The sequence below is a fragment of the Chitinophaga tropicalis genome, assembly GCF_009758205.1.
GTDB lineage: Bacteria > Bacteroidota > Bacteroidia > Chitinophagales > Chitinophagaceae > Chitinophaga > Chitinophaga tropicalis.
This window is the reverse complement of record NZ_WRXN01000001.1, coordinates 1-115,343: the sequence shown is the minus strand read 5'-3', so window position 1 is coordinate 115,343 and position 115,343 is coordinate 1. Positions and strand designations below refer to the sequence as shown.

The following is a 115,343-nucleotide window of genomic DNA, read 5'->3' as shown; positions in this document are numbered from 1 at the left end:
GTTTTAAAGAATTCAACATTTTCAGGTTTAGGCTTCCGGGCAGTACAGGTAGGTCTGCAGAATATGCCTGTGGTTTTAACTGCTGTGAAGAATGTGCCTTCGAAGCTGCTGTCTTTATCAACAATGGCTTTATACATTATTTCGTTGGTCAGCATTATTATTTCTTTTATCCAAAGATAGACCAGCCTGCCCTGGCCTGCAACCGAAAATTTAACAACTATTTTCCGGCTATTGGCAAATGGAACTGTACTGGCTCAATGCATCCTTTTCAATGCTTTGATAATTGTTGACCTGTTGTACAGCATCTTTGTTTTTGAGGCCCCAGGCATTCAATTGCTCCAGGATGGGTAATATACTTTCGCCCATTGGGGTCAGGAAGTATTCTACACATAAAGGAAAACCGGTGTAAATTTTCTTTGTTACCACTCCGTAAGTTACCAGTTCGCTCAGCTGCATTTCAATCACCCTGAGGCTGGTAGTCGCTATTTCGCGGTGCAGCTCGCTTGGACGTCTGATGCCACGGGCAATAGCGTCGATGATACAGGGTTTCCACTTGGCGCCAAAGACTTTCATAGCTATGGTGATGCCACAGTCAAGGTCTTCTTTTATCTTTCTTTCGTACATTTTTTTAATAGTAAAGTTAACTTTTCTATGTGGTAACGGCCTGACCGTTCATACCGAAAAGTTATTCGGTATCCGAAAAATATGCCGGTTATTTTCTTAATAAGACCATCTCCCGAATTTGCAGGCAATTATTCACCTTTTAAGTATTTACAATGTCTGAATTTCTGAGATCGTTGCGTACACCACTGTTCCGTTTAATTAGTGTTCCACAGGTAGTATTCTGGTTAATCATCTTTGGCCTGACCCGGTCATTTATGAGCGATGCTGATCATTTCCTGGAGCTGACGCCGGAAGCTCTTGGTAAGTATTTTCCACTGAGGTGGGTGCTTATTGCTCATATTACCGGAGGCGGCGGAGCGTTGATACTGGGGCCTATGCAATTCTGGAGCAGGTTCAGGGCCCGCTATATTAAACTGCACAGGTGGGTGGGCATTGGCTATCTGCTGACAATACTACTTAGCTCTGTATGTGCTATGATACTCAGTTTTACTACAGCATACGATGTGAACTGGGCATATGCGTTTTCGTTGCAGGTATGGGTAAGTGTCTGGATCATTTCCACTGTTATAGCCTATAGGGCGGCCCTGCAAGGGAAATTTAAACTACACCGGGAGTGGATGACACGAAGTTATATAGTAACGGTGGCATTCATTATTTCCGGTCTTACACTAAAATATTTGCTGAAGACCGGGTTTGGTACTTTAGAGGATACTTCTCCTTCTCTCATCTGGATGGGATGGTCGGTTCCTCTTTTTGCATACGAAGTTATTTTAAGTTTTAAAGCACATAAATAAAGCTATTTCTGATTTTTCCATCTTTCTCCCCACTGGTGTAAGTCCAGAACAATACCTAACAGTTCTCTACCTTTGTCAGTAACTGTATATTTAATCTGTTGGGGAACGGTATTGGGAATTTCTGTTTTGACGATCAGTTCCGTCTCCTGCAATTCAAATATTCTTTTACCCAGCACCTGATCAGAAAGCGTAGGGAAAACCTTCTTCAGTTTGCTGAACTGGTAAACATCGTTTGCAATACAATAGAGGACCTGCATTTTCCAGCGGAGCCCTATGCAACCCAGAATGGCGTTCACATTACAGGCTTCTGCCAGTATGCGCAGGTTCTCAACATTTGTTGAAAGTTCCTTTATTTCACTGGACATATTGATGATGGATTTAAGGATGGGTAACTCACTTTCGGGTGAGTTATTGTTCGCATTTCTGACCGGATTTACTTTTGCTCAAAGGTATTAAAATTGAAAACAATGAGTTTAGTAAAGTATTTCTTAGTGACACTTATCGTGTTGTTATTTGTAGGAGCCAGTGGGGTGGCAGCGCAGCATCAATCCGGAAAACCTGTGTTTGTTCTGGTGCATGGGGCCTGGCATGGCGGCTGGTGCTGGCAGGAGGTTAGCTGGCAGTTGAGGGAAAAGGGATTCCGTGCGTATACGCCAACACTGAGCGGTTTGGGTGAGCATAAGAACGTTATCAATGAGGGCATTAATCTGCAAACGCACATTACAGACATTATTAATTTTATAGAGATGGAAGATCTGCATAATGTGGTTTTAGTGGGACATAGTTATGCGGGTACTGTAATTGCGGGCGTTGCAGATAGTATTCCCGGCCGTTTGAATAAACTGGTTTTTCTTGATGCGATGATCGTACATAATGGCGAAAGCCCTCTTTCTACACAATTTAAAGAAGTGCAAACTGCAATGGGAAAATTTGTGGAGAAGAAACAGAATATTGCACCCATTATTCCTGCAGAAGAATTTGGAGTGACAGACAAGGGCAAAGCTAAATGGGTAAATGAAAGGCTTACTCCCCAGCCGTTCAATACCTTTGCGCAGAAGCTGACATTGAAACATGCCTATGGTAACAATGTGCCGCTTGTTTATATTTCCTGTACCGAAAAGCAACTTCCTATCATAAAAAAGATGAGCGGGGAAGCACGGAGTAATCCCTTATGGACTTACCTTGAATTAAATACTGGCCATGATGCTATGGTGACTGTGCCTGTTGAGTTGAGCGGATTGTTTACCAGATTAGCGGAATAAGAAAAGGCGGATTACATGATCCGTCTTTTCCATTTAGCAACATGAGCATGAGCACTTAATTTTGTATTTTAGCTGCGTCATACAGGTAAAATGCATCCCATCATTCACCATATAAACAGAATTACTGATAATGCGGCATTTGATCAGCCAGCTATTATGGCTGCATTTGAATCTTATGCTGTGAAAAAGAAGCAGGTTCTTTTAGAGGAAGGGAAAAACTGCGGGTATTACTATTTCGTGGTAAAGGGCTGTTTACGTTTATATTTCCTGGATAATAACGGTGTAGAACAAACTATTCAGTTTGCTTTGGAAAACTGGTGGATGACTGACCTGGATGCATTTAAGACAGGAAAGAAAGCAGTCTTCAGTATACAGGCATTGGAAGCCAGCGAAGTGCTGGCTATAGATTATAAAGGATACCAAAGGCTGCTGAATGAACACCCGGTAATGGAGAAGTACTTTCGGTTAGTTTATGAGCGGGCTTATACAGCTTCCCTGTTCAGGATAAATTATATTACCCGTCTTCCTAAAAATGAGTTTTACGTTTTCTTCAGCCAGCTATATCCGGATTTTGTGCAACGTATTCCCCAGAAGATCCTGGCTTCTTTTCTGGGTTTTACGCCAGAGTACCTTAGTGAATTGAGAAAGAAATTAGCCACACAAAAGCATTGATCATGTTACAGGTTTTAGAGAGCCATATCTTAAAGTTAGTACCGGAGCTAAAGGATTCTATTGACAGGATAATACCACATTTTTCTATTGAGGAGTTTAAAAAAGATGAAGAGCTGCTGACAGAGAATATGTCTTGCGAGAGGTTGTTCTTTGTTTGCCAGGGAATGCTTCATTTGTACTATACTTATTCAGAAGAGAAGCATGTTATTCATTTTGCATTAGAGAACTGGTGGCTTACGGATTATAAGACTTTTCCCGATGTAAAGCCTGCTACGTTGGGTATTGCCGCAACTGAAGATACTACTGTAGCGGTTATCAGTAAAAGAGATTATGATGCGTTGCTATTGGCTTATCCGTTGCTTGCGGTGTATTTTAACAATATCCATCAACGGGCTTACGGTGCGGCTTTGCATAAGCAGAAGATCTATGCTACTATTTCAAAGGAGGACTTCTATAGTTATTTCAAAAATACTTACCCTGAATTATATCAAAGGATCCCCGGCCACATTCTGGCTTCATATATAGGTATTTCATTAGAGACATTTAAGGAATTTGAGGCGGGATACATTTCTTAAACCAGCTTAAGTTATTTCAATACAGCTATTTTCATCTTTGCACCATACGATAACCTCTAAAAAATTTAAGAGATGAAAATAGTTGTAATAGGTGGTACCGGCCTTATCGGTAGCCAGTTAGTAAGTCTGTTACAGAAAACCGGAAACGAGGTAGTAGCTGCTTCTCCTAATACCGGTGTGAATACACTTACCGGAGAAGGCCTGGAGAGAGCTTTGCAAAATGCCGATGTAGTGGTAGATGTATCAAACTCTCCTTCATTTGAAGACACCGCTGTGATGAACTTCTTTAAAACTTCTAACGGGAACCTGCTGGCCGCAGAAAAGAAGGCTGGTGTACAGCATCATATTGCCCTTTCTGTGGTAGGTACGCAGAAATTACAGGCAAGCGGTTATTTTCGTGCTAAGCAAGTACAGGAAGACCTGATAAAAGCTTCCGGTATTCCTTACACTATTGTGCATGCCACACAATTCTTTGAATTTGCCGGTGGGATTGTCTGTATGGGTACCGTTGGAGAGAAAGTGGTTTTACCTGATGCCAATATTCAGCCTATTGCAAGCAGGGACGTGGCTGCTTTCCTGGCAAAAACGGCGACTGGCAGCCCCGTTAATAAAATACTGGAGATAGGTGGCCCTGAGAAATTTGATATGACGGCGTGGATAAAGCAATATGTTGCCGCAACCCATAAAAGCTATGACGTTGTTGCTGATGCGCAGGCTTTATACTCAGGCGCTCTGATTGAAGCTGATACATTGGCTCCGTCTGCAGCTGTTTACCTGGGTGATACGAGGTATGCTGAATGGATAGCACAACCTGAAAATCAGCGATAAAATAAAAGAGCCCGTGCTAAGCACGGGCTCTTTTATTCTGTTAACCGGCAACATTGGGCGCCGGTCTCCTGTTCTTTAAGAATTTGCGGAGTGGATCATCCACGTATTTCAATATCAGATATGCCAATAATATCAATGAAATGGTGCCAACTACCGTGATCAGGGACATCACGGCCAGTGAAGGCTTATGTTTTTCAACATAGCTCATGAACAGCCATATAAAGGGATAGTGGATCATGTAAATAGGATATGAGATATCTCCCGAGAACTGACAGATCTTCTGACCTGTAGTATTGGCCTGAACTCCGGCTCCAAGCATAACAAGAACGGGGAAATAGAAAACTACTACCAGCGGATCTACAAACCAGTTGTACGTTTTAGAAAATGGTATCATAAAGGCAAGTAGCAGCAGTATTCCTATTGGAATAAACCCAAGTTTTGACCGGATATTCCATCCGGACCTATAAATAAGTAATCCGGCGAGGAATGAATAGCTTACCCTTATAGCTCCGCCAGCAGCATTATCTCCGCCCCATCCTACACCCAGATAATGAGATTGTTTTGATTCATAGAACAGCACGATGGCGGCTATGGCGGTCAGCAGCCAGAGAATTTTATTTCCTAAACGGACAAGGATCAGGGCGTAAAAGATATTGGCGATATACTCCCAGAATAATGACCATGTTGGCGGGTTCAGATGGAAAAGACAAAAGAACCTTTCACGTATTGCAGGATACGGGATCATCAGGCATGAGGATAAGAACAGCAGTAATGTTTTATCTGCATAGGTCTGATAGAGGTTGGTAAACGGGTCGAATATAAAGACCAGCAGACCGATCACCGAACCTATAATAACCAGGGGATGCAGGCGGATGAGCCTTAGTTTGAAAAACTGTGCTATACCGATTTTAGCAATTCTCTGGTCATAAGCGTAGGCAATGACAAAGCCTGAGAGGCAGAAGAAGAAATCGACAGCAAGGTAGGCGTGGGAAATGAGATTATTGCGATAATCCGGAACGGCGATCTCCATGAAATGGAATATTACAACCGCGATGGCAGCAAGCCCCCTGAGCCCATCCAGAATTTCAAAATGTGGTTTGGTCGATAAAAGGGATTCCTGGTTGGCGCTTTCGAACATTATTTTTCATTTGAATTGTGGAACAATGCCAATATATGAACTGACTGTTGATATATTGAGAAGATAACAGGTAGATAAAGATGGGGTTAAATCTGTTAAAATGCAAGTCTTTCCAGTGGGTATTGGGTATAAGAGCTTATCAAAAAGGAAAAGCCTCCAGGTAAGCAAACCTGAAGGCTTTTGAATTCCAGTGAAGTGCAGTGCTTAAGTTTAAGCACTATTTACTTATGGTCAATAACAGTTCGTCAAGTTTCTGGAGGGTTGCCATCATTCCCTGTTCCATGCCCATCTGGATAACTGTTTCCAGGTCTGAAAGGGATTTATATGCAACGATGGTTTCTACCAAAGCGTTTTCTCCTTTATCAGTAAAGGTTACAAGCCACTCTGCGCGCGGCAGATCATTATTTATTTCACCTTCTGCATTGCTGAAAGCATCCAGTGATGTGTAATAGTCAATCGGTTTTATTTTCAGATATTCTGTATAGCCCCAGTATTCTGTACCGTTTGGTTCTACCATTGCATAATGCCAGTGGCCCCCCTCGCGAAAATCCATAGATTTCGTCTTTGTGGTTAATGGAGCGGGTGCAAACCACCTGTCAAGTAATTCTCTTTGGGTATAACAATCCCAAACTAACTGCCTGCCGGCTAAAAATTCACGTCTGACGGTCAGCGTATTTTTTACCTTATCTGCGATGAAGTCGAATTGCAAAGTGGGTGTCATTATTTTCCTTTTTTTATGATGGATAGAAGTTGATCTAGTTGTTGAAATCGGCTTTCCCATATCTTTCTGAACTGTTCCAGCCATTTATCTATTTCTTTCATTTTGTCAATTTCAAGTTGATAGTATATTTCCCTGCCCTGGTGTTCCTGTTTCACTAGTTCGCATTCAGTTAAAACTTTCAAATGTTTTGAAATTGCCTGTCGTGTTGTATCAAAATGCTCAGCGATAGCGTTAGGTGTCATTGCCTGTACTGCAATCAGAGCAATGATAGCTCTTCTTGTAGGGTCGGCAATGGCTTGAAAGATATCTCGTCTCATAAATCATTTCCTTACCATTGGGAGGTACTTTTCCCAATTGTCAATAATTACCCAAAGAATGATTGCTACCAATGCCAGTGCAATGGGCAAACCTGATGGAGCCAGGAAGATGTTGGCAAGCAGAATACCTGCTAAAACGGGTAGAATAACAATAGCTCCCAGCGCCCTGGTTCTTGGGAAGATCAGTAATAAGCCGCCAAGAATTTCAATAGCGCCAACCAGTGGCATGAGCCAGCCTATTTCCATAAATGCCATACCGGCTTTTACCATTTTCTCAGGCATATCTTTAGGCATCGGCATGTAGTGGAAGAACTTATCCAGTCCTGCATTAACGAACATCAGACCTGCCAGGAGGCATAAAACAAAGAGGATTTTAGCTTTCATATATAGTTTTGGTTTAAGTATCGCAACTAACTGGTTGCAAATATACGTGCAACTAATTGGTTTCGCAAAATTTTCTTTAGAAAATTTTGTGGAAGACTGGTGAGATGCGATGAGATCCTAGAGGGTTATAGAGGAGGTATACTAGTCTTATACAGCTTTCATAGTGCAGTTATCAATGCTTTAACATTGGAGAAGAGGTGGACTTGATGTGGACTTGATGCGGAGATGATTTTAAGGTGTGTGTTGAGAATGTTTCACCACTTAAGCTCTTTGAGACTGATAAGCCCGCAGGTGTTTAACTGTGTAATATAGCTGGTCTGAGATATTGGTTCACAATACAGTGTTTCGAGTTTACTCAGGCCTGTAACATTGATTTTTCTTAACGGGTTATTGGTAAAATCAACCAAAACGAGCTTAGTAAAAAGTCTCAGGTCAACTTCAGTTATCAGGTTATTAGAGAGATCTATATCTTTCAGTTCCAGAGAGCCATTAGCTTTGAATTCGATTAGTTTATTTCTGAAAAGCTGTACTTTTTCCAGTTTAGGTTTATTGCTTAGATCTATCCTTTGCAGCTTATTCACGTTTATTCGTATGTCCCTTAACTCTGTAAGTCCTGTAAGGTCAACGGTAGACAGTTGGTTTTGATCCATAAAAATCACTTCCACCATTGTGCAGCCTTTCAGCTTCAGTTCTGTAATCTGATTTCCATTGCCATAAACGAATTTCAGATTTTTCATCCCCTCCAGGTCAACAGTTTTTAGATCGTTGTTAAGAAAAGCAAAGTTTTCAAGATTCGTAAAATTTTTGATGCCTACTACTGAAGAGATGTTAGCATTATTTACATGCAGTTTTTTAACATCTGCTATTTCTGATTTTTGAATGTTGCCATCGTTATTTGCATCGAGGCCTTCGGCTATCAAAGCTTCTTTGAAATTTTCATCAGGAAAAGAAATTGTTTGGGCTTTTACATGGGTAATGCTATAGCCAAGTAAAAGATTGGTCAGGAAAATGTATATTAATTTCATTAGTACTATTTTATTAGGTTTCACAAAAAGGTTAGCCAGCTAAAAAGCTGATTATCTGGCTATGGTTACAGTGGTTACCTGGCCATTGCCGGTCACTTCAATAAATTCGCCTATCTCTCTTTCAAAAGCTGTTGCATCATAATGGGTTTCTGTCGGTACATAACCTCCGCCCATTTGTTGCCCAAGCATATTATAGTTCGCCACTACCGGCCCTGACTGCACCTGGTAACCTCTTACTTTTTCCCATGTAACCCAGCTCACAATATAGTATTTGCCTGGCTTTACGTTGTCAAATACAAAATTACCTTTGTCATCTATCGTTTTCGTTTCTATCCGGGCCATGGCAGCTTCCTTTGTCATAGCCGCCTGCTTTGTTTTACTATTATATTTTTTTTTAAGCTCTATGTATTCTAAAAGATGTGGTGTTATAGGATAGAAAAGGACTTTTTCTTTGAAGTAAGGATAATTTACCCAACCTCTTTTTTTTAACGAAATACGCCCCTGAATGCTATTGGTTCCTTCTTCAAGCATTTTATAAGCCTCCTCTTTATTAAAAGCAGATGTAGGGAGAAAGAATTCTGTTTTTTTCTGTGCGTTAGCTATAAAGGAAACTCCAAATAAACAAACAACAATACAGAATATAGGTGCTTTCAGCGAGTGTTTCATTTTATGGGAAATTAAAGCCGAATGTATATAAAACAGAGCATAATTAATCTACCTAAAAATCAGTATTTATTGTTTATCAAGGGGGAACAGGTGAAATTTCAAAGTAAAAAACGGACATCAACTGTACAAAACCGGACAGGTTGGAAAATATCCGCAACTTTAATCTATTGTTTTTTATAATGTTAAAAGCTGGTATTTTATTGGCAACAGGTATTCAAACCTAGCTCCATGTTTGAAAACTATTTTAAGCTCGCCTGGCGTAACCTTATCCACAATAAACTATATAGTCTGCTGAATATATTGGGACTTGCTACCGGGATGGCAGTGGCATTGATCATTGGCTTGTGGATCTGGTACCAGTATTCTTATGACAGGTTCCTTCCTGATAGTCAGCAGATCTATAAGGCCGGGTTAAAAGGTACCGGAAGTAACGGTGAGATATATGCTTACCTTGTTTCACCTATGCCATTGGCAGAAGCATTGAGAAAGGACGTTCCGGGCATCAAACATGCGGTGATGACAGACTGGATAAAACCTCACGGGCTGGTAGCGGGAGAAAGAAAGATATATCTGCCGGGGATAATAGCTGAAAATGATTTCCTGAAAATATTTCAATATCCCTTGTTAAAAGGGCGTAAAGAGCAGGTATTAAATGATCCTTATTCGATTGTACTGACGGAGTCGACTGCGAGATCGTTATTTGGAAATGAAGATCCGCTGAATAAGATTGTTCGTATCGATAACCAGAACGATCTGAAAGTGACTGGTGTGTTAAAGGATATTCCGGATAATTCTACTTTGAAATTTAACTATGTTATTCCTTATGAATATCTCATTCAGAACAGCAATACAAAGGATTATCTTAACATGTGGGGGCAGATTACATCCAATGTGTATGTATCATTACAGCCCGGAGTTTCTTATGCGCAGGTTGAACCAGTATTGAAGAAGATCATAGCCAGATATAACCCAGAAGAATATAAGCGTTCGCATAGTGAAATAATAATGCAGGAAATGAAAGACTGGCATCTCTATACCGAATTTAAAAATGGGGTTGCGACCGGCGGGCTGATCGGCTATGTAAGAGTATTTAGTATTACCGGGATACTTGTGCTGCTGATTGCCTGTATCAATTTTATGAATCTTTCTACAGCGCGATCTGAAAAAAGAGCAAAGGAAGTAGGCGTAAGAAAAGTTGTGGGTTCCCGGCGATATGAACTGATTTTACAGTTCCTGACAGAATCTCTTGTCATCACTTTTGCCGCATTTATCCTATCGTTGTTATTGGTGCAAATTGCATTACCTTCATTTAATATACTAACACAGACAACTATCCGCATCCCTTATACGAATGTATTTTTCTGGATGATTATGATCAGCTATTTGCTGCTCACCGGCTTACTGGCGGGTGGCCGTCCTGCATTTTATCTTTCTTCTTTCAGACCTGTCAGAGTATTAAGAGCAGATCATCGAGCGGTCCGTTCAAGAAAAATGCTGGTATTAATACAATTTACCTGTTCTATAACACTCATTATCAGCACCATCATTATTTATCAGCAGATAAAATATGCACAGGAACGTCCTGTAGGTTATGATCAGCAGCGGTTGGTGATGACAGACGCCAGCAGTGATCTGAAAAAAAATTATACAGCTTTAAAAAATGATCTGATGCAAAGTGGTATGGTGACGGCTGTTACTATATCTTCCGAGACGGTCACTGCACTCAGAAACTTCAGTGGTATCGAAAGCTGGCCTGGAAAAATACCAGAAGAGGAAGTGGGTGCAGCAGTAGTCTTTGTTGCGGATAATAGTTATTTCAGAACGATGGGTATAGAACTGGCAGCAGGCAGAGACTTTACCGGCAATGCAAGCGCCGATTCATTGAATGTGATCCTGAATGAAGCCGCTATTAAACAGATGCATCTGAAAGACCCGATAGGACAGGTTATTGCATATAATGGCTGTCATAACTTAAAGATCATAGGTATAGCTAAGAATGCTATTATGGAGTCTCCTTTTTCATCGCCTACTCCCACTGTCTTTATGTACAGGCCAGGCGGAGTAAGATTTATTACCTACCGGTTGTCTCCAAAGGTGAGTACAACAAAAGCGATTGACCGGATTGCCCAGATCTTTGGACAGTATAATACAGCTTATCCCTATATCTACAATTTTGTTGATGAAGCCTATGCAAAGAAATTTGAACTGGAAATGCTGATCGGTAAATTAACCGGTCTGTTCTCTCTGCTGGCAATTTTTATTTCCTGTCTTGGTTTGTTCGGGTTGGCTTCCTATATGGCAGAACAGCGTACCAAAGAGATTGGAATACGGAAAATACTGGGAGCGTCTGTTATGCAGTTATGGGCATTGTTATCCAGGGAATTTGTTCTACTTGTAATGATCAGTTGTTTGATCGCCTCTCCGCTGGCTTTCTATTTTCTTAATAACTGGCTGGAGAAATATGTATATCGCATCAGTATAGGCCCACTGGTTTTCATCCTGACGGCAATACTCACGGTTGGTATCACGGTCCTTACTGTGAGTTTCCAGGCAGTAAAAGCTGCAATGGTCAACCCTGTACGAAGTCTGAAAACTGAATAGCTTTATAAAATAAGAACGCCGCGCTAAGCTTAGCGCGGCGTTCTTATTTTATAAATAACCTGGCTGGACTGAAGTTTAACGCCAACCTAATCCGGGCGCAACATGCTTCAGTACAGACGATAGGATGTGTATATTATAGTCCACTCCTAACGTGTTGGGTATCGTCAAAAGAAGCGTATCAGCTTCCTGAATGGCTTCGTCCTGAGCCAATTCCCTGATAAGCTGATCCGGTTCCCCTGCATAGCTTTTTCCGAAAATGGCGCGTTTGTCATTTTCAATAAAACCAATTTTGTCGACTCCCTTGGTTTCCTGTCCAAAAAAGTATCTGTCCTGATCAGTTATCAATGGAAAAACAGACCGGCTAACGGAAACCCTTGGCTCGCGGGGATGCCCTGCTTTTTTCCAGGCTTCTTTGTACAACCGTATCTGTTCTGCTTGTTGTATATGGAATGGCTTGCCGCTTTCGTCAAATTTCAAGGTAGAGCTTTGCAGGTGCATTCCGTTTTCGGCTGCCCAAATGGCTGTAGCATTGGAGGCCGCTCCCCACCAGATACGTTCCCGCAATCCCTCAGAGTGGGGTTCCAATCGTAATAAGCCGGGTGGATTAGGGAACATTGGATATGGGTTTGGCTGTGCAAATCCAATACCTTTGAGTTTATCCAAAAACTGCAACGCTTTCCTGCGTCCCATATCTGCATCAGTTTCTCCTTCAGCTGGTTCATACCCAAAATAACGCCATCCATCAATTACCTGTTCTGGCGAACCTCTGCTGATTCCCAGTTGCAAGCGCCCGCCAGAAATCAGGTCGGCAGCTCCGGCGTCTTCTACCATATAGAGGGGATTTTCATAACGCATATCAATAACACCCGTTCCAATCTCTATGCTGCTCGTTTTGGCGCCGATAGCAGAAAGCAAAGGAAATGGAGATGCTAACTGAGCTGCAAAATGATGTACCCGAAAATATGCACCATCTAAACCGATTTCTTCGGCAGCGACAGCCAGATCAATAGATTGAAGCAACGTGTCGCCCGCAGTACGGGTTTTGTAGGCTGGATGATCAGACCAATGTCCGAACGATAAAAATCCTATTTTCTTCATACGTCTCTTTTCGGTTGTAAGATAGTCCTTACAAAGATATTTCAGACATAATCCAATACAAAAAAGCCTTCAAATCCCAGGGCTTGAAGGCTTGCTGATTTTCTGTGGGGAGCTGTCGGCAACTTTCAAACCTTTTTAGCAAGGGTTTGAACCGGGCAACATTGCTGTTTACCAGATAACAATGATGCCAATACTTTTCAGTATTTTAAGATGTATTTTAACGCAATTACTTTTAAATATATCTTATTCGATGTTTCGAAATATGACTTTAGAAGACAATAAATATTTATGGCGTTTGATAATGCTTTGTTTGCTATCAGTGCCCCCTACGTTGGTTTTGGGTCAATCAACGGATGAGAAAACTCCTGCTGAGAAAGTGTTTTATGCATGGCTGAGTGCTATTAATTCGGGCAGTGCACAACAGCTGGAGGCATACAAGGCTGCTTACCATAAAAAATGGGCGGTACAAACCATGCTCGATTCCTGGGAACGAACAGGAGGGTATAGGGTAGTACGTGTAGAAAAAAGCGAGCCCTTAAACTTTACAGTGTTAATAGAGGAAAAGGAGTCGGATGCCTTGCATCGGGAGAATGTAGCGGTGGATACAAGCGGAAATGATATCAATGTTAAAATGACGATTGAAGATATCAGCCGCCCTTCAGATCTGGCTATCCATAGATTATCACAAAGCGAAGCAATCCAATCATTGATCAGACGTACGGATACGCTTACCAGGGCCGGCAGGTTTTCAGGTGCAGTTTTAGTTGCTTCCGGGAACAAAGTATTGTTAAATCGTGCCTGGGGGGAAATGGATAAAGAAAAGCATGTGTTGAATACGATCCACACGCAGTTCCGCAACGGATCTATGAACAAGATGTTTACCGCGATTGCCATATTACAATTGGTGGAAAAAGGGAAGGTCGCGTTGGATAGTACGGTTGGAGATTACATTAAGGACTATCCCAATAAAGATATTGCGCGGGTAACTGTTCGCAGATTGTTAAATCATACTGGAGGTACAGGTGATATCTTCGGCCCTGAGTTTGATGCTAATCGGACCAGTCTCCGGGATAATTCTGATTACGTCAAACTATATGGATCACGAGGTCCTGATCAATCCAAAGGATTTTCTTATTCTAATTACGGATTTGTACTGCTTGGTGAGATTGTCAGCCGGGTAAGCCATATGTCTTATTATAGTTACATAGATAAATACATCTTCAAGCCTGCTAACATGAACAGCACAGGTGAGCTGCCTGAAAACGTTCATCTTCCTATGCGCGCACCAGGATATATGCGAGTGAAAGGAGCATGGGTAAGGAATGACGAAACCTTACCTTACAGGGGCATGGCTGCCGGTGGCGGCTATTCTACAGTGGATGACATGTTAAGATTCGTCAATGCTCTTCAGGCCGGGAAGCTGATATCCAAAACAATGCTGGATCTGGCCATTAAGCCTTACTTTCACGACGCCCCATCAGGCTACGGGTACGGATTGGGCTTTGAGCTGTATGGAGATAAGCAATTAATAAGTTTTGGTCATGAAGGTGGTGCGGATGGTATGAATGGTGAATTACGTGTTTTTCCGAAAATGAACCGTGTCATCGTTGTGTTGAGCAATTTAGATCCACCTGCTGCACATCGCCTTGTTGATTACTATTCATTACGCATGCCAGTAAAATGATATTTTACATTTACCCAGGTTTACAATTAACCATTCACAATCCATAATGAAAGAGTATTCTTAAATGTTATTGAGGTTAAAAATAGGAGGTGCACCAGTTTAATTCTTAGCCGGCCGCAGGCCCCAAAAAGCGCCCTCAAAAAATCGCTTTTTACCGAAGGTAAAAGCGATTTTTTGAGCAGGTTCTTCACGTTGAGTATAATATAAAGCTCCAAATTGGCGCACTATTTAAAATAATAAATACTAATAATATTAAATTTATTAGTATATTGTAGTATGGTGAAAGTATTTAAAATCAAGAAGGAAAACTTAGATCGCTTTGTTAGCAGAGAATTGAAACGGCAGCTCGATATCTTTAAAATTGTATTTGGATGCCTACTGATTTTATTTATCATATTAGGTGTGGTAGCCAAGGCTTATTTTATTCCATTGGTTGGATTAGTACTTTTTGGTGTGGTATTTCTGTACGTGAGTGCTATTTTAAAGGGTGATCTTAAAGCATTAAGTACAGCCTTTACTTTTATAATAGACGATAAAGCTATTTCCAGACAGGTTGATTGGTCGCAAATAAACTCATTTATGAAATTAAGGGCCGAAAGGGCCAGGCAGAGATATGGAAGCAGCCTGGATCAAATAATAGAATTGGCCAATGTAGATGAAATTAGTGTTGGAATAAATGGCATTAAAATAACTTCAATTAATGCTAATATATTAAATGGCAACGGTATTATTAACCTACCTGCAGAATTAGCTTTTTATGAGGAGGCATTGGATTATTTCAAAACTAACCCCTCTTTATATTCCAAAATAGTACATAAGTAGTTCCCGAAACTCAATTATTATTTTATAACGGTATCCTGTGGATGAGAATAAAATGATTTGATACCTGGGGTTTGTCAGGTAACATATTAGAGTGTCCGCTATTTTCTTTATTATCTTAGAATAACTCATCATTCTACCTGTGACTTATTAGATAAGTCCCTATCTCGCTATTACATTGTAATGCTTGAAAAGTTTCCCTGCTTGTCTTAACAGAAGGCGCTTCTCTTCTGTTTTAGGCGTATAACTAAATCAAAAAAGCCTTCAAATCTTTCGACTTAAAGGCTTTTTAAAGCTGGCGGAGAAGAAGGGATTCGAACCCTTGAAACCCTTTCGAGTTTACACACTTTCCAGGCGTGCCAGTTCAACCACTCCTGCACTTCTCCGGTTGAATTTTTATTCAGGGTGGCAAAGATAGAATTTTTCCGGCAAATCCCAAAAAATCTTTATCCTGCCACTAAAGTTCAATCCCAGTCATGGGTATTGGGGGTAAGCTCACCTCTTAAAGAGGTTTCAATCATAGCTTTGGTAGCTTCTGCATCCAGTCCCTGGCCCAATACGAACATCAGTTTGGTAATAGCGGCTTCAAAGGTCATATCATGGCCGCTGATAACACCTATCTGCTGTAATGGCTGGCTGGTTTCATATTTACCAAGTTCCACAGAGCCACCGTCACATTGGGTGATATCTACAATTATCACTCCCTTATCTATGGCTTTTTTCAGGCTTTCAATAAACCATGGTTGTGTATTGGTATTACCGCTACCAAATGTTTCAAGTACAACGCCGCGCAGACCGGCAACATTCAGGGTAGCTTCCACAGCTTTACGTGTGATGCCCGGGAACATCTTCAGGACGGTTACATTATCATCCAGGTGTTTATGTACTTTCAACGGTTTGGAAGAATCTGAAGGCAGAACAAATTGTGTCTTGTATTTGATGTCTATACCTGCTTCTGCCAGTGGAGGGTAGTTCATGGAATAGAATGCCTCAAACTTTTCTGCATTATACTTCTTGGAGCGGTTTCCGCGAAACAGTGCAAAGTCAAAATAGATGCATACTTCCGGAACCACTACCTGCCCGTTATGACGGGTAGCAGCTATTTCCATGGCGGTAATAATATTCTCTTTCGCGTCTGTACGGATCTTGCCTATAGGCAATTGTGAACCGGTAAGGATAACCGGTTTCGAAAGATTTTCCAGCATGAAGCTCAGTGCTGATGCTGTGAACGACATTGTATCGGAACCATGGAGGATCACAAAACCGTCGTACCTGTCGTAACGATCTTCAATAATAGAAGCTATCTCCACCCATATCTCCGGTTGCATATCCGAAGAGTCAATAGGAGGATTAAAGGCATACACGTAAAAATCGATACCCATCCTGTACAGTTCAGGCAGATTGTTACGGATCTCATTAAACCCAATAGGGCGTAAGGCTTTGGTCTTCTCGTCATAGATCATCCCAACAGTCCCCCCAGTATAAATAATCAGGATCTTACTCATTGCAGCTGTTCCGAATTGCCTGCAAATGTACCGCCTAAAAGGTTAGTGAGTTTTGAATAATTTAAGGGCGTTGCTTGTCGTAATTGCAGCTACGTCAGCTATTTTTAGATTTTTTATATCTGCTATCTTTTCTCCTATCAGCGGTATATAAGAACTTTCATTCCTTTTGCCCCTATATGGAACCGGCGCCAGGTAAGGCGCATCTGTTTCCAACACAATATGTTGCATGTCTATCTGCTCTACGACCTGGTCCAGTCCGGACTTCTTAAATGTTACAACGCCGCCTATCCCCAGGTAGAAGCCAAGGTCAATGACTTCCCTGGCCTGTTCCAGCGTACCGGAGAAGCAATGAAATACGCCGCTTAGCCGGCCATCCTGAAGGGAGCGTACCACATCTATACATTCCCGTGTGCTTTCACGGGCATGGATAGATACCGGCAGGTCATAGCTCCTGGCCAGTTCCAGTTGGGCGCGGAATGCTTTATATTGTTGTTCTGTATAGGTCTTGTCCCAGTAAAAATCCAGTCCTATCTCGCCAATAGCTTTAAAGGGCCTTTTTTCCAGCCATGTACGTACAATGGTCAGCTCATGGTCCACATTTTCATTCACATGGCAGGGATGTACTCCCATCATGGCGTAGCAGTTGTCCGAAAATTGCGCTTCCAGCTCCAGCATGCTGTTAATGGTCTCACTATCAATGTTTGGCAGGAATAACCTGGTCACGCCCGCTGCTAATGCCCGTTCCACCATTTCTTTCCTATCGCCCGAAAAATCCTTTCCATACAGGTGGGCATGCGAATCTATCCAGTCCATTCTCTTTATATTAAATTTTTTTATTGGGTTTGTAAAAATATTATATTTGTATAATATTAATATTTAGCTGCTCTTTCCCCGTACAAAAGTACGGTCGGAAACCCTGATTTAAAACTATACTATTTTATGAGAAGCTTTTGCTTTAACCGTATCCTTGCAGGCGTTATCATCCTGCTATTGACAGTAACCTTCTTTTATGCATGCAGCAAGAATACCAATGATGCTGCACCTACAAATGATTCTGATAACAAAGCTATTGCTGCTGCCGCCTACCAGGCTTCAGTAAATGTGATATATGACGACCTTTTCGGCGTTGCGCTGGAAGTGGGTATGAGGGAAAGTCTGAATGAGACCGGCCGCAAGGCGAATACACAGCCTGTTTCCAAACTGAGCGGATGCTTTGATGTTCTTAAAGATGATATTGGTAACGACAGCTGGCCTAAAACACTGCTGATCGACTTTAAGGGCGGTTGTGCAGATGCTACCGGCCGCTTAAGGGCAGGTACCCTGCAGATCATTTTCAGCGGTTATTTTTACTACCCGGGTTCTGTTATTGTGGTGAAGCCATTGACCTACACCATGAACGGTGTAAGTGTAACAGGCACTGCCACTATTACCAATATCGGTACCAGCGATATGCCTAAATTCACAGTTGCTATAGCTGGTGGTGCGGTGAAACTGGATACCCTGAACATCACTTATGGCAGTAAAAATACATTGACTCAGGTAGAGGGGTTGCTTACGCCTTCTGATGTGCTGGATGATATTTTCAGCATTTACGGTACCGATTCCCTGTCATTCTCCAATGGTATCAAAGCTACTACCGAGGTAAAGGAATCAGAGCCGCTGCAGAGAGGAATTGAATGTGCGTGGGTAGGTAAAGGTAAGGCGCTGGTGACTGTAAATGGTCAGACGGCTTCTATCAACTATGGTAATGGTATCTGTGATGATTCTGCTACTGTTGAGCTGGGAGATAAGATCAGGGGTATTAAAATGCCTCAATAAGCAATAATAATTCAAAACAGAAAGGTTGTATCGGTGAGATACAACCTTTTTTATTTTCAGGGGATAGCCTCCATGGCCAATTTTTGTTTGGTAAAATATTCCAGTACCCTGGGCAGGGCATATTCCAGCCTGTCCCATGCTTTGGTACTATCATGAAACACGATAATAGAGCCCGGCTTTGACTTGAATACGACGTTCTGTACACATTGCTCACCGGTGCGTTCTGTGTCAAAATCAGCGCTCAGAACGTCCCACATGATGACCTGAGATCCAGGTACCAGTTTCTTCAGCTGTCTGACCTGGAAAGGAGTGATCCTGCCGTAAGGAGGTCTGAACAGTTTTGAATTGATATATTTCCCTGCTTCCAGGATGTTCTCCATATATTTATCCGTTCCCGTTTTCCAGCCATTGAGGTGATTATGGGTATGATTGCCTGTTCTATGACCTTCTTCCAGGATCTGCTGGTAGATGTCAGGATACTCTACTACATTTTTGCCTATACAGAAAAAGGTAGCTTTTGCATTGTACTTTCTGAGTTGTTCAAGTACAAAAGGGGTTGCCGTAGGATGAGGGCCGTCGTCAAAGGTGAGATATACGGAGGGCCTGGCCGGAGACAGGTTCCAAATACAGTTTTTATAGATCGCCTTTAACAGTGCCGGTGTTTTCGTAAGATAAAACATGGATGTTATGCTGATGAAAAATAAAGGTAGCTAAATCTTTCTTTACCTTTGCGGCTATGCAACAACAGAAAGTTCGGGTACGCTTTGCGCCCAGTCCAACCGGCGGACTACACCTGGGTGGTGTACGCACGGTCTTATTCAATTATTTATTTGCAAAACAGCACAATGGAGAATTTGTGCTGCGTATAGAGGATACCGATCAGACCCGTTATGTGCCGGGAGCGGAGGAATATATTATAGAATGCCTCAGCTGGTGTGGGCTGATAGCAGATGAAGGTCCGCATGTAGGAGGTCCTTATGCCCCCTATCGCCAGAGTGAAAGAAAGGCGCAGTACCGCCAGTATGCGGAACAACTGGTGAAAGACGGCTATGCTTATTATGCTTTCGATACGCCGGAAGAGCTGGAGCAGATGCGTGAAAAATTAAAGACAGCAGAAAATCCTTCTCCGCAGTACAATCATGCTGCGCGTGTACAGATGCGCAATTCCCTCAGCCTCTCTGCTGAAGAAACTGCTGTGCTGCTGGAAAAAGGAACTCCCCATGTGGTCCGTATAAAAATGCCGCTCAATGAAGAGGTAGGCTTTACAGATATGATACGCGGACATGTACAGTTCAATACAGGCACTGTAGACGATAAAGTGCTGCTGAAAGCAGATGGTATGCCTACATACCATCTTGCAGTAGTGGTAGATGATTACCTGATGAAGATCACCCATGCTTTCCGTGGAGAGGAATGGCTGCCTTCAGCACCTGTACACCTGCTGCTCTGGAAATACCTGGGCTGGGAGGCACAGATGCCCCAGTGGGCGCATCTGCCGCTTATACTGAAACCGGATGGTTTTGGTAAGCTCAGCAAACGTGATGGTGACAGACTGGGTTTCCCCGTATACGCTATGGACTGGACAGATCCGAAATCAGGTCTTACCTCCGGCGGGTTCCGTGAAAGGGGCTTTTTACCTGAAGCCTTCGTGAACGTACTGGCTATGCTGGGCTGGAACGATGGTACCGGCCAGGAGATCTTTAGTATACAGGAGCTGATAGAACGTTTCTCACTGGAACGTGTACATAAAGCAGGGGCTAAATTCGACTATGAAAAAGCAAAATGGTTCAACCATCAGTACCTGCTTATGACGGATAACAACCGCCTGGCAGCCCTGCTGGAGTCTGTGCTGAAAGAGAAGGGAGTGAATGCCGCTCCGGAGTATGTAGCTACTATTGTGGGACTGGTAAAGGAACGTTGCAACCTGGTGAACGAGATATGGGACCATGCGTTCTTCTTCTTCCAGCAACCGGAAACATATGATGTAGCGGCTGTTAAGCCTAAATGGAATGCAGATAAGACACAGTTCTTCAGGGACTGGGCCTCTGTCCTGGAAACGCTGTCAGACTTCTCTCTGGCTACATTGGAAGAGTCTTTCAAACAACTTGCAACTTCCATGAACATTAAGGTGGGTGAATTACAGCTGCCTTTCCGTATTATGTTGTGTGGTGGGAAGTTTGGTCCTCCGGTGTTTAATATAGCGGAAGTGCTGGGTAAGCATGAGACTATTGCGAGAATAATGAAAGGGCTGGATGCTATTAATGCTTAATAAAAAAAGAGGCTTGCATTGCAAGCCTCTTTTTTTATTATCCTTTTTTAGCTTCTTTGGCCCAGGTGTCTTTCAGCGTGACGGTCCTGTTAAACACTACCTTTTCCGGTGTGCTGTCAGTATCTACACTGAAATATCCTTTACGCAGGAACTGGAACCTATCGCCGGGTTTAGCATTTACTAAGCCTGGTTCGATATAGGCCTGTTTGATAACCTGCAGGGAATCCGGGTTGATATATGATTTGAAATCGCCTTCTATACTGCTGAGGTCTTCAACTTTGAACAGCCTGTCATACAGTCTTATTTCTGCGGTAGCTGCATGTGCTGCGCTTACCCAGTGGATGGTGCCTTTTACGTTCAGACCGCTGGTGTCGCCACCGCTCTTGCTTTCCGGGTAATAGGTAGCATAGATGGTGGTGATGTTTCCGTCGGCATCTTTATCGAAGCTTTCTCCTTTTATGATGTATGCGTTTTTCAGTCGCACAACAAGACCGGGGCCGAGGCGGAAGAACTTTTTAGGAGGGTTCTCCATGAAGTCTTCCCTTTCTATGTACAGTGTATTGCTGAAAGGCAACGATCGGGTACCGGAGGCCGGATCTTCCGGGTTGTTCTCTGCCGGCATTTCTTCTACCAGGTCAGCCGGGTAGTTGGTGATGACCAGTTTTACCGGATCCATTACAGCAAATACGCGGTTGGCTGTTTTATTCAGTTCCTCACGGATACAGAATTCCAGCAGGCTTACATCGATGAGGTTATCTCTCTTGGCAACACCGATGCGGTCACAGAACGCACGGATGCTGGAAGGGGTATATCCACGACGGCGCAGGCCGCTGATAGTAGGCATGCGGGGATCGTCCCAGCCGGTTACGTGATTTTCATTTACCAGCTGCAGGAGCTTACGTTTGCTCATTACCGTATAGGTCAGGTTGAGACGTGAAAACTCATACTGCCTGGAAGGGAAGATCTCCAGCTGTTCTATGAACCAGTTGTATAACGGACGGTGAGGAATAAATTCCAGGGTACAGATGGAATGGGTGATCTTTTCGATGCTATCGCTCTGTCCGTGGGCAAAGTCATACATCGGGTAGATGCACCATTTGTCACCTGTACGGTGGTGATGTGCATGTTTGATCCTGTAGATGATGGGATCGCGCATGTGCATATTAGGCACTGTCAGATCAACCTTGGCACGTAATACTTTTTCACCGTCTTTGAATTCACCGTTACGCATGCGGGTGAACAGGTCCAGGTTTTCTTCCACACTGCGGCTGCGGTATGGTGTAGGTTTGCCTGGTTCTGTAGGAGTACCTTTGGATGCGGCTATTTCTTCTGCGGTAGAATCGTCCACATAAGCCAGTCCTTTTTTGATCAGCTGTACTGCGAACTGGTATAGCTGTTCGAAATAATCTGAGGCATAAAGTTCCTGAGCCCACTCAAATCCCAGCCATTGGATATCGGCTTTAATGGAATCCACATACTCTGTATCCTCGGTGATGGGATTGGTATCATCGAACCGGAGGTTGGTTTGCCCGTTGTACTTTTTTGCAAGTCCAAAGTTCAGGCAGATGGATTTGGCATGACCTATATGAAGGTAGCCATTTGGTTCGGGAGGGAACCTTGTCAGTACCCTGCCGCCATTAACGCCGTTAGTAATATCCTCTTCTATAATCTGTTCCAGAAAATTGAGGGACCTTTCTTCGCTCATAAGGTTTATAATTTCGAACGGCAAAGGTAACGAAAAGTGGGGTGCTATGGTCTGTGGATTAAAAAATCCTACATTTACAGATCAGCCCTTATGAAAGACGGGGCTGTATAAAAAACAAGTAAGTATGGCGAACCCCCTGCAACGTCCTGTACGTGTGCTGGTAGCCAAAGTTGGACTGGACGGGCATGACCGCGGAGCTAAGGTAATTGCGGCTGCCCTGAGAGATGCCGGTATGGAGGTGATCTATACCGGGCTGCGCCAGACACCGGAAATGGTGGTGAGCGCAGCGCTCCAGGAAGACGTGGATGCTATCGGTGTAAGTATCCTTTCCGGCGCACACATGACGGTTTTTCCACGAATTATGGCCCTTATGAAAGAGAAAGGGATGGATGATGTACTGCTCACCGGCGGAGGCATTATACCGGAAACGGATATGTCACAGCTGAATGACATTGGAGTAGGGAAGTTATTCCCTCCCGGCACCCGTACAGAAGATATTACTACATATATCACAGAATGGGTGGCTGCTCACAGGAATTTCTGAGAGGATTTCGAATGAGTGTAAGTGATTGATTTATAATATAATACGTTAATTTAGTTTTCCAACAAAACCCGGACCTCATGTATCAGACTCTTCGTACAGAACTGGCAGATAAGATCTTTTTTATTTACATCAATCGCCCGGACAAGATGAACGCCCTCAACCAGCAGGTGATGGCTGAACTGGCGCTGGCAATAGAGGAAGTGTATTCCAACAGGAACATTAAGAGTGCGGTGATAACCGGCGCAGGAGAAAAAGCTTTTGTGGCAGGGGCCGACATTTCAGAGTTCCTTACTTTGTCAACCCAGCAGGGAGCAGACCTGGCTAAAAAAGGGCAGGTGGTTTTCAAACATATAGAAGACAGTCCTAAACCCATTATAGCAGCAGTGAATGGCTTTGCCCTTGGCGGAGGCTGTGAATTGGCCATGGCCTGTCATTTCCGTATTGCAGCCACTAATGCCAGGTTCGGGCAGCCAGAGGTGAACCTGGGACTGATTCCGGGATACGGCGGTACCCAGCGGCTCACAAGCCTGATAGGGAAAGGAAAAGCCACAGAGCTGATGATGACAGGAGATATGATCAATGCGGAAGAGGCCCTTGCCTGGGGACTTGTAAACTATGTAGTAGCGCCCGGTGAACTGCTGAACAAGGCAAAAGAGATACTGCTGAAGATACATACCAAAGCCCCGCTGGCAATAGCCAAGGTGATAAAATGTACCAATGCCGCACTGAACAAGGACGTGGATGGCTTTGAACTGGAACTGGAAGAATTTGGAGCCTGCTTTGCCACAAAAGACCTGGAAGAAGGCGCGGCGGCATTTCTGCAGAAAAGACCGGCAAGATTTACCGGTGAATGATTCAGAAGCACCTCTTCACACAGAAATAAAACCTGCGTTTATTCCCGATTGGTAATTGATAATTCCTAATTGATATGTAGGTTTGTACCGCAAAAAATCAAGCATATGGAATATAGAATAGAGAAAGACACGATGGGCGAAGTAAAAGTACCTGTAGATGCTTACTATGGTGCTCAAACTCAGCGTTCTATCGACAATTTCAGGATTGCTCAGGATATCAACAGGATGCCGAAGGAAATTATCCAGGCATTTGCTTACCTGAAGAAAGCGGCAGCCCTCACCAACCTTGATGCCGGAGTGCTGACACAGGAAAAAGCGGTACTGATCGGAAAAGCTTGTGATGAGATCCTTGCCGGTAAGCTGGATGACCAGTTCCCGCTGGTAGTATGGCAGACTGGTTCAGGTACCCAGTCTAATATGAACGTAAACGAAGTAGTTGCCTACCGCGGTCATGTGATCAATGGTGGTCAGCTTGCTGATAAAGATAAAGTACTCCATCCGAACGATGATGTGAACAAATCACAGTCATCCAACGATACTTTCCCTACTGCTATGCACATTGCTGCATATAAAATACTGGTAGAGGTTACTATCCCGGGTATTAAGAAACTCCGTGAAACACTGGCTGCGAAAGCGGAAGCTTTCAAGCATGTAGTGAAGATAGGCCGTACACACTTCATGGATGCAACACCGCTGACCCTGGGACAGGAGATAAGCGGTTATGTTTCACAGCTGGACCATGGTCTGAAGGCTATCAACAACACCCTGGCTCACCTGAGTGAACTGGCACTGGGCGGTACTGCTGTTGGTACAGGTATCAATACTCCCAAAGGTTATTCTGAAAACGTAGCAAAGAAGATCGCTGAACTGACAGGGCTTCCTTTTGTTACTGCAGAAAATAAATTTGAGGCGCTGGCTGCTCACGACGCTATAGTGGAAGCGCATGGTGCATTGAAAACAGTGGCTGTAAGCCTGATGAAGATAGCTAACGATATCCGTATGCTGAGCTCCGGCCCACGTTCCGGTATCGGGGAGATCCACATTCCTGACAATGAACCAGGGTCTTCTATTATGCCGGGTAAAGTAAACCCTACACAGTGTGAAGCGCTGACAATGATCGTTGCGCAGGTATTGGGTAATGATGTAGCTATCAATATTGGCGGCGCTACCGGTCATTTTGAACTGAATGTGTTCAAGCCGGTAATGATCTACAACTTCCTGCATTCTGCACGCCTGATAGGTGATGGTTGTGTAAGCTTTAATGATAAATGCGCTACGGGTATTGAGCCAATAGAAGCGAATATTAAGAAGCACGTAGATAACTCACTGATGCTGGTAACTGCGCTGAACACAAAGATCGGCTACTACAAAGCAGCAGAGATTGCACAGAAAGCACATAAAGAAGGTACTACTCTGAAGGAAATGGCGGTGAAACTGGGTTATGTAAAACCTGAAGAGTTTGATGCCTGGGTGAACCCGATCGATATGGTAGGTGAAATAAAATAATCTTCCTGCGGATGAAGTGCCTGACACTTCATCCGCATATACTGCTACATTGTTGCCGCAAACGTTATCGGCATCGTTTGCGTAAAAATATATCCCCTCTTTATATTATCGTGTATTCTTTTTAGATAATTTCGATAGTCAACCTAAAGGAACCATAGTGAAACGTTGAGCCCGACCCATGTTATGAAAGCCCGGAGCAATGAAGCAATTTCTCATTTTTAATTATTAACTGTTAACATTCTGTATTGTAAACCTGTGTGGCATCACCCTGTCAGACAAAGGACCACTATGTCCTGTAGCATGATCATCTATCACTTATAAATTCTACGAACATGAGAACACAACAACTATTGATGGCCGCCGTACTGGCAGGCTCCTTTGCAGTTGGCTGTACAAAAGAAAGTGCAGCTCCCGAAAAATTATCGTCAGACAACCTTGCTGCAACTGATGTTACTATCAAGGCAAATGTGCCTATTACTTCCACTATCCTGGTAAAAGCCGGTGAGGTTTATGATGGTAAAGGCAATACCATTATTGCTTCCGGAATGGGGGATGGTAGCCAGGCAGAAAATCAGAAGCCTATCTTCAGACTGGAGAATGGAGCTACATTGAAGAATGTAAAAATTGGCGCACCTGGCTGTGATGGTGTGCATGTTTATGGTAATGCTACTTTGGAAAATGTTGAATGGCTGGACGTAGGAGAAGATGCTATGACGCTGAAATCGAAAGGTACTGTTACATTGAATAACTGTATTGCAAAACTGGCGTATGATAAGATACTGCAGATCAATGCAGATGGTACTATTATACTCAACAATTTCAGGGCAACGACTTTTGGGAAAGTATTGCGTACTAATGGTAGCGGTCAGTACACTGTGACTGTTACTATTAATGGTGGTACGTTTTCCGGTGGTACCAATATTGTAAGAACAGAAAGCAAGAATCTGAAAGTACGTTACAGGAACATTACTACATCTAATGTTACCAAGCTTTGGGAAGTACCGAATGCTTCGCAGGTGAGTACTTATTAGTATATCAGCTTAAAGTTTTTAATGTAGCGTGCGGAAAAAATAGAAAAAGGTTTTGGCTGTATATGAGTTAAATTTTTTGAGAGCGCATTTTAAAGTAAAAACGCTTTTGCCTGCAGGCAAAAGCGTTTTTTTTCAGAGTGGTTTTCCTCAATTATAGTAAAGAGCGTATAATCGTATTGAGACTTAATATAATGATCAGCGTTCCAACCATGATCATCAGTGGTTTGCGCTTGATCCTTCTTACCAGTATAGCAGCAAAGGGAGAAGCTATCACCCCTCCTATGATCAGCCCTATGATAACCGGCCAGCCGGCAATAGCGCCAAAGATCAGGAAAGTACCTGCACTGGAAAGGGAAATAAAAAATTCAGCAGCATTTACGGAGCCGATAGTATAATGAGCCGTACGGCCTTTACTCAGCAGAGTGGAGGTAACGATGGGGCCCCATCCACCACCACCAAAGGCATCCATAAAGCCACCAAAGAAAGCCAGGCTACCCAGGTTTTTGGTTTTGCTTTTAGCCCTTTTAGGCTGAAAAGCCTTACGCAGCACAATGGTACCGAGAATCAGCAGGTAAGCGCTGATAAAAGGTTTGATATTATCTTCGTTAAAATACGAAAGAACAGGTACTGCCTTTGAGATAGCGTTCATGTTGGAGATAAGGAATGCACCACCTATGGCGCCGAGTATACCAGGTACCAGCAGGTACAGGAAAAGCTTCTTGTTTACATTACCAAAACGGAAATGGGAAATACCGGAAGCACCTGTAGTAAATACTTCTGCCACATGCACGCTGGCGCTGGCAACAGATGGAGGAACGCCCAGCCCCAGTAAAAGCGAGGAAGAGGTAGCGCCATAAGCCATACCCAGGGCTCCATCTACTGTTTGCGCCGCAAGTCCTACAAAAATGTAAAACAGTAACTGAGGGGTAAAGAGGGACTGAGTAAATTCATAGACCTTTGTATGAGTAGCTTCTGAAGTGCCATAATAGAGGATACTCACGCCTGCTACTACTGCCAGGGCAATAATACCAATGAAGAGCCATAAGGCCGGTTTCTTCCGGTTCTCTTCGTTGACAAGGTCGATCAGTATTTCCTGTCTTTCCACAGTCGCTAATTTTTTTTCAAGTTGATCTATCTCCTCATTGTGCGGCATGTATTACCCTATTTATATAGTCTATAGATATAATAGACTAAGGTAGGCTGAATTACCGGTATATCCAAATGGGAAAGGTTAAAAAGTGACAGGAATTAACAGAAAAAAGTAACCCGCCGCTGCAGAACGCTGTATCGGCGGGTTTTGTATGGTTGATAACCTGGTATTATTTCTTCTTAAAGGGCAGATCATATGTAATTGCTACATAATACAATCCTTTAATAGTAGGGCCACCTACATATTGGAAATAAGAAGAGTTGAAGATATTAGAGCCACCTACTTTTACAGAAGTGTGCAGTTTAGGCAGTCCGTAGGTAACCTGTGCATCTACAGTGCTGTAAGCTGGTACGTCTCCGTTCCCGAAAAGGTTCTGCCAGTAGAAGTTATCCTGCCAATGCCATACCACATTGAAGCCCAGGTTAGGCAGTACCTGCCTGTTGCCGAAGCTGACGTTGGTAAACCATTTGGGGGTGTTGAAACCCGGGATCAGGGCATCATCTTTTGTTTTGTCCTGCGCCAGGGTATTATAGTTCACGTTACCGCTAACGGTGAAGGTCTTCAGGAAGTTGTAGGTAACGCCCAGGGCAAAGCCATAGTTCTGTACAGTGGATTTACTGTTGGTCCATACCCTGTAGCGGTTCTGGTATTGTTTGTCATACATCTGGTCCAGTACTTCCTGTGTGAGATCGTTCACATTACCGGTTTTAGGTACTGCCGCTTCTACCTGTCCTATAAAATGTTTATAGGTATTGTAGTAACCGTCTATATCAATGAACACTCTATTGTCGAACAATACGCTTTTGTAACCTACTTCGAATGCCTGGATCTGTTCAGGAACGATAGGGTCCAGGTTAGCTACTTTCAGCACGCCTGCCTGCTGTACTTCTGCCTGCTGGCGGGTAAGGCCGGAGTTGGCATTCACAGCCTTGTTTACTGCAGTAGTAAAGGCTGTAGCGCTGGAGGTGAGGAAGGAGTTCTTGAAATATCCCAGGCCATCTTCGATGAATGCAAGGCCGCCTACACGTCTTACGTTACCGTTGTTTACGAAGGAGTACGCTTCAAACAGTGAAGGGAAGCGGAAGCCGTTTTGCCAGGAAGCACGGAAGTTGTGACGCTGATTTGGCGTAGTGTATACTGCAGCTACACGGGGATTGAATTTACCGTCAAACTCCTGGCTTTTGTCATAACGGAGAGAGGCAGTCAGTTTCAGCTGGTCGTGCAGCAGGGTTTTGCTGGCCTGTACAAAGCCACCAACCTTGCCGTACCAGATATTCTTACCGCCGGGAGTACTACGTTTATCCAGTGGTTTGGTGAAATCAACAAAGTTGTTACCGTCGGGTATGATCTCGTAAGTGCGGTAATCTGCTCCTACCAGTACGTCCAGGAAGTGGATATACCGGCGCAGGTTCCAGGTACCTTCAACGTGATAGAAATGGCTCATCTGGATGAGGGCCGCACCGCCGCTTTTATTGGTACTGTCTTTAGAAGTAGGGTATATATCCCAGTCGTTGATGCTTTTGATTTTGGCTACCTGCCTGTCAAATGCCTGAGTGCCGGGAGTCCATCTGCCTGCATCGGCAGCGGCGCGGGCGGCCCTGTGGGCTTCGGCTATGTTGGTGCCTTCTGCATTCAGTGCTGCGTTCAATGCATTGGTATAATCTGCCTGCCATACTTTGTCAGACTTGAAAGATTTCTCCAGGTTGTCTGCCAGCGGGTTCATATTGTAGGAATTACCTGTGTTTTCCAGCGATACATAGGAACGCAGGGTAAAGTCCTGACCCACCAGTTCTACTTTATGATTCTGCACCAGTACATTCTTCAGGCCTATGCGGTTACCACGCTGGAAGAAGCCGTCCATCTGTCCTACGCGGTAGGTATAGGATGCTTCCAGGTTAGGTTTGAAGCGATAGTGCAGGGCTCCGTCAAATTTCAGGTTTCTCACGGTATAGTCGCCCACCAGATCTTTCTCCCAATAGCCTGTACGGGATACGTTGTAAGCTTTGCCATTCTTGTCTGTGATGGGGAATGTACTCTGATCAGCATATTTATTCCATGCATCGTTGGCCACGTTATCAGCTCCCTGTAATTGTGGGAAGCTGGGGTTGGCTTTAGAGCCCGGGTTGAAGTCGTTATGGCTGTCGGCGTACCAGTCAGTTCCCTGCATATAGGAGAAGTTCACTTTCAGCGCCAGTTTATCATTAAAGGCCTGAGCATAGCGTACGGCAGTTTCGGTAATAGGCTTTGGGCCGCTGCCGTCAAAATGGTTGAAGGCCAGTTTTTGATATACGCTGATGCCCTGGTACCGGAAGGGGCTTTTAGTAATGAGGTTAGACATTCCGTTCAGTGCGTTCATGCCGTAAAGGGCGGAAGAGGCGCCGGGAGTTACTTCTACGCTCTGTATATCCAGCTCTGTAGGGCCGATGGCATTACCCAGGGGAACGCCCAGAGTGGCTGCCTGGTTGTCTACACCGTCTACCAGCTGCATGAAGCGGAAGTTGTTGGGAACGTTAAATCCGCGGGTGTTGAATACTTTGAATGTAAGGCCTGCGGTGGTCATCTGTACGCCTTTCAGGTTGCCGATGGCATCATAGAAAGAAGCTGCGGGGGTCTCTTTCAGGGCTTTGATGTCCAGTTTCTCAATAGCTACGGGAGAGCGCATCAGCTTTTCCTGTTGCCTGGAGGCGGATACCACCACTTCATTTACAAGAAGCGACTGGGTGAGTAATTGTATCTGTAAGCGGCTGTTGCTGTTCTTTACTTCAAATTCCTGTGGCTGATAGCCCAGCAATCTTATTTGCAGCTTGAATGGGAATTTGGCGTTGGTGGTGATCTCGAAGCGACCGGAGCTATCTGTCAGTGCTCCAAAGGAAGTGCCTTTGATCTGTACGGTTGCGCCTGCCAGTGCCTCGTTTTTGTCGCCGGAGATCTTCCCGGCAATAATATAAGAACCATTCAGCTGTGCCTGTGCTATTGCGGGGAAGAGCAGGATCAGCAGCCATAGCCAGGCCAGTTGTAGTCTGGTTGTGTACATAACTGTTGTTAATATTGAATTGATAATATTTTTCTAAATATGTGAATACAGGAGGAACTCCTTTACCGAATTACAGGTGTACAACATCGTAGAGAAGTCTGCATAAGTAATTAAATTGCTGATTATTAATAGTTTGCTCTATAAATACTTCTATTAGTCTATCTGATTAGTGGACAAATGTAATACGGGAATTTAACACTTCAAAGAAAAGTTAAAAAAATGTCGGGGCTGGCAGGGATGGTGGGATAAACAAAAAGGTCCTGCCATTTGGCAGGACCTTTCCGGGAATATCTTATATCTGTTTATTTATTATTTGGCCACTGGTACTTCCTGCGCCTTTTCAGCAGCAGCTTTTTCATGGTGTTTGGCGAAAAAGCGTTTCTGGAATACCAGAATAGTGATTACGCCAACGGAGATGGCGGCATCGGCTATGTTAAAGATGGGATTGAAGAAAACGAAGTAGTCACCACCTTTAAAAGGGATCCATTGAGGCAGGTAGCCTCTGTACACAGGGAAATACAGCATATCCACTACTTTACCGTGAAGGAAACCTGCATATCCGCCGCCTTTGGGCAGGAAGGTAGCTACATCATAGAAATTGGTCTCGGAGAATATCAGTCCGTAGAACATGCTGTCTATCAGGTTGCCTGCGGCACCTGCCAGGATCAGTGCACCGCAAATGAGCAGACCGGTATGGTGTTGCTGTTTTACAAGTGTCCTCATGTACCTGAAGCCTATTACCACGGCTGCCAGGCGGAAGAGTGTCAGCAATACTTTGCCCCATTCACCGCCCAGTTCCAGGCCATAGGCCATACCAGGGTTTTCTGTGAAGTGGATGCGGAACCAGTTGGGGAATATAATGTACTCCTGATTAAAGTTCATGTGGGTCTTGATCCAGAACTTCAATGCCTGATCTATTACAAGCACTGCTACTACAATCCAAATTACGTGACGATACTTCAAAGGTGTAAAATTTTATCAAAAATAATAATAATGTGCAAAATCGGAATTTCCCGTCACTCCTCGAAATATACCCGTTTCACCCGCTGCGAAATTCCTGTTAATATTTCGTAAGGAATTGTCTCTGCCCAGGCTGCCAGCTGTTGTACCGGCAAATGTTCTCCGAATACGATCACTTCATCTCCTTCTGTCACCTCAGGAATAAGGGTTACGTCCAGCATTACCATATCCATGGCTATAACTCCTGCTACAGGGGCCAGCTGGCCTCTTACCAGCATTTTTCCCACACCATTGCTCAATCTTCTGGGATAACCATCAGCATATCCTATGCGTACCGTGGCTGTTACTGCCGGCCCTTTGGCTATCCATTTTGCCCCATACCCGACAGTATCTCCAGCTGTAAGGTGTTTTACCTGGGATACGGTGGTTTTTAGGGTACTTACCGGGCGCAGCTGTTCCTGCATTTCGGTGCCGCTGTCTACTCCATACATGCCTATTCCCAGTCTTACCATGTCCAGCTGGAGGTCAGGATGGCGCTGAATGGCGGCGCTGTTGGCTATATGCCTGATCACAAAATATCCTAACGCTTTTTGCAGTTCGTGGCTCATTTCAAAGAAGTGTTTGCCCTGTTGCCTGGTCAGCTCGTCTTTTGAGGGATCTTCGCTGGCCGCCAGGTGACTGAATATAGAGCGTACCTTCAGGTATGGATTCTCACTCAGTAAACGGGCCAGCTCCGGAATATCTTTCTTTTCAAAGCCCAGCCTGTGCATGCCGGTATCCAGCTTGATATGTACGGGGAAACCGGTTTTGCCGGCTATCTGTACTTCTTCCTCAAATTGCTGCAGAAGATGAAGGGAATAGATCTCGGGCTCAAGGTTCCATTGAAGGATAGCGTCAAACGAACTGGGTTCAGGGTTCATGACCATGATGGGCATGGTAATTCCGGTCCTTCTCAATTCAACTCCCTCATCAGCATATGCAACGGCGAGGTAATCTACGCCATGAAACTGCAGCAGGTTTGCAATCTCAAAACTTCCGCTTCCGTAAGAGAAGGCTTTTACCATCGCCATTAACTTGGTGCCGGGCTTTAACAGCGCCTGGTATTGCTTTACGTTGTGTGAAACAGCACTCAGGTTAATTTCTAAAATTGTCTGATGTACTTTTTGTTCCAGCAGCTTGCCTATGCGTTCAAATTCGAAGATGCGGGCGCCTTTCAACAGGATGGTCTCATGCTGAAAATCCTGGGGGTTGAATTGCTGGATAAATTCTTCTGTTGTCTGGAAGAAACTGCTTTTAAGAGAGATGATCTGTTGAAAGCTTTTTTTCTCCCGGAATATGTTCTTTCCTATCCCTATCACTTTGTTGATCCCTTTCTGTTGCAGCAAGCTGGCTACTTCTTCATATAGGGAGGCATCACTTTTACCGCTCTGCAGGATATCACTGAGAATGATGGTGCGGCTGGGATGTTGTTGTTGTTGCTGCAGGAATTCCAGTGCTATTTTCAATGAGCCAAGATCTGAGTTATAGCTGTCATTGATCACGGAGCAGTTGTTGATGCCCTGTTTGAGCTCCAGCCGCATGGCTATATTGCCGAGCAGGTCCATACGTTGCCTGATCACGGACTGGTCAATGCCCAGATGCATCATGAGGGCCCAGCAATGAATGGCATTCTCTACAGAACCTTCATCCACAAAGGGAATACTGATGTGTATCGGTTCATTTTTATAGAGTGCATCTATGCGTGTATGGTTGTCGTTCTTGTCTACACTGATGATCCTGAGGTCAGCCTCTGTTTTGCGGGACCAGGTGAACAGCTGTAATCCGCCGTCCTGGCCTTCTTTTCTGCCAACAACATTATGGAAGTTGAGCACGCATTCATTGAGTACAGGATAATCTTTACAATAGATCAGCAGCTCACTCTTGCTGAACAGCACCAGTTTTTCATTAATCTTCTGGCGGATGTTCAGGAAGCCTTCATTATGGGCTTCGCCTATATTGGTGAAGATGCCTATAGTAGGACGGATGATCTTTTCAAGATGTTCCATTTCTCCGGGCTGGGAGATGCCGGCTTCGAAGATGGCGATATTATGTTCCGCTTTCATCTGCCAGACTGATAAGGGAACACCTATCTGCGAGTTGTAGCTCTTAGGGCTTCTTACAATGTTGTAATCTTTTTCCAGCAGCTGGTAGAGCCATTCTTTTACAATGGTTTTACCATTACTACCGGTAATGCCTATTACAGGAATGTGAAACTGTAATCTGTGAGAGGCTACCAGTGTATGCAGGGCAGCCATGGTATCTTTTACCAGGATGATGTTTGCTTTCGGAAATTTGCCTTGTGCGGGCGCTTCACTCACTATGAAATTACTTACCCCTTTTTCGTAGAGCTCATCCATATACTGATGCGCATTACGTCTGCTGCTCACCAATGGGATGAAGAGAGAGGTTTCAGGAAAGCTGAGTTTCCGGCTGTCCAGCAAAATGTGTTCAATTCCCGGATTGCCTGTCTGCTGCAATAGCTCACCTTTCAGCGTTTTGCTGATACTTTCTGCGTTGTACACGTGTGGTTAATTTTTGTCGTAAAGAGCACATCTGCTTTTCACTGCTTCCCTTAAAGACCGGATAATACCGGGTGTTTTCCAATTTTAAAGTTGACTCTTTCTGATGAATATAAGGGGTCAGGTTATGGCTTTAAAACTTTTTATTGCAGGGCAAATATAGACAATCGTTTTTTGCTCACGGCAAAAACGATCTTTTAAAAATATAATCTGCAACCTGCAGACTTATCCTACTTCAAATTTTCTTTGCCTGATAAACTGGAAAATTGCGGCGAAGACCAGGATGAGGCCGATGGGAACTATAAAACAAATAGCCTGCCATTTGCTTTTGTCCTTCCTTGTCTTTTCTGCATCCAGCAAACGCATGGTCAGTTCTTTGTTCCTGGCCTCCATAATGCCTGTGTTGTTGGTGAGGTAACCAAGAGAGTTCAGCAGGAACTCACGGTTGGCATATACCATGGACTGATTGAACAGGTTAACGCCCATCTGAAGCGGACCGTTTTTTTGTGAGAAAGCATTGGTGATGAGATCTGCATCGCTCACCACTATCATTTTATTAATGCTGTCACTGTTGTTTTTGAATGGAACGCCTGTGCCTTTATGAATAGCTTCCTGTGTAGCTGCATCCAACCGATTGCGGAAAAGAGAGGTGAACTGTCCTTCCAGCAACACAGCCACGGGCATATATTCTTTTCTGAAATCCCGCGGATTGGGTTTTATACGCAGGTTGTTCCAGCTTATTTCCACCGGTGCCTTTACACTTCTGCTATGGACGGAAGTAGTGAGCAGCAGGGTTTTGCTGATGCTACCGCCTTTAATGGTATCGATAGAGCTGGCAAAATGGCTCAGTACCAGGTCCATGTTTTTAACAATAGAATGTGCAGCAGTAGGTGTGAGCAGAGGAAAGTAAGGGAACCCCAGCGGCTGCATCTGTCCTGTGGCGTCTACGACCTGTGGCACAAAATCGCACTGCATGTCCTGCACCAGGTCCTGGTTAATGCGAACACCGTAACGGAAGAGAAGGTCTTCCAGGTTAAGGTCCCTGTTAAAGGCCACGAAGTTCTCCTGTTTCTGCAAACTATCAATAGAGGCATTCAGCTGATCAATGAACCAGATAACTTTACCCCCGTTCATTACATACTGATCTATTTTCAGTTTATCCTCATCTGTGAACCTGCTGGCAGGTTTTGTAAAAATGATAGCGTTAAAATCTTTTGGAATATGTGATACATACTGGAGGGTAATGGTATCCAGCAGGTAGTTGGACTGCATGGTAGTGAGGGCGTCGTAAACTTCTGCTCCCAGCAGTTCTCCGTTGCCCAGCATATAACCTACCAGCGGCGGCCTCTTTTGCTGTAAATGATAAATAGCGTTGGCAAACTGGTATTCGAGCAGGGATTCAGAGCTGTTCATGGCAGCGTCAGGATTCATACCGCCCTGGCTTTTCAGGAGATTGATGCCGATGGTTTTACTGCCATAATGCAGTAAAGCGCCGGGGAAGATCAGTTTTTCGGAATAGCCCTGATTGGCATCTTCCTGCACCTGCATGTTGAAGGGCATGATACCTTTTTCAACGAGAGACTGCTGAAATTGCATTCTGGAGGTATCTGACAGACCTTCACCGGGATTCTGGAAGATAAACTGTATATGATTGCCGCCGTATTCCCTGAACTCTTCCAGTAACTCCTGGGCAGATTGCGCCAGCTGACGGAAGTTGGCGGGATAATCGCCTTTCAGGAATACTTCTATGGTCACGGTGCTGTCCAGTCCCTGCAACAGCTTTTTGGTAGCGGGTGTCAGGGTATATCGTTTTTCGGCAGTAAGGTCCCAGCGGGTATGGAACCTGGCCGCTACTATATTGATGCCTATGAGGACTGCTATCACTACAATAGCACGTTGCAGGTATTTCTTCCTTCTGTTAATAGCCACGAAAAGTTAATTTTTTGATCAATCCCAGATTCTTCGCTGCAATGATAATCTTGTCAGGTACAGCATTAATGCGATCACGCTGAGAAAATACACGATATCCCGGCTGTCTATCACTCCCCTGCTAATGGAGGCGTAATGGAAGCGGATACCAGCCATCTGCAGGTAATAGTCGGCCCCGCCGGTAAAAGTGGGCACCTTGCTTAACGCGTCAAAGCCATAATAAAATATATAACAGGTAAAAATAGCTGTGAGAAATGCTACTACTGCGTTGGCAGTAAGAGAGGAAGACCATACGCCAATAGCGGTAAATACGGCTCCCAGCAGAAAAAGGCCTATATAGGAACCTGTTATGCCTCCATTGTCAAGATTGCCGGGATCGGCGCTTAGCTGGCGGATGGCAATATAGTATACCAGGGTAGGGATCAGGGAGATGAATACCACTGTTATGCCGGCTGTGAACTTTCCCATTACTATCTGCCACCAGCTCAGCGGTTTGGTGCTGAGCAGTTCCATAGTACCGCTTTTGAATTCATCTGCCAGGCTGCGCATGGTGATGGCGGGAATAAGCAACAGATAGATCATGGGAGCCAGCTCAAATAACGGGTCGAGGTTGGCATAGCCATAGTCCAGCAGGCTGGTGGAGGGGAAGACGAAGAGCAACAGGCCGTTAGCCAGCAAAAAGAGGATGATGGCTACATAGCCGGTGATGCTGCTAAAAAACTGGTGTATTTCCTTTTTAAAGATTGCTAGCATAGATCTGTGATCTGAAAGGACAAATATATATAATTAATAATGATCAATGAGGAGTAGTATAGAATGCTCAAAAAAGGGTTTCGCTGAAGGCGAAACCCTTTTTTGAGAGTGCGCTGCGCGCAGCTAAAAATTCTTTATTACATGCCTTCCAGTTCGTAATTGGATTCCAGAGCCTCTTCCTGTAAGGCTTCGAGCCCGTTTTTATGCCTGTAGTCATTAATGGCAGCTTTTACGGCGTCTTCTACCAGAATGGTACAGTGGATCTTTGAAGGGGGCAGGCTAAGCGCCTCTACAATGTCCATATTGTTTATTTTAAACGCATCTTCAGGCGTTTTGCCCTTCAGCCATTCAGTAGTAAGGGAAGCGGCAGCAATCGCTGATCCGCAGCCAAATGTTTTGAAGCGGGCATCTGTAATAATGTTCTTTGCAGGGTTTATCTCTATCTGTATCCGAACAACTTCTATATACTCAGATACATGAATAAGCCCCGTCCCAACGTTTAAGCTGGCAATATCCAATTTGCCGGCGTTCCTGGGGTTATTGTAGTGATCCATCACTTTTGCTGCGTAGTCCATAAGCATAAGTATATAAGATATCAAAAATTGTCCCTCCCTTGCCTTATCACGGCCGGGACCACTCTATGGAGCTCATGTCGGCTCCTTCCTTGAACATCTCCCAAAGCGGGCTGATTTCCCGCAGTTTGTTCACTGTTTCTGTTACTGCTTTTATAGCATAGTCAATTTCTTCTTCAGTTGTAAAGCGCCCTAATCCAAAGCGGATGGATGAATGGGCGAGATCGTCCCCCAATCCGAGGCTGGTCAGCACATAGCTGGGTTCCGGCGAGGCAGAGGTACAGGCAGAGCCGGAAGAAACGGCAATATTCTTGTTAAAGCCCATCAACAGGGCTTCCCCTTCAATATAACGGAAGGAGATATTACTGACATGTGGCAGGCGCTGAGCCCTGAAGCCGTTTACGGCAGATTCTTCCAGTTGCAGAAGGGCATTTTCCAGCTTATCCCGCAGGACAGCCAGGCGTTTACCTTCTTCTTCCATTTCCCCGAGGCTTATTTCACAGGCTTTTCCAAAACCAACTATGCCCGGTACATTCAAAGTGCCGGAGCGCATTCCTCTTTCATGGCCGCCCCCGTCCAGCTGGGCGGTTACTTTTACCCGGGGCGATTTCCGCCTTACGTACAGCGCGCCGATACCTTTAGGGCCATACAGCTTATGAGCGCTGAAAGCCGCCAGGTCTATACCGTCACGGTCCACATCTACCGGTATTTTGCCGGCAGCCTGGGTAATATCACTCATCATCAGCACGCCATGTCTTTTGGCTATAGCACTGATCTCTTTAATGGGATTGATTACCCCTATCTCATTATTGGCGTACATAATGGCCACCATAATGGTTTTAGGAGTAATAGCTGCTTCCAGTTCCTTCAGGTCAGGCAGACCTTCACTGTTTACTTTCAGGTAGGTGATCTCGGCTCCCTGTTTTTCAAGGTGTTTACAGGTATCCAGGATGGCTTTATGTTCTATTTCTGTGGTAATGATGTGGTTACCTTTGTCAATATACATCTCAAATACCCCCTTGAGTGCGAGATTGTCTGCTTCTGTGGCGCCGGAGGTGAATATGATCTCTTTGGGATCGGCACCAATCAGGGCTGCCACCTGTTCCCGGGCAAGGTCTACGGCCGCTTCAGCGGCCCATCCAAAGGCATGGTTACGGCTGGAAGCATTGCCGAAGGTCTCTGTAAAGAAAGGAAGCATTGTCTCCACCACCCGCGGATCACAAGGTGTAGTAGCATTATTGTCCAGGTACACAGGCAACTTCAGCATATCTATCGGTCTTTTAGTTATTACTATTGATTCCTTCTATACAAATTTAACGCTTAATTGCTGTTTTTATGTCCCCCGAAGATTGTAAGATATGATAGGCCTATAGACGGACGCTATTAGCTGATTTTTAAGTGTTAAATTGCCCTTATGCTTAAAGTAGAACATATAGGAATAGCTGTACAGTCTCTGCAGGTATCCATCCCGTTATTTGAAAAATTATTGAACACTTCGTGTTACAAACAGGAGACAGTTGCAAGTGAATATGTAGAGACCGCTTTTTTCCGGCAGGGAGAAACTAAAATTGAGCTGCTGGAAGCTACGGGGGGAGAAAGTGCTATTGCCCGTTTCCTGGAGAAAAAAGGAGAGGGAATACATCATATAGCCTTTGAGGTAAATGACATCCGGGAAGAGATGGCGCGCCTGACAGCTGAAGGTTTTACCCTACTGCAGGCAGAACCTAAGCTGGGGGCGGATAATAAATTGGTCTGTTTTCTTCATCCAAAAGGGACGAATGGTGTGCTGGTAGAGCTTTGCCAGGAAATTGAAAAATAATTTTAAAATTTTAAATCCGGGCAGGAGAAGTCCCCGTATATTACCTCAGACACATGTAGCAGACACGTTAGAAAAAGTCAATCAGAGTTTAAAGGTCTTAAACAATCAGACGCATAAGTTGTTAATGAAGAAGCGTGGGAATGTTCGCAGAATGTTTTTGCAGCTATAATAATGATACCTCAAATTATCTTATTTAACTCAGCTTTCGTGAAGAACAAACGGCCCGTATCCTTATCACTAATTTGTTGCCAATGATATAGTTATATCAAGCTCAACACTTAAAATATTTTACCATACACATACTGAAACTAACTTAATAAACTTATTTATAATACTCTAAAGTTGGCATAGGTTATGAACACCTGCGGGCTTTTTAGCTTGCAGGTCTCTTTTTTTATTATAGTAAAGGCTTTAAGCAATAACCTTTTCCATACCCATACTTCTTGAGCCTTTAATCAGTATATACGCGTCCGTATATTGTTGCTGTTTCAGCCAGGAAGCTGCGTCTGCAGCATTTTCAAGGTATATATAGGGATGTTCTGTCCTGCTGAAATCGCCGCCTACCAGCACTACTGCGTGCCAGTGTGTGCGTTGCAGAAGTGTTACGAGTGCCTGGTGCTCTTTCACGCTATCGGCACCCAGTTCCATCATACCTCCCAGTAACAGTACTTTTTTATCGGCCTGTATGCCTGCAAAGTTTTCGATTGCAGCCTTCATGCTGGAAGGGTTTGCGTTGTAGGCATCCATGATAATAGTGTTGCTATCCTGCCGGATAACCTGGGAGCGGTTGTTGGAAGGAATATAGTCTGCAATGGAGCTGCGGATCTTTTCTGCAGGCACTTTGAAATAGGTACCAACAGCTACAGCTGCCATCACGTTGGGGAAGTTATATGCGCCTACCAGCTGGGTGTTTATCTGGTCTATGCCTGAAGGTTTATCTGCTTTTACACTTAATAACGCAGATTCAGCGAGAGGTGTGCCGGTGTAATCTGCGCTTTTTTGTCCGTAAGTAATAACAGTTGGAATACCTTTACTCATCTCTACCAGGTATGGATACTCGTTACATACAAATACGGTCCCGTTATTTTTCCGCAGGAAGTCGTACAGCTCTCCTTTTGCCCTGCGAACGCCCTCTTCACTGCCAAATCCTTCAAGATGCGCTTTGCCTATATTGGTGATAATACCATGTGTCGGCCTGGCTATCTTACAATAGCTTTCTATTTCATGTTCATGGTTGGCGCCCATTTCTATTACAGCTATTTCCGTATCAAATGGAATGTGGAGAATGGTGAGAGGAACGCCTATATGATTGTTCAGGTTGCCTGCGGTGGCACTGGTTTTGAACGTTGAGGACAGTACAGTACTGACAAGCTCTTTGGTAGTTGTTTTACCGTTGGTGCCGGTAATGGCCAGGAAAGGGATCTTCAATTCTGTTCTATGCCTGAGAGCCAGTTGTTGCAGGGTTTCCAGCACATCTTTTGTCAGCATCATTTTTTCCGGGTGAGTGAAGAAAGCTTCTTCATCCACCACGGCCAGTACAGCGCCCTTTTCCAGGGCAGCTGCGGCATAAGTGTTCCCGTTAAAGTTAGGACCTTTCAGGGCAAAAAAGATATCACCTGCTTTAAGCTGCCTGGTGTCTGTCTGTACAGAAGGATATTGCCGGTAAATGGCGTACAACTGATCAATGTTCATGGAAACAAATGTATCAAATTCGTGCTGACTTTTTAGCTTCATACACTCAATTTAAGTTTTCAACCTGCAAGAGATTAAATTTTCCCGTATCTACTAAACTGAAACTTCCCTCTATCCCTAGATTTGCAAACATTATTTATTTAACTAATAATTTAAATTTGCATTCTGCGTTAATGCAGAATAACCATTTTTGAAAGACAAGGCTGGTAAACCCACCTATTACATTTAAGGAAAAATGAAAACGCCTATGAGAACATCATTGTTACCCGTATTGCTCATGCTGCTTGTATACGGTTGTACTGCAGAACAAGCACCCGCTCCAGATCCCGGTGTTCAACCCACAGCCTGTGATACCAGTAAGATCACTTCAGCTTACATTATGACGACCGTGGGAGCAAACTGTACCAACGGCAGGTGTCATAAAGGTACGGGCAACTTTGTAGTGTCAGATTTCTCTACACTTGAAAAGTTGAAAACCTATCTGAGCGCTAATACTGCGCTATTCAGGGAACGTGTAACCGGTCCCAATGCAGACATGCCGCCAAGAGGCAAATTAAGCCAGGGCATGCGCGATTCTATTGATTGCTGGATATCTAAAGGTATGCCTGAGTGATCATTTCTTTAAACGAAAACCTGAAAAATGAACATGAGCATGAAAATTCTAATGCCCTTACTGACAGGCATCCTAATGATGCAGCAGGGCTTTGCCCAGGACGTGTTTACCTGTCGTAATACCAACCTGTCCTTCTTTTCTTCCACTCCGGTAGAAGACATTGATGCGAAAAGTAACAAATGCGTATCTGCTATTAACCTGAAAACCGGCGAAGTGTATTTTAAAGTTCCTGTCAACTCTTTCAAATTCAAAAAGCAGCTGATGGAAGAGCACTTTAATGAGAACTACCTGGAGAGCGATAAGTATCCCTATGCAGTTTTTAAAGGTAAAATAACCGGTGGGGACCTGCATAAGGAAGGTACCCGTGAGGTGACAGTTGACGGAACGCTTTCATTACATGGTGTTGATAAGGTTTATCACGAGAAAGCCACACTGACTGTGCAGGACGGCAAGCCTTCAGCCAATGCCAGATTCATAGTCAGACTGGAAGATCATAGGATCAAAGTACCTACACTGGTGGTGAAAAATATTGCAGAAACGATAGAAGTGACTATCAACGCAGCTTATTTACCCGCATCCTGAAACTAGCATATTATGAACAAACCTATGAAACATATATACCTGTTGCTCCTGGGGTGCCTTCCCGGGTTGAACAGTTTTGCCCAGGGCAGCCTGGAAGACATGTTCAGCAAAGATTCTGTAAAAGCGCATGAACCGGTTATCGCTACATATAAGTCCACCCGTATTATCCAGGGACAATCTCCTGAAACACTGAAAAAGCGGGAGCTTGATTTCCGCGTGGCTCACCGTTTCGGTGATATGGGCGGAGAAGCCGGAGGTACCAAGACCTTTTTTGGTATGGATAATTCTACTGACATACGTATTGCATTTGAGTATGGCGTAACAGACCGCCTCATGATAGGTGTAAGCCGTTGCAAGGGCTCCGGCAGCCTTACACAGATGTATGAAGGCATGGCAAAATACAAGGTGCTGGAACAGACCACAGACGATCATATGCCGGTTACAGTAGCCCTGTTTGGTAATGCTGTAGCTACTAATATGACTTCCAGCCGTACCGTGTCTGATGCCAGCCATTTTGATAAAGCATCTGACCGGCTTTCTTACACCGGGCAAGTGATCATTGCCAGGAAGTTCAGCAGGAGTGTGTCATTTACACTGTTACCTACGCTGGTGCACCGTAACCGTGTAGCTTACCAGGACCAGAATGACGTCTTTGCGCTGGGCGCCGGCGGTAGGATTAAGTTTTCCCGCCGCATGGGACTACTGGTGGAATACTTCTATCCTTTCCGCAGCCAGGAAAGCAAAGACCGCTTCAAGGCTATGGGAAGGGAGCTGTACAACCCGCTGGCAGTGGGACTGGAAATAGAGACCGGAGGGCACGTTTTCCATGTGAACTTTACCAACTCTACAGCTATACTGGAAAATCAGTTCATTCCTGAAACCACCAGTTCCTGGCTGCAGGGGCAGTTCCGCTGGGGATTCAATATTTCCAGGAGGTTCTCGCTGTAGCTTTAATTAAAACCGATGCATAGGTTGTAGATAGATTACGAATGACGAAGTATATTCGTTATTCGTAATCTTATCACATAACCAGTACTTTGGAGAAGATAACCTGTTACATAAAAGAACGTTCTTTACTTGCCCGTCTGGCCTGCCGCTATATGGGCGGCGGACAGATTGCCATGGTAATAGGCAAGACCATACATTTATATGGCGTCACAAGAGAAGATTTCCTGAGAAATCCTTACTGGGTAAGGCACGAGGTCTGCCATGTACGCCAGTACAGACAACTGGGGCTGGTACCTTTCCTCTGGAAATACCTGTGGGAATGCCGGAAAGTGGGGTATTATGAAAACCGGTTTGAGAAAGAAGCCCGGGCAGCGGAGAGGAACGCTGCAGTAATGGAAGGGGTGATTATTGTTTAGTTTGTTGTTAATCAATTTGTTATTTGTTTTGTAGCCGCCAGTTCTACCCGCTTCTAAATGAAACGTTAAAGTCTATTCCGACATATAATTTTTCTTCCTACTGGATTTATTTTGTTTATTTTTACGTTAAACGGAGGTGTTTTATGGTAAAAAAAGTAACAGACGGAATTACCATTAGTGTAGAAACATTTTATCAGCCGGATTATTCAAATCCGATTGGTAGTGAGTTCATGTTCGCCTACCGTATTACAATTGAGAATAACAATACCTTTCCCATCAAATTACTTCGCCGTCACTGGTATATCATCGACTCCAACGGAACTCACCGTGAAGTGGAAGGAGAAGGTGTTGTAGGTGTTCAGCCTCTGCTTGCGCCTTCAGAAAGTTACCAGTATGTTTCAGGATCTAATCTGCGTACGGAGATCGGCAAGATGTATGGCACTTACCAGATGGAAAATCAACTCAACAAGAAATTGTTTGAAGTGAAGATCCCCGAGTTCCAGATGATTGTGCCTTTTAAGCTAAATTGATTTACTTCTCTTCCTTAATGTATAGTAGTGATACTACCGGTTTTATTCCGGCAGAATTTATATGCAATTGACAATTACAGGTTATTCTACAGCCCTTTTTTCAACATGGTATTTTATAGATGAACTGGGATTGCTGTTCGACGCAGGAGACGGTGTGACATCCGCATTGTTGCAGAAGAGCAGGAAGATCAATCATGTGTTTATCTCACATGCAGACAGAGATCATCTTACCGGTTTGTTACAGCTCAACCAGCTGAATGCAAGAGAAGGATATCCTGTGATCTGCTATCCGAAAAACTGTGCTTCATTTCCTTTCATGGAGGACTTTTCGAAGAAATTTGATCCGCATATTTCAGGTACAGTATGGCAGCCTGTAAGTGAAAATGAAGAGATCCGCATAAAGGATGATATCATTGTTCAGACTATCAGGAACGGACATGTACCTGCAAAGCCTGAGCTTACAAAGAGCCTGAGCTTTAAAGTGTTTCAGACCAAACGTAAACTGAAATCTGAACTAGCAGGATTGTCAGGAGAAGAGATCAGGAAATACGGAGAAGTTTATGGAAAGGAAAATACATCATACGAGGTAAGAACAAATATTCTGAGTTATTCCGGAGATACGCCTGTGGATGATCTTCACCGGTGGGATGATACAAAGATATTGATCCATGAAGCTACTTTTCTTGACAGGGTAGAAGAGATCAAACTTTATGCACATAAGAATAAGCATAGCCGTCTGGATGAAGTGATGGAAATGGTTAGCGGCAGTAATATTGAGACGTTGATACTGGGCCATTTCTCATCACGTTACAGTGCAGAGCAGATCAATAACAGTATACGTGAGTTGTGTGAGAGGTATGCAATAAATATTCCTGTGTTCAGTGTTTTGCCGGGAGAGACAGTGTTTGATATTTTGAAAGGAAAGCCGTTATCGTTGTGATTTGCTTTCAGGTTTTTTATCACAAACTATCTGTGAATATCTGATCAGAAGCTGTCCCCGGTATTTGCCGGAGACAGCCCCTGATTATTACTTCGGTCTGTATTTCGCGTCGTTGAAGATGCGCATCACATCTTTATTCTCCATGAGTTGCTGCAGGGTTACTTCGGGATGTCTTTCCATATATTGTTTCACAATCTGCCAGCCAACATAAGGACCTATTCTGCCGGGAGAGCCTTCAGGCATGCCCTGTGTGGAAGGACCATCATTCATGTAGTGCATATTGTTCTGCCAGTCAGATTTGTAGAGAAGGTTCTGTTGTACAAAGAACTGCCATATCATTACTTCATTCTCTTTACAGAATTCCATCTGGTCTTTCGTATATCCTAATCTGATGCTATCCGGAGTTTCAGGTAACACCTGCTCAAGGAAATACTGATGCTTACCGGCATTCACTATTTGCTCAACCAGCTTATCGCTCGCCTTTGCCGGCGGATATACCTGCTGGGATAATGCCTGTATACAATTGGTAACAATATATTCCGGAGAGAATTTGCGGACCATATACACAGGATAATCCGGTAGTAATGAATAGATCGGGAAATTATTGCCCAGGTACATATCCAGGCCAATACCAAGAATAGAATCTGTGGTAACCGCACCATAATTGCTGATCACGGAACTGAAAGAAACTACTTTTGATGGAAGCGGAAAATGAGGAATATAGTATCTTATATAACGAAAGCCCTGCGCCAGGTCCTTTTCCAGTTTATCCAGCTTCGGGAAGTGTGCGTTAATACTATCCTGTAACAGGCGGTAATCAGCATTTCCTACCAGCATCCTGGTTTGCAGCTGTATCATCCTGCTGCTGTCTTCATAAGGGCCAAAGTTCATCACCTGTTCAATATAAGCCGGAAGGAATGCAGGATATGCTGCATGCAGTTGCTGTAAGCCTGTAGCTACCTGGTTGGTATCCAGTTTGTACAGGTCCTGGTCAAAACGTTCAATATGAACATCCATCGCAATATGGCTTACATCCGGTACGTTCTTGTGTTTACATGCAGAAATGAAACACATGAAAAGAAATGCTGGCAACAGGCCGGCTGATTTATTAGTGTATTTTCGCATACTATTCTATCTAACTACAGACAGGTAAAAATATTATATACCTTGTATTAAAAAAAAGATAAAATTATTTATGAAAAAGGTCTTACTGATAGGTGTACTGTTAACAAGCATCACAGCAGCAATGGCACAAGGCAGATTTATACAGGAGAACAGGGTAAGGCTGGGATTTAAGCTGGACCCTACCATTTTCTGGCTAAAACCCCAGGAGTCAGGCGTGGAAAGGACCAGCGCCCGGGGCGGTATTAGCTTCGGCATCATGGCAGATTTCCTGCTGGACGAATCCGGCCGTTATGCAATAGCTTCCGGTCTGCAGGTATCAACAGCAGGCAGCAAGCTGAAATATGAGGCTGGTAAAGGACTGGATGATTTTAAAGAGAACCCGGCAGAATATAACCTGAAGGTGACCTATGTAGAGATCCCCGCTGCATTGAAACTAAGGACTGATGAATACAATGGCATGAATTTCTTCGGACAGTTTGGTACCTATCTCGGCTTCCCTGTACGCGGCCGTGCTGATGTAGTAACCCTGACAGAAACAACCGATAAGGTAAATGTACTGCGGAATATCACACCCATCAATATCGGAATGCTGATAGGTGCAGGTGTGGAATACCCGCTTGGAGAGAGACTGTCTGGTGTGGTTGGATTGACCTATCAGAATGGTTTTATTGATGTGACCCGTAACGCTAAATGGGACGATGGGAAAGTGAATATGAACACTCTTGCGTTAAAGCTGGGACTGTTCTTTTAAAGTTATACCCGGAAATGGTAATTTTGCTATGCCATGTTTCTACAAAGGCATGGTTCCTTAAATAAACCGTAGATGAAAATAATTCTTGCTCAGCAGAACTACCATATTGGCAACTTTGAACTGAATACGCAGAAAATATTACAGGGTATCAAAGATGCAACAGCACAGGGAGCAGACCTGGTAGTCTTCTCAGAGCTTTGCGTATGTGGTTATCCTCCAAGAGATTTCCTGGAGTTTGAAGATTTTATACAGCAATGTTATACGGCTATAGATACCATCAAGGCACATACGCAGAATATAGGCGTACTGGTAGGCGCCCCCTGCCGTAACCCGCAACAGGAAGGGAAAGACCTCTTTAATGCCGCCTGGTTCCTGTATGAAGGAGAAGTAAAACAGGTAGTGCATAAAACACTCCTGCCTACATATGACGTATTTGACGAGTACCGCTACTTTGAACCGGGCTTTGCCTGGAACGTTATCCCCTTCAAAGGGAAAAAACTGGCTGTAACCATTTGTGAAGATATCTGGAACCTGGGAGATAATCCTCTTTACAGGATCTGTCCTATGGACCAGCTGATCTCCCAGCAACCTGACGTCATGATCAACCTTTCCGCTTCCCCGTTTGATTATCTCAGTAATGAGACCCGGAAAGAGATCATCCGCGCCAATGTACGGAAATACAAGCTGCCCATGTTGTATTGCAACACGGTAGGGTCTCAGACAGAGATAGTATTTGAAGGCGGGTCCCTCATTTTTGATGCACAGGGAAATATTGTGAAGGAACTGCCTTATTTTGAAGAAGCGATAGACGGTATTGAACTGGACGAGCTGTTGAAACCAGCAGCTACCGCGGAGGAAACAGGCTACGTGCCTGGCACAGCGCTAAGCCTTGATCATATAGACCGTATTCACCAGGCACTAATCATGGGAATAAAGGACTATTTCGGAAAAATGGGCTTCAAAAAAGCCATACTGGGCTCTTCCGGCGGCATTGACAGCGCAGTGACCCTGGCCCTGGCCGTAGAAGCCCTGGGTAAAGAGAATGTAAGAGCCATTCTGATGCCCTCTCCCTATTCTACAGAACATTCTGTGGATGACGCAGTAGCATTGTCAGAAAATCTTGACAACCCTTACGATATTATCCGTATCAACGATATCTACGCCAGCTTCCTGAACACACTGGAACCTCACTTTAACGGATTGCCTTTCAACGTGGCGGAAGAAAATACGCAGTCCCGCATTCGCGGTAACCTGCTGATGGGAATGGCCAATAAGTTCGGTTATATACTGCTCAATACTTCCAATAAGAGTGAGCTGTCTACCGGCTACGGCACCCTCTACGGCGATATGGCCGGAGGTCTGTCCGTATTGGGAGACCTGTACAAAATGCAGGTTTATGCACTGGCCAGGTACATTAACCGTGATAAAGAGATCATCCCTGCCAATATCATAGAGAAAGCCCCTTCGGCAGAGCTACGCCCTAACCAGAAAGATTCAGACAGCCTGCCGGATTATGCTATCCTGGACCAGATACTATACCAGTATATTGAACGCAGGCAAGGCCCGCGGGAGATCATTGCCCAGGGCTTTGACGCCGCACTGGTGGCCCGTACGCTGAAGCTGGTGAACAGCAATGAGTATAAACGCAATCAGTTCTGCCCTATTATCAGGGTGTCTTCAAAAGCTTTCGGCGTAGGAAGAAGAGTGCCGATTGTAGGGAAGTATCTGTCCTGACAACTATATTTGCAGAAATTTAATCAAAACATATAATGTTACAAGTTCCGTTCATTCGTCAAAACAAAGCCCTGGTGCTGGAACGGCTTACCTTAAAGAATTTTAAGGAGCTGGATCTGGTGGAAGAAGTACTGGCGCTGGATGACAAGCGCAAGAAATTAACCCTGGAGTATGATGAAACACAAGCAAAAGTGAACTCGGCCTCAAAAGAGATCGGTAAACTGATGGCCCAGGGGCAGAAAGATGAAGCGGAATCCCGTAAATCGGAAGTAGCATCCCTGAAAGAAAAATTACATCCTATCAATGAAGAGCTGGCTGTTACTGAGAAAGTACTGATCCAGACCCTGTCCAAACTGCCTAACCTGCCTGCAGCTATTGTTCCTCCCGGCAAAACGCCGGAAGAGAATATAGAGGTGCGCAAAGGTGGTGATATTCCTGCCTTGTATTCCGGCGCCGTACCGCACTGGGACCTGGCAAAGAAATATGACCTGATAGATTTTGAACTGGGTAATAAGATAACCGGCAGTGGTTTCCCTGTATACAAAAACCGTGGCGCACGTTTACAGCGCGCTATGATCCAGTATTTTCTTGATTATAATACCAGCAAAGGATACATTGAATACCAGGTGCCGCACCTGGTGAACGAGGCATCCGGCTTTGGTACAGGACAGCTGCCTGATAAGGAAGGACAGATGTATTTTGTAACGGAAGATGAGTTGTACCTCATACCTACTTCAGAAGTGCCGCTGACCAACATCTTCCGGGATGAAATACTGAAAGACACTGATCTGCCATATAAACTTACTTCCTATACCCCCTGTTTCCGTCGTGAAGCGGGTTCTTACGGTAAGGATGTACGTGGCCTGAACCGCCTGCACCAGTTTGATAAAGTTGAGATCGTACAGATCGTACATCCTGATAAATCTTACGAAATACTGGACGAAATGGTGGCTCATGTTGAAGGTCTGGTACAGTCGCTGGAACTGCCTTACCGCATTCTCCGCCTTTGTGGTGGCGACATGGGCTTTGCTTCTGCACTGACATACGATTTCGAGGTGTATAGCACCGCTCAGCAGAAATGGCTGGAGGTGAGCTCTGTATCTAACTTTGAGACTTACCAGGCTAACCGTGCAAAAGCCCGCTTTAAAGATGGCGCCGGTAAGCCCCAGCTGGTACATACGCTGAATGGCAGCTCCCTGGCATTACCCCGTATACTGGCCTGTATCCTGGAAAATAACCAGACAGCAGAGGGAATACAGATCCCAGCTGTATTACAGCCTTATTTCGGAAGCGATAAGATCGTGTAATAAAAGAAGATCTCCGGTCAGGAGTTTTTTTATTCTAGCCCCTGCAAGGACAAAAGTATAAATATTAATTTAGGATAATATAAAAGCGCTGCATATGTTGCAGCGCTTTTTTTGTCATTACATTTGTATTATGCAGCACTTTTTACCCAATGGCCAGGTACTTATCATCCGTCCGGCAGAGCCGGAAGACGCTTCTGAGCTGCTGACCTACTTCCGGCAGGTAGTCAGGGAAACAGACTTTCTGCTGATAACAGTACCGGAATCTGAGGTACTGACCATAGCTGACGAAGCAGCCTTCATCCGTTCCCTGGCAAACAATACCAAACACCTGCATCTGCTGGCCATTGCCGGTGGAAAGATAGTGGGCGCTATTACGGTGAAACAGCCGGATATGCGGAAAGAAGCCCACCTGGGGCAATTGGGCATAGCCATACTGCATGAGTACTGGAACATGGGCATAGGGCGTCGCCTCCTTACAGCCGCCCTCCGTTGGGCAGAGCAGCATAAAGAGATGGAGATCATCCAGCTCAGCGTATTTGCAAATAATGAAAGAGCTATCCAGTTGTATCGTAACTTTGGTTTTATGGAATATGGTCGCCTGTTGCAAGGCTTCCGCCAGCCGGACGGAACGTACGGAGATACAATATTGATGTCTAAAAGAATAAAGCCATGAAGACGCAGCGATATGACAGACAATTAAAACTGGAAGGATTTGGTCCGGAAAAACAACAACTGCTCAACCAGGCTGCAGTACTGGTGATAGGCGCCGGAGGACTGGGAGTTCCCGTGCTTCAGTACCTGACCGCTATGGGTACCGGTAAACTGGGCATTGTAGAATATGATACTATATCTATCACCAACCTGCAACGGCAGGTGCTTTACCACACTTCAGAGGAAGGGCAGCCTAAACTGCAAACTGCTATCCGCCGCCTGCAACAACTCAATCCCGAAATACAGTTCATTGCCCACGATACCTGGCTCACGCCGGAAAATGCACTGGATATCATTGCAGGATATGATGTAGTGGTAGACTGCTCCGACAACTTCGGCACCCGCTACCTGGTGAACGATGCCTGTGTGATCCTGAATAAACCTTTCGTATATGGCGCTATCCACAAATACGAAGGTCAGGTAAGCGTATTCAATTACAAAGGCAGCGCCACTTACCGCTGTCTCTTCCCCGAACAGCCGGAGCCAGGCGCTATGCTGAACTGTAGTGATATTGGCGTGCTGGGTATCCTGCCGGGCATTATTGGCAGCTACCAGGCTAATGAAACGGTCAAGATCATCTGCGGAATAGGTGAGCCGCTCAGCAATCAGCTACTCACAATAGATACTTTATATAACACACATTATACCTTCCGGATAACACCGGTACCCGGTAATCATAACATCACTGCCCTGCAGGATAGCTATGAACAGCCCTGCGATACCGGTGGCGTGAAAAGCCTGACAGTACAGCAATTACAGGAATGGTTAGAAGCAGGCAGGCCTTTGCAGCTCATAGATGTACGTGAGGCCGACGAATGGGAGGTGTGCAGCCTTGAACAGGCATTGCATGTACCTATGCGCATGATAGGAGGGATCATACCTAAGCTGCAGCGGGATGTACCGGTGGCGCTGCTTTGCCATCACGGTATGCGCAGCCTGATGGTAGCCCAGCAACTGGATGCAGCCGGATTCCCTTTTGTATACAATGTGGAAGGAGGTATACATGCGTGGGCATGTGAAATAGATGAGGAAATGAATATTTATTAAAAAACGGCTTATGTCTGCAGAGCTTTGTTTATTGTTTTTCACTGTAGCCCTTTTATATGCTTCTGCCGGATTTGGGGGCGGCTCCAGCTACCTGGCGCTGATGGCTTTATGGGGAATAGATTTCCAGCTGATGAAATCTACGGCATTGTTATGTAATATAGTTGTGGTGACAGGCGGTGTTTACCATTTTTATAAAGCCGGTCATCTGCCCATAAAAAAAGCACTTTATATCAGTATTGCCAGTGTACCACTGGCTTTCATAGGCAGTTATATGCCCATGAAACAGCATACTTTCTTCCTGCTACTGGGTATTGCGCTTACAGTGGCGGCACTTTGCATGTGTTACCGTATGTTCCTGGAAAGAGGCTATGAACCTGACGAAAAGAACAACGGAACTTACAAATACGGGATCATTGGTGCAGGAATTGGTTTTCTGTCCGGCATGACAGGGATAGGAGGAGGAATTTATCTGTCGCCCATACTCAGGCTGGGTCGTTATGATACACCTAAAAATATTGCGGGGTTGTGCAGTTTCTTTATATTGGTTAACTCTATCGGCGGACTATTAGGACAGGCCGCCAAAAAACAGATCGTTTTTGATCTGCATTTTGCCGGCCCGTTGTTATTGTCTGTGATCGTTGGCGGGCAAATAGGCGCCCGCCTCAGCGCTGCTGTATTGAAACCTCGGATGGTAGAAGGCGCTACAGCTTTGCTGATACTGTATGCAGGGGTGCGGATGTTGTTCCAACTCCCGGGATAACAGCCTTCTTTGCTTTTTTTACCGGTTTTTTCTTCTTTCTGCCCAGGTAGATCAGTAGCCCTGTAACCGGCAGAGAAGCTGCTACTAATGAACTGATCAGCGCTATTATTTTAGTAGGCCAGCCATAGATGCTTCCGGTGTGGATAGGATAGACCATCCTCCTGGCTTTCATGCCTGCACTTTCATTCTTATGCAGACGTTCTTTTACCAGTTTAGCCGTGCCTGCCTGGAAATACAGGAAGTCATATGTGTTGGAAGTGCTGGCAGCCATATTGTATTTGGAAGCAGCTATAGCTACAGTATCGCCCTCAAAACGGATGGTTACCGGGCCACGATAAGGCAGCCTTTCATTGGTAGTATTATAGATCTGCTCAAAGTAAGCAATACCGGTATTCTTTACCGCCTGGCTTTTGGGGGCAGTAACTTTCTCAGGTTTGGAAGAACCGTTGAAGGCATAGAACAGCAGCCCGTTCACCCATTTATAACTCCATACAAGGCCCGTCAGTGAAATAGCCAGCAGTACCAGGTGTATATAGAACCCGAAAACCGCATGCAGGTCCCAGTTCAGTCTCTTGAAAGAGGCATTCCATTTTACACTCAGACGCTGTTTGCGGGCATTTCTTTTAGGCCACCATAATACCAGTCCTGTAATGATCAGGATGACGAAGATGGAGCAGGAAATACCGGTGATGATCTTACCGGTTTCGCCCATGCACAGGTAGCGGTGCAGCTGCAACACTATGGTGAAAAAGCGTTTGTTGGCAGGTAGGGCTTCTATGATCTTACCTGTATAAGGATTGATGGCAACGTACAGTTGGTTGGCTTTATCCTTGCCTTTTCCTTTCTGCAGGAGGTAAACAATGCTGCGGTCAGGCTCTGGTTCAATTTCCATAGTACCGGACTTATAGCCCGGATATTGGCCCTGTACGTTGGCCAGCAGCTGGTCCAGCGGTAGTCTTGTCGTGTTGGCAGGTGCTTCTACATAAAAAAAAGAAGAGTGGAACGTATGTTCCAGCTCTTCCTCAAATACGAGCAGGCTGCCTGTCAGTGCTACTATCAGTACCACTATGCCGGAAACGATGCCCAGCCAGAGATGTAACCAGCCTAATATTTTTTTCATGATCAGAATGTATAAGAAATTGTTGCCTGCCAGTTCCTGGGTGCGCCAGGGAAGAGGCGAAGATAGTCATAACCTCCCACCCAGTACACTTTATCTGTCAGATTGTTGAAATTCAGCTGTAACTGCACCTTATTCACCTTGTAGAAGAGGCCTGCATTCAGCAATGCGTAACCGGGCAGGGTCTGTACCTTGTTCAGGGATACATTTCTTTTGGTCACGAAGTTACCGCCTATGGCCACTCCCAGGCCTTTTACCTGGCCTGAAGGGATGGTATATTTAGTCCACAGGCTACCCTGTTGTTTTGGTGCATTAGGTTTCTGAAGGCCTACCAGGTCTTTGTCAGTACCTGCTGCATTGCTGATAACGGCGTCATTGTAGGAATAGGTAGCAATGATGTTCCAGTTGTCTGTCAGCTGGCCGGTTACATCTACTTCCACACCTTTGGCTGTTTCTTCACCTATCTGTGTGAGCAGGTCCGGCTGATTAGCCACTCCGGCAGGATACAGGGTGTTCTTCTGCCTAATATGGTAAACAGACAGGTTGGTGGTTAATTTACCCTGCAGCCATTCAGCTTTCACACCTCCTTCCACAAGTTCACTCTCAATGGGGTCGAACGGTCCGCCGGTAAGCGGGTTGTTTTGTGTGGCAGCATCCTGTGGATTGTAACCTTTGGTATATACACCATAAAGATTGATGTTGCGGGTAATGCCATATACCAGGCCTACTCGGGGCAGGAAGGCATGCTGACGAACTTTTCTTACAGTGTCGGTTTTATAGAACGGCCTGTCTGTATAGGTCTCATAACGTACGCCCAGCAGTAATTGCAAAGCGCCAAATTTCAGCTGGTCCTGTGCATAGAAACCGCCCAGGCTGCTGAAAGAAGGCATTACAGTGGCGTTCTGCGCCACATACACATATTTGTTCATGTCTTCCAGCTTGTTCTCTCTTTTAATGAGATCGTAAGCGGGAACGTTGGGCTTTGGAATATTGATGACTGTCCCGTCGGCAGTAGTGTATTTGTAGAAAACGTAATTGGCCGCGTTGGCAGGGTTATAAGCTGCCACACCGCCGTTTTTCAGCTGGTAGTTGGTGGCTGTCATCTGGGATGCTCCGGGCGACAGTGTAGCCTGGGAGTAGTCATAACCTACCAGCAGTTTATGGCCTATTTTACCGGTATTGGCATCGTAGGTCAGGTATGCAGAGGCGTTGGCGCTGGCGGGATTCTTTTTGCGGACAAACACCTGTCTTGCTACAAGGCTGTTGATAGGATTACCGGCTGAATCTACTGCATAAGCGTTGGCACTGCGGTGCTCCAGGAGGTCTTCTGTATAACCCGTGCGCAGGTAAGCCAGGTTGAAAGAAAGCCGGCTGCTGAACTGGTGGTTCAGAGAGGCCATTACAGTGTAGGTTTCTTCATTCAGGTAGTCGTTCGTGGCGCTGAGCGACTGTGAAATTGGTGTGGAGTAGAGGTCCTGGCCGTTAAAGATAGACTGGCCCCTGTCCAGGCGGCTGTTGGACTTATTGTATACCGCATCAAAGTTGATACGGGTCTTTTCTGTTGGAAGGAAAGATACGGAAGGTGCAATCACGATATTTTTGTCGAACTGCAACACTCGGAAAGATTCTGCATTCTCATAGCCAATGTTCAGGCGGTAGAGGATAGTCTTCTCATCGTTCAGCGGACCGGTAAAATCAGCCAGGGCGCGGGTGGTATTGAAGCTGCCCATAGTAAAGCTGAGTGATTTACGGTTTTCTTCCAATGGCTTTTTGGTAACACGGTTGATGGTACCACCGGGAGAGGCATTGCCAAACAGTGCGGAAGCAGGACCTTTGATCACTTCTACCCTTTCCAGGAAGTTCACCATGGGCTGTTTCCAGAAGCCGGTAAAGGTACGCATGCCGTTCATCAGCTGTGTGGTGCTGCCACCGTTAATGCGGAAACCGCGAATGGTAAGGTCGTCGTAAAAAGTAAACTGGTTGACACCGCTCATGTTCTTTACTACATCTCCTATTCTTACAGATGCCTGGTCCTGCATCAGTTCCTTTGTTACATATGAGATGGACTGGGGAACGTCTTTCAGGGGAGTAGCGGTTTTGGTACCAATAAAAGAGTTGGTGTTCTTATAACCGATCTCTTTCCGGCCGGTGATTTCTACTGTCTGCAGTTGTTCTGTAGTCGGAAGCAGGATGATCTCAACTGAGCCGGCTTCTTTTTCTTCTGAATAAACTGTCAGGTCCTGCAGTTCAAAACCTGTATGTGAGAAATGGATGATGTATTTGCCTGCCGGGAGGTCGGAGAAACGGAATGCCCCGTTCTCATCTGAAAAAGTAGTGCGTTTCTGTCCTTTTATAGCGATACTTACTTTCTGAAGAGGTGCTTTGTTAATATCTTTTACCACACCGCTGATGTTGGTCTGGGCAAAGGTGCAGAGAGAAAATAACAGGAGGAATAAAGATAATAGTGAATGCTTTTTACATGACATCGTACAGATCAATTTTGCCCTGCAAAGGAAGCGGGTAAATGGCCTGTGAGGTATGCCAATGCGGAAATTGATTTACGCAAAGCGAAAAAAACAGTGAATTATCCGCCAATTACGGACATGCTGTCCCATTTATGGGCCAGTTTTTCAGCTTCCTGTCCATTAACTGGCTTATTATTCAGCGCCTGGCGGATCTCATGCAGCAACAGATCTTCGCTGGCGCCATTGCGTAACAGGTCTCTTACGTTCAGTACATCCTGTCCATAAAGACAGGTTTTAACACCACCGGTGGGCGTTATCCTGATCCTGTTGCAGGTACCGCAGAAGGTGCGGCTGTAAGAAGGAATGACCCCGATCCGGCCTGCATGGCCGGCTGCCTGGTAGCTGAGGGAAGTGGAATGTGGTGCATCCGGAAGCTTTTGCAGGGAGTAGGCAGCTTCCAGCGTATCCAGGATACGGCGGTAATGCCATTTGATACCGGAAAAGTCATGTCCCTGGCCATTAAAAGGCATTTCTTCAATGAACCGGACGGATATAGGATATTGAGCTGTTAAAGCTACAAAATCAGTCAGTTCGTCTGTATTGACCCCATCCATCACCACAACATTCACTTTTACCTGCATATCATGTTCCAGCAGACTGTTCAGGGTACCCATTACAGCATGGAACTGGTCCCGCCGGGTAATTTGTCTGAACCTGTCAGGCCGGAGGGTATCCAGGCTGAGATTGATGTTGCGGATGCCTAATTGCTGTAAACGGGGAATGAAAGGTTGGGTCAGTACACCGTTGGTAGTAATGGTGATCTCATTGATGTTGTTGATGGCTGATAGCTGTTCCAGCAGCCGGAGCAGGTCTTTCCGGAGAAAGGGCTCTCCGCCCGTAATACGTACTTTGTTGATCCCTGCGGCGGCCAGTGGGCGCATGAGAGCCAGTATTTCCTCGTAGGTGAGCAATTCCCGCCTTTCGAGGAATTGCATATGTTCAGGCATACAATAGCTGCAACGCAGGTTGCAGCGGTCTGTTACAGCCAGTCTTACGTAATTGATAATGCGGTTATGTGCGTCTGTCAGCATATTTACTCAGCAGCTCTCTGCCGGATTGTCGAACGCGTAGCTTTGGTCCTCATCACGCTCGGTCAGGCATTTAAAATCTTTCTCCACCAGTATTTTCAGTACAGAGCCGTCAGCATTGGGCAGTTCTGCATCAAATCCTACCAGGTCTGTGTTGGCCCAGTTATCTACCTGTTCTTTCGGGAAGGAAAGATGTACGGCTGTTGCTTCCAGTTTGATTGCCGGAGCAGTGCTGCCGGCTTTTGCCTTGATACAGAAGTGAAGGGCGCCAGCGCCTATGACAGTGGTCTCTTCTACTTTCTGCTGTTCCTGCAATTGCTGTATATCTTTCTTATCCAGCCTGTAACGTATGGTATTGCCTTTTATCCTGATCTTCATTTGACGGTAAATTGATATATCTGCTACTTAAAATTACTACATTATCGTAGCTTTATCTAAATTTTCATGAGAGGTATATGCGTGTATTGTTGTTTGGCATTGCAAAAGACATAGCAGGGAAGCCTGTTATTACAGTGGATGGGGTGAATACTGTAGCAGAGCTGAAAAGTTACCTGTATAAAACATATCCCCGGCTGGAGCAGCTGAGATCTTTGATGATAGCAGTAAATAAAACGTATGCGGGAGACGGGCAGGTGTTGCAGGCAAGTGATGAGGTGGCGGTGATACCTCCGGTAAGCGGTGGGTGAAAGCTATTAGACAGAATTATTTGAATGTATTTTACCGCTTTGAATTACAATGAATAAACTCGTCAGAATAGACACACACATCACTGTTCAACAGGCGCTGGATTTTGTTGAAGCTCCTGACTGTGGCGGTGTTGTGATCTTCTCCGGAAACGTACGTAATGTTACTCAGCAGAAAAAGGTAACGAAACTTTTCTTTGAATGTTATGAGCCCATGGCCTTACTGGAAATGGAAAAGATAGCAAACCACACCATTGAGAAAATGGGTGTTAAGAGAATTGCCATATTGCATATCACCGGAGAAAAACTACCGGGAGAAACGGTAGTGGTCATTGCAGTTGCGGCGCCTCATAGGGCCGCTGCATTTGATGCCTGTGAGTATGCAATAGATACGTTGAAAGAAACAGTACCTATCTGGAAGAAGGAATATTTTGAAGACGGAGAAGTGTGGGTTGCCGCCCATCCCTAATCTTTCAATGTGGCCTGTGTTTAACTGCATATTCAGCCTCCTGCTTCTCTTCAGGCGTGTTGGCATTGAACTGCTCTGTAGCCCACGGGTTCTCTATCTGCAGGTAATCTGACTGCAATAAAGCTTTTCGCGGACAATTCTTTCCCGACTCAAAACTCAGCTTTAATTTCTGTAACCCGGATGGTTCCCATATAGCTATTAATGGCTCCGGAAGATGATTTACCGGGCTGACAAATGCGGTTGCATCTTTTGTTGCATCTCTGTGCTGCAAAAGAAAATCGATGCTTTGGCGGCTTATCAGCGGAAGATCGCAGGCCAGCACAAACCATGCTGCATCAGGAAAGGCTGCATGTGCACTGAGTAACCCTACGGCAGGGCCGCCACCTTCCACACTATCTGTAATAACCGGAATATTTTCTATCACCTGGTCTTCCCGGAAGGAAACATAAGTATCTGGTACCTGTGCCTGTACAAGGTTGTACAGGTATTGCCATTGTGGTACACCATGATAAGGGATCATGCTTTTATCTTCCTGCATCCTGGTGCTCCGGCCGCCACAAAGTATAAGTCCTTTTAATGTTGTCATTACTGTGAATTTAAAAATCCCGTTTACCACCTGTCTTGCTCAGCAGGCGTGTTTGCCTGATCACCATTTCATGTGTAAATGCTTTGCACATGTCGTAGATGGTCAGCGCTGCCACACTGGCTCCTGTCAGCGCTTCCATCTCCACACCGGTTTTGCCGGTGGTCTTGATGGTGCAGCGCACCACTGCTTCTTCTCCTTCCAGCTGAATATCTACCTGGCAGCCGTCCAGCAGTAAGGTATGACATAACGGAATGAGGTCGGGAGTTTTTTTTGCGGCCATAATACCCGCCAGGATAGCGGTCTGGAACACTGCGCCTTTGGCGGTGTGAATATCAGACCCGCTGAATTGTTGTCTTACTATCTCCGGTAAAAATACCCTGCTTTCTGCAACAGCTACCCGTTCGGTCTCTGCCTTACCGCTTACGTCCACCATGACCGGCTGGTCTGCTGCATTGAGGTGTGAAAATCCCTGTTTGCTTGAATCATTGCCCATAATAGAATAAATTTACAAACAAAGACACCAAACCACCAAACAATGCCGATAGATGTAACAGCCGCATATGCAGCGGTGATGGGAACGGTCCGCGACTTCGGAATGGAACAACTGCCTTTCAACACCGTTACAGGCCGCATTTTGCGGGAACCTGTGCTTTCAGATCGTGATTTCCCCCCCTATGACCGCGTAATGATGGATGGTATAGCTATAGACTACGAAACATATGCCAAAGGGCAAACCGTATTCGGTGTGGAAGATATACAGGCTGCGGGCATGTCCCGCAAGCTGCTGGGAAATACGGCCAATTGTATGGAAGTGATGACAGGAGCTATCCTGCCGGAACTGACAGATACTGTTGTACAATATGAACACCTTACGGCATCAGAGCATGAAGGCTTTAAACGCTTTACCATCAATACCGGCGTTAGCCAGGGGCAGCATATACACCGGAAGGGCTCGGATGCTGCTGCCGGCCAGGTGCTTATAGCCGCCGGTACCCGGATCACAGCAGCTGAAACCGGTGTGCTGGCTTCTGTAGGGAAAAGCCTGGTCTCTGTCAGCAAACTGCCTGAAGTGGCTATCATTGCCACGGGCGATGAGCTGGTACCTGTCAGCGAAACACCTGACGTACACCAGGTACGTATCTCCAATTCCTACAGCCTGGCTGCGGCCCTGAAGGAACTGAACATCAATGCTACCTGTTATCATGTAAACGATGATGAGGCAGCTATCAGGGCATTATTTGAATCTATCCGCGATGCAGATGTCTGGATCTGTACAGGCGCTGTATCTGCCGGTAAATATGATTATCTGCCGGTTGTTTTATCAGACATGGGCATGCAGACCATCTTTCACAAAGTAGAGCAGAGGCCAGGCAAGCCTTTCCTGTTCGGGCATTTTGATAATGGACCGGTAGTATTTGCCTTACCCGGTAATCCGGTATCAGGTTTCATGTGCTGTTACCGCTATGTGTTACCCTGGCTCCGCGCCTGCCTGCAATATGCTGCGCCTCCGGTGCCATATGCTGTGCTGGATAAGGAGGTTACGTTCAATCCTTCCCTCACCTATTTTCTGCCGGTAAGATTGCACCCGGCGGAAGAAGGTAAGTGGATAGCATTGCCACCGCCCTATCATGGCTCCGGCGATCTGGCGGCTCTTTTGCAGGCAGATGGCTTCCTGGAGCTGCCCCCGGAAAAATCTGTTTTTGAAAAAGGGAGCAGTTACCCGGTATGGCGGTTCAGATAAATTTAACATTGGGCTAAATGGCTGATTATCCGCCGGATTTGCCTGTTCGTCTTTCAGGATGCCATGTTCGTCATTAAACTCCGGTTATTTTTATACGTCCAAATCCAAACCCGTTTGCGTATGTCAGCAGTTCCGGAAAAGTTACAGATGCAACACCTGGCCTGGAGGGCCGGCTTCGGAGAGTCCCTTCCCGTTATCGAAGACTGGACCCACAGAAGGAAAAAGCAGATCGTGAACAGGATAATGATGGGGCCTGAGAAAGATCCGCAGGAAGCGCTGAAGGTTATAGACAGGTCTGACCTGCCGGATGTTGGCCGTAGGAAAGACATGACAGAAGAAGAAAAGAAAATGGTACGGAAAATGAACGTCCAGGGTATTAAAGACCTGAATGTTTCATGGATGTATGAAATGGTGACCACCACACATCCGCTGCGCGAAAAAATGGCCCTTTTCTGGCATGGGCATTTTGCCTGCCGCACACAAAATGTACTGTTCACCCAGCAATTACTACAGGTAATAAGGGATAATGCCCTCGGCAATTTCGGAGAACTGCTCACGGCAGTTTCCAAATCGCCCGCCATGCTCCAGTTCCTCAACAACCAGCAGAATTATAAAGCACATCCCAACGAGAATTTTGCGCGTGAAGTGATGGAACTCTTCACTACCGGAAGAGGTCATTACACCGAAAACGATGTGAAAGAAGCTGCGCGCGCCTTTACCGGCTGGTCTTACGATGAGGAAGGGAACTTTGTTTTACGTGAGAAAAGGCATGATGAAGGAGAGAAAACTGTATTGGGCAAACGTGGCCATTTTACAGGGGACGATGTGCTGAAAATACTGCTGGAACAAAAGCAGACCGCCCGCTATATTACAGGAAAGATATACCGCTACTTTGTTTGTGAAAATCCTGATGAACAGAGAATTAACGCACTCGCCGAAAAATTCTATCAATCCAGTTACGATATCAAAGCATTGATGCAGCAGATGTTCACGGCCGACTGGTTCTATGACCGGCAGCTGATTGGCACACGCATCAAATCGCCGGTAGAGCTGATAGTAGGTTTACGTAGAAGCATTCCCGTTGCCTTTGAAAGAGAAGAGGTCGTAATCTCTTTTCAGCAGGTGTTAGGCCAAACATTATTCTACCCGCCCAACGTAGCGGGATGGCCCGGAGGAAGGAACTGGATAGACAGCTCCAGCCTGATGTACCGTATGCAGCTGCCCAGGATGGTGCTCTATGAAAAGGAGTTCAATATCCAGCCTAAAGAGATCACACCTGAAATGGGTATGGGTAGTTACAAAACCACTATGCAGGTAAATGAAGCCGCTAAACGGCAGTATGCCCGTAAGATAAACGGGCGGATAGACTGGGCTGCTTATCTCAGGGCATATGAGAACGTGCCGCGTGAGAAACTGGCAGAAACCATTGCCGGAGCGCTTTTGCTCAGCAACAATAAGAGTATGGACAGTGCATTGCTGGAGAACTATGCAGATAACTCCTCGCGGGAGAACTATATTAAAACAGTCACCATTGCTGTAATGAGTACACCGGAATACCAGCTTTGCTGATCTTCCATCAAAATATTCACACTTATGCTGATCCTTAACAGACGTCGTTTTTTACAGGTAGGTTCACTGGCTTCGGCTTCGCTGATGCTGCCAAAATTTCTGAAGGCGCTTGAAAAAGATACTCTTGTCCCTCCCGGCAACAAGGTGTTGGTGATTGTGCAGCTTTCCGGTGGTAATGATGGATTGAATACCGTGATCCCCTACAGGAATGATATTTATTACCGCTCACGTCCTACACTGGGTATTGCAAGGGAGAATGCTTTATCACTGACAGATGAGACAGGGCTGCATCCTGCGTTAACGGGTTTTAAAAGCCTGTATGATGAAGGAGCCATGGGTATATTGCAGAATGTAGGTTATCCTAACCCTGACCGGTCTCATTTCCGTTCTATGGACATATGGCAATCTGCCAGCAGCTCTTCTGAAACCTGGACGGATGGCTGGATAGGGCGTTATCTTGATGCGCAGTGTAAAGGTTGCGATAAACCCGTACAGGCGTTGGAGATAGATGATACTTTAAGCCTTGCAATGAAGGGGATTGATATAAAAGGGCTGGCTTTCCGTGATCCGGATAAGCTGCAGGGGGGCGCTAATGAGCATCTTTTCAGGGAGCTGCTGCACAGGGAAGCAGCAGCAGAGGATGAACATAGCAATGTTGATTATCTCTACAAAACAATGGGTGCTACAATGTCTTCTGCTGCCTATATCAAAGAGCAGTTCAAGGCATATAAAACAAAAGAGATCTTTCCCTCCACACAGCTGGGACGTAATATGCAGACCATTGCCCGGCTTATTATGTCTGATATCAGCACAAAAGTATATTACGTGTCGCATGGTACATTTGATACACATGTGAACCAGCTGGCTTCCCAGCAGAACCTGTTCAGACAGCTGGATGAAGCGGTGATGGCCTTTACAAAAGAGCTGAAGAACAACAACAGGTTCCAGGATGTGGTGATCATGACCTTCTCGGAATTTGGCCGCCGGGTGGCGCAGAATGCCAGTGGCGGTACAGATCACGGCACTGCCAATAATATGTTCATGATAGGCGGCGGATTAAAACAACAGGGATTGCTGAATGATGGGCCTAACCTGGAAAATCTTAAGGATGGCGATCTTCAGTATGAAACAGATTTTAAACAGGTATATGCCACGTTGCTGAACAGGTGGCTGGGTGCAGATGACAAGGCCATCCTCAAAAAAGAGTACGGGTATCTTTCCTTTGTTTAATTACCGGCCCTGATAATAGCCCTCAGAAATCCGTTTGCAGCAAAATTTGGAGATGCAATGCCACTTGCATCTATCAGCTGTGCATCAAATCTTGCTTCAAGAAGACTGTCCTGGAGACTGATTATCTCCATAGAGAAACTCCCATAATGATCATTTGCCTGCAGGGTTAACCCGGATTCAGGATACAAAATTGTCATGGAATTACCTTGTCCGGCCGGGAACCGGCCTTCTCTCAATGATTTCAGATCTGACTTCAGTACAAAGGTGACAGACTCATTTCCATCTGCTGTTCCTTTTATAGTCAGCCTCAGATGGTCGTTGCTGGTTTCTGCATCGGTAAGATTGGCCGGAGTAAGTATAGCAGAAGGCTTTTCTCCTACTACTATAATATCCCGCATGGTGAAGGAGAAAAATTCTCTCAGTGGCTCAGTCTCTTCATCTTTTTTGCAGCCGGCAAACAGCAGCAGCAATAAACACATGGGTAGGAACAAATGGCGCATGTCAATCGGTTTTAGATTAGAATATGATTCAGGACGGCTAGTGCTACATAAAATCAGGGGTTCGGATTCGAAAATTTCATCACGCTAATATATTGATTTTCATTTACTAAGTTTTAATAACTAATAAATAGTTGTATAACTGAAAAATCAGTTATACATTTAGGTCAGTTAAAATAAACCGTTATGGAAGAACTAACCCGCACAGAGGAAGGGATCATGCAGATCCTGTGGTCTATTGAAAAAGGTTTTGTAAAGGATATTATTGAAAGAATGGAGGAGCCCAAACCTCCTTACACAACAGTGTCTTCTGTGGTCAGGCTCCTGGAAAGCAAAGGTTATATAGGGCATAAGGCATATGGAAAAACACATGAATACTATCCGCTCATTGCAAAAGAGGAGTACAGGAAAAGTCGCCTGGGTACTGTTATAAAGGATTATTTTGATAATAAGACTTCCAATCTTTTATCCTTCCTGATGGAGGAGGAGAAGCTTTCAAAGAAAGAACTGGATGATCTCCGCAAATTTATTGACCAGCAAAACCAATGATCATGACTGCTTTTTTTCACTATCTTCTGTTCGCGTCTTTTAGTCTTGCTTTGTGCTGTGTGATCTACCAGGTCTGGTTAAGACATCTTTCTTTCCACCGGTGGAACCGTCTGTTCATCCTGTCTGCTATCCTGGCTTCACTTCTGTTACCTTTTATCAATCGTGTTTATGATGTACGTGTACCTGTTATAAGTGATGCAGGTCAGGGCGTAAGAACACTGTTAAATACAACGATACATGACAGTGCTCCTGTTATGCTGCCTGCATACCGTCCGGGTTTGAACATGCTGGATGTATTACTGGGTATTTACCTGGCAGGGGTTGCCATAATGTGTATCCTTCTGCTGATGAACTTATTCCGTATCTATCGTCTTATTCATAAAAAAGATAGAGAGTATTACCTGGGTTGTATGATCATCCGTAGTACCGGTTTGAATGCTTCTTTTTTCTGGTATATCTTTTTAGAAGAGGGAATGGAAAATAAGATGATCTTACAACATGAAATGGCACATGCGTATCACTGGCACAGTGCAGACCTCTTAGTGGTAGAACTGGTAAAGATCTTCTTTTGGTTTAATCCTGCTGTTTACATACTGAGTGCAAGGTTGAGGGCCCTGCATGAATATGAAGCAGATGAAATAACTGCTGCTGTCAATGACAGGAGGGAATATGCCCATTTCCTCCTGGGCATGCATGAAAAAGCGCATTATAGGCTGCTGCATTCTTCTGCTGCACATCCGCTTAAATCCCGCATAAAACAATTATTTACACCCAAATCATCCCACATGAAAAAAGCACTTTATTTACTGCTGATACCCTGCCTGTTACTGGCGGCTTCCGGTTTCTCCCTGATTAAAAAACGTTTGCGGAACACCCATACATCTGTCAGCGTATCCGGCGCCTGGAATATTGAAACCAGGGAGAGTGAAGAAGAACTGATAATGGAAATGAGATTTCGCAATGATGTAGTGATCACACCGAAAGTATATGATCAGTTTTTTAAGAGTGCTTTACGGGATATGGCAGAGAAACTGCTTAAATATGACGTATCTATGAGCCACACAACTTATGAGCGGAATGGACATGTGGACCAGCTTGGCATAAAGCTTACTAACATGAAAGATCACCGTGAAGCAGGTGATGAATTTAGTATTCCTGCCCTGGCTGATATAGATGGTTGCCTGATCATAGGTATGAATAAAAAATCCGGCCAGTTACAGGTAAGAGCTTCCAACAGATCTGTGGTGGAGGCATATGATATGAAAGGTATCATCAACTGGAATCCGTTTGATAAAAAATGCTGATCATGAATAATGAATAAAGAAGCCCCCTGCAAAACTTGCAGGGGGCTTCTTTATTCATGGCAGATCATCTTATTTCTTATTAGCTACTCTGTATAGCACCCATCCCATCAGTGCAAAGAGCAAAGCCCCCATGAGATAGTAGCCCCCATGTCCAAGAGCGCCCACCAGGGGTTCTTCCATATTGAGCTTAGCCAGTACTGCCGCAGAGCCGTCAAATCCGGCAAGGATGGCAATGATAACACCAGCAACGGCGCCACCAGCTACCAGGCCTGTTGCAAACAGGTTGCCTTTGCCCAGTTCTTCTTCCTCCGCAGAAAGGTGGATATTCTGTTTTTTGCGTTTGTTATCTACAATACCACGGATAGCGCCACCTACAAAGATAGGCAGGGTGGTAGATAAGGGCAGGTATGCTCCAACTGCAAAAGACAGGGCTTTGATACCGCAAAGTTCCATAGTGATGGCAATGAATACGCCTGCCAGTACAAACTGCCAGTCCAGGTTATAGGAGAGTATACCTTTAGCCAGGGTAGCCATCAGTGTACCTTGTGGTGCAGGAAAATAAGTACTGCCGATAGCGTGGTCAGTAACACCGTTGGCAATCATTGCAGCAGTTGGTTTATCCAGGAACTTCACAGTGAGGCCGATAACGATAGAAGATACTACTGCGCCGATGAACAGCGATAACTGCTGGTACATGGGCGTAGCACCTACAATGTAACCGGATTTCAGGTCCTGGGAAGTACCACCTGCGTTGGCAGCTGCAATACAGATCATACCACCTACAACCAGCGCCATAGGTTCATACAGTTTGCCGCTCCAACCTACTGCTATGAACACCAGGCAGGTACCCATCAGGGTAGCGATGGTCATACCGGAAATAGGGTTGTTGGAAGAACCGATCAGGCCTACAATACGGCTGGACACTGTTACGAAGAAGGCGCCGAAGATCACCACGAGTAAGCCTACCAGCAGTTTTTTACCGATAGAATCACCAGGAAGCTGAGGCAGGAAGGCCATCAGCACTATCAGGGCAATGCTGCCAAACAGTACTACTTTAATATTCAGGTCTCTTTCGGTACGTGGTACTTCATTGGTAGCTGCTTCATTTTCCCCGTTGTTCTTCAAAGAGCCGATGCTGCCTTTAAAAGAGGAGATGATGGTAGGAATGGTTTTGATCAGTGTGATGAAACCGCCGGCAGCTACTGCTCCTGCGCCTATCTGGCGTACATAGGCAAAGTAGATGGCGGAAGAGAAATCAGCAAAAGTATGTGCGGAAGGGTCCCAGTTGCCTTTACCACCCGGAGTGGTGATGCTGGCCAGGTATCCCAGTTTTACGAGTTGGGTGGCAATAGCATCTGCAGGTACCAGCGTAGCCAGCAGGGGGATCAGCACTAACCAGGACAATACGCCACCGGCTACCAGTACACCCGCAATACGGGGACCAATAATATAACCCACACCCATGTATTCAGGAGTGATCTCTCCGCTTACACGGGCAGAAGGGAAGAATCTGTTCACCTGCTGTGTCATATAGGAAGGCACCTCTGCAATTACGTGCAGTACTTTCTGCAGTATGGCGTATAAGGTAGCGAAGCCTAATCCGTAGAAAGCCATTTTAGCGAAGTCGCCGCCTTTTTCGCCTGCTACCAGTACATCGCCACAGGCAGTACCTTCGGGGTAAGGAAGGGTATCATGTTCTTTTACAATGAGTGAACGGCGCAGGGGTATCATCATGAGTGTCCCCAGGATACCGCCAAAGATGGCCAGTGTAAGGATGGTCAGGTAGTTGAAGAACTTCTCACCGCCTCCGTCTGTCAGGAACAGGAACCCCGGCAGGGTGAATACCACACCTGCGGCAATGGATTCGCCTGCAGAGCCGGTAGTCTGGATGATGTTGTTCTCAAGGATGGTAGTTTTAAAAAATTTCCTGCCTAATGTAATGGCTATCACGGCAATAGGGATAGAGGCAGACACGGTAAGACCCGCTTTTAATGCAAGATATACGGTTGCAGCTCCAAAAATGATCCCGAAGATGCAGCCCAATAAAATGGACTTCAGCGTGAACTCTTTCATGTTCACCTGGGGTGGAACGAAAGGCTTGAATTTATCTGCCATAAGATTGTAATGATGGTAGTGACTTTGTTGTTGAATAAGGTTAAAATGTGGCAATATAAGTAAAAATACAGTGCTGACTGAAAAAGAAGGGGGAAGCGGTAACCCGCTTCCCCCTTTCCAGTAAGGATCTATCTGTCAGTAAGATCCGGTTTTATCTTTCACTACCTGGGCTATCCATTTACTGATCAGCAGCATGATAACACCTGCAATACCGGCAGAAACGGTCAGGATCAGGAAGTACATGTTCTTGTTGGTGAACTCGTCCCAGAAAGTGGCCATCAGACCGGCTACTTTACCGGCAATGGCATTCACCAGGTACCAGCCCCCCATCATCAGGGCCGTAACGCGCGGAGGGGACAGTTTGGATACCATAGACAGACCTATGGGACTTACCAGTATTTCACCCACAGTAAACACGGCATAAGTACCAAACAGCCAGGCCATGGATGTTTTATCGATATATACGTTTGTCATGGAAGCGGCTATCACCATGAGCAGGGAAGAGAATCCTGCCAGGAAGATACCCAATGCTATTTTGACCGGTGTTGTCGGCTCTTTGCCGCGTTTGGCCAGGTAACCGAACAGACCTACTACTATGAGAGAAAATGCTACAATAAAGAAGGGATTAATAGACTGGAAAATCTCTGTAGAGATCAGTTTCATCTTACCACCTGCAGGCCACTGGTCTTTAGGCAGGTTCTGGAAATAAGGGTCAGCCCCCTGTACTTCTATTGTTTTGCCGTCCGGCCCTTTGATGGCGCGGAAATGCTCGTCTATCTGGGTTACTTTATGCGGGTCTGTCGTTACTGTCTGCAGCATACCCATAGGCTGGGCTACCTTTTCAACAGTGGAAGACATAGATCTGTCAGTGTATTGATCTGCCCAGATGGTGAGTCCTGTACTGTTCTGGTTGTAGATCACCCAGAAAACTATTGCCACGGCAAAAAATGCCAGCAGGGCGCCCAGTCCGCGTTTATCATCCCTGGTACTGGCCTTTACATACAGGGTGATATAGAATATGATAATAGGTACGCAGGCAAAAAGGAAAGCGTCGTTGGAACGGGTACCGAAAAGCGGTGCGCCGGTCATATCAGTCATGAAATAACCTAATGCGGCAGCCAGGATGGCAGGAAGGAACACCTGTGCCAGTATCTGGCCTATAGGCATGTCATCTTTCTGAGGTGCTTTCCGCACATCGCCTTCAGCCAGCAGTTTCTGGTTGGAGGCAAAGATGATGAGGCCCACCAGCATGCCTACGCCGGCAGCAGCAAAGGCATGTCCCCATCCGTAATGGTTGCGCAGATAGGCCGCCACGAAGTTGCAGATGAAGGCGCCTATGTTCACGCCCATATAAAAGATATTGTAGGCTACATCTTTTTTAGCCCGCAGGTCTTCACGGTTGTAGATATTACCGAGAATAGTGCCGATGTTGGGCTTAAAGAAGCCGTTCCCTATAATAATAAGCCCCAGGCCTATATACATGGCGGCATCCCCGGGTACGGCCAGGCTGAAATAGCCGGAGGCCAGCAGTATCCCTCCCAGGAGTACGGCCCTGCGGTAGCCCAGGTAACGGTCTGCCAGCAGGCCCCCCACAAAGGGAGAGAGGTAAACTAATGCGATATAGGAGCCTACAAGGTCAGCCGCTTCTGTAGTACCGAAGCCTTTACCGCCGTTGGAGGCCGGATCCACAAGGTACAGGAAGAAGATACCGATCATCAGATAGTATCCGAAACGTTCCCACATTTCTGTGAAGAATAAAGCGTAGAGGCCTCTGTGATGACCTTTGGTTGGTTTGCCGGGTGTAATTACAGGCTGCTCAACAGCAGTTTGAGTCATAATAGGTACAATTTAGATGTTTGTTGTTTGGTGTTAGTTAGTCCCTGAGTGGAGGCAAGTTAAATAAATTCAGCTTTTTATCGGTTAAAATGGTGTTTTTGGTTAAATTTTGGCCTTTCTTTGCAAAAAATTTGGAAGAACGGAGAGCGGTGGATTTTTGCAGAGAGACGCGAACAATTTCATATGAAGATATTATTATTAGGAAGCGGCGGCCGGGAACATGCCCTGGCGTGGAAAATGTCACAGAGCCCATTATGCGGGCAGTTATTTATTGCGCCCGGTAATGCGGGAACAGCGCAATATGGACAGAACCTGGACATTGCCGTATCTGATTTTGAGAAGATTAAGACTTTTTGCATAGAGAACGCTATCAGCCTGGTAGTGCCCGGTTCTGAAGAACCGCTGGTAAAAGGCATTTATGATTACTTTCAGCAGGATGCAGTTTTAAAGCATATTCCGGTGATGGGCCCCTCTGCCCTGGGGGCACAGCTGGAAGGCAGCAAAGCATTTGCAAAGCAGTTTATGCAGCGCCATAATATCCCTACTGCCGCTTACCGCGAGTTCAGTGAGGAGACTTATGAAGAAGGTGTTGCTTACCTGCGCGCACATTCCCTGCCGATAGTACTGAAGGCCGACGGGCTGGCAGCAGGAAAGGGCGTGGTTATCCTGGAAGATCACGAAGCAGCAGTGGCTGAGTTTACACAGATGATCAAAGACGCAAAGTTTGGCGATGCCAGCAGAAAAGTGGTGGTAGAGCAGTTCCTGACAGGTATTGAACTGTCTGTATTTGTGCTCACTGATGGGCACAGCTACCAGGTACTGCCTACAGCCAAGGATTATAAAAGGATCGGAGAAGGTGATACCGGCCTGAATACCGGCGGTATGGGCGCTGTTTCTCCAGTACCATTTGCTGACAAAGCATTTATGGACCTGGTGGAAGAGCGTGTTATCCGTCCAACAGTGGCTGGTCTTGAGAAGGAGCAGATCGTTTACAACGGGTTTATCTTTTTCGGCCTGATCAAAGTGGAAGGGGAACCTTTCGTAATTGAGTACAATTGCCGTATGGGTGATCCGGAAACAGAAGTGGTAATGCCAAGGCTGAAGAATGACCTGCTGGAACTTTTTAAAGCGGTTGCTGACGGACAGCTATCCGCACAGACAATTTATGAAGATGCCCGAGTGGCAACAACTGTTATGCTGGTAGCAAAAGGCTACCCTGAAGCATACGAGAAAGGGAAGGTAATCAGTAATATACCGGCGCCTACGCAGGATCAGTTGGTGTTCCAGGCCGGTACACGCGCTGTGGGAGCAGATGTGCTCACCAACGGCGGCCGTGTGCTGACCATCACGTCCCTTGCTTCTGATCTGGGCATTGCGTTGACCCACAGCCGGCAGACTGCTGAAATTATTGATTTTGAAGGTAAATATTACAGGAGGGATATTGGTTTCGAGTTCGTATAATGGGAGGGAATGCTGTAGCCGGTAGTTGCAGGGACAATCGCCGGAAAACTCATAACTCATTCATACAGAGCACACAATTTAAGCCGGATTATTTCGTTTAAGCGTTTTCGGGAGTCATTACCACGCCGGCTTTTTAACATTGTCATTAACTGTTACAACTACTAACTGACTCAACAGATACAATAAATAACATTTTTTAATATTTAGTTGTATTATTGGGAAAAACAACAATTTTTAGATTGTATATTCGTTGGAATTATTCATTTTTGCACACAATAATATTTTGACCATATTAAGCAATGGGGTTCTTTAATTTTTTAACACAGGAAATAGCGATTGACTTAGGTACAGCTAACACGCTGATCATCCATAATGACCAGGTGGTGGTTGATGAACCTTCCATTGTTGCTATAGAGCGCGCTAGCGGTAAAATTGTGGCGGTTGGAAAGAAGGCCATGATGATGCACGAGAAGACACACGAGTACCTGCGTACTATCCGTCCGTTGAAAGATGGCGTGATAGCTGACTTTAACGCAGCGGAAGGCATGATTCGCGAGCTTATCAAACTGGTATATCCTAAAAAGCCCTTATTCTCTCCCAGCTGGCGTATGGTTATTTGCATACCATCCAGTATCACTGAAGTAGAAAAACGCGCCGTACGCGACTCTGCTGAACAGGCAGGCGCGAAGGAAGTGTTCCTTATACATGAACCTATGGCTGCCGCACTCGGTATCGGTATCGATGTGGAAGAACCAGTAGGTAATATGATCATCGATATAGGCGGCGGTACCACAGGTATCTCCGTTATAGCCCTGGCCGGTATCGTGTGTGACCAGAGTATCCGTATTGCCGGTGACGAATTCACTGCCGATATTATGGAAGCTCTTCGCCGCTACCATAGCCTGCTGATCGGTGAAAGGACGGCAGAGCAGATCAAAATACAGATCGGTTCCGCACTGAAAGAACTGGATAACCCACCAGATGACGTAGCCGTGAACGGACGCGACCTGGTAACCGGTATTCCAAAACAGATCATGGTATCTTACCAGGAAGTAGCTGAAGCACTGGACAAATCTATCTTCAAAATAGAAGAAGCCATCCTGAAAGCACTGGAAACCACACCACCGGAACTGGCAGCAGATATCTACCGCAGAGGACTGTACCTCACAGGTGGTGGCGCCCTCCTGCGCGGACTGGATAAACGCCTTACCCAGAAGATCAAACTGCCCGTACATGTAGCCGACGATCCGCTGCGCGCCGTGGTAAGAGGTACCGGTATCGCATTGAAACATGTTGGTAAGTATCCGTTCCTAATGCAATAATATCCGGAAACGGTCAGGAAAACAGCTTTCCTGACCGCTTCTACTCTGAAAATATATCCTGTGCGTAATCTCATCATTTTCTTAAGGCGCTATTTTAATTTTTTTCTGTTTCTGCTGCTGGAAGTGATTTGTATTGTGCTGGTATTCCGGAATAACGACTTTCAGAAAACAGCCTACCTCAACTCCGCCAATAACGTCAGCGCCAGGTTATACGAACGTTACAACAATGTGGAATACTACTTTCACCTGAAGGCTACCAACGACAGCCTCGTGAAAGAAAATGCCAGACTGCATAATATGCTGCAAAGCAGCTTTGACAATGCCTCCGTCTCTGATATTGTCAAAACAGATACCATTCATCAGTACAGCACAGATACTTCCCGCAAGGTCGTAAGCTCAGAAGTTCGCCGCTTCCTTTATCGTGAAGCAAAAGTGATCAACAACTCTGTCAGCAATCCTATTAACTATATTACCATCAGGCGCGGAAGCACAGATGGAATTAAGCCGGATATGGGCGTTGTAGGCCCCAGCGGGGTAGTAGGTGTAGTACGCAGCGTGAGCGACAAATACGCCGTAGTACTCTCCCTCCTGGCTAAAGGCCGCAACTTCGGTATCAGCGCCCGCTTAAGCTATAGCCGTGAAATGGGTACCGTACGCTGGTACGGTGGTGAAGCGAATTATGCCGTACTGGAAGACGTACCTAAAAGCGTAAGGCTGATAAAAGGAGACACAGTGGTAACCAGCGGCTACTCAGCCCTTTACCCCGCAGGTATCCCTATCGGGTACGTGGAATCATACACCGTGGCCGATAAATCAAGCACAGCCTACACTATCCGGATCAGACTGGCCACCAACTTTAACAACCTGCAGTATGTCTATGTAATAGATAACGTATTGAAGGAAGAACAAAAATCATTAGAAGATTCAACATACAGGTTGATCAAATGAGTATACTATTACGAAATATCATCCGTTTTGTGCTTTTGCTGCTGTTGCAGGTATTTGTCCTGAACAGGATACAGCTGCACCAGCTTGTGGGCTTTAACCTGTATATGTTGTTCGTATTGCTGCTGCCCTTCAATATGCCCCGCCCCGCTTTAATGCTGCTGGGTTTTTTCATGGGCCTCAGCCTCGATTCATTCATGAATACAATGGGTATACATGCCGCCGCCTGCGTATTCATTGCCTATCTGCGTCCGTTTATTATCAATATACTGTCACCACAGGGTGGATTTGAAACAACCCAGAAAACACCGTCTATGACCAGCATGGGTGTTTCTCAGTTCCTAACCTACATCGCTATCCTGGTTTTCCTGCATAACCTGGTATACTTTCCCCTGGAGGTGTTCAATTTTGGTAATTTCTTTTACCTGCTTTTGAAGATCCTATTGTCTGCAGCCGCCAGTATTTTCCTGATAGTGCTGTATGAACTGTTGTTCTTTTCAAGGAAATAGCAGGGAGTATTTATCTTTATATATCAGAAGAAGTTAGTCACATTATAAAGCAACAGGTCGCTTGCTGAATCTTTCTGCCCGGCAGAAAGGGCCATTAAGAGGCCGCATTATTCAATAGATGTCTGTTTATAATCAGCCCAGGAAAAGAGTAATACAGTTTATCATCCTTGGTATGGTCCTGCTGATCATTACCAGGTTGTTCTTTCTGCAGGTAGTGGAAAAGAAATATTCCAAGCTGGCGGATGCCAACGCAGTGCTCCGTAAAGTGGTCTATCCCAGCAGGGGCATCATCTATGACCGCAAAGGCAGAAGTATATTGAGTAATGATGCCATGTACGACCTGATGGTAACCCCCATCAACGTTAAGAACATTGACACACTGGGACTTTGCCGTATCCTCGAAATAGATAAAGAGGAATTCAGGAAACGTATTACCACCGCTATCATCAAGAACGGCAGCCGCCGTATATCAGTCTTCGCTTCCCTCCTGCCTCCGGAAACATTCGGCAAGCTGCAGGAAAGCATGTACAAATTCCAGCCAGGCTTTGAGCTGGTACAAAGACAGATTCGCTCCTATCCTTTCTCTGCCGCCGCTGCCATTCTTGGTTACATTGGCGAAGTGTCTCCGCAGATGTTGCAGAAACCCGCTTACAGCACTTATAACCAGGGTGATTATCTCGGTATGACAGGCCTGGAAAGGACCTATGAAAGTGTGCTGATGGGACAACGTGGTATCCAGTATCTCGTAAAAGATAACCTGAACCGTCCCCAGGGCCCTTATGAAAAAGGGGAATTCGATACCGCAGCCATTGCCGGCAAAAATCTCCGCCTGGCACTGGACGTAGACCTGCAGGTACTGGGAGAGCATCTCATGCGTAATAAAATTGGAAGTATAGTTGCTATAGATCCAAGAACAGGCGGTATCCTCACCATGGTGAGCGCCCCTACTTTCGATCCAAACCTGCTGACCGGTTCCTACCGTGCACGTAACTTCAGCAGACTATTCACCGATACTACCAAACCTCTCTTCAACCGTGCCATACAGGCAGGCTATCCGCCGGGATCTTCCATGAAACCGCTTACCGCCCTGATTGCATTGGATGAAGGAGTGATCACGCCCAGCTTCGGTTTCCCCTGCGGCGGTGCATATACCTACTGCGGCCGTGCTATTGCCTGTACGCACCATAATCCCGGTCACGCAGCCAACCTCCGCCTGGCTATAGCCAACTCCTGTAACGCCTACTTTGTACACCTGTACAGAATGGAAGTAGACGCCCCCAAATGGGGTGGCGTGAAAAAAGGACACCAGAAATGGCATGACTATATCTCTTCTTTTGGCCTGGGCCACAGACTGGGAGTGGATATTCCGGGAGAATCGCCGGGTAAGGCCATCGATACCGCCGGTATGAACAAATTGTACCGCGGCCAGTGGAACTCCTGCTCAGAACTGTATGTAGGTATGGGACAGGGACAGGTAGTAGCAACCCCCATGCAGATGGCCAATGCCATGTGTATCATTGCCAACCGCGGATACTATTACCTGCCGCACTTTGTACAGAGTATAGATAATGACGATACAGAACTGCTGAAAAAATATAAAGACAAACATACAGTGGCCAGCGTATCCGATACATCCTACAGGTCCGTTATCTACGGAATGGAAGATGTGGTGGAAAAAGGTACCGGCGTATCTGCCCGTATTGAAGGCGAGATCGTTTGTGGTAAAACAGGTACGGCAGAGAACAACGCCATTGTGAACGGCAAACTTACAAAACTGAAGAACCACTCTGTATTCGTGGCCTTCGCTCCAAGGGATAATCCAAAGATCGCCATTGCGGTGATAGTGGAGAACGCCGGTTTTGGCAGTACCTACGCAGCGCCCATTGCCAGCCTTATCATGGAGAAATACCTGCATGATACCATCTCTGTAAAGCGTAAACCGCAAATGAAAACTTTGCTGGAATACAATACGCTCGATCCCGTTGTACGGGAAAAATCCAAGCTGGATTCCCTGAACGGGGCCAGTGCAAAAATGACATCTGATCAGATACTTAAACTTTATTTCCGGGATTAATCAGTTATGAACCGTCGGCAGCAAATAAAATTAACAGAAGGTATTGACTGGCCCATTATGGGTTTGTACATGGGCATAGTGTTCGTAGGCCTATTATCGATCTTTGCTGCTGAATACAGGGAAGGCGATAATATCTGGTACGATATCATCCACCTGACCAAAAACTACTCCCGCCAGCTGATGTGGCTGGGCGTATCGGCTGTATTGGCCACTATCATCTGGCTGACAGACAGTAAGTTCTTTACTGCTACGGCCAACCTGCTCTACGCAGGAGGTCTGTTGTTATTACTGCTGGTACTGGGCATAGGAAAGGATGTGAAAGGTTCACATTCCTGGCTGGTAATAGGGGGCTTCCAGTTCCAGCCGGCAGAGCTGACAAAACTCTGTACCAACCTGGCCCTGGCAAAGTATCTCTCATCCCTGGAAACTGATTTTACCAAACTGCGCTCCAGGCTGATAGCAGTATCCCTGGCGCTCATACCCTGCGCGATCATCATTCTCCAGTCTGAAACAGGGCTGGCGCTGGTATATTTCTCCTTCTTCCTGGTCATGTACCGCGAAGGCCTGCCCGGCGTGTTGCTGGTAATAGCCTTCTCCGGTATTGTGCTGGTACTCTCGGCACTCCTGGTAGATAAGAACATCCTCTTTATCATATTCTCTGTTATTACTGCGCTGGTCATCTATTTCAGCCGGCGGGAAATAAAACGTAACAGGTCCAGGCTGGCCCTTATACTGGCTATATGGGCATTCTGCTCTGTGTTCGTGATGTTCATTGTTCCTTTTGCCTTCACCAAAGTGTTGAAAGATTACCAGGTACGCCGTATTGAGGTGATGCTGGGAAAAGAGAACGATCCCAAGGCTACCTACAATACCCGCCAGAGTATGATCGCCATCGGTTCAGGCGGTTTTATCGGGAAAGGATACCTGAAAGGAACACAGACCCGTTATGACTTCGTACCTGAGCAGAGTACTGACTTTATCTTCTGTACCATCGGGGAAGACTTTGGATTCCTGGGCTCTGTATTGTTCATTGGCCTGTATGTAGCCCTGCTCTTACGGATCATCTTTGTGGCAGAGCGACAACGTTCCACCTTCAGCCGTGTATATGCCTATGGTGTGGCCAGTATTGTCTTCTTCCATATGGCCATCAATATCTCTATGACCATAGGTCTGGCGCCCGTTATCGGGATACCGCTGCCATTGGTGAGCTATGGAGGATCGTCACTGATGACCTTCACCATGCTTATCTTCATTATGTTGCGACTGGATGCCGACAGGCAGATGGTTTTGCGATAGTTGTCTATCTTTGACCTATGGCACGTATTATACCATTATCAGAAGGGAGTTTTACAGTAGATGCAACAAAGCGGTTCATTCCTTATAATCCCGCACAGGACACAATGCAGCAACGTACCAGCGGGTCGTTGCTGGTAGAGATCCAGCCTTTTTTAGTGATCACCGCACATGACTATATCCTGCTGGATACGGGGCTTGGTTTCCGTTATCCGAATGGGGTATTGCAGATCCATCAGCATCTGATAGACAATGGGATCAATCCCATGGAGATCACCAAAGTCCTGATGAGCCATTTGCATAAAGATCATTCCGGCGGCGTATCTTCCACAGACCCGGTAACCGGTCAGCGGGAACTGACATTCCCCCATGCTACCTATTATGTGAACAGGCATGAAATGGAATATGCTCTGGAAAATGATGGTAAGTCTTACCTGGCGGAAGATGTGGCTATTCTTCAGCAAAAGGATAATGTCATTTTCACTGAAGGGGATGGAACTATAGATGATTATATTACTTACGAGGTAACAGGAGCGCATTGCCCTTATCATCAGACTTTCCTGATAGATGACGATGGGGAGAAACTCTTCTTCGGAGGAGACGAGGCGCCACAGGTGTCTTATATGAAACGTCGGTTTGCCGCGAAGTATGATTATGATGGTAAGAGGGGAATGGAGCTGAGACAGCAGTTTATACAGAGAGGACAAAAGGACAACTGGACCTTCCTGTATTATCATGATACCAAAGTGCCGTACAATAAATTCTGATGTACACGTTTTACGATAATCTCCGCTTCACCGGCCAGGACTATATCAGCACCTGGCAATCCGGTAACCGGAGCTGGGCGGCGTACAGCGTATACAACCATAAAGCCGGGCACGAAATATACACGCCCTATACCATTCTCAATCTCGTATTAAGAGGCCGGAAACGTATGTATGATGGCCGTTTTATCCATCATCTTGAAGCGGGGGACGTGCTGGTCATTCCGCCCGGGGCATTATTATGTTCAGAGATCATGGCTCACCGGGATGGGTTTGAGAGTATCAACATTGTATTACCTGAACAGCTGATAAATACTTTTGCCGGTACTGGTGAGAACCTGCAGCTGGGAGCAGTAAAGCTGGATGCAGCGTTGAGCTGGCAGTTATTTGCAGAAAATTTACAGCAACAGTTCTCAGAGGGCGCTATGCCTTCCCGGGAAGCGATCGTCACAAAAGCATTGCAGTTGCTGGCTGGCAGCCGGCAGGGCGCGGCTGTTCTTGGTATGTTGCAGCAGGCGTCGGCAGATACCCTGCCGGTGGCTATGGAAGCTATCGGGCGGGAACTGCCTGAGCTGGAAAAACTGGACGATATAGCCCGTAAGAGCTGCATGAGCAAAGCTACCCTGAAACGCCGTTTCCGTCAGTTATATAATGCTGCTCCTATGCACTGGCTATGGGAAAAACGTCTTGAAAAAGCCTGTTTCCTGTTAAGTACTACTTCCCTTTCTATTCATGATATAGCTTACAGCACTGGTTTTGAGAATATTCCACACTTTTACAGGCTGTTCCGTAATGCCTATGGTGTAACACCTAAAACATGGAAATTGAGCTTTTCAGCAAATGATGACAGGTATTGAGGAAGTATTTTTCCGTTAAAAATGTACTTATGGACTTTGCACAGGAATGGCTGCATGCCTGGAATACACACGATCTTGAAGCTATTATGTCGCATTATGCGGATGATGTAACTTTTTATTCCCCCCTGATCAGGAAGCTGAACAACGATCCTTCCGGATGTATCAAGGGTACTGCAGAGCTGAAAAAATATTTTGAGAAGGGGCTTGCAGCTTACCCCGACCTGCATTTTGAATTGTATCATGTGCTGGAAGGCGTTAATTCTGTAGTACTGTATTATAAAAGTGTAGGGAACAGGTTATCTGCAGAGATGATGGTATTGAATGAAGCGGGAAAAGTTATAGAAGTAAGGGCACATTATAAGGAGGCATGACATAACATATCAACTAAAAAAGCCCCGGTCCTATACAGACCGGGGCTTTTTAGTTTTCATTTTTTTAATCTTTACTGCCGGAATCTTCTTGCTCCCGGTCCGCCTACGTTACGGATCTGCCGTTCTTTGTAGGTCCGGATCAGCTGGTTGCGGAATTCCCGTTCTGACCTGAAAACGGAGCCGGCTTTGTTAGTCGGCAACACTTTCTGGAACTCTTTATTATAATGTGTTTTGATGTCCAGCATGCGCTGGTCATATTTAAGTTCGTTATTATCTGTTACGTTAGCCTCAGGTTTGTTTCCTCCCAGGCGGTTGCGGCGCTCGGCAATGAGCGTTTCTACTTCCCTGGTGTATTGATTATATAAAGGCCAGAATTTCTGTGCTTCATCAGGGGTGAGGTCCAGTTTCTGTGACAGGTATGCGATCTCAGCCGCCCTGATACGGTCTCTTATCTCTGCATCATTGCCTTGCTGCGCATACCCCAGGTAGGGAACGCATAACAATGTGAGGATAATAAGTATAAAGGTGGTGTAAAGGTGTTTCATTTTCAGTTGTCTGTTGGTGGACTTTCGTTTAACAAACCGGCATTATCTAAATAGCTTTGAATATCTTCTGTCGAAAGGTCGCCGGCTGCCGGTATCGGAGCATTTTCTCCAGCCGGCGCCATAGTGGCGAGCTCTTCCTTATCAAAGGCATCCATATGAGCCTGTAGGTAGTCTACTATTTCCTGGTCGCTTATTTCTGAGAAATTTACTTCCGAATACGATTGGTTATACTGATTATTCTTCAAAAAGAGCAGTGTGCTGGTGCTTACCAGGGCCAGCAGGGAGGCGGCGGCAGCCCATCTGATAAGAGGGCGTATGCGCATCCTGACAACTTTGGGCGCTGCAGGAGCCTCCTGTACAGCCGCCAGAACAGTATCGCTGAACTGGTCGAAATAGCCGGCAGGTGCTGACATTGGTATTGTTTTAGGCATTTCTGCCAGCAGTGGTGAAATAGCTTCCAGTTCTTCCTGTGCTTCTATTTTCTGCATGATCATTTCAGGCAGCTGGTCAAAGTATCCGACAGGGGCCGGCAGAGGAGATATACCGGGTATTTCTGCCAGGAAGGGGGAGATACTTTCCAGCTCTTCCCTGGCATTGATCTTCTGCATGATGAGGTCAGGCAGCTGGTCAAAATATTCACTCTCAACGGCAGGGAACGTTTTTGGTGCCGCTGCCAGCAGTGGGGAAAGGCCTTCCAGCTCTTCCTGCACTTCTACGGCGTGCACTTTCTGCATGATCAGGTCCGGAAGCTGATCAAAGTAGCCGTCTGGCGCCTCCCCAAAAGGGGGCTTCAGTCCGGGCCATTCAGCCCCAGGTATGATAACCTGCAGTTCGTTCGCAATATCGTTGTTGATGGGTGTCATATGTCTTTTTAGACAGGGAAAGAAAGCAATAGTTTAAACAGTATAGAAGTTCACCCCCAAATTTTTCCACTTCATCCCATAAAAATACGAAGATGTCGCATTTTTAGCTATTCTTAATAAACTCTTCGATCTTTTTTACAGCATGATGGTAAGAGGCTTTCAGAGCGCCTTCTGAGGTGTCGAGAACACGGCTCATTTCTTCGTAAGGCATTTCATCATAGTATCGCAGGTTGAATACGATACGTTGCTTTTCAGGTAAACCCATAATAGCCCTTTGCAGTTTCCACTCCAGCTTGTTGGGATCAAACTGTGTGTCAGCTTTTAAGCTGTTACTGAGGCCTGTTTCCACATCAGAGAGGGAAACAGAAGTGTTTTTTTTCTGTTTTTCGAGGAAGGTCAGGCATTCGTTCGTGGCTATCTTATACAGCCAGGTATATAACTGGGCATCTTCCCTGAACCCTTCAAGGTTTTTCCAGACCTTTACAAATACATTCTGCAATACATCGTTAGCATCGTCATGGTCCAGCACCAGCCTCCTGACGTGCCAGTAAAGCCTTTCCTGGTATTTCCGGATGATGGCCGTAAAGCCTTTTTCCCGCGTAGCAGGGGCACGGTATATTGCTAATAGTGTTTTATCATCCTGAGTTAAGGCCATACTAGGTTAAATGGTTTAAATAAAAAAACCACCTCTAAGATGGTTTTTTTATTATAAAGTTTAATCCGGTGATGTATCATTTTACTTCTGTTTCCTGGCCAGGGCCTTTTCAGCAGCAGCTACGATATGTTCTTTGTCCAGACCATATTTTTTCAGGAGTTCTACGGGTTTACCGCTTTCACCGAATGTATCGTTGGTACCAACGTATTCTATTGGAATAGGCAGATGGCGTGCAGCTACCTGTGCAATGCTGTCACCCAGACCGCCCAGTACGTTGTGTTCTTCAGCGGTTACTGCGCAACGCGTTTTGGTAATGGATTTCAGTACTGCTTCTTCATCCAGCGGTTTGATGGTGTGGATGTTGATGATCTCAACACTGTAACCTTTTTCTTCCAGTATTTTACCGGCTTCGATAGAAAGCCATACCATGTGTCCGCAGGCAAACAAGGTGATATCTGTACCTTCATGCAGCACCTGGGCTTTACCCACTTCAAATTTCTGGTTCTCAGGGGTGAAGTTAGGCCATTTCGGACGGCCAAAGCGCAGGTAAACCGGGCCTTCGTAGTCGGCTATGGCAATAGTGGCAGCTTTGGTCTGGTTAAAGTCGCATGGAACGATCACTGTCATACCAGGCAGCATTTTCATCATGCCTATATCTTCCAGGATCTGGTGGGTAGCGCCATCTTCACCCAGGGTAAGACCTGCGTGGGATGCACATATTTTTACATTCTTACCGGAATAGGCAACAGACTGACGGATCTGGTCATATACGCGTCCGGTAGAAAAGTTAGCGAAAGTGGTGGTGTAAGGGATCTTACCTCCGATTGTCATACCGGCGGCGATACCTATCATGTTGGCTTCAGCAATACCTACCTGTACAAAGCGGTCAGGAAACTCCTTAATAAAGGCATTCAGCTTCATTGAACCCAGCAAGTCAGCGGTGAGTGCTACTACATTAGGATTATTGCGGCCCGCCTCCAGGATACCTTCTCCAAAGCCTGCGCGGGTTTCTTTCTCATTTAACGGTTGAATATCTTTTACCATAGCCTTTTTAAGATTGAGTCATAAAAGTAATAAATAAACTTTTTAATTACTAAGCACTCTGTCACGTAATGCTACTTCCCACTGCCAGGCAGTACGCATCATATCTTCGATACCAATAGCAGGTTCCCAGCCCAGCACCTGTTTAGCCCTGGTATTGTTGGCGTAGATGGCTATCACGTCTCCCGGGCGGCGGGGGCCCAGTTCATAATTGAGCTTTACACCAGAGATCTTTTCAAAAGCCTTGATGGCTTCCAGAACGGTTACGCCATTACCGGTACCCAGGTTGAATACCTCACAGTTTGACTTATTCTTCTGGTCTATCAGGTACTGCAGAGCTTTGGTATGAGCATTGGCTATGTCCAGAACGTGGATATAGTCGCGGATGCAGGAACCGTCCCGGGTGTCATAATCATGACCAAAAACGGTGAGCTTGGGTATCTTACCGATAGCGGTCTGGGTGATCACAGGTACCAGGTTGTCCGGACGGCCCAGCGGTAATTCGCCTATTAATGCGGAAGGATGTGCACCTACCGGGTTGAAATAGCGTAATAAGATGGATTGGGTATCATTCACACGGCTGTAGTCCTCTATGATCTTTTCACCCATTTGTTTGGTGCGGGCGTAAGGGGACTGAGCCTCACCCAGCGGGGTCTCCTCAACCACAGGCAGGGCGGTGGTATTACCATACACCGAGCAGGAAGAAGAAAATACCAGGTTGGGAATATTGAACTCTTTCACGCATTTTAATACGTTGATGAGAGAGGTCAGGTTGTTGTGGAAATAGAACAGGGGATCTGCTACTGATTCAGGAACAGTTTTCAGTGCTGCAAAATGGATCACGCCTACAATATCCCTGTTTTCATGAAAAACAGCATGTGTGTCTTCCAGGTTGCAGAGATCTACCTTGTAGTTGCGGACTTTCTTGCCGGTGATCTTTTCAATTCCGTCCAGCAATTGTGTGCTGCTGCGGATATTGCTGTCTACAGACACTACGTCAAAGCCATTATTAATCAGATCAACGATCGTATGTGAGCCAATATAACCGCAACCACCGGTAACGAGAACCTTCATATGTTATTAAGTTTTTGAAATGTTTTATCACAACGGATTAATATAGATACCAGGAATCAGGAGTTGCGAATATACACTTACTATTCTGCAATTCACTGGCCCTGAATTATTTTAAATTTTATGTCCCAGTACTGTTTCCAGGTATTGTCCGTAACCGCTTTTCAGTAAAGGCCTGGCCAGCTCCTGCAATTGATCGCGGGTGATGAATCCCTGCCTGTAGGCTATTTCTTCTATACAGGCTATTTTGATGCCCTGGCGTTGTTCTATGACCTGTACAAACTGGGAAGCCTGCATCAGGGAGTCGAAGGTACCGGTATCCAGCCATGCTGTACCACGGGGCAGGATGGATACCTTCAGTTTGCCGCGGCGCAGGTATTCCCTGTTCACGTCTGTGATCTCGTATTCGCCGCGGGGACTGGGTTCCAGTGCCGCAGCTATGTTCACTACCTCATTATCGTAAAAGTAAAGGCCTGGAACAGCATAGCTGCTCTTAGGCTGTTTAGGCTTTTCCTCTATGGAAACAGCCTGCATTTTATCATCAAATTCCACTACGCCGTAACGTTCCGGGTCTGACACCTGGTAGGCATATACGATGCCTCCCTCCGGACGTACATTATTGGCCAGCTGGGTGCCCAGCCCGGCACCGTAGAAGATATTATCTCCCAGTACAAGGGCCACGTTATCATCCCCAATGAATTCCCTGCCAATTACAAATGCCTGTGCCAGTCCGTTGGGCAGGGGTTGCTCAGCATAGCTCAGCTTCAGTCCGTATTGCTCTCCTGAGCCAAACAGTCTTTTGAACGCGGGAAGGTCATGAGGAGTGGAAATGATCAGTATTTCTTTGATACCGGCAAGCATTAATGTAGAAAGAGGGTAATAGATCATGGGTTTATCATATACCGGCATAATCTGCTTGCTGATGGCATAGGTGATAGGGTGCAAGCGTGTTCCGGAGCCTCCGGCCAGTATAATACCTTTCATAATGATTAGTTATGGTTATGAAAATAAATCGTACAAAAATAGGTGCCTCCCCGATAAAAAAAAGGAAAAATATAAAATCCGGGTTTAAAAAAAACGCTTTTGCCGGATAGACAAAAGCGTTTTTTTTAAAGAAAGATGAAAAAATATATCCTGCTAAAAGAAAAGATTCACTATAAAATACACGAGAGCAGCCAGTAAACCACTGATGGGGATGGTCATGATCCATGCCCAGAGCAGGCTTACAGTTACCCCCCAGCGAACCGCCGAAAGACGTTTGGTTGCGCCAACCCCGATAATAGAACCGGTAATGGTGTGGGTGGTACTTACAGGAATACCCAGTGTTTCTGTGAGATAAAGGGTAACGGCGCCTGCTGTTTCCGCAGCAACACCTTCCAGGGGAGTCACTTTGGTGATACGGGAGCCCATCGTTTTAACGATCTTCCATCCACCGCTCATAGTACCCAGACCTATTGCCGCAAAGCAGGAAAAAGGCACCCAGTTGGGGACATTGGCCACATTATCTATAGTACCGTGCGCTACCAGCGCTGCAGCAATGATACCCATTACTTTCTGAGCATCGTTACCGCCGTGGGCAAGGCTCAATGCACCGGAAGACACCAGCTGCAGGCGTTTGAACCAGTTTTCTGCCCTGAACGGGTTGGCCTTACGGCATATGTTCATAATAAAAATGGTGATCACAAAGGCCACAAACATGCCTATAAATGGCGCCAGGGCTATGAAATAGATGATAGGCATTACCTTACTGTAGTTGATCACAGCAAAATTGCCATGGGCAGCTGCAACGGCAGCACCTATGAAACCGCCTATCAGCGTGTGCGAAGAACTGGAAGGAATGCCATACCACCAGGTAAGCAGGTTCCAGGAAATGGCAGCTATCAGACCGCAAAGGATCACTTTCAGCGTGATAAACTGCTCAAATATGGATTTTGCAATGGTATTTCCCACTTTAAACTCCCCATAAACGTATTTGGATATAAAGAATGCCGCAAAGTTGAATACAGCAGCCCATAATACCGCCTGAAACGGAGTAAGTACCTTGGTAGATACTATTGTGGCTATTGAGTTGGCCGCATCATGAAAGCCGTTAATATAATCAAAGATAAACGCCAGTATGATGATGATGACAAGTAAGGTCATTAGAAAGTAGTTTGCATTAAAAGGGCTTGTCCGTGGTGCTTAATTTATTGATTATGCGTACTTTATGATGATAGACTCTATCACATTGGCACAATCTTCACACTTATCGGTAGCTATTTCAAGTGCCTGGTATAGTTCACGCATCTTCAGCAGTTCACCGGCATTGTTTGCTTCTTTCTCGAACAGATCAGCAATAGCCATATCATAAATATCGTCAGCATGGTTCTCCAGGCTGTTGATCTTTACGCAGGCATCAGTGATGTTGCGCATATTGGACATGCTGCGAAGTTCAGGAATAGCTTTATGCAGTTCCAGTGTGCCCTGGTGGATAAGATCTGCCAGTTTGCGGACACTTTCATTGATTTCCACTACTTTATAAAGATCTAACCTCTTGGCGGAACCATGGATATAGTCTGCTACATCATCCAGGGTGGCAGCCAGGTGGTGAATATCCTCCCGGTCAAAGGGCGTAATGAAGTTCTGCCCCAGTTCCACAAATATGCGATGGGTAAAGTCGTCATTTTTGTGCTCCAGCCTCTCTATGAGATGGGTTTTGTCTTTACGTACAGCAGGATCGGTACTGTTTACCAGCTCTACCAGCACTTTCCCCATTTCTACCAGGTTGGCAGCTACATCCTCGAACAATGAATAAAAAACTCTGTCTTTTGGTATAAATAACTTTACAAAAGAATTGAAGCCTCCCATACTCGGTTGTGTTTGAAATTTGGCGCAAAAATAGCTTTCCCCGGGCAATACCTCCAAGAAAAAATTATTCTTAATGATTCCTTAATACTGGATTAATATAAAAGTAATATAGCGTTTTTTCCTTTGTAATATAAAAAAATGCCTGCCTGGCTGCAGGGAACTACAACTGGTGCAGCCTTTCGGGGCAGCGAACTAAACTATAAAAATGTCAGACAAACGCCCATTAGATATAGTCGTAATTTCCGACGTACATCTCGGGATCTACGGCTGTCATGCCAAAGAGCTTGTACAGTACCTGGACAGTATTGACCCTAAAATATTGGTACTGAACGGAGATATCATCGATATCTGGCAATTTAGCAAACGCTATTTCCCTAAAGCCCATACTAAAGTGATCCGCCGCATTCTCAAAATGACCGGAAAAGGGACCGATGTCTATTACCTGACCGGCAACCATGACGAAGCCCTCCGCAAATTTGCAGGTTTCGGACTGGGAAACCTCACCATAGACAATAAGCTGATCCTGGAAGTAGATGGCAAAAAACACTGGTTCTTTCATGGAGACGTGTACGATGTGACCATGAAAAACTCCAAATGGCTGGCTAAACTGGGAGGAAAAGGCTATGACCTGCTCATTATCATCAACCGCCTGGTTAACAATATCCTGGAAAGCATGGGGAAAGAGAAAATGAGCTTTTCCAAAAAAGTGAAACATGGAGTAAAACAGGCCGTTAAGTTCATTTCCGATTTTGAACAGGTAGTAGCAGAAATAGCAATCGATAAAGGATTTGACGTGGTTTGCTGCGGACATATTCACCAGCCGGTTATCAAACAGGTGGAACATAACGGTAAGTCAGTGACCTATCTGAACTCAGGCGATTGGGTGGAAAGCCTTACCTCCCTGGAATATACAAACGGACAATGGACCCTGTACCAGTATCCCGTAAGTAAAACCCGCATTGTATTACCAGACGAAGAAGAAGATACACATGTTCCCTGGGGAGATATTTCCAGGGTGATCAGCTTCCCTCAGCAGTAATACCGTAACCATTTCCATTTTTCAAACCTTTAACCCCATTATGTATGTTAGTTTTTAACATATATTTATGATTTGATAATAACGGCTTAATATTTACTTAATACATAGCTATTAAGTTTGCATTGTCTGTTATTCAGTTAGTTAGACTGGTAATGCTAATTTTAAATGATAAGATGAAAGTATTGAAGCTTCACCCTTTAATGACGGTATCCCTGCTGCAAATGCAGTTTCAACGTCTGCTATCCTGCAACATTGCAGTGTATATGAGAAACTCACCTGCCAACTCTTTCGACACATTGCAGGAAGCAGGTTTCCCCGAAGATATGCTGATAGAATTTCCTATCGATGAAACACTCAGCCTGCGTGAATTTGAAGAAGAAGTGGAAGACAGGTTCAATTTCACCCTGGAACTTTGTAACAAGGACAACAAGCCTTTTACAAACAAAAGTATGCACCTTTTCCAGATCATTGCAATAAGTGACAATGGAAAACCCGTACAGGAATACACGCAGCTGGACCTGACGCTGGAAAGATTGCTGAACGGCAATCGCCCCGGCCCTCAACCATTTTCCTGTTAACCATATCTCAAAGCATTACCTTATTTAATATCCTGTGAGCCTATGACTATTCCTATCGGAAAACTGTTAACTATTTTTTAATTATTCCTTAACAATTAACATTCTGGTAACCTTGTTGTAACAATGCGGTAACACACCCACGATAGTTTTGCGCCAGTAATTCAATCAATCTATATCACTGAATCGACTTATATCGTGAAACAATCTCTTGTGTCTTCCGTACTGCTATTGGTATGCCTTCTGCTGAGCTCTGTACTGTCTGTATTTTCAGCAGACAACAATGGAAAAATAACAGGTAAAGTTACTGATCAGAAAACCGGTGAAGCGCTGATAGGCGTTACCGTTATAATACAGGGAACTTCTACCGGTGCAGTAACCGACGTGGAAGGACGTTATACCATCAATGTAGCTCCCGGTACCTACACCATAGAGTTTAAATATATGGGCTACCAGACAAAGTCTGTTAGCGAGGTGGTTGTGAAAGCCGCTTCAGTAACTGCTTTACCGGTTATTATGGATGAACCCAAATCCAAAGAACTGCAGGAAGTAGTGATCAGGGGCTCTTTCAAACAGGAAACTATCAACGCTCTTTATACCGCACAAAGGAACAACGCTGCCGTATCTGACGGCATCTCGGCAGATGTGATCAGGAAATCACCTGACCGTAGCACCGGTGAAGTACTGAAACGCGTAAGCGGTACTACTATCCAGGACAATAAATTTGTAATAGTACGTGGTCTGAGCGACCGTTACAACGCAGCCCTGGTCGATAATGCCAGCCTGCCAAGCACTGAGCCTAACCGTAAGGCATTCTCTTTTGATATCATTCCGGCTAATATGATCGATAACGTTGTTATCACTAAATCAGCCACCCCAGACCTTCCCGGCGATTTTGCCGGTGGCGTTATCAACGTACACACAAAAGAAATACCCGACCAGTATTTCCTCGATATAGCTGTTGGTACAGGTTTTAACACAGCTTCCACTTTTAAGAATTTCAGGTCCGGGTATAAAAGCAATACTGACTTCATTGGCTTCGATAATGGTCGCCAGATGCCATCCAGCTTCCCATCCACTTCAGATATCGTTAATAACAGACTGACCGGTGCTCAGCAGATCGCCGCTCAGAAATCACTGAACAACAATTATAACATCAAATCTTCCAGCGGCCTTCCTGCTGCCAGCTTACAGGCTACACTGGGCAACCACTGGAACGTAAAGAAAGATGCCAACCTGGGCATGATAGCTGCTGTTACTTATTCCCATAATGAAACCGTTCAGCGTGACATGATACGTCACTATGATAACTTCGATTATGTAGATAATGTATATAAATACTCTTCAAACCTGGGCGGTGTATTCAACCTCGGATATTCTGCAGGCAAGAATAAAGTAGTATGGAAAAACCTGTACAACAGGATCTTTGACGATAACTTCCTGTTCCGTACCGGCGATAACCTGGGTAGTTCCAAATATGTTAACTACTACGCTTTTGACCTGGTACAGAAATCATTGTTCAAAACAGCGCTGGAAGGTGATCACCAGGTAGGTAAAGGACAAAGCAAGATCAACTGGATACTGTCTTATAACAAAGTGATCAACAACCAGCCGGACCAGCGTAAGGTTTCTTATGGCAGGGCTATAGATGATGCCACTGCTCCGCTGATAGCCGATATAGGAACAGTGGGTAAAGCAAACAACCGACTGTTCTCTGACCTGGATGAGAACATCTATATCGCCAATATAAGCTATTCACATCCCTTCCGTTTCCTGGATAATAAAAGCACTTTCAAAATTGGTGCACTCGGACAATACCGTACCCGCAATTTCCACGCACGTTATATCGGCCTGAAACTGGACCAGATAAAAGATGGTGCAGATGCAGTAGCACAACGTCCTATTGAAAGCCTGTATGCAAATGATGTGCTGGACCAGAACTATTATACACTGGACGATATCACTTCCACGGTAGATGAATACAGGGCTAAAACAACCACCGGCGCAGGCTACCTGCAATTCGACAACAGGCTGTCTGACAAGTTCCGCCTGGTATGGGGTGCACGCGTTGAATACTTCAACCTGCAGTTAAATGCACCGATCAATAATCCTTCTGTTAAAGTTGATAATGACTGGATAGATGTGTTGCCTTCAGCAAACCTGACCTATATGCTGAATGAAACTTCTAACCTGCGTGCTTCTTACTACCGCACTGTAGCAAGGCCTGAACTGCGCGAAGTTGCGCCGCTGTCTTATTACGACTATGAAATGTCTTCTCTTATCAACGGTAATCCAAGATTGGTACGTAGCCAGATAGATAACGCAGATATCCGCTATGAACTGTTCCCCAATCCAGGTGAAGTTTTATCAGGATCTGTATTCTACAAACACTTTAAGAACCCGATAGAAAGCAGGGTTACTTCATCTGGTCTGAGCCAGTATGACATCACACCGAACAACTACCCAAGCGCTTATAACGTAGGTGCTGAAGTAGAGGTCCGTAAAAAGCTTGGTTTCCTGGCAGAGAATAGCTTCCTCAACAGTACTACCTTCTATGCCAACGTTGCATATATCAAATCTGTAGTGGACGATAACACCGTAGCAAATGGAAAAGACAGGCCATTATCCGGTCAGTCCAACTACGTGATCAACACCAGCCTTTCATACGCCCTGCCTAATGATAAAGTAAGCTTCAACCTGCTGTACAACAGGATAGGACAACGCTTATACCTGGTAGGCGAAGGCGGTGGCGCTGACGGTTCCGGTAAGCTCGGTAACATCTATGAAAGTCCGCGTAACCTGCTTGACTTCCAGGCCAGCGCCACTATCAGCAAACGTAGCAGCTTCCGTCTGAATGTAAAGGATATCCTCAATGCAAGATACCAGTTCTACTATGACCAGAACGGTAATAACAAGTTCGATAATCCTGTTTACCGTAAAGGTTCCATCAATACCAGCGAAGATTATCTGTTGTCCAGATACCGCCCTGGTACTACGTTCACACTGACTTATACCTATCACTTAACCAAATAATCTGTTAATGATATTGTAATATATCCTTAACATATCCATCATAGTGCGATAATAATTTTGAAAACTAAACAATTGAAACATCATTCCATGAAAAGGTATTTTTTCCTATTAATGACAGTAGCATCTCTGGGTATTCTGAGCGCTTGTAGCGACGATGACAATGATAACCCAAACCCAGGCGGTGGAGACAGCACTTACGTTACACTGAAAGGGGACATCACAGCTAACCAGACTTTAAAAGCGGACAAGAAATATTTACTGAGCGGCTTTGTATACGTAAAAAGTGGCGCTACACTGACTATCGAACCTGGTACAGTGATCGTTGGTGAAAAAGCTACACAAGGCGCTCTGGTTATCACCCGTGGTGGTAAGATCCAGGCAGAAGGCACTGCTGCAAAACCAATCATCTTTACTTCTGCACAGCCTGCAGGTGCCCGTTCTCAGGGTGACTGGGGTGGTATAATCATCCTGGGTAAAGCAAAAGTAAACGCTACTGCCGGTGAAGCCAAGATCGAAGGTGGTCTGGTACCTACCGCAGGTGGTGATGAAAAACAATATATCTGGTACGGTGGTACTGACGATGCAGATAACTCCGGTGTACTGAAATACGTACGTATCGAGTTTGCAGGTATCGCTTTCTCTCCTGATAACGAGATCAACGGCCTGACTATGGGCGGTGTTGGTAGCGGAACCAAGATCAGCTATGTACAGGTTTACCGTTCAGGTGATGATGCTTTCGAATGGTTTGGTGGTTCTGTAAACTGCGATCACCTGGTTGCTACTTATACCTGGGATGATGACTTCGATACTGACAACGGTTTCTCCGGTAAAGTACAGTTCGGCGTTGCGCAGCGTTATAAATCAATCGCTGACGTATCCGGCTCTAACGGTTTCGAATCAGACAACGATGCTAACGGTACTACAAACGCTCCGCAGACTAAAGCATTCTTCTCTAACATGACCATTGTTGGACCTATCCAGTCCGGTGCTTCTACTTCCGGTATCAACGCTAACTTCCAGCATGGTGCTCAGATCCGCCGTAACTCTTCAATGAGCCTTGTAAACTCTATCCTGATCGGTTTCCCTATCGGTGTATACATTGACGATAGCAAAGTTGCTTCTCACAAAACTTCCCAGAACGCAAGCGAAGGTTCTCTGGTGTTCAAAAACAACATCATTGCGGGTTGCCCTACTGTGAACAAGAGCGAATGGAGTGCTGCTGATGCTGCTGCATGGACTACATGGTGGTCTGCTACCGGTACAGAAGTTATTGCTAACGTACAGGACGTGCTGATGACCAACCCTTACCAGTACTCTGCAGGTGTTTCTTCTTCTAACGTAGGTACTGCTAACTTCCTGCTGAAAGCAGGTGCTACTGCACTGACCGGCGCATCTTTCGCTGAGCTGACCGGTTTCACTACAGTTGCTTACCGTGGTGCATTTGATGGTACTACTGACTGGACTACCGGTTGGACTACTTCCGGTGCAGAGAAAACTGCTTACTAATAAATACATCCATCATTTATAGCTGTACAGTTCTGGCCAAAGGCCAGAACTTCTCTCACAAAAAAGATCGCTTTTGCCGAAGGCAAAAGCGATCTTTTTTATACAGTTCTTAACAGCAGATACTTAAAGCACCCTTTGCGGTTGTTTCTTTTGTATACCCATTTCCGCTTCATAAATAGCATTCACTGTTTTTATAACAGCATCCGGCGTTACAGAGATACTATCAATCCCTTGTTCTACCAGGAACTTGGTAAAATCAGGAAAATCAGAAGGCCCTTGTCCGCAGATCCCTACCTTAACATGTTTTTTCTTGGCAGCCGTGATCAGTATACTGATCATCCTCAGCACTGCAGGACTACGCTCGTTATATAGTCCCGCTACTAACGCAGAATCCCTGTCAAGCCCCAGTGTAAGCTGTGTAAGATCATTTGAGCCGATAGAGAATCCGTCGATATGCTCTGCAAATTCTTCCGCCATCATAATATTGGAAGGTATTTCAGCCATCAGGAATACTTCCAGCCCATTCTTACCACGTTCAAGCCCCGCTTGCTTCATTGTATCCAGTACTCTCAGCAGCTCTTCCACAGTACGGCAGAAAGGTATCATCACTACTACATTCTTTAGCCCCATTTCCTCTCTCACCTTACTGATAGCTTTACATTCCAGTGCAAATGCAGCTTTGTATTTATCTGCATAATAACGGGAAGCGCCCCGCCATCCTATCATGGGGTTCTCTTCTTCCGGTTCAAAATATTTACCGCCAAGAAGATTATAGTATTCATTGCTCTTGAAGTCAGAGAAGCGAACTATTACTTTACCGGGATGAAATGCCGCAGCTATTTTGGCAATACCATAAGCCAGCTTCTGTACAAAGTAGGCCTCTTCATTCTCATACCCTTTGATCAGTTTAGCGATGCCGGCGCTGAGCTCTGCATCGTTCAGGCTACGATGATGTAACAGGGCAAGCGGATGTACTTTGATATAGTTGTTGATGATGAATTCTTCCCTGGCCAGCCCTACACCTTTGTTGGGCAGATGGGAAAACTGAAAGGCCATGGCCGGAGATGCCACGTTCAGCATGAGAGCTGTCTTCACGGGAGGCAGCTCCCGCAGGTCAAGCGATTCCTGGATATAGGGGATCTTACCACTGTAGATAATGCCCTCGTCTCCTTCTGAACAGCAGACAGTGATCTCCTGGCCGGAAGAAAGTATCTCTGTGGCATTGCCGCAACCTACAATAGCTGGTATCCCCATTTCACGGGCAATGATAGCGGCATGACAGGTTCTGCCGCCTTTATTGGTGACAATAGCAGCAGCCATTTTCATGATAGGCTCCCAGTCGGGATCTGTCATGTCAGTGACCAGTATATCGCCCGGTTTGAATTCAATACCTTCTGTTACACGTTTGTCGAGAGAGAAGAGAATGTTCACTGTTCCCGCAGCTATTTTATCGCCTACGGCTATTCCCTTCAACAGGGATGTTGCTTCTCCGGTATGCTTCAGTGAATAGGAAGTGATCGTGTGATGTTCACGCTGGGAGTGAATAGTTTCAGGACGGGCCTGCACAATGAACAGTTCATTGGTAAGACCATCTACAGCCCATTCTACATCCATAGGGCACCAGCGCCCTCTGAGGGCTGAATAATATTCTTCTATGCGGCATACCCATTCCGCCAGTTGCAGTATCTGTGCATCTTTCAGACAGAACCGCTGCTGGTTCACCCTTTCTACAGGAATGATCTTGGTACGCTGGTCATTGCTTTCACCATAGATCATCATTTTGTCTTTGTTACCCAGCTTCTTTTCAATGATAGGCGTGTGCTGTTCTGAAAGGGCAGGTTTGAAGACGATGAATTCATCGGGCGATACAGCACCCTGTACTATCATTTCTCCCAACCCGAAGGATCCGTTGATCACCACTACATCTTTAAACCCGGACTCAGTATCGAGAGAGAAAGCTACACCGGAGGTACCCAGATCAGAGCGCACCATTTTCTGTACGCATACAGAAAGGCCAATGCTGAAGTGATCATATCCGAAGTTCTGCCGGTAGCTGATAGCCCTGTCTGTAAAGAGGGAGGCAAAACAGTTACGCACCGCATCTATAAGAGCGGCAGGCCCTCTTACGTTCAGATAGGTTTCCTGTTGTCCTGCAAAGGAGGCGTCCGGAAGGTCTTCTGCAGTAGCGGAAGAGCGTACAGCTACATCGGTAATGTCCTGGTCATACTGAGCAGAAAGAGCATGGTAAGCACTGATGATCTCAGTACTCAGCTCATGCGGGAATTTGGTGTTGCTGATAGACTGACGGATCTTCTGGCCAGCTCGGCGCAGGGTTACAAGGTCAGTAAAGTTGATGCTGGCAATCTGCTCGCGGATGAACTGTTCAAGCCCGCTCATGCTCAGGAAACTGTAATAGGCTGCGGTAGTGATAGCAAAGCCGGAAGGAATGTTAATACCTGCTTTAGAAAGGTTGGCTGTCATTTCCCCTAAAGAAGCACACTTTCCACCAACAATAGGAAGATCCTCCAGGCATAGCTCCGCCAGCGGAATGACGATACGTTTTTCCATTGATGAAGATTGATTTGGTGTATGTAGCTTAAAGATCATGATTATTATCGTACAAATACCGCACAGTGTGGAAAGCCGAAAACAAATCAGTGAAATAGCAGAAAACGGGATATTTTTTCGGATCAGGACGTCTTATTCTACGTAATTTTGGTAAAATCATCCCCAATGAATTTCACGTTAGATGAAACGGACCTGCATATACTGGACCTGTTACAGGAAGACGCGCGTTTGACTAATAAAGAAATAGCCTCGCGGCTGGGCAAATCAATGACGGCTATTTTTGAAAGAATAAAGAGGTTGGAAGCAGAAGGATATATTAAAGGGTATATAGCTATTGTAGACAGGCATAAAATGGATAAACATGTGATCGTGTTCGTAAATGTGACCTTAAAGGAGCAAAGTCACGAAGCCTGTAAATTGTTCGAAGAAAAAGTAAATGCTTTCCCGGAAGTGATGGAGTGCTATATGGTGAACGGGCAAAGTGATTTCCTGCTGAAAGTAATGATAGCCGATATAGATGAATATGAGCTTTTCCTGTCCAATAAATTATCGAAGCTGGAATGTGTCAGTAAATTATGCAGCCTGTTCGTTATCTCAGAAACCAAACATGAAAATGCCCTGTCACTAAGTCCAGGGCATTTTGTCAGAACATTTAAGCATGGTAAAAAAGATTAGGCTCAGGGATTTGTTTTCCTGAATCGGTCGCTTGTATAACCGGTGCCGCAGAAGGCGCCCCACATATCAAATCTGATCTGGGAACTGGCCACTTTTTCTACTTTATAAGTTACTTGCATCTCAGGAAAACTGAGAGTAAGCAGGTAGGTATTGTCGCCCGCTGTCTCAAGTTTGTAAGGTCCTGCATTGTCCGAGTTGGGAGTATGCATGGTAAAGCGTCCCTTAGTGCTGAAGGTGTAGATCACCGTATCTCCGGCAACGGGAGCCCTCCAGAGGCTATCCATAAGGGGAAGGCGTCCATCCAGCTGCCAGGTACCGGCAATATCCTGGTTAATGAGAGGCGCCTCGTCATTCTTTTTTGAACAGGCGCAGATAAATAATACAGTACAGAATAAAAGGCCTTTAAGAAAAGTTGTTTGCATAGCGGGGATTTTCCATAAAACGCACATGAAAAAAGATTAGTTACACCAATACATAAAATTTAACACTGATAAAGGATAAAGTTAATATTAGGGTAACACTGTGTTAACACTCGGTTTTTATTTTTGGAACCATGCGAACAGAAAAGAATCACCTATAATGCGAATTTTCCTTTCTAACGCAGTCCTGGTAAGCCTTTAACATGCTTTGACTGTAGTACCTGCCTGAAATTGCTTAAAGTCGTCCCGGAAAGAAAATTTTAACATATAAACCGATGAGATAATTCATAACTCATTGGCTGTGATACGTATGCTCCTGTGTTAACATTAATTTAATATTGTGTTAACATGGGCATAATGTAGCTGGAATACGTTTGCGTCAAAATTCAAAAGACGTGAATAAGAAATTCTATTCATTACTGTTATTTGCAGGCATCCTTATTTTAGCATCAACTGGACTGAGAGCGCAAATCACCACCTCCCAGGTTACGGGAAAGGTTGTGAGCAGTAAAGGTGAGGCACTTCCAGGTGTAACCGTACTGGCAGTGAACACATCCACAGGCACCCGCTACGGGGCACAAACCAACGGCGACGGACGTTATCTCATTAACAACGTAAACCCCGGTGGTCCTTACACAATCACCGTTTCATTTATCGGATATAAAAAGGAAGAAAGGCTGGATATCAACCTCGGGCTAGGTAGCAGCACCTTTAACTTCCAGCTTACAGATGCTTCTACAGCACTGAGCGAAGTAGTGGTAAAAGGTAACAATACCGGTAAAGCCGGTGGTTTCCGTGTTGGACAGAGCCAGTTGAAAACACTGCCTTCTATCAACCGTAGCTTCCAGGACTTTACCCGTGCTACACCACAGAGCAACAATAACTCCTTCCTGGGTACCAACTATCGTTACAATAACGTAACACTGGATGGCGCCATCAATAATGACGCTATCGGCTTCAGCCCTTCCATGGGCGGACAGAGCAACAGCTCCGGCCAGCCAGGCAGCAGCACCCGTTCCAACCCTGTATCCCTGGACGCTATCCAGGATATCCAGGTATACCTGGCTCCTTATGATGTGAAGATCGGTAACTTCCTGGGCGGTAGTATCAATGCCGTAACCCGCAGCGGTACCAACGAATTTCATGGTTCCGTATACGGTTTTGGCCGTAACGCTGATATGATAGGTAAGAACAACGCCGGAGACGGTGCTAAACTGCCTTCCAGCTTCCATGACTACCAGACAGGTGTTCGCCTGGGTTTCCCTATCATTAAAGACAAACTGTTCTTCTTTACCAACGAAGAGATAGCCCGCCGCCGTGACCCGGTGATCCTGGGCGCAGGATCTGCAGACATGCCGCTGATCACTGTAGCTGAAGCTCAACAGATCAGGGACCACATGCTGAGCCTGGATATTGACAAGACCGGTAAATATGATCCGGGAACTTATGGCAATACTTCCATTTACTCCAACTCCAATAAGTTCTTCAACCGCCTGGACTGGAACATCAACGATAAACACCAATTGTCACTCCGTAATAATACCATTACCTCTGAGGCAACTAACCTGGAGCGCGATCAGCAGAACTTCCGTTTTGGCGGTATCGACTTCAAACAGGTGAATAATCAGTCATCTACTGTGGCTGAACTGAAAAGCCGTTTCTCTAATACACTCTCCAACAGCCTGATCATCGGTTATTCCAATATCCATGATTATCGCGATCCGCTTTCCGATCCTTCTCTGGCACAGATCCAGATCAAATCCAGAGGTGGTACCATCTTCCTGGGTACTGACCGTGAAGCGTCTATCTTCGACATGAAACAGAAAACCTTTGAATTCACTGATAATGTGAACATCTTCAAAGGAAAACATAACATCACCATCGGTACACACAACGAGCTGTATAACATTACCTATGGTTTTGTAAACTCTTGGAATGGCCGTGTAGACTATGAGAGCATTACAGACTTCCTGGCAGACAATCCAAGCCGTGTACGTGCTAACTTCAATTACACCAACAACAGCCGTGACTATATCATGGCTAACCCTCCTGCTAAATTCAAGATCGGTATGTTCAGCCTGTATGGTCAGGACGAGATCCAGCTGACAGACCGCTTCAAGATCACTCCGGGCATCCGTTTCGATTATACCGCACTGCCTGACAAGCAATCTCTGAGCGATAAAACTACCAATGCTCCGGTAGATGCAAACTATGGCACTACCTATACTTATACCAAACCAAAAGATATCAGGAACAAATACCTGAACAATGTCCAGATCTCTCCCCGCTTAGGTTTCAACTTTGATATCAATGGCGATCAGAGCCTGGTGTTACGCGGTGGTACCGGTCTGTTTACCGGACGTATTCCGTTCGCATGGTTAGGTTATGCTTATTATAACAATGGTACCAGCTTTGGTGCATATGACAAACGCTTCAACTCAACCACTAAACCGGTAACAGGCAGCAACCCTGTTAAAGTATCTGACCAGGGCGGCGCTCAGTTCGTATCTGCACAGGGTGTTGACGTACACGATGCTACCGGCGCTACACAGGTAGACCTGATAGATAATAACTTCAAGATGCCGCAGATGTGGAGAAGCAGTGTGGCTCTGGATTATTCTACTACTGACAGATGGCGTTTCACTGTAGAAGGTATCTACACTAAAACAATAAAAGACCTGAAATTCCAGCAGATCAACCTGGTAGATAATCCTACTTACATGGTGTATGACACCAAACAGCAGCAGCCTATCTATAGTGGAGCAAAGATCAATTCCAAGTTCACCAACGCTTACCTGCTGTCCAATACCAATAAAGGTTATCGTTATGCGATTACAGGTCAGGCCAGCAAAGCGTTTGACTTTGGTATGAACATCTCTGCTGCATATACCTACGGTCAGTCAAAAGACATCACCAACGGTATCCGAAACTCTATGGAATCAAACTGGCAGCTGAACCAGGCGCTGAATCCAAACAACCCTCAGCTGGCATATTCCAACTTTGATATCCGTCACCGTATCGTAGCTACTGCAAGCTATAAAGTAGACTGGTCACACCAGGGCCGCTTTATTTCCAACTTCGCCCTGTTCTTCAATACAGCTTCCGGCGTACCTTTCTCTTATGGTTTCGTGAATGCAACTATCCAGGGTACACCACAGCAGGTGAGCCTGGTGTATATCCCGAAAGACCAGACGGAAGCACGTCAGTTCTTCTCTGCTGCTAACCAGGATATGGCTGATGCATTCTTCTCTTATGTAGAAGGTGATAAATACCTGCGCACACGTAAAGGCCAGTTCACCGAGCGTAACGGTGGCCGTACTCCATGGAATACACAGGCTGACTTCCGTTTCACACAGGACTTCAACTTCAAGGCCGGCAAAAGCACTCATACGCTGACGCTGACTTACGATATCATTAACCTGACCAACCTGCTGAATAAGAACTGGGGTATCCAGTACTTTTCACCAAATACCTTCAACTCAACTGCAAGCGTAGGTCTGAGCACTGCTACCGCTGGTACTGCTACTACTTACCCTGTTTATACCTGGAGCAATCCTGGTACGCCGTACTCAAAGGATTTCTTTGCAAGCAGGCACCAGATGCAGTTAGGTCTGAGGTATAGTTTCTAAACTGATTTGTTAATACGCTGATAATGTAGGGGTAACAATGCAGTAATACAGTGGGGTTACCTTTATAATACAATTTGAACGTAAGCGTAGATTTTCATAAGCTGTTTTAGCCGACGGTCCCGGGAGTTGTCCCGGGACTTATTTTTTATATAGTACCGCGGTTTAAATTTTTAGCCGTCGCAGGCCAGCTTCTTCTCTGCTAAAAGAAAAAGGTTTCGCCGAATGCGAAACCTTTTTCTTTTAGCAATTTTTCCGCGTATACCCCGAAAAAGCTATTATAATCAGTTAATTATCTTACCTGTACAAACTTCCTGCTCATTTGCCCTTTTGATACTCCTTTTAACCAGTCATCTATTTTAATGGAAGTATCATTAACCCGTTCTACCTCCAAATATTGTGGAATGGAATCCTGCCCGGTAATGATCACTTTGACTTTCTCCCCATCAGCAATCACTTTATAAGTTCCCGTCAGATGATAAGTCTTTGCATCAAACACAAACCTGCCATTTGAGCTGAACACGTAATAAGCGGAATCTGCTGCCGCGACAGGCTTCCATACACTGTCGGGCATCGTCAGGCTTTCTGACAGCTGCCAGGCGCCTGTTACATCAATGGAAGGAGTAGCTTCCACATCATTTTTCTCGCAGCTGCAGAACAACATGAGGAGCAGCCAGCTTGTCAGTGTCAATAGTGATCTCATGCATAGGAGTTTGTAATATTAGAACGCAAAATATATTCCTAAGTTACATCAGACAGCGACAAAAAATGGCAGGTAGTCGATTTACAGCCCCAGGCTCTTCGCGTATTTCTCCGGGTTTTTGTCGAAAACCCTTTTACAGGTCGGGGAGCAAAAGTATACCGTGTCATTCTGATAAACGCTGAATTCATGATACATAGTATCATATGGCATGCCACATACTGGATCTGGCAGTTTTCCCGCCAGAGCGGCATTTTCTGCAGGGGCCTGTCCGGAAGGAGCAGATGTCATTGTTACACTATCCTGCGCAGGAGCTTCTTTTTTGGCAGCGTTGTTACAGGCAGCCAGTAATCCCGCCAGCAGCAGGATATATATAATATTTGATGCTTTCATTTAGAATTATAGATAGATGATGGTAATCAGGCAGTTACTTATTTTCTTTGGTAATCCGCATTACCAGGGTGCGGAAATAAAGTTTCAGCGTCATAGCCAGCACCACGGCGCCAGCCAGGCTCATTGTGAAGATCATACCTGTAGTGGTCATTGCTTTATCCGCCAGCGCAGGCAGATAAGGAAATACCAGGGCTGCAATGGCAACCAGGAATATATTACGGATTTCTCTGCGATATTGTCTTAAAAGGCCGGTCATATGTGTGGGTTTTAAATCCGGTGAATAATAAGGCAAAATTAAGAGATAATAAGTAATTGTAGGTAACCATCTCTTAACGGGCCGCAGGCCGGCTTCTCCTCAAAAAAAGAGGGGATTGCCATTCGGCAACCCCCTCTTTTAAGCAATGTATTAATCAATTTACCAGATAACCACACGCGCAGAATCAGCCAGGGACATTTTTGTGCCCGGAGCACAATTCCATGCCGCAGCAAACTCTTTCAGATGAGGCAGAGGGCCATTAATACGGTCTCTTGCCGGAGAGTGAGGATCTGTCTGTATCTGGTTACGTAAAGCAGCTTCTGTAGTGTTGGCATGCCATACCTGCGCCCATCCCAGGAAGAAACGCTGTTTCCAGTTGAAGCCATCTATCAGCGCTGGCTCGGGTTTCCCTTTCAGGGATTTCTCCAAAGCATAATATGCCAGTGTCAGACCTCCCAGGTCAGCTATGTTTTCACCAATGGTCAGTGCGCCGTTAATGAAGAAACCTTTTTGTACTTCTATTTTATTGAAGTAAGCAATATATCGGTTCGCTAATCCCATAAAGTTCTTACGGTCAGCATCGGTCCACCAGTTTTTCAGGTTACCGTCTGCATCGAACTGAGAGCCCTGGTCGTCAAAGCCATGGGTGAATTCGTGACCTATTACAGCGATGATACCTCCATAGTTGATCGCGTCATCAGCATCAGCATTGAAGAATGGAGGCTGGAGTATACCGGCAGGGAATACCACTTCGTTGTTAAGCGGGTTGTAGTAGGCGTTTACTGTCTGCGGCGTCATACCCCATTCAGCCTTGTCAACCGGTTTGCCGATCTTGTCCAGTGCTTCTTTATGGCTATAGTTGCTGGCAGATACCAGGTTTTCTATCAGGGTGCCTGGTTTTACATCTATAGTGGAATAGTCTTTCCATTTATCAGGATACCCGATCTTATATGTAAATGATGCAAGTTTCTTGTGAGCCATTTTCTTTGTGGAATCACTCATCCAGGTCAGCGCATCTATTCTTTCGCCATATACGCTGCGTACGTTCTCGATCATGTCAGATACTTTCTTCTTGGAGCTTTCCGGGAAGTATTTCTTGGCGAATATCTTGCCCAGCGGCATACCCATGGTGCCATCTGTAGCGCGGATAGCGCGTTCCATACGGGGCTTCTGCTGTTTTGCACCGCGCATAACGGTAGCAAAGAAGTGGAAGTTCTCGTCATCGATGGGTTTAGGCAGGTAGCTGGCAAAGTGAGACAGCAGCTGCCAGCGCATCCATGTCTGCAGTGTAGCCAGCGGCGTAGTTTTTAATAGTGTGGCAGCATTTTTCAGGTATGCTTTGTTCTGAAGTATGAGGGTATCTGCTTTTATGCCCTGGCTGGTGGTGAAAGCGTCCCAGTCAAAGTCGCCCGCCAGTTTCTTCAGATCAGCATAGCTGGTTTTATTATAAGTAGCTACCGGGTCACGGAGTTCTACATTGGTAAGCTGGAGCTTTGCCAGTTTGGTTTCAAAGTCCAGGATGGTTTTACCGGGTTCTGCATCTTTGAATCCTGCCTGTGAGAATTGTTTATTGATATGAGCAACAAATTCGTCGCGCACATTTTTTGTAGCTGAATCCTGTCTTTCGTAGTAGCTTTTCTCTCCCAGGCTCAGTCCGTCCTGTCCCTGGTAGAGGGCGTTCATTTTACTGTTGCGCGCATCTGCCTCCACGCCAAAACCGGTAAAGGTAGGTACGCCAGGGATCTGCAGTTCACCTGCTACTTTGGCAAGATCTGCCAGGTTCTGAATACCGTTAATCTTATCGAGATAAGGTTGTAATGGGGTGATACCCAGTTTCTCGATAGTAGTGGTGTCCAGGAAGGAGCGGTAGAAATCGGAGATCTGCTGTTCTTCAGTGCCTTTCTTCAGTTCTTTTTGCTCTGCCAGGGAAAGTATGATGCCTTTCAGGCGTACTTCCTTATTTTGCTTGTCCAGTACATTGAAAGCGCCCCAGCGGCTTTCTGTGGAGGGAATGGGATTGTTTTTCTTCCAGCTGCCGTTCACAAACTGGTCGAAATCGTCGCAGGGATTGGCGCTGGAGTCAATGGAACTTACTTCAAAGGCAGGAACTTTGGTTGTATCTGCACCTGCCTGTTCTTTGGTGTTGTTGCTGTTACAGGCGGCCATAAGGGATACGGCTGCCAGCAATGGTAGTTGTAAAGCGTAAAAGCTCTTCATAATGTAAACAGGTTTATTCTTTAAAGATAGCTAAAACAGGCCATGCGGATGCACCGCTTTTTTATAAACGGTGGTTTGCATCCTGTTTAGTAGGTTTGTACCATGTTTTAAAAGCAAAATGTTCATGACTTTCAGATTTAAACTTTTCAAGGCGCTTAACGGCATTAATCTTTTCATTTCCTCTTTCTTTCTTTTGATGGTATTGATGTCATTTATGGCAGGTGGAGGATATCAGGCGCTGATCTCCCTGGTGCTGTTTGGCGCTGTATGTATCCATTGTGTACTTTCCCTCTATCTGCAACGGGCCCTGCAGGACCCTTCCTTTGTGCTGAAGGAGAATACGCCGGGAGGTGTCCAGATCATGGGTGGGCTGAGCATACTTTTTGGTGCTTTTATCCTGCTTGGATGTATAGCTTCCCTGTCTCAGCAGGACCTTTTTATAAAAGAGGCCACCAGCCAGCTGTCCGACAGCCAGGCGGCAGAGATAAAAGGCCTTATCAGGAAGCTGTTTGTAGGCCTTTTATACTTTATCATCCTTTATTCAGTCAGCGTTATCGGGAATGCGGTGTTGTCGTTCTATTTCCTGAAACAATGGAAGAACAGGAAAGATGACGACTCTGACATTAACTTTGACCTGGATGCTTAACTTTATTTACTAAACGATATTTATGGAACCATTAGCAGAGAGACTTAGACCGGAGACCCTGGATGAGCTGGTGGGACAGGAACACCTGACTGGTAAGGACAGTATCTTACGTACAGCCATCAGGCAGGGAAAGATACCTTCCATGATCCTATGGGGCCCTCCGGGGGTGGGAAAGACCACTATCGCCAACATTATCGCACATACACTGGAAGTTCCTTTTTATACCCTCAGCGCTATTGCCGCCGGAGTAAAAGAGGTAAGAGAGGTAATTGATGTTGCCCGTAAACAAGGCCATGCTGTATTATTTATAGATGAGATACACCGGTTCAATAAATCCCAGCAGGACGCTCTTCTCGGAGCGGTGGAAAAAGGCATTATCACACTGATAGGCGCTACCACAGAGAACCCGTCATTCGAAGTAAATGCGGCATTGTTGTCCCGTTGCCAGGTGTATGTACTGAAACCATTGGGAGAGCCGGAACTGCTCCTGTTACTGCAGCAGGCAATGACCCGCGATGAATGGCTTGGCAGCAGGGAGATAGAATTAAAAGAAACCTCGGCATTATTCAATATCTCCGGCGGAGATGCACGTAAGCTGCTCAATCTCTTTGAGCTGGTGGTGAATACGCTGCAGAATGAGAAGCCCATTGTGGTAACAGATCAGAAGGTGATGGATATTGCGCAGCAACGGGTAGCTATCTACGATAAATCGGGCGAGCAGCATTATGATATCATTTCTGCTTTTATCAAATCCATCCGTGGAAGTGATCCCAATGCAGCGGTCTATTATCTTGCCCGCATGATAGAAGGAGGTGAAGATGTGAAGTTCATTGCCCGCCGTTTGCTGATCTCTGCTTCTGAAGATATTGGAAATGCCAATCCGAACGCACTCCTGCTGGCTACCAGCTGCTTCCAGGCGGTGACAATGATAGGCTATCCGGAAGCCAGGATCATTCTTTCACAGTGTACTACTTATCTGGCATCTTCCCCCAAGAGTAATGCCTCCTATATGGCTGTCAACAATGCACTTTCTACTGTTAAACAAACAGGAGATCTGCCGGTGCCTATGCACATACGTAATGCACCTACCAAACTGATGAAAAATCTCGGGTATAATAAAGGATATGAATATTCCCATGACTTTGAAGGGAACTTCTCTCCGCAGGAATATCTCCCTGATGAGATCAAAGGGTTGAAGCTCTATGATCCCGGTAAGAATGCCAGGGAAGATGAGTTGAGGAAATACCTGAGGGGATTGTGGAAAGAGAAGTATGGGTATTAAGATCATTCCAGCCAGAATAAAGCGAGGGTGTCTTATGAATAAATAAGACACCCTCGTTACAATATCATTTTTTAGCTAACGGTCTCTTTGAAGATTATAGAATCTTTTGAACCGGATACAATGCACCTGGTTCTTATTACCTTTCCTTATTAGTTCAATGCCGGTAATATGTTGTTCAGGAATTTCATGAGCATTGATATTTTCTTCTTCTCTTATGCCGGCAGTGTCCCAGTTTTGTACCAACTCAACCGTTTTTTGGGTAAACAGGTTGGTCTCACCATAATTTAACACACCCCTGTTATAAGTATAGCTAAGGCTACCCTTTGATGTCCATATCATAACGGAATAAGTGCCTGACTCAATGGCATATGACTGAAGCATATGCAGGGTATCAATATCCCTGACCAGGGAGTTAAGATGGCCGGTCTTAAATACCTGCATACGGATGTCATGGAAGGTTTTTCCTTTCCATGCACTGTTTTTAACAGAACAGGACACTTCCATTTGCTTTGATATGGTGGTAAAACTATCTGTTTTACAGGCACTGAGCAGTAGTGTAAGTAATAGAACGACTGATAATACTCTCATAACCGCAATATTAATAATTATATGGTATCTGTTTTTTACTTAACATTTTATAATTGGTATTGCCGGCAGCGTCATAATACAGGCTTTGCCTGGTGCCCGCTTTTAGTAACCTTGTTGATGAGTCTCCGTTGCCATTGGCATCCACTCCGTAGAAGGCTCTGAGGGGAACATTGTTTTCTGCACGGATCAGGTTCTCAATATGTGTAGAATATAGTTCAGCATTAGGAATAGCTTCAGGAGCCCCGTTGGGATCGGTAACGGTTTTCCAGGTATTCCTGTTGATCGTGTTGTTCCATACATCACGTACATGAGCCATTTCATGCGCTAATCCTATAAAGGCAGGCCTGTTAGTGTTGCCTTTCTCATCAGGAGCAGAAGTAAGAGAGGCCGGATTCCAGTGTACATATCTTCCATTTTGTCTGTCCGCTCCGTTTGAAGGCCCCTGAGCAATCTGTACACTCATATTGGTATTCAGGTCACTAAGATCAGCTACTAACTTTTTACCTGTTTGACCTCCTGTTTCCAGGTCTGAAAGTGCTTTGGTTACCTGTGCGGCAAATTTATTATCGCCGGTATATAAAGATCCGTTGCTGTCCACGAAGCCGGTAATACCGTTTTCATCCTGTCCATAATGATACGTAGTTTCTTTAAAATCATATTGCCCGGTTTGCTGATTCAGCACCTGGCTGGCTATTACAAGGATGATACTGTCCCCATTAGAATCAATAATATTGACTGGATTGTTGGCGCCATATTGATATGGAGATAGCAGCTGATATTTTTCCGCAAATCTGTCCTGCGTGAAGAATCTCCCTATCTGGGGATCATACATTCTGGCGCCATAGGCGTACCATTCTAATCCGCTGCCATCCTTAAACTCTTCGCTTTGTAATTCTTTGCCATTATATTTCATCCTGTTGGCGGCATAATTAGTTCCTTTCAGGGCATTGGAAGAGATGCCCGCCATCGCAAGCCCAAAAGGATAATAATGCGTTTCTTCCAATACCGGGCCGCTGGCCAGTGCCAGGCTTACATTATCAAAATAGACGTCCTGGGCTGTTTCGTTGCTTGTGTAGACATACAGAAAACCATTTTTCTGAATCGGCATCTTGTCTACTTTCAGTTCCTGCAATTCATCGGGAGTAGCTTTCAGCTGGCGTACGCCACTGTTGCCTTCAACTAATTTAAAGTTATCATCAAATAAAACAAAGTTAAGGTAGGCTTTTGGACGGTCTGCTTTGTTCGTTTCCGGTGATTTTTCTTTTAAACGTTGGTAATTATTATTATAAAAATCACTATTGAATGGCGTGCTGTTATTGCCGCCTGTGGCATGTGCGTTTTTAACATCAGTTCCTCCAAATGCCTGAATCAGACCGGCAAGCATATCTTCTACTGGCGGCTCTTTTGCATTGTCTTTGGGGCCTTCGGATTTATAAAAGGCATTTGCATTTATCTGTATGCTATCGCCAGCCATTACTCGCAATACCAGAGACGGACCTATCTTTTTCCCTCCGGACCTGGCATTCAGTTTGGCAACAGCTGCATTTGTGGGCTTGTTCCGATCCTCAGGATATCCGGAAGGTTTCTCTGCACGTGTTTCTTCTACATTACTGAACAATGCTGTTTCAGTTGCAGCTGCCGCTGTTTCCATTGTAGCGGTATACATGCTCAGGTCTGTCTGGTCGGTTATTACCAGCCTCACGTTACCCAGATGATCTTTCTCAAAATAGTCAAAGGCATACTTCACCGGTTGTCCGGAAACATATACAGGCCGTATGCGGCCTTCTTCGTGTGACATTACTTCAAGCGTATCCTGCCTGTACACTATGCCGTTGATATAGTCTGTTACTATTGTACGGACAGGGGTTACGGTATTATCAGTTATAGTCTTTTTTAATTTATTGCCAGCCGCATCATACTGATAAGTAATGGATCCTTTTCCTGTAAACGTAATGACCGAAGGAAGGTTAAGATGATTGTAGGTAATGCTGCTGATCCCTTTATTCAGGTCCATGAGCAGACTGCCGTTACCGTTATAGGAGTAGTCATTACCTGTATTGGCGCCGTTAATGAAGTCGCCCAGTTTTGCAGTGACAGTATTGCTGGGGTCAGCCACCGCCAGCAGTTTATTGCTGTTTGCCTGGTAGGTATAGGTTAGCTGGTCAATGGTAGAGATAGCAGTGCCTATCATACCTTTCTGTGTCATAGATTTAATATTGCCGTTAGCATCATACGCAAGGTTACTGACAGAAAAATTCTTGCTGTCCTGTGTCCATGCAGCCCCGGCAGTATTTTGTTGTGTAAAGTCTGCCGTAGTCAGGCGATTGATCTTATCATAGGAATATCCATATGCACGCGCAATCCCATCTGATCTGCTTTTCCATTTTATCCCGGCAAGGTTGCCATTGAATTGATTGCTTACAAAACCATAGTCGTAGTTCAACTCCTGTCCGAACCAGTTAATAGTACTGTTGGTAGTGTTAACGAATGTTTTATTGATACCGGTTATCCATCCCCGGATGTTATATGTATAGCTTAATGAATCGAGCTGGGTAGAGGTACCGGTTACTCCCAGGCGTTTCAGTTTCAGCTGACCTAACTCATCGTAAGTATTGGCAACGATCGTTTTTTCAATACTGGGGTCATCATTCAGCCGTTTCTTAATAGCCATCAGCCGTCCGCCATGATCGTAAGTCATGCTTGTAAGTTGGGTGATCTGGGAAGTAGAGCTTCTGGGGTTCTGATGACGCAGATAGGTGCTCAGTACCGTGCCATTAAAGCTGTACAGAGTGGTCAGAATATCTTTTCCACCTGTATGATTTTCACTGACAACCTGGATCGGTCGCCCCTTATCGTTATAGTAGGTAGTAGTGGTCAGCCATTTGTTTGTATCAAGTACTCTGACCTTACTGCCGGTTACGGCGCCTTTGGTAATCTGGCTATATGCAGCAGGCAGCGCTTCCGGGTATAGTGTATCTGCAGCCTGTGGTTTGGAAACATCTCCACTTACAAATGCAAGTACTCCCGTATAGTCGTAGCTGTCATAGTAAGTATATGTGAGTGGCGTCAGCGCTGAAACCTGGATACCCGGCAGGGCGTTAGTAGCGGTAATGGTCGTAGTGCCCCCTGTAGCAGCAGCATCGATTTCAGCGGCAAATGCTGCTCCTGTAGAAGATTCAAAACCATTCAGCATAGTAATAGAATTAGTTGCTTTGTAGCTACTGCTGCCATCATAAGAATATAAGGTCAGGTCCGTCTGAGCCGGAAACTCGTAGGAAATAGCCTGTGTAGAAGTGGTTGCAGTATTGAGATTTGCTTGTAACGCTTCTCTTGTAGAAGTACCTGTGTAGATGGCTGTCATTACAGGCCGGTTAATATTGTCATAGAATGTAACCAGCCACTCCATAGGCGATTTGGCCCGCTGTACGGAATCCTGTGTAAATGCCACTCTGTCGCGGACGTCATATACCAGGAACACCCTGCCTGCTCCAGGTACTTTTTTTATTATCAGACGATTACGTTCATCATACTGATACCGAAAGCAGAGCTCTGCCGCAATCGGGGTGAGATCCCAACCGGTGCGCATGGCTGTTTCCGTAGCAAGTGGTGGTATAACGAAGCTGACATTTCCCAGAACATCATACACATAGTAAGTGCATAACCAGCCAACATGTGCAGTGAATGTAGCCTGTAGTTGTACTTTTTTCAGGATAAGCCGGCCTTCTCTATCCTTGTATTCTATAACCTGGTTACCTGCTTCATCGATAGTAGCATTCTTGTATAATGTACCGGCAGGATAAGTACTGCTGGTAACAGGAATACCGGTCCCCGGCTGCCAGATACGTACAGAGTCTGCCACTGTATTTACAAGGGACTGATTTTCTACTGGATGATTGGCCCCGTTGTTCCCTGCTGAATAGCTTTTCAATACCTTGTTTAACGGAGATGCTTCATAGTCGGTTTTGCTGTAAAAGATACTTTCTCCGGCCACTCCAGGAAGCAGTGTTGCATTTTTATAAAAAACTGATTGTGCATTAAATGGATCTGTCTTCAACTTTCCATCGTTCACATTTCCACTTTGCGGTATATATGGCAGGTATTTATACGTTTCCCGGCCATAGGCATCATATACTACAGGTACTACCATGTCTTTGCCCTGGAAACTGATGCCTTTGGTTACCGTCTGTAAGGGCCTGCCCAGGCCATCACAATATTCGGTAGTTTGTTTAACCTCGGAAACTTTCCTGGTAGTGGCTGTAACTGCAGCCGGATTCGTTAATGGAATGTCAGGTTCCCATGTCCGTATATAATTGATGGATGTAACAGTATATGCTGAAGGTATGGTATTAGGAGTTGCCGTGGTGCGGACAGAACTATTGGGTTGGTTCTGAGCCTGTACATAGCCGGATATGATCAGCAGTAACACCATCATCTGCATCTCCCTGCGTGTTGAGTTCATATTATGCATAAAAAAGATAATTAATTGGTTAAAGCAGTCTTGTACTGATAGTCTGTTTGCTGGATGATATTGCCGTTCTGGTCGCGCGTGATACGCAGTCTCTGCATACTGTCATACTCGTAATAAAGGGTTCTTCCGGCAGGATCTGTGACGCTGGTCATACCAACAGCAGGCAGATAAGTATAGGTAGATACCTGTGTGTTTTTCATGCTTGCCGCAACCCGTAGTTTGTTCAGTTCTGTTCTTAACTGGGCATCACTGGCCGGATGTTGAATAATGCTGGTGTCCAGTAAACTGATAACGGTATTGTAATCGCTGCCCAATACCTTGGCTACCGGATACTGATAATTATATCCCCATACATATACCTCTTTAGCATCATAATTTTTGGATTGCTGCAAAATATTTCCTTTAGCATCATAGTTATCATATACAACTCTTGGCTCTCTGCTATTGGTCAGTAGCTGCAGGTAAGTAGTATCAGCCTTTACAACATTTTTAGCAGCGTCCCATATCTTGTAAGTATCTGTTTTACGAAGCACGAGGTTTGTATTCACATAGTTATCCTGCTGGATGGGAGGCGCAAGTATATTCCTGGCCACCATCGTGTCAAGTACTATTGTCTTTGCTGTACTAAGCCCAACTATAGTGCTCTTGTCAAAAGGATACCGCGTAGTTGTTTTCTTCGTTTCTCCCTTACTGTTAACGAGTGTCTGATCAACAGGAAAGGAGCGGTATTTGCTGTCGTAAGTAAATGTTTTTTGTGTTTCGAGGAACAGGGTGCCACCTGCATCATAATCCTTTACCTTGCTGGATGTCAACTGTGTTTTTGCTGTCTGTATATAATAAGTGGCCGCATAGTAGTCATCAATGCCAGGACCAAAACACCCCAGGCTTACATTTTCATATTTAAAGCCCAGTTTTATTACCGGGAAGATGTTGGTGCCAAGTTCTGTGTATTCGTTTTCAGTACTTTTTACGAGCTGATAGCCACTGGCAACTTTTTTATAATTCTCTTCTTTACTGATCACGGGTCTGCGCCAGCCATATTTGGTAACCATATATTCGCCGGTCTGACCGGTGGGGAAGCGTTGTATATCCAGTTCTGCTATATCCCTGTAATAGTATATGCTTTTACCTGCATTGGTTTGTGGATCACCTACGTATTTGGTCACCACCGTATAGGTAACGGAGCTTCCGGAAGCCAGGCTCATGGTTGCCACTGGTTCTGACTTATATAATGTCCGGGAGGTTACACCGTAATTGCAGCCTACTCCCAGGGTGCTGAGATAAGAGAATTTGAAGTTTTTGGTGTAGGTAAGAGTATTCATATAGGCCGGATATATGGAGAGCTTGCCATAGCCTGTTTCATTTGCACCATAACGATAGCTTTCTTTTGTCAGCTGCTTGTTATCCGGATCATAACTGCTGATATCAGCTATTCTCAGGCCCCCCGCTACTTTTATCACTTCTACATCTTCTTCAGTATGCCATTGCACGGCAATGCTCGCATAGGCATTGGTGCTGTTTGCATAGCAGTTTGATGTAAGTATGTAGTTGCCGGCAGGAAGCGAGATATTTGTGATAGCATTGACTGAGCCTTGCGGATTGTTGTTGACATTGGAATATAAGACCTGGCCCGTCGACGCATTTGTGAGGCTGACATTCGGCCTCGTATTTTCTTCCATTGTCTGATAGTCCGGATTGTCGTATTGAGGATTGCTGGGATGTGGATACGTGCTGATATTTACAGTGATCTTTGCACTGGGATCATTGACTGGTATAGTCAGATTAATTGTTTGTGTCGGATGCGGATCGTTTGAGGAATTGTTGCCAAATGCTATGCAGGTGCTTGAATGATCAACAGTTGTTGTACCGGATGCAAGGTATTTGTGAGGCTCCCAGTTAAATACAGTGTATCCGCCTGTAGGATAGATGATCTTTTTCAGGATACCAGCTTTCATGTAATCAGCATTGGGTTCACGGTCTGCCCCACCAACTGTATAGGCATAATCCGGTGTATTCTGCGTTGGGATAAGGGTCTGCTTTGCATCATTGATCGTTGCACCATTGTAAAAGCCCCAGTAATCCTGCTGCAATGTGCCCCTGTAGCCTACTTGTTGCGCTTCGTCATATTCAAAGTTATATGTTCCGTTAAGCGTACCATCTCCCTTCCTTTCTTCCAGCCCGGTCAGCTTCAGACGGTATCTTCCTGTATATTGAGAGTAAAGGACCAGGTTGTTATAGTAAGTACCGGTATACTGAAAGTTTGAGTGGAGCAGGTTGAATGACCGTCTCTTCTGATATACATTATTAGCAAGAGCATAGACATCAATACTGCCTAGCCGGCTGCTTCCTCCGTCAAGCCTGTCTTTGATCCTGTTAAATACAAGTTTGCCATTGTTAAATGTAATAGAGTCAACCCTGAATGGACTATATTCCCTGTTCATAACAGAGCTGGAATAATCAAGAACATTGCCTGTAAGAGAAATGGTACTTGCTCCGCTGCTTGTCGAACCCAGGGTGTATTTAGGACCATATGCAGCAGAATAATTAGGTTTGTCCTCTTTTTCATAAGGGTCCTGAGAATAATAAAAATTGATCCCGTCACTTTTATCTGCACTTGTAATCCGTGTCAGCCACCAGGTACTGATGCTTTGCGGTAGGTAATCCACGTCAGAGTTTATCATCATAGCTGTCATCTCCCTTGTTTTAAACTCATAAATAATGCCTTCCTCATCGGTTATCTCAAAGTCTGCACCGGCCCTGCGAATGCGTACGCCGCTTAAGGGTATCTGAAATACATTTTTAGACGTATCGAATGTAAACTCACCGGAGTGACCATTAAAGTTGAAATAGTAACGGTCTGGCTCCGTATCTTTTGTATGTGTATAAGCTGCTGCGTAATAGTAGTCCTGGCTGATGGCTCCTGTATAAGGAATGCTTTGTGTCAGATAACCGCCACTGTAATCGTCCGGCATTCCTACTACTACCCTGGTAATACTGCCCACACCATTCAGTATCCACCCGGTGCCAGCCCAGGATGCAAGATCGTCCGTTCTAAGTCCGGTAGATTCATAGACCAGACTTACCGGAAGAGAGAGGTCTGAAGTCTGGATAGTATAAAGAGGAATGTTGATATCAGGTTTCCCCGTGTAATAACTGATATCATATTTGCCATAGCTGGCAAGTTTTGCAGCTTCCGGATTGGGGGCAATAACCCTGGTTGGTCCGATTGAACCAAGATCATTTTGTGCGGACAGGGATAGAAAACAAAAGCATAACAATGCACATAGAATTAATCTGTTCATAGACGGCTATATTCTTTTAGGCGAGAAATGGTGATACAGAATATTGAACTAAAAATAATTGACATGACTACAGGGGCCGGCTCTGCACCGTCCTGATACTTACATAAAAACACTTATTATTCTAACGGTACAACGGGTCTGTTACAATGTAAAAAATAAGATGATGATGAATCTATATAGCCAGATCAAGGTCGGTATGGAAACAATTACAATGGTAGGGCTATAAGGTTATCTCTTGCATTGCACGTAACGAAAATAATAATCGGAAACGGCTATAGTGCTAACACCTTTGTGTTATTGTTTAATGATTGGAAAAGGAAAGATTTTTAAAACAGGGGGCAACACCCCCTGTTTACTTTAACGTTGCTTCTGATATTTCACTAATCCTTCTCCTGTTTCCCGCTCTGCAAAACCAACCTTTTCCAGCAGCTTTCTGGATGGCGTATTATCTACCGGAGTACGGGCATTAACAACATTTACCTCTTTATTAGTAAATGCCCAGTTAACAATAGTCTCCAGCGCCTCCGCTGCATAACCAAGTCCCTGATGCTGCTGATCCAGCATATATCCTACTTCAGCCTCTCCATTTTCGTCAGGATAACCAGCAAACCCTATACCGCCTATAGAGGTATTGGTATCTTTCAGAATAATCTCCCAGTTTGTATACCATTCATATCTGTCAGGATAATCCAATGTCTGAGGTAGCCAGAAATTGATAAGCGCATCTGTTATTTCTTCCTGGTATAGCGGATCAACCTGCATACGGGAAGGTGTAAGGCCAAGTACGTTTTCCATTTCAGACCGGTCAGATCTGTATAATAATAGCAATAGTTCGTGAGTCAACGGTAATAATTTCAACCGTTCAGATTCTATAAAAAACATGATGAAACTTAATTTGTATAACAATAGAATAACTGCTCACTGTTTCAGTGAGAGAAGGGCATGTAAGAAATGCACTTTAGTTATACAATTCCAGGCGTAGTAACTGGCCTGCTCAGCAGAGTTATGTACAGAGACGATAGTTTATGCATCGAAGGTAAGAAATATACCTTCTAGTTCCGGGAATAAATGATTTTTCCTCCCTTTATAACCATATTTATATCAAACAATACGGTAGAAAAACCTGTTTTCAGATTACCATTAAAAATAACAATATCTGCTTTTGCATCTGCTTTAATAACCCCAACTGATCTTTCTGTCCTATTGCCTTCGCCGCATTTATAGTAGCCGCCTATACACTCAGCCCTTCTTCTACATAAGCTGCAATCGTTTCTTTGACAGCATCTCCGGAATTCCCCAGGCCCCGGATAGTGGTAAAACCGGCATGAAGATAGTCTTTGGCAAAGCCGGTAGCCCGTTTCGCCCTAATATATTGATTTGGAGGATGGAAGCAAACTGCTGAGTCGCCGGGATAGGTAATTTACATTCTGGACACCCCAGCGAGACGGGGAATATTATTATCAGAATTTACTTTTGGATTATTTAAAATAATTCCTATTTTTGCAACCCCTAACAGGGGAAAATGTTTCGGTGAGATGCCTGAGTGGCCGAAAGGAACGGTTTGCTAAACCGTCGTACGGGTTAAACTGTACCGAGGGTTCGAATCCCTCTCTCACCGCAGAAGGGGACAAATCATCATAAAGATGTTTTGTCCCCTTTCCATTTTCGTCGGTATTGCTTACCTGGGATCAAGTTGAAAACTTGGGGGATTTTGATTCTAAGCATAGATTTTGGCTAATCTGTAAAGGAAAAACTCTACATCTCTGACTCCCCTTAGTGCATTTCTAAAGGCTTTAATCTTAGCATTGAACG

102 protein-coding genes and 2 tRNA genes (1 of these 104 running past the window's edge) are annotated in these 115,343 nt (G+C 45.3%); 52 read left to right on the top strand and 52 right to left on the bottom strand.

All coding sequences use genetic code 11. The annotated features are described in order from the left end of the window. Together GO493_RS00525 and GO493_RS00520 are read right to left on the bottom strand one after the other, a co-directional pair. A protein-coding gene (locus tag GO493_RS00525; RefSeq protein ID WP_157304114.1) for a bifunctional transcriptional activator/DNA repair enzyme AdaA crosses the window boundary here: on the bottom strand, positions 1-155 show its beginning. 886 nt of this gene lie to the left of the window's left edge; the window shows 155 of its 1,041 coding nt (coding positions 1-155); it begins with the start codon at positions 153-155; the stop codon falls past the left edge of the window. Positions 156-228: 73 nt separating this feature from the next. Continuing rightward, positions 229-624 (bottom strand): winged helix-turn-helix transcriptional regulator, encoded by a 396-nt coding sequence (locus GO493_RS00520; protein ID WP_157304113.1) that lies wholly within the window; start codon positions 622-624, stop codon positions 229-231. A 152-nt stretch (positions 625-776) separates the two neighbouring features. On the opposite strand from GO493_RS00520, the gene GO493_RS00515 reads away from it, so the two are divergent. Further along, positions 777-1,418, top strand: a complete 642-nt coding sequence (locus tag GO493_RS00515; RefSeq protein WP_157304112.1) for a DUF2306 domain-containing protein — start codon at positions 777-779, stop codon at positions 1,416-1,418. A gap of 2 nt (positions 1,419-1,420) precedes the next feature. Here GO493_RS00515 and GO493_RS00510 read toward each other — a convergent pair whose 3' ends face one another. Next, complete coding sequence (locus GO493_RS00510; RefSeq protein WP_157304111.1) at positions 1,421-1,783, bottom strand: winged helix-turn-helix transcriptional regulator; 363 nt, start codon at positions 1,781-1,783, stop codon at positions 1,421-1,423. A gap of 102 nt (positions 1,784-1,885) precedes the next feature. Between GO493_RS00510 and GO493_RS00505 the strand changes: the two genes are divergently transcribed. The 4 genes from GO493_RS00505 (at position 1,886) to GO493_RS00490 (ending at position 4,755) form a co-directional block, all read left to right on the top strand. Further along, positions 1,886-2,680, top strand: a complete 795-nt coding sequence (locus GO493_RS00505) for an alpha/beta hydrolase (protein ID WP_157304110.1) — start codon at positions 1,886-1,888, stop codon at positions 2,678-2,680. Between the two features lie 90 nt (positions 2,681-2,770). Further along, a complete protein-coding gene (locus tag GO493_RS00500; protein ID WP_157304109.1) occupies positions 2,771-3,352 on the top strand; it encodes a Crp/Fnr family transcriptional regulator in 582 nt (193 codons plus the stop codon). A gap of 2 nt (positions 3,353-3,354) precedes the next feature. Continuing rightward, positions 3,355-3,927, top strand: coding sequence for a Crp/Fnr family transcriptional regulator (locus GO493_RS00495; RefSeq protein ID WP_157304108.1), 573 nt, complete (start codon positions 3,355-3,357; stop codon positions 3,925-3,927). Between the two features lie 72 nt (positions 3,928-3,999). Further along, positions 4,000-4,755, top strand: coding sequence for an SDR family oxidoreductase (locus tag GO493_RS00490; protein WP_157304107.1), 756 nt, complete (start codon positions 4,000-4,002; stop codon positions 4,753-4,755). A 40-nt stretch (positions 4,756-4,795) separates the two neighbouring features. Here the strand turns inward: GO493_RS00490 and GO493_RS00485 are convergent, their stop codons facing one another. From GO493_RS00485 to GO493_RS00460, 6 genes are all read right to left on the bottom strand, one after another. Beyond that, complete coding sequence (locus GO493_RS00485; protein ID WP_157304106.1) at positions 4,796-5,893, bottom strand: acyltransferase family protein; 1,098 nt, start codon at positions 5,891-5,893, stop codon at positions 4,796-4,798. 217 nt (positions 5,894-6,110) lie between these two features. Then, positions 6,111-6,614, bottom strand: a complete 504-nt coding sequence (locus GO493_RS00480) for an SRPBCC family protein (protein WP_157304105.1) — start codon at positions 6,612-6,614, stop codon at positions 6,111-6,113. Beyond that, positions 6,614-6,931 carry an ArsR/SmtB family transcription factor gene (locus GO493_RS00475; RefSeq protein WP_157304104.1) on the bottom strand — a complete coding sequence of 106 codons (318 nt, stop codon included), beginning with the start codon at positions 6,929-6,931 and terminating at the stop codon, positions 6,614-6,616. The genes GO493_RS00480 and GO493_RS00475 overlap by 1 nt, the downstream gene beginning before the upstream one ends. Positions 6,932-6,934: 3 nt before the next feature. Further along, a complete protein-coding gene (locus GO493_RS00470) occupies positions 6,935-7,315 on the bottom strand; it encodes a MauE/DoxX family redox-associated membrane protein (RefSeq protein ID WP_157304103.1) in 381 nt (126 codons plus the stop codon). 254 nt (positions 7,316-7,569) lie between these two features. Next, the gene (locus GO493_RS00465) at positions 7,570-8,340 is read right to left on the bottom strand and encodes a leucine-rich repeat domain-containing protein (protein ID WP_157304102.1); all 771 of its coding nucleotides are present in this window, start codon (positions 8,338-8,340) and stop codon (positions 7,570-7,572) included. Between the two features lie 51 nt (positions 8,341-8,391). Continuing rightward, positions 8,392-8,700, bottom strand: coding sequence for a prealbumin-like fold domain-containing protein (locus GO493_RS00460; RefSeq protein ID WP_157304101.1), 309 nt, complete (start codon positions 8,698-8,700; stop codon positions 8,392-8,394). A gap of 534 nt (positions 8,701-9,234) precedes the next feature. On the opposite strand from GO493_RS00460, the gene GO493_RS00455 reads away from it, so the two are divergent. Then, positions 9,235-11,607 (top strand): ABC transporter permease, encoded by a 2,373-nt coding sequence (locus GO493_RS00455; protein ID WP_157304100.1) that lies wholly within the window; start codon positions 9,235-9,237, stop codon positions 11,605-11,607. Positions 11,608-11,682: 75 nt separating this feature from the next. Here the strand turns inward: GO493_RS00455 and GO493_RS00450 are convergent, their stop codons facing one another. Then, complete coding sequence (locus tag GO493_RS00450) at positions 11,683-12,705, bottom strand: LLM class flavin-dependent oxidoreductase (protein ID WP_157304099.1); 1,023 nt, start codon at positions 12,703-12,705, stop codon at positions 11,683-11,685. 181 nt (positions 12,706-12,886) lie between these two features. Between GO493_RS00450 and GO493_RS00445 the strand changes: the two genes are divergently transcribed. Together GO493_RS00445 and GO493_RS00440 are read left to right on the top strand one after the other, a co-directional pair. Further along, the gene (locus GO493_RS00445; RefSeq protein ID WP_157304098.1) at positions 12,887-14,389 is read left to right on the top strand and encodes a serine hydrolase domain-containing protein; all 1,503 of its coding nucleotides are present in this window, start codon (positions 12,887-12,889) and stop codon (positions 14,387-14,389) included. Between the two features lie 276 nt (positions 14,390-14,665). Next, entirely contained in the window at positions 14,666-15,211 is a 546-nt protein-coding gene (locus GO493_RS00440) for a hypothetical protein (protein WP_157304097.1), read from the top strand. A gap of 293 nt (positions 15,212-15,504) precedes the next feature. On the opposite strand, the gene GO493_RS00435 is transcribed toward GO493_RS00440, so the two are convergent. The 3 genes from GO493_RS00435 to GO493_RS00425 form a co-directional block, all read right to left on the bottom strand. Then, a tRNA-Ser gene (locus GO493_RS00435) sits at positions 15,505-15,594 on the bottom strand. A gap of 78 nt (positions 15,595-15,672) precedes the next feature. Continuing rightward, a complete protein-coding gene (locus tag GO493_RS00430; RefSeq protein WP_157304096.1) occupies positions 15,673-16,713 on the bottom strand; it encodes an asparaginase in 1,041 nt (346 codons plus the stop codon). Positions 16,714-16,755: 42 nt separating this feature from the next. Next, positions 16,756-17,526: a TatD family hydrolase gene (locus GO493_RS00425; RefSeq protein ID WP_157304095.1), complete on the bottom strand. Its 771-nt coding sequence runs from the start codon at positions 17,524-17,526 to the stop codon at positions 16,756-16,758. A gap of 126 nt (positions 17,527-17,652) precedes the next feature. Here GO493_RS00425 and GO493_RS00420 point away from each other — a divergent pair, with 126 nt between their 5' ends. Continuing rightward, on the top strand, positions 17,653-18,531 hold the full coding sequence (locus GO493_RS00420) for a hypothetical protein (RefSeq protein ID WP_157304094.1): 879 nt from the start codon (positions 17,653-17,655) through the stop codon (positions 18,529-18,531). Between the two features lie 56 nt (positions 18,532-18,587). Here the strand turns inward: GO493_RS00420 and GO493_RS00415 are convergent, their stop codons facing one another. Beyond that, positions 18,588-19,211: a polysaccharide deacetylase family protein gene (locus tag GO493_RS00415; protein WP_157304093.1), complete on the bottom strand. Its 624-nt coding sequence runs from the start codon at positions 19,209-19,211 to the stop codon at positions 18,588-18,590. Positions 19,212-19,267: 56 nt separating this feature from the next. Between GO493_RS00415 and gltX the strand changes: the two genes are divergently transcribed. After that, positions 19,268-20,800, top strand: a complete 1,533-nt coding sequence (gene gltX, locus GO493_RS00410; protein WP_157304092.1) for a glutamate--tRNA ligase — start codon at positions 19,268-19,270, stop codon at positions 20,798-20,800. Between the two features lie 37 nt (positions 20,801-20,837). Here gltX and GO493_RS00405 read toward each other — a convergent pair whose 3' ends face one another. Next, the gene (locus tag GO493_RS00405) at positions 20,838-22,505 is read right to left on the bottom strand and encodes a glutamine--tRNA ligase/YqeY domain fusion protein (protein ID WP_157304091.1); all 1,668 of its coding nucleotides are present in this window, start codon (positions 22,503-22,505) and stop codon (positions 20,838-20,840) included. A gap of 124 nt (positions 22,506-22,629) precedes the next feature. Here GO493_RS00405 and GO493_RS00400 point away from each other — a divergent pair, with 124 nt between their 5' ends. The 4 genes from GO493_RS00400 to GO493_RS00385 all read left to right on the top strand — a co-directional run bounded on the left by GO493_RS00400 (position 22,630) and on the right by GO493_RS00385 (position 26,440). Beyond that, positions 22,630-23,049, top strand: coding sequence for a cobalamin B12-binding domain-containing protein (locus GO493_RS00400; RefSeq protein ID WP_157304090.1), 420 nt, complete (start codon positions 22,630-22,632; stop codon positions 23,047-23,049). Between the two features lie 77 nt (positions 23,050-23,126). Beyond that, positions 23,127-23,903, top strand: coding sequence for an enoyl-CoA hydratase/isomerase family protein (locus GO493_RS00395; protein WP_157304089.1), 777 nt, complete (start codon positions 23,127-23,129; stop codon positions 23,901-23,903). 105 nt (positions 23,904-24,008) lie between these two features. Beyond that, entirely contained in the window at positions 24,009-25,409 is a 1,401-nt protein-coding gene (fumC, locus tag GO493_RS00390; RefSeq protein ID WP_157304088.1) for a class II fumarate hydratase, read from the top strand. 332 nt (positions 25,410-25,741) lie between these two features. Next, positions 25,742-26,440, top strand: coding sequence for a pectate lyase (locus GO493_RS00385; protein ID WP_198315407.1), 699 nt, complete (start codon positions 25,742-25,744; stop codon positions 26,438-26,440). Between the two features lie 151 nt (positions 26,441-26,591). Here the strand turns inward: GO493_RS00385 and GO493_RS00380 are convergent, their stop codons facing one another. From GO493_RS00380 to GO493_RS00345, 8 genes are all read right to left on the bottom strand, one after another. Then, complete coding sequence (locus tag GO493_RS00380; protein WP_198315398.1) at positions 26,592-27,593, bottom strand: sulfite exporter TauE/SafE family protein; 1,002 nt, start codon at positions 27,591-27,593, stop codon at positions 26,592-26,594. Positions 27,594-27,759: 166 nt separating this feature from the next. Next, positions 27,760-30,624 carry a TonB-dependent receptor gene (locus GO493_RS00375; protein ID WP_157304087.1) on the bottom strand — a complete coding sequence of 955 codons (2,865 nt, stop codon included), beginning with the start codon at positions 30,622-30,624 and terminating at the stop codon, positions 27,760-27,762. Between the two features lie 309 nt (positions 30,625-30,933). Then, positions 30,934-31,587, bottom strand: a complete 654-nt coding sequence (locus GO493_RS00370) for a lipoprotein signal peptidase (RefSeq protein ID WP_157304086.1) — start codon at positions 31,585-31,587, stop codon at positions 30,934-30,936. Between the two features lie 53 nt (positions 31,588-31,640). Further along, positions 31,641-34,145: a bifunctional UDP-N-acetylmuramoyl-tripeptide:D-alanyl-D-alanine ligase/alanine racemase gene (locus GO493_RS00365; protein WP_317165380.1), complete on the bottom strand. Its 2,505-nt coding sequence runs from the start codon at positions 34,143-34,145 to the stop codon at positions 31,641-31,643. A 222-nt stretch (positions 34,146-34,367) separates the two neighbouring features. Further along, positions 34,368-36,071, bottom strand: coding sequence for a gliding motility-associated ABC transporter substrate-binding protein GldG (gene gldG / locus GO493_RS00360; protein WP_157304085.1), 1,704 nt, complete (start codon positions 36,069-36,071; stop codon positions 34,368-34,370). 18 nt (positions 36,072-36,089) lie between these two features. Next, positions 36,090-36,824, bottom strand: coding sequence for a gliding motility-associated ABC transporter permease subunit GldF (gene gldF, locus GO493_RS00355; RefSeq protein WP_157304084.1), 735 nt, complete (start codon positions 36,822-36,824; stop codon positions 36,090-36,092). 137 nt (positions 36,825-36,961) lie between these two features. Continuing rightward, positions 36,962-37,399 (bottom strand): iron-sulfur cluster assembly scaffold protein, encoded by a 438-nt coding sequence (locus GO493_RS00350; RefSeq protein WP_157304083.1) that lies wholly within the window; start codon positions 37,397-37,399, stop codon positions 36,962-36,964. 46 nt (positions 37,400-37,445) lie between these two features. After that, positions 37,446-38,663, bottom strand: a complete 1,218-nt coding sequence (locus GO493_RS00345; RefSeq protein ID WP_317165379.1) for an IscS subfamily cysteine desulfurase — start codon at positions 38,661-38,663, stop codon at positions 37,446-37,448. Between the two features lie 147 nt (positions 38,664-38,810). Here GO493_RS00345 and mce point away from each other — a divergent pair, with 147 nt between their 5' ends. Then, complete coding sequence (gene mce, locus GO493_RS00340) at positions 38,811-39,215, top strand: methylmalonyl-CoA epimerase (RefSeq protein ID WP_157304082.1); 405 nt, start codon at positions 38,811-38,813, stop codon at positions 39,213-39,215. A gap of 411 nt (positions 39,216-39,626) precedes the next feature. Here the strand turns inward: mce and GO493_RS00335 are convergent, their stop codons facing one another. Next, positions 39,627-40,949 carry a UDP-N-acetylmuramoyl-tripeptide--D-alanyl-D-alanine ligase gene (locus tag GO493_RS00335; RefSeq protein ID WP_232538707.1) on the bottom strand — a complete coding sequence of 441 codons (1,323 nt, stop codon included), beginning with the start codon at positions 40,947-40,949 and terminating at the stop codon, positions 39,627-39,629. 205 nt (positions 40,950-41,154) lie between these two features. On the opposite strand from GO493_RS00335, the gene GO493_RS00330 reads away from it, so the two are divergent. The 6 genes from GO493_RS00330 (at position 41,155) to GO493_RS00305 (ending at position 44,936) form a co-directional block, all read left to right on the top strand. Beyond that, complete coding sequence (locus GO493_RS00330; RefSeq protein ID WP_157304081.1) at positions 41,155-41,520, top strand: hypothetical protein; 366 nt, start codon at positions 41,155-41,157, stop codon at positions 41,518-41,520. 39 nt (positions 41,521-41,559) lie between these two features. Then, positions 41,560-42,102 (top strand): YceI family protein, encoded by a 543-nt coding sequence (locus tag GO493_RS00325; RefSeq protein ID WP_157304080.1) that lies wholly within the window; start codon positions 41,560-41,562, stop codon positions 42,100-42,102. A gap of 24 nt (positions 42,103-42,126) precedes the next feature. Beyond that, the gene (locus GO493_RS00320) at positions 42,127-43,050 is read left to right on the top strand and encodes a DUF5777 family beta-barrel protein (RefSeq protein WP_157304079.1); all 924 of its coding nucleotides are present in this window, start codon (positions 42,127-42,129) and stop codon (positions 43,048-43,050) included. An 89-nt stretch (positions 43,051-43,139) separates the two neighbouring features. Beyond that, positions 43,140-43,466 carry a DUF4157 domain-containing protein gene (locus tag GO493_RS00315; RefSeq protein WP_157304078.1) on the top strand — a complete coding sequence of 109 codons (327 nt, stop codon included), beginning with the start codon at positions 43,140-43,142 and terminating at the stop codon, positions 43,464-43,466. A gap of 143 nt (positions 43,467-43,609) precedes the next feature. Then, complete coding sequence (gene apaG, locus GO493_RS00310; protein ID WP_089828842.1) at positions 43,610-43,996, top strand: Co2+/Mg2+ efflux protein ApaG; 387 nt, start codon at positions 43,610-43,612, stop codon at positions 43,994-43,996. A 61-nt stretch (positions 43,997-44,057) separates the two neighbouring features. Continuing rightward, positions 44,058-44,936, top strand: a complete 879-nt coding sequence (locus GO493_RS00305) for an MBL fold metallo-hydrolase (protein WP_157304077.1) — start codon at positions 44,058-44,060, stop codon at positions 44,934-44,936. Positions 44,937-45,023: 87 nt separating this feature from the next. On the opposite strand, the gene gldB is transcribed toward GO493_RS00305, so the two are convergent. Beyond that, positions 45,024-46,061 (bottom strand): gliding motility lipoprotein GldB, encoded by a 1,038-nt coding sequence (gene gldB, locus GO493_RS00300; protein ID WP_157304076.1) that lies wholly within the window; start codon positions 46,059-46,061, stop codon positions 45,024-45,026. Positions 46,062-46,131: 70 nt separating this feature from the next. Here gldB and GO493_RS00295 point away from each other — a divergent pair, with 70 nt between their 5' ends. From GO493_RS00295 to GO493_RS00270, 6 genes are all read left to right on the top strand, one after another. Then, complete coding sequence (locus GO493_RS00295; protein WP_157304075.1) at positions 46,132-46,812, top strand: porin family protein; 681 nt, start codon at positions 46,132-46,134, stop codon at positions 46,810-46,812. Positions 46,813-46,884: 72 nt separating this feature from the next. Then, positions 46,885-48,546, top strand: coding sequence for an NAD+ synthase (locus GO493_RS00290; protein ID WP_157304074.1), 1,662 nt, complete (start codon positions 46,885-46,887; stop codon positions 48,544-48,546). Positions 48,547-48,581: 35 nt separating this feature from the next. Beyond that, positions 48,582-49,853, top strand: coding sequence for a serine--tRNA ligase (gene serS, locus GO493_RS00285; RefSeq protein WP_157304073.1), 1,272 nt, complete (start codon positions 48,582-48,584; stop codon positions 49,851-49,853). A gap of 130 nt (positions 49,854-49,983) precedes the next feature. Then, the gene (locus GO493_RS00280; protein ID WP_157304072.1) at positions 49,984-50,526 is read left to right on the top strand and encodes a GNAT family N-acetyltransferase; all 543 of its coding nucleotides are present in this window, start codon (positions 49,984-49,986) and stop codon (positions 50,524-50,526) included. After that, positions 50,523-51,611, top strand: coding sequence for a HesA/MoeB/ThiF family protein (locus GO493_RS00275; RefSeq protein WP_157304071.1), 1,089 nt, complete (start codon positions 50,523-50,525; stop codon positions 51,609-51,611). Before GO493_RS00280 ends, GO493_RS00275 begins: the two co-directional genes overlap by 4 nt. A 10-nt stretch (positions 51,612-51,621) precedes the next feature. After that, entirely contained in the window at positions 51,622-52,371 is a 750-nt protein-coding gene (locus tag GO493_RS00270; protein ID WP_157304070.1) for a sulfite exporter TauE/SafE family protein, read from the top strand. Here the strand turns inward: GO493_RS00270 and GO493_RS00265 are convergent. The 4 genes from GO493_RS00265 to GO493_RS00250 all read right to left on the bottom strand — a co-directional run bounded on the left by GO493_RS00265 (position 52,313) and on the right by GO493_RS00250 (position 57,419). Further along, positions 52,313-53,491 (bottom strand): PepSY-associated TM helix domain-containing protein, encoded by a 1,179-nt coding sequence (locus GO493_RS00265; RefSeq protein WP_157304069.1) that lies wholly within the window; start codon positions 53,489-53,491, stop codon positions 52,313-52,315. The genes GO493_RS00270 and GO493_RS00265 overlap by 59 nt on opposite strands. Positions 53,492-53,493: 2 nt before the next feature. Then, positions 53,494-55,974, bottom strand: a complete 2,481-nt coding sequence (locus tag GO493_RS00260; RefSeq protein ID WP_157304068.1) for a TonB-dependent receptor — start codon at positions 55,972-55,974, stop codon at positions 53,494-53,496. A gap of 98 nt (positions 55,975-56,072) precedes the next feature. Further along, positions 56,073-57,044, bottom strand: a complete 972-nt coding sequence (moaA, locus tag GO493_RS00255) for a GTP 3',8-cyclase MoaA (protein WP_157304067.1) — start codon at positions 57,042-57,044, stop codon at positions 56,073-56,075. A gap of 6 nt (positions 57,045-57,050) precedes the next feature. Continuing rightward, positions 57,051-57,419 (bottom strand): DUF7009 family protein, encoded by a 369-nt coding sequence (locus tag GO493_RS00250; RefSeq protein WP_157304066.1) that lies wholly within the window; start codon positions 57,417-57,419, stop codon positions 57,051-57,053. 77 nt (positions 57,420-57,496) lie between these two features. On the opposite strand from GO493_RS00250, the gene moaD reads away from it, so the two are divergent. Then, positions 57,497-57,727 carry a molybdopterin converting factor subunit 1 gene (gene moaD / locus GO493_RS00245; RefSeq protein WP_157304065.1) on the top strand — a complete coding sequence of 77 codons (231 nt, stop codon included), beginning with the start codon at positions 57,497-57,499 and terminating at the stop codon, positions 57,725-57,727. 49 nt (positions 57,728-57,776) lie between these two features. Continuing rightward, the gene (locus GO493_RS00240; RefSeq protein WP_157304064.1) at positions 57,777-58,193 is read left to right on the top strand and encodes a molybdenum cofactor biosynthesis protein MoaE; all 417 of its coding nucleotides are present in this window, start codon (positions 57,777-57,779) and stop codon (positions 58,191-58,193) included. Between the two features lie 4 nt (positions 58,194-58,197). Here GO493_RS00240 and mobA read toward each other — a convergent pair whose 3' ends face one another. Next, a complete protein-coding gene (gene mobA, locus GO493_RS00235; RefSeq protein WP_157304063.1) occupies positions 58,198-58,779 on the bottom strand; it encodes a molybdenum cofactor guanylyltransferase in 582 nt (193 codons plus the stop codon). A gap of 10 nt (positions 58,780-58,789) precedes the next feature. Further along, positions 58,790-59,272 carry a cyclic pyranopterin monophosphate synthase MoaC gene (moaC, locus tag GO493_RS00230; protein WP_157304062.1) on the bottom strand — a complete coding sequence of 161 codons (483 nt, stop codon included), beginning with the start codon at positions 59,270-59,272 and terminating at the stop codon, positions 58,790-58,792. Between the two features lie 42 nt (positions 59,273-59,314). Here moaC and GO493_RS00225 point away from each other — a divergent pair, with 42 nt between their 5' ends. The 3 genes from GO493_RS00225 (at position 59,315) to GO493_RS00215 (ending at position 63,319) form a co-directional block, all read left to right on the top strand. Further along, positions 59,315-60,520, top strand: a complete 1,206-nt coding sequence (locus GO493_RS00225) for a molybdopterin molybdotransferase MoeA (protein WP_157304061.1) — start codon at positions 59,315-59,317, stop codon at positions 60,518-60,520. Between the two features lie 120 nt (positions 60,521-60,640). Further along, positions 60,641-62,089, top strand: a complete 1,449-nt coding sequence (locus GO493_RS00220) for a DUF1800 domain-containing protein (protein WP_232538706.1) — start codon at positions 60,641-60,643, stop codon at positions 62,087-62,089. A gap of 24 nt (positions 62,090-62,113) precedes the next feature. After that, complete coding sequence (locus GO493_RS00215) at positions 62,114-63,319, top strand: DUF1501 domain-containing protein (RefSeq protein ID WP_157304060.1); 1,206 nt, start codon at positions 62,114-62,116, stop codon at positions 63,317-63,319. Here the strand turns inward: GO493_RS00215 and GO493_RS00210 are convergent. Beyond that, a complete protein-coding gene (locus tag GO493_RS00210; protein ID WP_157304059.1) occupies positions 63,316-63,819 on the bottom strand; it encodes a hypothetical protein in 504 nt (167 codons plus the stop codon). The two genes, GO493_RS00215 and GO493_RS00210, sit on opposite strands and share 4 nt — an antisense overlap. A 183-nt stretch (positions 63,820-64,002) precedes the next feature. Between GO493_RS00210 and GO493_RS00205 the strand changes: the two genes are divergently transcribed. Together GO493_RS00205 and GO493_RS00200 are read left to right on the top strand one after the other, a co-directional pair. Further along, a complete protein-coding gene (locus GO493_RS00205; protein WP_157304058.1) occupies positions 64,003-64,365 on the top strand; it encodes a BlaI/MecI/CopY family transcriptional regulator in 363 nt (120 codons plus the stop codon). 2 nt (positions 64,366-64,367) lie between these two features. Next, entirely contained in the window at positions 64,368-65,669 is a 1,302-nt protein-coding gene (locus tag GO493_RS00200; protein ID WP_157304057.1) for a M56 family metallopeptidase, read from the top strand. Between the two features lie 69 nt (positions 65,670-65,738). On the opposite strand, the gene GO493_RS00195 is transcribed toward GO493_RS00200, so the two are convergent. Then, positions 65,739-67,784: an OPT family oligopeptide transporter gene (locus GO493_RS00195; protein ID WP_157304056.1), complete on the bottom strand. Its 2,046-nt coding sequence runs from the start codon at positions 67,782-67,784 to the stop codon at positions 65,739-65,741. Between the two features lie 135 nt (positions 67,785-67,919). After that, positions 67,920-69,620, bottom strand: a complete 1,701-nt coding sequence (locus GO493_RS00190; RefSeq protein ID WP_157304055.1) for a peptide MFS transporter — start codon at positions 69,618-69,620, stop codon at positions 67,920-67,922. Between the two features lie 183 nt (positions 69,621-69,803). Here GO493_RS00190 and purD point away from each other — a divergent pair, with 183 nt between their 5' ends. From purD to GO493_RS00145, 9 genes are all read left to right on the top strand, one after another. Next, complete coding sequence (gene purD, locus GO493_RS00185) at positions 69,804-71,081, top strand: phosphoribosylamine--glycine ligase (RefSeq protein ID WP_157304054.1); 1,278 nt, start codon at positions 69,804-69,806, stop codon at positions 71,079-71,081. A gap of 299 nt (positions 71,082-71,380) precedes the next feature. After that, positions 71,381-72,403, top strand: a complete 1,023-nt coding sequence (locus GO493_RS00180) for a rod shape-determining protein (protein WP_157304053.1) — start codon at positions 71,381-71,383, stop codon at positions 72,401-72,403. A 60-nt stretch (positions 72,404-72,463) separates the two neighbouring features. Further along, on the top strand, positions 72,464-73,351 hold the full coding sequence (mreC, locus tag GO493_RS00175; RefSeq protein ID WP_157304052.1) for a rod shape-determining protein MreC: 888 nt from the start codon (positions 72,464-72,466) through the stop codon (positions 73,349-73,351). After that, positions 73,348-73,857, top strand: a complete 510-nt coding sequence (mreD, locus tag GO493_RS00170) for a rod shape-determining protein MreD (RefSeq protein WP_157304051.1) — start codon at positions 73,348-73,350, stop codon at positions 73,855-73,857. Before mreC ends, mreD begins: the two co-directional genes overlap by 4 nt. 118 nt (positions 73,858-73,975) lie before the next feature. Further along, entirely contained in the window at positions 73,976-75,931 is a 1,956-nt protein-coding gene (gene mrdA, locus GO493_RS00165) for a penicillin-binding protein 2 (protein WP_157304050.1), read from the top strand. A gap of 6 nt (positions 75,932-75,937) precedes the next feature. Further along, positions 75,938-77,227 (top strand): rod shape-determining protein RodA, encoded by a 1,290-nt coding sequence (gene rodA, locus GO493_RS00160; protein WP_157304049.1) that lies wholly within the window; start codon positions 75,938-75,940, stop codon positions 77,225-77,227. Positions 77,228-77,244: 17 nt separating this feature from the next. Continuing rightward, a complete protein-coding gene (locus tag GO493_RS00155; protein ID WP_232538705.1) occupies positions 77,245-77,991 on the top strand; it encodes an MBL fold metallo-hydrolase in 747 nt (248 codons plus the stop codon). Beyond that, positions 77,991-78,845 carry a helix-turn-helix domain-containing protein gene (locus tag GO493_RS00150; protein WP_157304048.1) on the top strand — a complete coding sequence of 285 codons (855 nt, stop codon included), beginning with the start codon at positions 77,991-77,993 and terminating at the stop codon, positions 78,843-78,845. Before GO493_RS00155 ends, GO493_RS00150 begins: the two co-directional genes overlap by 1 nt. A gap of 29 nt (positions 78,846-78,874) precedes the next feature. Next, on the top strand, positions 78,875-79,216 hold the full coding sequence (locus GO493_RS00145) for a nuclear transport factor 2 family protein (RefSeq protein ID WP_157304047.1): 342 nt from the start codon (positions 78,875-78,877) through the stop codon (positions 79,214-79,216). 71 nt (positions 79,217-79,287) lie between these two features. Here the strand turns inward: GO493_RS00145 and GO493_RS00140 are convergent, their stop codons facing one another. The 8 genes from GO493_RS00140 to GO493_RS00105 form a co-directional block, all read right to left on the bottom strand. Beyond that, entirely contained in the window at positions 79,288-79,761 is a 474-nt protein-coding gene (locus GO493_RS00140) for a hypothetical protein (RefSeq protein ID WP_157304046.1), read from the bottom strand. Positions 79,762-79,763: 2 nt separating this feature from the next. Further along, positions 79,764-80,624, bottom strand: a complete 861-nt coding sequence (locus GO493_RS00135; protein WP_157304045.1) for a hypothetical protein — start codon at positions 80,622-80,624, stop codon at positions 79,764-79,766. A gap of 103 nt (positions 80,625-80,727) precedes the next feature. Then, complete coding sequence (locus GO493_RS00130) at positions 80,728-81,279, bottom strand: RNA polymerase sigma factor (RefSeq protein WP_157304044.1); 552 nt, start codon at positions 81,277-81,279, stop codon at positions 80,728-80,730. An 81-nt stretch (positions 81,280-81,360) separates the two neighbouring features. Then, the gene (locus tag GO493_RS00125; protein ID WP_157304043.1) at positions 81,361-82,323 is read right to left on the bottom strand and encodes a transketolase family protein; all 963 of its coding nucleotides are present in this window, start codon (positions 82,321-82,323) and stop codon (positions 81,361-81,363) included. Positions 82,324-82,365: 42 nt separating this feature from the next. Then, a complete protein-coding gene (gene galE, locus GO493_RS00120; protein ID WP_157304042.1) occupies positions 82,366-83,394 on the bottom strand; it encodes a UDP-glucose 4-epimerase GalE in 1,029 nt (342 codons plus the stop codon). Between the two features lie 111 nt (positions 83,395-83,505). Then, a complete protein-coding gene (gene rfbA, locus GO493_RS00115; protein WP_157304041.1) occupies positions 83,506-84,375 on the bottom strand; it encodes a glucose-1-phosphate thymidylyltransferase RfbA in 870 nt (289 codons plus the stop codon). A 153-nt stretch (positions 84,376-84,528) separates the two neighbouring features. After that, positions 84,529-85,533, bottom strand: coding sequence for an inorganic phosphate transporter (locus GO493_RS00110; RefSeq protein WP_157304040.1), 1,005 nt, complete (start codon positions 85,531-85,533; stop codon positions 84,529-84,531). Positions 85,534-85,584: 51 nt separating this feature from the next. Further along, on the bottom strand, positions 85,585-86,238 hold the full coding sequence (locus tag GO493_RS00105; RefSeq protein WP_157304039.1) for a DUF47 domain-containing protein: 654 nt from the start codon (positions 86,236-86,238) through the stop codon (positions 85,585-85,587). Between the two features lie 205 nt (positions 86,239-86,443). Between GO493_RS00105 and GO493_RS00100 the strand changes: the two genes are divergently transcribed. From GO493_RS00100 to GO493_RS00085, 4 genes are all read left to right on the top strand, one after another. Then, positions 86,444-87,277 carry a UDP-2,3-diacylglucosamine diphosphatase gene (locus GO493_RS00100; RefSeq protein WP_157304038.1) on the top strand — a complete coding sequence of 278 codons (834 nt, stop codon included), beginning with the start codon at positions 86,444-86,446 and terminating at the stop codon, positions 87,275-87,277. Between the two features lie 173 nt (positions 87,278-87,450). Next, positions 87,451-87,855, top strand: a complete 405-nt coding sequence (locus tag GO493_RS00095; protein WP_157304037.1) for a hypothetical protein — start codon at positions 87,451-87,453, stop codon at positions 87,853-87,855. A 195-nt stretch (positions 87,856-88,050) separates the two neighbouring features. Then, positions 88,051-90,885: a TonB-dependent receptor gene (locus GO493_RS00090; protein WP_157304036.1), complete on the top strand. Its 2,835-nt coding sequence runs from the start codon at positions 88,051-88,053 to the stop codon at positions 90,883-90,885. 87 nt (positions 90,886-90,972) lie between these two features. Next, complete coding sequence (locus GO493_RS00085) at positions 90,973-92,391, top strand: hypothetical protein (RefSeq protein ID WP_157304035.1); 1,419 nt, start codon at positions 90,973-90,975, stop codon at positions 92,389-92,391. A 123-nt stretch (positions 92,392-92,514) separates the two neighbouring features. Here the strand turns inward: GO493_RS00085 and ppsA are convergent, their stop codons facing one another. Next, complete coding sequence (gene ppsA / locus GO493_RS00080) at positions 92,515-94,959, bottom strand: phosphoenolpyruvate synthase (RefSeq protein ID WP_157304034.1); 2,445 nt, start codon at positions 94,957-94,959, stop codon at positions 92,515-92,517. Positions 94,960-95,124: 165 nt separating this feature from the next. Here ppsA and GO493_RS00075 point away from each other — a divergent pair, with 165 nt between their 5' ends. Further along, positions 95,125-95,634 carry an Lrp/AsnC family transcriptional regulator gene (locus GO493_RS00075; RefSeq protein ID WP_157304033.1) on the top strand — a complete coding sequence of 170 codons (510 nt, stop codon included), beginning with the start codon at positions 95,125-95,127 and terminating at the stop codon, positions 95,632-95,634. A 2-nt stretch (positions 95,635-95,636) separates the two neighbouring features. On the opposite strand, the gene GO493_RS00070 is transcribed toward GO493_RS00075, so the two are convergent. Continuing rightward, positions 95,637-96,056: a hypothetical protein gene (locus tag GO493_RS00070; protein ID WP_157304032.1), complete on the bottom strand. Its 420-nt coding sequence runs from the start codon at positions 96,054-96,056 to the stop codon at positions 95,637-95,639. Positions 96,057-96,448: 392 nt separating this feature from the next. Here GO493_RS00070 and GO493_RS00065 point away from each other — a divergent pair, with 392 nt between their 5' ends. After that, positions 96,449-99,682 carry a TonB-dependent receptor gene (locus GO493_RS00065; protein WP_317165378.1) on the top strand — a complete coding sequence of 1,078 codons (3,234 nt, stop codon included), beginning with the start codon at positions 96,449-96,451 and terminating at the stop codon, positions 99,680-99,682. Positions 99,683-99,971: 289 nt separating this feature from the next. Here the strand turns inward: GO493_RS00065 and GO493_RS00060 are convergent, their stop codons facing one another. The 4 genes from GO493_RS00060 to GO493_RS00045 all read right to left on the bottom strand — a co-directional run bounded on the left by GO493_RS00060 (position 99,972) and on the right by GO493_RS00045 (position 103,245). Next, positions 99,972-100,382: a hypothetical protein gene (locus GO493_RS00060; RefSeq protein ID WP_157304030.1), complete on the bottom strand. Its 411-nt coding sequence runs from the start codon at positions 100,380-100,382 to the stop codon at positions 99,972-99,974. An 81-nt stretch (positions 100,383-100,463) separates the two neighbouring features. Continuing rightward, a complete protein-coding gene (locus GO493_RS00055; protein ID WP_198315390.1) occupies positions 100,464-100,772 on the bottom strand; it encodes a YHS domain-containing protein in 309 nt (102 codons plus the stop codon). Positions 100,773-100,806: 34 nt separating this feature from the next. Continuing rightward, the gene (locus GO493_RS00050) at positions 100,807-101,028 is read right to left on the bottom strand and encodes a hypothetical protein (protein ID WP_157304029.1); all 222 of its coding nucleotides are present in this window, start codon (positions 101,026-101,028) and stop codon (positions 100,807-100,809) included. Positions 101,029-101,187: 159 nt separating this feature from the next. Next, on the bottom strand, positions 101,188-103,245 hold the full coding sequence (locus GO493_RS00045; protein ID WP_157304028.1) for a M13 family metallopeptidase: 2,058 nt from the start codon (positions 103,243-103,245) through the stop codon (positions 101,188-101,190). 124 nt (positions 103,246-103,369) lie between these two features. On the opposite strand from GO493_RS00045, the gene GO493_RS00040 reads away from it, so the two are divergent. Together GO493_RS00040 and GO493_RS00035 are read left to right on the top strand one after the other, a co-directional pair. Then, entirely contained in the window at positions 103,370-103,891 is a 522-nt protein-coding gene (locus tag GO493_RS00040; protein WP_157304027.1) for a hypothetical protein, read from the top strand. Between the two features lie 22 nt (positions 103,892-103,913). Beyond that, a complete protein-coding gene (locus tag GO493_RS00035) occupies positions 103,914-105,173 on the top strand; it encodes a replication-associated recombination protein A (RefSeq protein ID WP_157304026.1) in 1,260 nt (419 codons plus the stop codon). A 75-nt stretch (positions 105,174-105,248) separates the two neighbouring features. Here the strand turns inward: GO493_RS00035 and GO493_RS00030 are convergent, their stop codons facing one another. The 4 genes from GO493_RS00030 to GO493_RS00015 form a co-directional block, all read right to left on the bottom strand. Continuing rightward, on the bottom strand, positions 105,249-105,761 hold the full coding sequence (locus GO493_RS00030) for a hypothetical protein (RefSeq protein WP_157304025.1): 513 nt from the start codon (positions 105,759-105,761) through the stop codon (positions 105,249-105,251). Between the two features lie 10 nt (positions 105,762-105,771). Next, entirely contained in the window at positions 105,772-110,229 is a 4,458-nt protein-coding gene (locus GO493_RS00025) for a DUF6443 domain-containing protein (RefSeq protein WP_157304024.1), read from the bottom strand. Positions 110,230-110,240: 11 nt separating this feature from the next. Beyond that, a complete protein-coding gene (locus GO493_RS00020) occupies positions 110,241-113,531 on the bottom strand; it encodes an RHS repeat domain-containing protein (RefSeq protein WP_157304023.1) in 3,291 nt (1,096 codons plus the stop codon). A 357-nt stretch (positions 113,532-113,888) separates the two neighbouring features. Then, positions 113,889-114,413, bottom strand: a complete 525-nt coding sequence (locus tag GO493_RS00015; protein ID WP_157304022.1) for a GNAT family N-acetyltransferase — start codon at positions 114,411-114,413, stop codon at positions 113,889-113,891. A gap of 647 nt (positions 114,414-115,060) precedes the next feature. Here GO493_RS00015 and GO493_RS00010 point away from each other — a divergent pair. Then, a tRNA-Ser gene (locus GO493_RS00010) sits at positions 115,061-115,149 on the top strand. Positions 115,150-115,343 lie beyond the last annotated feature (194 nt).

Excerpts from the sequence above, each read along its gene's own strand:
- GO493_RS00130 (WP_157304044.1), bottom strand. The coding sequence starts at position 81,279 with ATGGCCTTAACTCAGGATGATAAAACACTATTAGCAATATACCGTGCC.
- GO493_RS00465 (WP_157304102.1), bottom strand. The coding sequence starts at position 8,340 with ATGAAATTAATATACATTTTCCTGACCAATCTTTTACTTGGCTATAGC.
- GO493_RS00450 (WP_157304099.1), bottom strand. The coding sequence starts at position 12,705 with ATGAAGAAAATAGGATTTTTATCGTTCGGACATTGGTCTGATCATCCA.
- GO493_RS00250 (WP_157304066.1), bottom strand. The coding sequence starts at position 57,419 with ATGAAGATCAGGATAAAAGGCAATACCATACGTTACAGGCTGGATAAG.
- purD (WP_157304054.1), top strand. The coding sequence starts at position 69,804 with ATGAAGATATTATTATTAGGAAGCGGCGGCCGGGAACATGCCCTGGCG.
- GO493_RS00320 (WP_157304079.1), top strand. The coding sequence starts at position 42,127 with ATGAAACATATATACCTGTTGCTCCTGGGGTGCCTTCCCGGGTTGAAC.
- moaD (WP_157304065.1), top strand. The coding sequence starts at position 57,497 with ATGCGTGTATTGTTGTTTGGCATTGCAAAAGACATAGCAGGGAAGCCT.
- GO493_RS00520 (WP_157304113.1), bottom strand. The coding sequence starts at position 624 with ATGTACGAAAGAAAGATAAAAGAAGACCTTGACTGTGGCATCACCATA.
- GO493_RS00415 (WP_157304093.1), bottom strand. The coding sequence starts at position 19,211 with ATGTTTTATCTTACGAAAACACCGGCACTGTTAAAGGCGATCTATAAA.
- GO493_RS00215 (WP_157304060.1), top strand. The coding sequence starts at position 62,114 with ATGCTGATCCTTAACAGACGTCGTTTTTTACAGGTAGGTTCACTGGCT.
- GO493_RS00150 (WP_157304048.1), top strand. The coding sequence starts at position 77,991 with ATGTACACGTTTTACGATAATCTCCGCTTCACCGGCCAGGACTATATC.
- GO493_RS00485 (WP_157304106.1), bottom strand. The coding sequence starts at position 5,893 with ATGTTCGAAAGCGCCAACCAGGAATCCCTTTTATCGACCAAACCACAT.
- GO493_RS00445 (WP_157304098.1), top strand. The coding sequence starts at position 12,887 with ATGATGCCAATACTTTTCAGTATTTTAAGATGTATTTTAACGCAATTA.
- GO493_RS00420 (WP_157304094.1), top strand. The coding sequence starts at position 17,653 with ATGAGAAGCTTTTGCTTTAACCGTATCCTTGCAGGCGTTATCATCCTG.
- GO493_RS00225 (WP_157304061.1), top strand. The coding sequence starts at position 59,315 with ATGCCGATAGATGTAACAGCCGCATATGCAGCGGTGATGGGAACGGTC.
- GO493_RS00375 (WP_157304087.1), bottom strand. The coding sequence starts at position 30,624 with ATGTACACAACCAGACTACAACTGGCCTGGCTATGGCTGCTGATCCTG.
- GO493_RS00515 (WP_157304112.1), top strand. The coding sequence starts at position 777 with ATGTCTGAATTTCTGAGATCGTTGCGTACACCACTGTTCCGTTTAATT.
- GO493_RS00295 (WP_157304075.1), top strand. The coding sequence starts at position 46,132 with ATGAAAAAGGTCTTACTGATAGGTGTACTGTTAACAAGCATCACAGCA.
- GO493_RS00330 (WP_157304081.1), top strand. The coding sequence starts at position 41,155 with ATGAGAACATCATTGTTACCCGTATTGCTCATGCTGCTTGTATACGGT.
- GO493_RS00425 (WP_157304095.1), bottom strand. The coding sequence starts at position 17,526 with ATGGACTGGATAGATTCGCATGCCCACCTGTATGGAAAGGATTTTTCG.
- GO493_RS00135 (WP_157304045.1), bottom strand. The coding sequence starts at position 80,624 with ATGACACCCATCAACAACGATATTGCGAACGAACTGCAGGTTATCATA.
- GO493_RS00270 (WP_157304070.1), top strand. The coding sequence starts at position 51,622 with ATGTCTGCAGAGCTTTGTTTATTGTTTTTCACTGTAGCCCTTTTATAT.
- GO493_RS00290 (WP_157304074.1), top strand. The coding sequence starts at position 46,885 with ATGAAAATAATTCTTGCTCAGCAGAACTACCATATTGGCAACTTTGAA.
- GO493_RS00335 (WP_232538707.1), bottom strand. The coding sequence starts at position 40,949 with ATGAAGCTAAAAAGTCAGCACGAATTTGATACATTTGTTTCCATGAAC.
- GO493_RS00240 (WP_157304064.1), top strand. The coding sequence starts at position 57,777 with ATGAATAAACTCGTCAGAATAGACACACACATCACTGTTCAACAGGCG.
- GO493_RS00260 (WP_157304068.1), bottom strand. The coding sequence starts at position 55,974 with ATGTCATGTAAAAAGCATTCACTATTATCTTTATTCCTCCTGTTATTT.
- GO493_RS00495 (WP_157304108.1), top strand. The coding sequence starts at position 3,355 with ATGTTACAGGTTTTAGAGAGCCATATCTTAAAGTTAGTACCGGAGCTA.
- GO493_RS00075 (WP_157304033.1), top strand. The coding sequence starts at position 95,125 with ATGAATTTCACGTTAGATGAAACGGACCTGCATATACTGGACCTGTTA.
- GO493_RS00480 (WP_157304105.1), bottom strand. The coding sequence starts at position 6,614 with ATGACACCCACTTTGCAATTCGACTTCATCGCAGATAAGGTAAAAAAT.
- GO493_RS00265 (WP_157304069.1), bottom strand. The coding sequence starts at position 53,491 with ATGAAAAAAATATTAGGCTGGTTACATCTCTGGCTGGGCATCGTTTCC.
- GO493_RS00190 (WP_157304055.1), bottom strand. The coding sequence starts at position 69,620 with ATGACTCAAACTGCTGTTGAGCAGCCTGTAATTACACCCGGCAAACCA.
- GO493_RS00035 (WP_157304026.1), top strand. The coding sequence starts at position 103,914 with ATGGAACCATTAGCAGAGAGACTTAGACCGGAGACCCTGGATGAGCTG.
- GO493_RS00045 (WP_157304028.1), bottom strand. The coding sequence starts at position 103,245 with ATGAAGAGCTTTTACGCTTTACAACTACCATTGCTGGCAGCCGTATCC.
- mreD (WP_157304051.1), top strand. The coding sequence starts at position 73,348 with ATGAGTATACTATTACGAAATATCATCCGTTTTGTGCTTTTGCTGCTG.
- GO493_RS00280 (WP_157304072.1), top strand. The coding sequence starts at position 49,984 with ATGCAGCACTTTTTACCCAATGGCCAGGTACTTATCATCCGTCCGGCA.
- GO493_RS00200 (WP_157304057.1), top strand. The coding sequence starts at position 64,368 with ATGACTGCTTTTTTTCACTATCTTCTGTTCGCGTCTTTTAGTCTTGCT.
- serS (WP_157304073.1), top strand. The coding sequence starts at position 48,582 with ATGTTACAAGTTCCGTTCATTCGTCAAAACAAAGCCCTGGTGCTGGAA.
- GO493_RS00500 (WP_157304109.1), top strand. The coding sequence starts at position 2,771 with ATGCATCCCATCATTCACCATATAAACAGAATTACTGATAATGCGGCA.
- fumC (WP_157304088.1), top strand. The coding sequence starts at position 24,009 with ATGGAATATAGAATAGAGAAAGACACGATGGGCGAAGTAAAAGTACCT.
- GO493_RS00180 (WP_157304053.1), top strand. The coding sequence starts at position 71,381 with ATGGGGTTCTTTAATTTTTTAACACAGGAAATAGCGATTGACTTAGGT.
- GO493_RS00220 (WP_232538706.1), top strand. The coding sequence starts at position 60,641 with ATGTCAGCAGTTCCGGAAAAGTTACAGATGCAACACCTGGCCTGGAGG.
- gldF (WP_157304084.1), bottom strand. The coding sequence starts at position 36,824 with ATGCTAGCAATCTTTAAAAAGGAAATACACCAGTTTTTTAGCAGCATC.
- GO493_RS00140 (WP_157304046.1), bottom strand. The coding sequence starts at position 79,761 with ATGAAACACCTTTACACCACCTTTATACTTATTATCCTCACATTGTTA.
- GO493_RS00275 (WP_157304071.1), top strand. The coding sequence starts at position 50,523 with ATGAAGACGCAGCGATATGACAGACAATTAAAACTGGAAGGATTTGGT.
- GO493_RS00385 (WP_198315407.1), top strand. The coding sequence starts at position 25,742 with ATGAGAACACAACAACTATTGATGGCCGCCGTACTGGCAGGCTCCTTT.
- GO493_RS00070 (WP_157304032.1), bottom strand. The coding sequence starts at position 96,056 with ATGCAAACAACTTTTCTTAAAGGCCTTTTATTCTGTACTGTATTATTT.
- GO493_RS00510 (WP_157304111.1), bottom strand. The coding sequence starts at position 1,783 with ATGTCCAGTGAAATAAAGGAACTTTCAACAAATGTTGAGAACCTGCGC.
- GO493_RS00210 (WP_157304059.1), bottom strand. The coding sequence starts at position 63,819 with ATGCGCCATTTGTTCCTACCCATGTGTTTATTGCTGCTGCTGTTTGCC.
- GO493_RS00020 (WP_157304023.1), bottom strand. The coding sequence starts at position 113,531 with ATGAACAGATTAATTCTATGTGCATTGTTATGCTTTTGTTTTCTATCC.
- GO493_RS00155 (WP_232538705.1), top strand. The coding sequence starts at position 77,245 with ATGGCACGTATTATACCATTATCAGAAGGGAGTTTTACAGTAGATGCA.
- moaC (WP_157304062.1), bottom strand. The coding sequence starts at position 59,272 with ATGGGCAATGATTCAAGCAAACAGGGATTTTCACACCTCAATGCAGCA.
- GO493_RS00145 (WP_157304047.1), top strand. The coding sequence starts at position 78,875 with ATGGACTTTGCACAGGAATGGCTGCATGCCTGGAATACACACGATCTT.
- GO493_RS00350 (WP_157304083.1), bottom strand. The coding sequence starts at position 37,399 with ATGGACTACGCAGCAAAAGTGATGGATCACTACAATAACCCCAGGAAC.
- ppsA (WP_157304034.1), bottom strand. The coding sequence starts at position 94,959 with ATGGAAAAACGTATCGTCATTCCGCTGGCGGAGCTATGCCTGGAGGAT.
- GO493_RS00095 (WP_157304037.1), top strand. The coding sequence starts at position 87,451 with ATGAAAGTATTGAAGCTTCACCCTTTAATGACGGTATCCCTGCTGCAA.
- GO493_RS00030 (WP_157304025.1), bottom strand. The coding sequence starts at position 105,761 with ATGAGAGTATTATCAGTCGTTCTATTACTTACACTACTGCTCAGTGCC.
- GO493_RS00060 (WP_157304030.1), bottom strand. The coding sequence starts at position 100,382 with ATGAGATCACTATTGACACTGACAAGCTGGCTGCTCCTCATGTTGTTC.
- GO493_RS00475 (WP_157304104.1), bottom strand. The coding sequence starts at position 6,931 with ATGAGACGAGATATCTTTCAAGCCATTGCCGACCCTACAAGAAGAGCT.
- GO493_RS00400 (WP_157304090.1), top strand. The coding sequence starts at position 22,630 with ATGGCGAACCCCCTGCAACGTCCTGTACGTGTGCTGGTAGCCAAAGTT.
- gltX (WP_157304092.1), top strand. The coding sequence starts at position 19,268 with ATGCAACAACAGAAAGTTCGGGTACGCTTTGCGCCCAGTCCAACCGGC.
- GO493_RS00050 (WP_157304029.1), bottom strand. The coding sequence starts at position 101,028 with ATGACCGGCCTTTTAAGACAATATCGCAGAGAAATCCGTAATATATTC.
- GO493_RS00055 (WP_198315390.1), bottom strand. The coding sequence starts at position 100,772 with ATGAAAGCATCAAATATTATATATATCCTGCTGCTGGCGGGATTACTG.
- galE (WP_157304042.1), bottom strand. The coding sequence starts at position 83,394 with ATGAAGGTTCTCGTTACCGGTGGTTGCGGTTATATTGGCTCACATACG.
- GO493_RS00380 (WP_198315398.1), bottom strand. The coding sequence starts at position 27,593 with ATGCCGCACAATGAGGAGATAGATCAACTTGAAAAAAAATTAGCGACT.
- GO493_RS00395 (WP_157304089.1), top strand. The coding sequence starts at position 23,127 with ATGTATCAGACTCTTCGTACAGAACTGGCAGATAAGATCTTTTTTATT.
- GO493_RS00100 (WP_157304038.1), top strand. The coding sequence starts at position 86,444 with ATGTCAGACAAACGCCCATTAGATATAGTCGTAATTTCCGACGTACAT.
- moaA (WP_157304067.1), bottom strand. The coding sequence starts at position 57,044 with ATGCTGACAGACGCACATAACCGCATTATCAATTACGTAAGACTGGCT.
- rodA (WP_157304049.1), top strand. The coding sequence starts at position 75,938 with ATGAACCGTCGGCAGCAAATAAAATTAACAGAAGGTATTGACTGGCCC.
- GO493_RS00460 (WP_157304101.1), bottom strand. The coding sequence starts at position 8,700 with ATGACAAAGGAAGCTGCCATGGCCCGGATAGAAACGAAAACGATAGAT.
- GO493_RS00015 (WP_157304022.1), bottom strand. The coding sequence starts at position 114,413 with ATGTTTTTTATAGAATCTGAACGGTTGAAATTATTACCGTTGACTCAC.
- mobA (WP_157304063.1), bottom strand. The coding sequence starts at position 58,779 with ATGACAACATTAAAAGGACTTATACTTTGTGGCGGCCGGAGCACCAGG.
- rfbA (WP_157304041.1), bottom strand. The coding sequence starts at position 84,375 with ATGAAAGGTATTATACTGGCCGGAGGCTCCGGAACACGCTTGCACCCT.
- gldB (WP_157304076.1), bottom strand. The coding sequence starts at position 46,061 with ATGCGAAAATACACTAATAAATCAGCCGGCCTGTTGCCAGCATTTCTT.
- GO493_RS00105 (WP_157304039.1), bottom strand. The coding sequence starts at position 86,238 with ATGGGAGGCTTCAATTCTTTTGTAAAGTTATTTATACCAAAAGACAGA.
- GO493_RS00305 (WP_157304077.1), top strand. The coding sequence starts at position 44,058 with ATGCAATTGACAATTACAGGTTATTCTACAGCCCTTTTTTCAACATGG.
- GO493_RS00040 (WP_157304027.1), top strand. The coding sequence starts at position 103,370 with ATGACTTTCAGATTTAAACTTTTCAAGGCGCTTAACGGCATTAATCTT.
- GO493_RS00325 (WP_157304080.1), top strand. The coding sequence starts at position 41,560 with ATGAAAATTCTAATGCCCTTACTGACAGGCATCCTAATGATGCAGCAG.
- apaG (WP_089828842.1), top strand. The coding sequence starts at position 43,610 with ATGGTAAAAAAAGTAACAGACGGAATTACCATTAGTGTAGAAACATTT.
- GO493_RS00470 (WP_157304103.1), bottom strand. The coding sequence starts at position 7,315 with ATGAAAGCTAAAATCCTCTTTGTTTTATGCCTCCTGGCAGGTCTGATG.
- GO493_RS00490 (WP_157304107.1), top strand. The coding sequence starts at position 4,000 with ATGAAAATAGTTGTAATAGGTGGTACCGGCCTTATCGGTAGCCAGTTA.
- GO493_RS00195 (WP_157304056.1), bottom strand. The coding sequence starts at position 67,784 with ATGGCAGATAAATTCAAGCCTTTCGTTCCACCCCAGGTGAACATGAAA.
- GO493_RS00440 (WP_157304097.1), top strand. The coding sequence starts at position 14,666 with ATGGTGAAAGTATTTAAAATCAAGAAGGAAAACTTAGATCGCTTTGTT.
- GO493_RS00345 (WP_317165379.1), bottom strand. The coding sequence starts at position 38,663 with ATGCTGAAGTTGCCTGTGTACCTGGACAATAATGCTACTACACCTTGT.
- GO493_RS00455 (WP_157304100.1), top strand. The coding sequence starts at position 9,235 with ATGTTTGAAAACTATTTTAAGCTCGCCTGGCGTAACCTTATCCACAAT.
- GO493_RS00025 (WP_157304024.1), bottom strand. The coding sequence starts at position 110,229 with ATGCATAATATGAACTCAACACGCAGGGAGATGCAGATGATGGTGTTA.
- mce (WP_157304082.1), top strand. The coding sequence starts at position 38,811 with ATGCTTAAAGTAGAACATATAGGAATAGCTGTACAGTCTCTGCAGGTA.
- GO493_RS00110 (WP_157304040.1), bottom strand. The coding sequence starts at position 85,533 with ATGACCTTACTTGTCATCATCATCATACTGGCGTTTATCTTTGATTAT.
- GO493_RS00205 (WP_157304058.1), top strand. The coding sequence starts at position 64,003 with ATGGAAGAACTAACCCGCACAGAGGAAGGGATCATGCAGATCCTGTGG.
- mrdA (WP_157304050.1), top strand. The coding sequence starts at position 73,976 with ATGTCTGTTTATAATCAGCCCAGGAAAAGAGTAATACAGTTTATCATC.
- GO493_RS00085 (WP_157304035.1), top strand. The coding sequence starts at position 90,973 with ATGAAAAGGTATTTTTTCCTATTAATGACAGTAGCATCTCTGGGTATT.
- GO493_RS00505 (WP_157304110.1), top strand. The coding sequence starts at position 1,886 with ATGAGTTTAGTAAAGTATTTCTTAGTGACACTTATCGTGTTGTTATTT.
- GO493_RS00125 (WP_157304043.1), bottom strand. The coding sequence starts at position 82,323 with ATGGTAAAAGATATTCAACCGTTAAATGAGAAAGAAACCCGCGCAGGC.
- GO493_RS00405 (WP_157304091.1), bottom strand. The coding sequence starts at position 22,505 with ATGAGCGAAGAAAGGTCCCTCAATTTTCTGGAACAGATTATAGAAGAG.
- GO493_RS00430 (WP_157304096.1), bottom strand. The coding sequence starts at position 16,713 with ATGAGTAAGATCCTGATTATTTATACTGGGGGGACTGTTGGGATGATC.